General features: G+C 70.8%; 103 protein-coding genes and 3 pseudogenes (2 of these 106 running past the window's edge). 43 read left to right on the top strand and 63 right to left on the bottom strand.

Going from position 1 to position 113,188, the window contains the following annotated elements:
• The 9 genes and pseudogenes from SALPAC2_RS0101930 to SALPAC2_RS0101890 form a co-directional block, all read right to left on the bottom strand.
• Window positions 1-2,024 carry the 5' portion of a RelA/SpoT family protein gene (locus tag SALPAC2_RS0101930; protein WP_018214948.1) on the bottom strand. It extends 490 nt beyond the left edge of the window, so 2,024 of the gene's 2,514 nt are visible here — the first part of the coding sequence; its start codon is at window positions 2,022-2,024; its stop codon lies off the left edge, out of view.
• A 194-nt stretch (window positions 2,025-2,218) separates the two neighbouring features.
• Window positions 2,219-2,785, bottom strand: a complete 567-nt coding sequence (locus SALPAC2_RS0101925; protein WP_018214947.1) for an adenine phosphoribosyltransferase — start codon at window positions 2,783-2,785, stop codon at window positions 2,219-2,221.
• Between the two features lie 87 nt (window positions 2,786-2,872).
• Window positions 2,873-4,057: a protein translocase subunit SecF gene (gene secF, locus SALPAC2_RS0101920; protein WP_018214946.1), complete on the bottom strand. Its 1,185-nt coding sequence runs from the start codon at window positions 4,055-4,057 to the stop codon at window positions 2,873-2,875.
• 1 nt (window position 4,058) lies between these two features.
• Window positions 4,059-5,993 carry a protein translocase subunit SecD gene (gene secD, locus SALPAC2_RS0101915; protein WP_018214945.1) on the bottom strand — a complete coding sequence of 645 codons (1,935 nt, stop codon included), beginning with the start codon at window positions 5,991-5,993 and terminating at the stop codon, window positions 4,059-4,061.
• A 243-nt stretch (window positions 5,994-6,236) separates the two neighbouring features.
• On the bottom strand, window positions 6,237-6,572 hold the full coding sequence (yajC, locus tag SALPAC2_RS0101910; protein WP_026184314.1) for a preprotein translocase subunit YajC: 336 nt from the start codon (window positions 6,570-6,572) through the stop codon (window positions 6,237-6,239).
• A 138-nt stretch (window positions 6,573-6,710) separates the two neighbouring features.
• The gene (gene ruvB / locus SALPAC2_RS0101905; RefSeq protein ID WP_018214943.1) at window positions 6,711-7,775 is read right to left on the bottom strand and encodes a Holliday junction branch migration DNA helicase RuvB; all 1,065 of its coding nucleotides are present in this window, start codon (window positions 7,773-7,775) and stop codon (window positions 6,711-6,713) included.
• Window positions 7,776-7,830: 55 nt separating this feature from the next.
• Window positions 7,831-8,433 (bottom strand): Holliday junction branch migration protein RuvA, encoded by a 603-nt coding sequence (gene ruvA, locus SALPAC2_RS0101900; RefSeq protein ID WP_018214942.1) that lies wholly within the window; start codon window positions 8,431-8,433, stop codon window positions 7,831-7,833.
• On the bottom strand, window positions 8,430-8,960 hold the full coding sequence (gene ruvC / locus SALPAC2_RS0101895; RefSeq protein ID WP_018214941.1) for a crossover junction endodeoxyribonuclease RuvC: 531 nt from the start codon (window positions 8,958-8,960) through the stop codon (window positions 8,430-8,432). Before ruvC ends, ruvA begins: the two co-directional genes overlap by 4 nt.
• A 69-nt stretch (window positions 8,961-9,029) precedes the next feature.
• Window positions 9,030-9,242, bottom strand: a pseudogene (locus SALPAC2_RS0101890) (ATP-binding cassette domain-containing protein); the annotation flags it as partial.
• Window positions 9,243-9,244: 2 nt separating this feature from the next.
• Between SALPAC2_RS0101890 and SALPAC2_RS28415 the strand changes: the two are divergent.
• The gene (locus SALPAC2_RS28415; RefSeq protein WP_397540891.1) at window positions 9,245-9,328 is read left to right on the top strand and encodes a hypothetical protein; all 84 of its coding nucleotides are present in this window, start codon (window positions 9,245-9,247) and stop codon (window positions 9,326-9,328) included.
• Window positions 9,329-9,419: 91 nt separating this feature from the next.
• Entirely contained in the window at window positions 9,420-9,578 is a 159-nt protein-coding gene (locus tag SALPAC2_RS25625; RefSeq protein ID WP_080636850.1) for a DUF397 domain-containing protein, read from the top strand.
• Window positions 9,579-10,289: 711 nt separating this feature from the next.
• Here the strand turns inward: SALPAC2_RS25625 and SALPAC2_RS0101885 are convergent.
• The 3 genes from SALPAC2_RS0101885 to SALPAC2_RS0101875 all read right to left on the bottom strand — a co-directional run bounded on the left by SALPAC2_RS0101885 (window position 10,290) and on the right by SALPAC2_RS0101875 (window position 16,915).
• Window positions 10,290-11,333, bottom strand: a complete 1,044-nt coding sequence (locus SALPAC2_RS0101885; protein WP_018214939.1) for an aminotransferase class V-fold PLP-dependent enzyme — start codon at window positions 11,331-11,333, stop codon at window positions 10,290-10,292.
• Window positions 11,334-11,415: 82 nt separating this feature from the next.
• Window positions 11,416-14,949, bottom strand: a complete 3,534-nt coding sequence (gene dnaE, locus SALPAC2_RS0101880) for a DNA polymerase III subunit alpha (protein WP_018214938.1) — start codon at window positions 14,947-14,949, stop codon at window positions 11,416-11,418.
• Window positions 14,950-15,133: 184 nt separating this feature from the next.
• Window positions 15,134-16,915, bottom strand: a complete 1,782-nt coding sequence (locus SALPAC2_RS0101875) for a proline--tRNA ligase (protein WP_026184313.1) — start codon at window positions 16,913-16,915, stop codon at window positions 15,134-15,136.
• A 458-nt stretch (window positions 16,916-17,373) separates the two neighbouring features.
• Here SALPAC2_RS0101875 and SALPAC2_RS0101870 point away from each other — a divergent pair, with 458 nt between their 5' ends.
• From SALPAC2_RS0101870 to SALPAC2_RS0101855, 4 genes are all read left to right on the top strand, one after another.
• Window positions 17,374-18,666 (top strand): sensor histidine kinase, encoded by a 1,293-nt coding sequence (locus SALPAC2_RS0101870; RefSeq protein ID WP_018214936.1) that lies wholly within the window; start codon window positions 17,374-17,376, stop codon window positions 18,664-18,666.
• The gene (locus SALPAC2_RS0101865; RefSeq protein WP_018214935.1) at window positions 18,663-19,355 is read left to right on the top strand and encodes a response regulator; all 693 of its coding nucleotides are present in this window, start codon (window positions 18,663-18,665) and stop codon (window positions 19,353-19,355) included. Before SALPAC2_RS0101870 ends, SALPAC2_RS0101865 begins: the two co-directional genes overlap by 4 nt.
• A 90-nt stretch (window positions 19,356-19,445) precedes the next feature.
• Window positions 19,446-20,330 (top strand): ABC transporter ATP-binding protein, encoded by an 885-nt coding sequence (locus SALPAC2_RS0101860; protein WP_018214934.1) that lies wholly within the window; start codon window positions 19,446-19,448, stop codon window positions 20,328-20,330.
• Window positions 20,327-21,388: an ABC transporter permease gene (locus tag SALPAC2_RS0101855; RefSeq protein WP_018214933.1), complete on the top strand. Its 1,062-nt coding sequence runs from the start codon at window positions 20,327-20,329 to the stop codon at window positions 21,386-21,388. Before SALPAC2_RS0101860 ends, SALPAC2_RS0101855 begins: the two co-directional genes overlap by 4 nt.
• 76 nt (window positions 21,389-21,464) lie before the next feature.
• Here the strand turns inward: SALPAC2_RS0101855 and SALPAC2_RS0101850 are convergent, their stop codons facing one another.
• The 7 genes from SALPAC2_RS0101850 to pgsA all read right to left on the bottom strand — a co-directional run bounded on the left by SALPAC2_RS0101850 (window position 21,465) and on the right by pgsA (window position 27,539).
• Window positions 21,465-22,214 carry a YebC/PmpR family DNA-binding transcriptional regulator gene (locus SALPAC2_RS0101850; RefSeq protein WP_018214932.1) on the bottom strand — a complete coding sequence of 250 codons (750 nt, stop codon included), beginning with the start codon at window positions 22,212-22,214 and terminating at the stop codon, window positions 21,465-21,467.
• A 239-nt stretch (window positions 22,215-22,453) separates the two neighbouring features.
• Window positions 22,454-23,059 carry a pyridoxal 5'-phosphate synthase glutaminase subunit PdxT gene (pdxT, locus tag SALPAC2_RS0101845; RefSeq protein WP_018214931.1) on the bottom strand — a complete coding sequence of 202 codons (606 nt, stop codon included), beginning with the start codon at window positions 23,057-23,059 and terminating at the stop codon, window positions 22,454-22,456.
• 109 nt (window positions 23,060-23,168) lie between these two features.
• Window positions 23,169-24,089 carry a pyridoxal 5'-phosphate synthase lyase subunit PdxS gene (gene pdxS, locus SALPAC2_RS0101840; RefSeq protein ID WP_026184311.1) on the bottom strand — a complete coding sequence of 307 codons (921 nt, stop codon included), beginning with the start codon at window positions 24,087-24,089 and terminating at the stop codon, window positions 23,169-23,171.
• A 124-nt stretch (window positions 24,090-24,213) separates the two neighbouring features.
• Window positions 24,214-24,708 carry a hypothetical protein gene (locus tag SALPAC2_RS0101835; RefSeq protein ID WP_018214929.1) on the bottom strand — a complete coding sequence of 165 codons (495 nt, stop codon included), beginning with the start codon at window positions 24,706-24,708 and terminating at the stop codon, window positions 24,214-24,216.
• 63 nt (window positions 24,709-24,771) lie between these two features.
• Window positions 24,772-25,932 (bottom strand): glycosyltransferase family 4 protein, encoded by a 1,161-nt coding sequence (locus tag SALPAC2_RS0101830; RefSeq protein ID WP_018214928.1) that lies wholly within the window; start codon window positions 25,930-25,932, stop codon window positions 24,772-24,774.
• A 16-nt stretch (window positions 25,933-25,948) separates the two neighbouring features.
• Window positions 25,949-26,881: a phosphatidylinositol mannoside acyltransferase gene (locus SALPAC2_RS0101825; protein ID WP_018214927.1), complete on the bottom strand. Its 933-nt coding sequence runs from the start codon at window positions 26,879-26,881 to the stop codon at window positions 25,949-25,951.
• A gap of 22 nt (window positions 26,882-26,903) precedes the next feature.
• Window positions 26,904-27,539: a phosphatidylinositol phosphate synthase gene (gene pgsA, locus SALPAC2_RS0101820; RefSeq protein ID WP_018214926.1), complete on the bottom strand. Its 636-nt coding sequence runs from the start codon at window positions 27,537-27,539 to the stop codon at window positions 26,904-26,906.
• A 251-nt stretch (window positions 27,540-27,790) separates the two neighbouring features.
• Between pgsA and SALPAC2_RS0101815 the strand changes: the two genes are divergently transcribed.
• Window positions 27,791-29,944, top strand: coding sequence for an elongation factor G-like protein EF-G2 (locus tag SALPAC2_RS0101815; RefSeq protein WP_018214925.1), 2,154 nt, complete (start codon window positions 27,791-27,793; stop codon window positions 29,942-29,944).
• A 121-nt stretch (window positions 29,945-30,065) separates the two neighbouring features.
• On the opposite strand, the gene SALPAC2_RS0101810 is transcribed toward SALPAC2_RS0101815, so the two are convergent.
• The 3 genes from SALPAC2_RS0101810 to SALPAC2_RS0101800 all read right to left on the bottom strand — a co-directional run bounded on the left by SALPAC2_RS0101810 (window position 30,066) and on the right by SALPAC2_RS0101800 (window position 33,666).
• On the bottom strand, window positions 30,066-30,578 hold the full coding sequence (locus SALPAC2_RS0101810) for an HIT family protein (RefSeq protein WP_018214924.1): 513 nt from the start codon (window positions 30,576-30,578) through the stop codon (window positions 30,066-30,068).
• Between the two features lie 64 nt (window positions 30,579-30,642).
• The gene (gene thrS, locus SALPAC2_RS0101805; RefSeq protein ID WP_026184309.1) at window positions 30,643-32,658 is read right to left on the bottom strand and encodes a threonine--tRNA ligase; all 2,016 of its coding nucleotides are present in this window, start codon (window positions 32,656-32,658) and stop codon (window positions 30,643-30,645) included.
• An 87-nt stretch (window positions 32,659-32,745) separates the two neighbouring features.
• The gene (locus SALPAC2_RS0101800; protein WP_018214922.1) at window positions 32,746-33,666 is read right to left on the bottom strand and encodes an ADP-ribosylglycohydrolase family protein; all 921 of its coding nucleotides are present in this window, start codon (window positions 33,664-33,666) and stop codon (window positions 32,746-32,748) included.
• Between the two features lie 73 nt (window positions 33,667-33,739).
• Here SALPAC2_RS0101800 and SALPAC2_RS0101795 point away from each other — a divergent pair, with 73 nt between their 5' ends.
• Together SALPAC2_RS0101795 and SALPAC2_RS0101790 are read left to right on the top strand one after the other, a co-directional pair.
• A complete protein-coding gene (locus SALPAC2_RS0101795) occupies window positions 33,740-34,429 on the top strand; it encodes a response regulator transcription factor (protein ID WP_018214921.1) in 690 nt (229 codons plus the stop codon).
• A gap of 29 nt (window positions 34,430-34,458) precedes the next feature.
• Entirely contained in the window at window positions 34,459-35,532 is a 1,074-nt protein-coding gene (locus SALPAC2_RS0101790; protein ID WP_026184308.1) for a HAMP domain-containing sensor histidine kinase, read from the top strand.
• 194 nt (window positions 35,533-35,726) lie between these two features.
• On the opposite strand, the gene SALPAC2_RS0101785 is transcribed toward SALPAC2_RS0101790, so the two are convergent.
• Both SALPAC2_RS0101785 and SALPAC2_RS0101780 read right to left on the bottom strand, forming a co-directional pair.
• Entirely contained in the window at window positions 35,727-36,749 is a 1,023-nt protein-coding gene (locus SALPAC2_RS0101785; RefSeq protein WP_018214919.1) for an adenosine deaminase, read from the bottom strand.
• A complete protein-coding gene (locus tag SALPAC2_RS0101780; protein WP_018214918.1) occupies window positions 36,746-37,540 on the bottom strand; it encodes a trans-aconitate 2-methyltransferase in 795 nt (264 codons plus the stop codon). Before SALPAC2_RS0101780 ends, SALPAC2_RS0101785 begins: the two co-directional genes overlap by 4 nt.
• 81 nt (window positions 37,541-37,621) lie before the next feature.
• On the opposite strand from SALPAC2_RS0101780, the gene SALPAC2_RS28135 reads away from it, so the two are divergent.
• Together SALPAC2_RS28135 and SALPAC2_RS0101770 are read left to right on the top strand one after the other, a co-directional pair.
• Window positions 37,622-37,753, top strand: coding sequence for a hypothetical protein (locus tag SALPAC2_RS28135; RefSeq protein ID WP_018214917.1), 132 nt, complete (start codon window positions 37,622-37,624; stop codon window positions 37,751-37,753).
• On the top strand, window positions 37,747-37,986 hold the full coding sequence (locus SALPAC2_RS0101770; protein WP_018214916.1) for a hypothetical protein: 240 nt from the start codon (window positions 37,747-37,749) through the stop codon (window positions 37,984-37,986). Before SALPAC2_RS28135 ends, SALPAC2_RS0101770 begins: the two co-directional genes overlap by 7 nt.
• 114 nt (window positions 37,987-38,100) lie before the next feature.
• Here the strand turns inward: SALPAC2_RS0101770 and SALPAC2_RS0101765 are convergent, their stop codons facing one another.
• From SALPAC2_RS0101765 to SALPAC2_RS0101740, 6 genes are all read right to left on the bottom strand, one after another.
• Window positions 38,101-38,304, bottom strand: a complete 204-nt coding sequence (locus SALPAC2_RS0101765; RefSeq protein ID WP_013732668.1) for a cold-shock protein — start codon at window positions 38,302-38,304, stop codon at window positions 38,101-38,103.
• A 295-nt stretch (window positions 38,305-38,599) separates the two neighbouring features.
• Window positions 38,600-38,869, bottom strand: coding sequence for a DUF4235 domain-containing protein (locus SALPAC2_RS0101760; protein WP_026184307.1), 270 nt, complete (start codon window positions 38,867-38,869; stop codon window positions 38,600-38,602).
• Window positions 38,866-39,180, bottom strand: coding sequence for a DUF3618 domain-containing protein (locus tag SALPAC2_RS0101755; RefSeq protein WP_018214914.1), 315 nt, complete (start codon window positions 39,178-39,180; stop codon window positions 38,866-38,868). The genes SALPAC2_RS0101760 and SALPAC2_RS0101755 overlap by 4 nt, the downstream gene beginning before the upstream one ends.
• A complete protein-coding gene (locus tag SALPAC2_RS0101750) occupies window positions 39,177-39,632 on the bottom strand; it encodes a phage holin family protein (protein ID WP_018214913.1) in 456 nt (151 codons plus the stop codon). The genes SALPAC2_RS0101755 and SALPAC2_RS0101750 overlap by 4 nt, the downstream gene beginning before the upstream one ends.
• A 347-nt stretch (window positions 39,633-39,979) precedes the next feature.
• Complete coding sequence (locus tag SALPAC2_RS0101745; protein WP_018214912.1) at window positions 39,980-41,179, bottom strand: mechanosensitive ion channel family protein; 1,200 nt, start codon at window positions 41,177-41,179, stop codon at window positions 39,980-39,982.
• A gap of 249 nt (window positions 41,180-41,428) precedes the next feature.
• Window positions 41,429-41,788 carry a hypothetical protein gene (locus SALPAC2_RS0101740; protein ID WP_018214911.1) on the bottom strand — a complete coding sequence of 120 codons (360 nt, stop codon included), beginning with the start codon at window positions 41,786-41,788 and terminating at the stop codon, window positions 41,429-41,431.
• A 71-nt stretch (window positions 41,789-41,859) separates the two neighbouring features.
• Between SALPAC2_RS0101740 and SALPAC2_RS0101735 the strand changes: the two genes are divergently transcribed.
• Window positions 41,860-43,071, top strand: coding sequence for a cysteine desulfurase-like protein (locus SALPAC2_RS0101735; protein WP_018214910.1), 1,212 nt, complete (start codon window positions 41,860-41,862; stop codon window positions 43,069-43,071).
• Between the two features lie 57 nt (window positions 43,072-43,128).
• Here SALPAC2_RS0101735 and SALPAC2_RS0101730 read toward each other — a convergent pair whose 3' ends face one another.
• Window positions 43,129-44,625 (bottom strand): glycoside hydrolase family 3 protein, encoded by a 1,497-nt coding sequence (locus SALPAC2_RS0101730; protein WP_018214909.1) that lies wholly within the window; start codon window positions 44,623-44,625, stop codon window positions 43,129-43,131.
• Between the two features lie 154 nt (window positions 44,626-44,779).
• Between SALPAC2_RS0101730 and SALPAC2_RS28130 the strand changes: the two genes are divergently transcribed.
• The gene (locus SALPAC2_RS28130; RefSeq protein ID WP_018214908.1) at window positions 44,780-44,902 is read left to right on the top strand and encodes a hypothetical protein; all 123 of its coding nucleotides are present in this window, start codon (window positions 44,780-44,782) and stop codon (window positions 44,900-44,902) included.
• Window positions 44,903-44,980: 78 nt separating this feature from the next.
• Here the strand turns inward: SALPAC2_RS28130 and SALPAC2_RS0101720 are convergent, their stop codons facing one another.
• Genes SALPAC2_RS0101720 through SALPAC2_RS0101685 form a run of 8 tightly spaced genes read right to left on the bottom strand, consistent with a single transcriptional unit; the run spans window position 44,981 to window position 53,849 of the window.
• The gene (locus tag SALPAC2_RS0101720; RefSeq protein WP_018214907.1) at window positions 44,981-45,964 is read right to left on the bottom strand and encodes a DNA topoisomerase IB; all 984 of its coding nucleotides are present in this window, start codon (window positions 45,962-45,964) and stop codon (window positions 44,981-44,983) included.
• On the bottom strand, window positions 45,948-46,904 hold the full coding sequence (locus tag SALPAC2_RS0101715) for a glycosyltransferase family 9 protein (RefSeq protein ID WP_018214906.1): 957 nt from the start codon (window positions 46,902-46,904) through the stop codon (window positions 45,948-45,950). Before SALPAC2_RS0101715 ends, SALPAC2_RS0101720 begins: the two co-directional genes overlap by 17 nt.
• Window positions 46,901-47,587: an SDR family oxidoreductase gene (locus SALPAC2_RS0101710; RefSeq protein WP_018214905.1), complete on the bottom strand. Its 687-nt coding sequence runs from the start codon at window positions 47,585-47,587 to the stop codon at window positions 46,901-46,903. The genes SALPAC2_RS0101715 and SALPAC2_RS0101710 overlap by 4 nt, the downstream gene beginning before the upstream one ends.
• Window positions 47,584-49,095: a PfkB family carbohydrate kinase gene (locus tag SALPAC2_RS0101705; protein WP_026184306.1), complete on the bottom strand. Its 1,512-nt coding sequence runs from the start codon at window positions 49,093-49,095 to the stop codon at window positions 47,584-47,586. The genes SALPAC2_RS0101710 and SALPAC2_RS0101705 overlap by 4 nt, the downstream gene beginning before the upstream one ends.
• Before the next feature lie 2 nt (window positions 49,096-49,097).
• Window positions 49,098-49,868 (bottom strand): D-sedoheptulose-7-phosphate isomerase, encoded by a 771-nt coding sequence (locus SALPAC2_RS0101700; RefSeq protein WP_018214903.1) that lies wholly within the window; start codon window positions 49,866-49,868, stop codon window positions 49,098-49,100.
• Window positions 49,865-51,085: a glycosyltransferase gene (locus SALPAC2_RS0101695; protein WP_018214902.1), complete on the bottom strand. Its 1,221-nt coding sequence runs from the start codon at window positions 51,083-51,085 to the stop codon at window positions 49,865-49,867. Before SALPAC2_RS0101695 ends, SALPAC2_RS0101700 begins: the two co-directional genes overlap by 4 nt.
• A complete protein-coding gene (locus tag SALPAC2_RS0101690) occupies window positions 51,070-52,047 on the bottom strand; it encodes a glycosyltransferase (protein WP_018214901.1) in 978 nt (325 codons plus the stop codon). Before SALPAC2_RS0101690 ends, SALPAC2_RS0101695 begins: the two co-directional genes overlap by 16 nt.
• Window positions 52,044-53,849 carry an HAD-IIIA family hydrolase gene (locus tag SALPAC2_RS0101685; protein ID WP_026184305.1) on the bottom strand — a complete coding sequence of 602 codons (1,806 nt, stop codon included), beginning with the start codon at window positions 53,847-53,849 and terminating at the stop codon, window positions 52,044-52,046. The genes SALPAC2_RS0101690 and SALPAC2_RS0101685 overlap by 4 nt, the downstream gene beginning before the upstream one ends.
• 401 nt (window positions 53,850-54,250) lie before the next feature.
• Here SALPAC2_RS0101685 and SALPAC2_RS0101680 point away from each other — a divergent pair, with 401 nt between their 5' ends.
• Entirely contained in the window at window positions 54,251-55,018 is a 768-nt protein-coding gene (locus tag SALPAC2_RS0101680) for a polyprenol monophosphomannose synthase (protein WP_018214899.1), read from the top strand.
• Window positions 55,019-55,130: 112 nt separating this feature from the next.
• Here SALPAC2_RS0101680 and SALPAC2_RS0101675 read toward each other — a convergent pair whose 3' ends face one another.
• Window positions 55,131-56,720: a phytoene desaturase family protein gene (locus SALPAC2_RS0101675; protein WP_397540866.1), complete on the bottom strand. Its 1,590-nt coding sequence runs from the start codon at window positions 56,718-56,720 to the stop codon at window positions 55,131-55,133.
• 87 nt (window positions 56,721-56,807) lie between these two features.
• On the opposite strand from SALPAC2_RS0101675, the gene SALPAC2_RS0101670 reads away from it, so the two are divergent.
• The gene (locus SALPAC2_RS0101670) at window positions 56,808-58,241 is read left to right on the top strand and encodes an aldehyde dehydrogenase family protein (protein WP_026184304.1); all 1,434 of its coding nucleotides are present in this window, start codon (window positions 56,808-56,810) and stop codon (window positions 58,239-58,241) included.
• 53 nt (window positions 58,242-58,294) lie between these two features.
• Here SALPAC2_RS0101670 and SALPAC2_RS0101665 read toward each other — a convergent pair whose 3' ends face one another.
• A complete protein-coding gene (locus tag SALPAC2_RS0101665; RefSeq protein WP_018214896.1) occupies window positions 58,295-58,708 on the bottom strand; it encodes a ChaB family protein in 414 nt (137 codons plus the stop codon).
• Window positions 58,709-58,836: 128 nt separating this feature from the next.
• On the opposite strand from SALPAC2_RS0101665, the gene SALPAC2_RS0101660 reads away from it, so the two are divergent.
• The 4 genes from SALPAC2_RS0101660 (at window position 58,837) to SALPAC2_RS0101645 (ending at window position 60,728) form a co-directional block, all read left to right on the top strand.
• Window positions 58,837-59,253 (top strand): DUF2795 domain-containing protein, encoded by a 417-nt coding sequence (locus SALPAC2_RS0101660; RefSeq protein WP_018214895.1) that lies wholly within the window; start codon window positions 58,837-58,839, stop codon window positions 59,251-59,253.
• Window positions 59,254-59,306: 53 nt separating this feature from the next.
• Window positions 59,307-59,768 (top strand): SRPBCC family protein, encoded by a 462-nt coding sequence (locus SALPAC2_RS0101655; RefSeq protein WP_018214894.1) that lies wholly within the window; start codon window positions 59,307-59,309, stop codon window positions 59,766-59,768.
• Window positions 59,769-59,856: 88 nt separating this feature from the next.
• A complete protein-coding gene (locus SALPAC2_RS0101650; RefSeq protein WP_018214893.1) occupies window positions 59,857-60,114 on the top strand; it encodes a hypothetical protein in 258 nt (85 codons plus the stop codon).
• A 233-nt stretch (window positions 60,115-60,347) separates the two neighbouring features.
• Complete coding sequence (locus tag SALPAC2_RS0101645) at window positions 60,348-60,728, top strand: DUF6401 family natural product biosynthesis protein (protein WP_018214892.1); 381 nt, start codon at window positions 60,348-60,350, stop codon at window positions 60,726-60,728.
• A gap of 51 nt (window positions 60,729-60,779) precedes the next feature.
• Here the strand turns inward: SALPAC2_RS0101645 and SALPAC2_RS0101640 are convergent, their stop codons facing one another.
• On the bottom strand, window positions 60,780-61,634 hold the full coding sequence (locus SALPAC2_RS0101640) for a mechanosensitive ion channel family protein (RefSeq protein ID WP_026184303.1): 855 nt from the start codon (window positions 61,632-61,634) through the stop codon (window positions 60,780-60,782).
• 169 nt (window positions 61,635-61,803) lie between these two features.
• On the bottom strand, window positions 61,804-62,742 hold the full coding sequence (locus SALPAC2_RS0101635; RefSeq protein WP_018214890.1) for an NAD(P)/FAD-dependent oxidoreductase: 939 nt from the start codon (window positions 62,740-62,742) through the stop codon (window positions 61,804-61,806).
• A gap of 261 nt (window positions 62,743-63,003) precedes the next feature.
• Here SALPAC2_RS0101635 and SALPAC2_RS0101630 point away from each other — a divergent pair, with 261 nt between their 5' ends.
• Window positions 63,004-63,471: a general stress protein gene (locus SALPAC2_RS0101630; RefSeq protein WP_188115869.1), complete on the top strand. Its 468-nt coding sequence runs from the start codon at window positions 63,004-63,006 to the stop codon at window positions 63,469-63,471.
• Window positions 63,472-63,994: 523 nt separating this feature from the next.
• Here the strand turns inward: SALPAC2_RS0101630 and SALPAC2_RS0101620 are convergent.
• From SALPAC2_RS0101620 to SALPAC2_RS0101610, 3 genes are read right to left on the bottom strand one after another with little or no spacing between them, the layout of a single operon-like run.
• A complete protein-coding gene (locus SALPAC2_RS0101620) occupies window positions 63,995-64,585 on the bottom strand; it encodes a GNAT family N-acetyltransferase (RefSeq protein WP_018214887.1) in 591 nt (196 codons plus the stop codon).
• Window positions 64,582-66,111, bottom strand: a complete 1,530-nt coding sequence (locus tag SALPAC2_RS0101615; RefSeq protein ID WP_026184302.1) for an APC family permease — start codon at window positions 66,109-66,111, stop codon at window positions 64,582-64,584. Before SALPAC2_RS0101615 ends, SALPAC2_RS0101620 begins: the two co-directional genes overlap by 4 nt.
• A 42-nt stretch (window positions 66,112-66,153) precedes the next feature.
• Window positions 66,154-66,786, bottom strand: coding sequence for a GOLPH3/VPS74 family protein (locus tag SALPAC2_RS0101610; protein WP_018214885.1), 633 nt, complete (start codon window positions 66,784-66,786; stop codon window positions 66,154-66,156).
• A 510-nt stretch (window positions 66,787-67,296) separates the two neighbouring features.
• Here SALPAC2_RS0101610 and hrpB point away from each other — a divergent pair.
• On the top strand, window positions 67,297-69,864 hold the full coding sequence (gene hrpB / locus SALPAC2_RS0101605) for an ATP-dependent helicase HrpB (RefSeq protein WP_018214884.1): 2,568 nt from the start codon (window positions 67,297-67,299) through the stop codon (window positions 69,862-69,864).
• Window positions 69,865-69,867: 3 nt separating this feature from the next.
• Here the strand turns inward: hrpB and SALPAC2_RS0101600 are convergent, their stop codons facing one another.
• Window positions 69,868-70,593 carry a PP2C family protein-serine/threonine phosphatase gene (locus SALPAC2_RS0101600; RefSeq protein ID WP_018214883.1) on the bottom strand — a complete coding sequence of 242 codons (726 nt, stop codon included), beginning with the start codon at window positions 70,591-70,593 and terminating at the stop codon, window positions 69,868-69,870.
• A gap of 169 nt (window positions 70,594-70,762) precedes the next feature.
• Window positions 70,763-71,026, bottom strand: a complete 264-nt coding sequence (locus tag SALPAC2_RS0101595; RefSeq protein WP_018214882.1) for a DUF6343 family protein — start codon at window positions 71,024-71,026, stop codon at window positions 70,763-70,765.
• A 217-nt stretch (window positions 71,027-71,243) separates the two neighbouring features.
• On the opposite strand from SALPAC2_RS0101595, the gene SALPAC2_RS0101590 reads away from it, so the two are divergent.
• Together SALPAC2_RS0101590 and SALPAC2_RS0101585 are read left to right on the top strand one after the other, a co-directional pair.
• Complete coding sequence (locus SALPAC2_RS0101590) at window positions 71,244-71,837, top strand: antibiotic biosynthesis monooxygenase (RefSeq protein WP_026184301.1); 594 nt, start codon at window positions 71,244-71,246, stop codon at window positions 71,835-71,837.
• A 142-nt stretch (window positions 71,838-71,979) separates the two neighbouring features.
• Entirely contained in the window at window positions 71,980-72,828 is an 849-nt protein-coding gene (locus tag SALPAC2_RS0101585) for an SGNH/GDSL hydrolase family protein (RefSeq protein ID WP_018214880.1), read from the top strand.
• On the opposite strand, the gene SALPAC2_RS0101580 is transcribed toward SALPAC2_RS0101585, so the two are convergent.
• Window positions 72,797-73,660 (bottom strand): hypothetical protein, encoded by an 864-nt coding sequence (locus SALPAC2_RS0101580; RefSeq protein ID WP_018214879.1) that lies wholly within the window; start codon window positions 73,658-73,660, stop codon window positions 72,797-72,799. The genes SALPAC2_RS0101585 and SALPAC2_RS0101580 overlap by 32 nt on opposite strands.
• A 430-nt stretch (window positions 73,661-74,090) precedes the next feature.
• On the opposite strand from SALPAC2_RS0101580, the gene SALPAC2_RS0101575 reads away from it, so the two are divergent.
• The 3 genes from SALPAC2_RS0101575 to SALPAC2_RS0101565 all read left to right on the top strand — a co-directional run bounded on the left by SALPAC2_RS0101575 (window position 74,091) and on the right by SALPAC2_RS0101565 (window position 77,087).
• Window positions 74,091-75,011, top strand: a complete 921-nt coding sequence (locus tag SALPAC2_RS0101575; protein WP_018214878.1) for a proteasome assembly chaperone family protein — start codon at window positions 74,091-74,093, stop codon at window positions 75,009-75,011.
• Window positions 75,012-75,206: 195 nt separating this feature from the next.
• Window positions 75,207-76,004 carry an exodeoxyribonuclease III gene (locus SALPAC2_RS0101570; RefSeq protein ID WP_018214877.1) on the top strand — a complete coding sequence of 266 codons (798 nt, stop codon included), beginning with the start codon at window positions 75,207-75,209 and terminating at the stop codon, window positions 76,002-76,004.
• Between the two features lie 213 nt (window positions 76,005-76,217).
• The gene (locus SALPAC2_RS0101565; RefSeq protein ID WP_026184299.1) at window positions 76,218-77,087 is read left to right on the top strand and encodes a sulfotransferase domain-containing protein; all 870 of its coding nucleotides are present in this window, start codon (window positions 76,218-76,220) and stop codon (window positions 77,085-77,087) included.
• 21 nt (window positions 77,088-77,108) lie between these two features.
• Here SALPAC2_RS0101565 and SALPAC2_RS0101560 read toward each other — a convergent pair whose 3' ends face one another.
• Both SALPAC2_RS0101560 and SALPAC2_RS0101555 read right to left on the bottom strand, forming a co-directional pair.
• Window positions 77,109-77,765, bottom strand: coding sequence for a class F sortase (locus SALPAC2_RS0101560; RefSeq protein WP_026184298.1), 657 nt, complete (start codon window positions 77,763-77,765; stop codon window positions 77,109-77,111).
• Entirely contained in the window at window positions 77,762-78,439 is a 678-nt protein-coding gene (locus SALPAC2_RS0101555; RefSeq protein WP_018214874.1) for a hypothetical protein, read from the bottom strand. Before SALPAC2_RS0101555 ends, SALPAC2_RS0101560 begins: the two co-directional genes overlap by 4 nt.
• A 120-nt stretch (window positions 78,440-78,559) precedes the next feature.
• Here SALPAC2_RS0101555 and trmB point away from each other — a divergent pair, with 120 nt between their 5' ends.
• Together trmB and SALPAC2_RS0101545 are read left to right on the top strand one after the other, a co-directional pair.
• Window positions 78,560-79,261 carry a tRNA (guanosine(46)-N7)-methyltransferase TrmB gene (trmB, locus tag SALPAC2_RS0101550; RefSeq protein ID WP_026184297.1) on the top strand — a complete coding sequence of 234 codons (702 nt, stop codon included), beginning with the start codon at window positions 78,560-78,562 and terminating at the stop codon, window positions 79,259-79,261.
• 71 nt (window positions 79,262-79,332) lie between these two features.
• Complete coding sequence (locus SALPAC2_RS0101545) at window positions 79,333-81,843, top strand: DEAD/DEAH box helicase (protein WP_026184296.1); 2,511 nt, start codon at window positions 79,333-79,335, stop codon at window positions 81,841-81,843.
• 62 nt (window positions 81,844-81,905) lie between these two features.
• Here the strand turns inward: SALPAC2_RS0101545 and SALPAC2_RS0101540 are convergent, their stop codons facing one another.
• From SALPAC2_RS0101540 to SALPAC2_RS27700, 4 genes are all read right to left on the bottom strand, one after another.
• Window positions 81,906-82,424, bottom strand: a complete 519-nt coding sequence (locus SALPAC2_RS0101540; RefSeq protein ID WP_018214871.1) for a pyridoxamine 5'-phosphate oxidase family protein — start codon at window positions 82,422-82,424, stop codon at window positions 81,906-81,908.
• 81 nt (window positions 82,425-82,505) lie between these two features.
• Window positions 82,506-83,231 (bottom strand): nucleotidyltransferase domain-containing protein, encoded by a 726-nt coding sequence (locus SALPAC2_RS0101535; RefSeq protein WP_026184295.1) that lies wholly within the window; start codon window positions 83,229-83,231, stop codon window positions 82,506-82,508.
• Window positions 83,232-83,289: 58 nt separating this feature from the next.
• Window positions 83,290-83,898 (bottom strand): GNAT family N-acetyltransferase, encoded by a 609-nt coding sequence (locus SALPAC2_RS0101530; protein WP_018214869.1) that lies wholly within the window; start codon window positions 83,896-83,898, stop codon window positions 83,290-83,292.
• Between the two features lie 162 nt (window positions 83,899-84,060).
• Window positions 84,061-84,249 carry a hypothetical protein gene (locus SALPAC2_RS27700; RefSeq protein ID WP_026184294.1) on the bottom strand — a complete coding sequence of 63 codons (189 nt, stop codon included), beginning with the start codon at window positions 84,247-84,249 and terminating at the stop codon, window positions 84,061-84,063.
• 485 nt (window positions 84,250-84,734) lie between these two features.
• Here SALPAC2_RS27700 and SALPAC2_RS27690 point away from each other — a divergent pair, with 485 nt between their 5' ends.
• On the top strand, window positions 84,735-85,010 hold the full coding sequence (locus tag SALPAC2_RS27690; protein WP_223874905.1) for a Scr1 family TA system antitoxin-like transcriptional regulator: 276 nt from the start codon (window positions 84,735-84,737) through the stop codon (window positions 85,008-85,010).
• Entirely contained in the window at window positions 85,001-85,186 is a 186-nt protein-coding gene (locus SALPAC2_RS0101510) for a DUF397 domain-containing protein (protein ID WP_018214867.1), read from the top strand. The genes SALPAC2_RS27690 and SALPAC2_RS0101510 overlap by 10 nt, the downstream gene beginning before the upstream one ends.
• 143 nt (window positions 85,187-85,329) lie before the next feature.
• On the opposite strand, the pseudogene SALPAC2_RS24265 reads toward SALPAC2_RS0101510, so the two are convergent.
• Window positions 85,330-86,539: pseudogene (locus SALPAC2_RS24265) on the bottom strand (helix-turn-helix domain-containing protein).
• 331 nt (window positions 86,540-86,870) lie between these two features.
• On the opposite strand from SALPAC2_RS24265, the gene SALPAC2_RS0101500 reads away from it, so the two are divergent.
• Both SALPAC2_RS0101500 and SALPAC2_RS0101495 read left to right on the top strand, forming a co-directional pair.
• On the top strand, window positions 86,871-88,199 hold the full coding sequence (locus tag SALPAC2_RS0101500; protein WP_018214866.1) for an NAD(P)/FAD-dependent oxidoreductase: 1,329 nt from the start codon (window positions 86,871-86,873) through the stop codon (window positions 88,197-88,199).
• Window positions 88,200-88,224: 25 nt separating this feature from the next.
• Window positions 88,225-89,769, top strand: coding sequence for an aminotransferase class I/II-fold pyridoxal phosphate-dependent enzyme (locus tag SALPAC2_RS0101495; protein WP_018214865.1), 1,545 nt, complete (start codon window positions 88,225-88,227; stop codon window positions 89,767-89,769).
• A 69-nt stretch (window positions 89,770-89,838) separates the two neighbouring features.
• Here the strand turns inward: SALPAC2_RS0101495 and SALPAC2_RS0101490 are convergent.
• A pseudogene (locus tag SALPAC2_RS0101490) lies at window positions 89,839-90,339 on the bottom strand (hypothetical protein); the annotation flags it as partial.
• Window positions 90,340-90,620: 281 nt separating this feature from the next.
• Here SALPAC2_RS0101490 and SALPAC2_RS0101485 point away from each other — a divergent pair.
• Window positions 90,621-91,631 (top strand): CehA/McbA family metallohydrolase, encoded by a 1,011-nt coding sequence (locus SALPAC2_RS0101485; protein ID WP_018214863.1) that lies wholly within the window; start codon window positions 90,621-90,623, stop codon window positions 91,629-91,631.
• Here the strand turns inward: SALPAC2_RS0101485 and SALPAC2_RS0101480 are convergent.
• Window positions 91,612-92,004: a hypothetical protein gene (locus SALPAC2_RS0101480; protein WP_018214862.1), complete on the bottom strand. Its 393-nt coding sequence runs from the start codon at window positions 92,002-92,004 to the stop codon at window positions 91,612-91,614. The genes SALPAC2_RS0101485 and SALPAC2_RS0101480 overlap by 20 nt on opposite strands.
• A gap of 226 nt (window positions 92,005-92,230) precedes the next feature.
• On the opposite strand from SALPAC2_RS0101480, the gene SALPAC2_RS0101475 reads away from it, so the two are divergent.
• On the top strand, window positions 92,231-92,878 hold the full coding sequence (locus SALPAC2_RS0101475; RefSeq protein ID WP_018214861.1) for a hypothetical protein: 648 nt from the start codon (window positions 92,231-92,233) through the stop codon (window positions 92,876-92,878).
• A 38-nt stretch (window positions 92,879-92,916) separates the two neighbouring features.
• Here SALPAC2_RS0101475 and SALPAC2_RS0101470 read toward each other — a convergent pair whose 3' ends face one another.
• Window positions 92,917-93,489, bottom strand: a complete 573-nt coding sequence (locus tag SALPAC2_RS0101470; RefSeq protein ID WP_018214860.1) for a TetR/AcrR family transcriptional regulator — start codon at window positions 93,487-93,489, stop codon at window positions 92,917-92,919.
• 1 nt (window position 93,490) lies between these two features.
• Window positions 93,491-94,186 (bottom strand): type 1 glutamine amidotransferase domain-containing protein, encoded by a 696-nt coding sequence (locus SALPAC2_RS0101465; RefSeq protein WP_018214859.1) that lies wholly within the window; start codon window positions 94,184-94,186, stop codon window positions 93,491-93,493.
• 210 nt (window positions 94,187-94,396) lie between these two features.
• Here SALPAC2_RS0101465 and hrpA point away from each other — a divergent pair, with 210 nt between their 5' ends.
• Entirely contained in the window at window positions 94,397-98,434 is a 4,038-nt protein-coding gene (hrpA, locus tag SALPAC2_RS0101460; protein ID WP_018214858.1) for an ATP-dependent RNA helicase HrpA, read from the top strand.
• Here hrpA and SALPAC2_RS0101455 read toward each other — a convergent pair.
• Entirely contained in the window at window positions 98,431-99,366 is a 936-nt protein-coding gene (locus SALPAC2_RS0101455) for a LysR family transcriptional regulator (RefSeq protein WP_018214857.1), read from the bottom strand. The genes hrpA and SALPAC2_RS0101455 overlap by 4 nt on opposite strands.
• Window positions 99,367-99,446: 80 nt before the next feature.
• On the opposite strand from SALPAC2_RS0101455, the gene SALPAC2_RS0101450 reads away from it, so the two are divergent.
• The 5 genes from SALPAC2_RS0101450 (at window position 99,447) to SALPAC2_RS0101430 (ending at window position 106,646) form a co-directional block, all read left to right on the top strand.
• Complete coding sequence (locus SALPAC2_RS0101450) at window positions 99,447-100,130, top strand: succinate dehydrogenase cytochrome b subunit (protein ID WP_080636848.1); 684 nt, start codon at window positions 99,447-99,449, stop codon at window positions 100,128-100,130.
• A 2-nt stretch (window positions 100,131-100,132) separates the two neighbouring features.
• On the top strand, window positions 100,133-102,064 hold the full coding sequence (locus SALPAC2_RS0101445) for a fumarate reductase/succinate dehydrogenase flavoprotein subunit (RefSeq protein ID WP_018214855.1): 1,932 nt from the start codon (window positions 100,133-100,135) through the stop codon (window positions 102,062-102,064).
• The gene (locus SALPAC2_RS0101440; RefSeq protein WP_018214854.1) at window positions 102,061-102,816 is read left to right on the top strand and encodes a succinate dehydrogenase/fumarate reductase iron-sulfur subunit; all 756 of its coding nucleotides are present in this window, start codon (window positions 102,061-102,063) and stop codon (window positions 102,814-102,816) included. The genes SALPAC2_RS0101445 and SALPAC2_RS0101440 overlap by 4 nt, the downstream gene beginning before the upstream one ends.
• 128 nt (window positions 102,817-102,944) lie before the next feature.
• Window positions 102,945-104,132 (top strand): MBL fold metallo-hydrolase, encoded by a 1,188-nt coding sequence (locus SALPAC2_RS0101435; RefSeq protein ID WP_026184291.1) that lies wholly within the window; start codon window positions 102,945-102,947, stop codon window positions 104,130-104,132.
• Window positions 104,133-104,198: 66 nt separating this feature from the next.
• Window positions 104,199-106,646 (top strand): Tex family protein, encoded by a 2,448-nt coding sequence (locus tag SALPAC2_RS0101430; RefSeq protein ID WP_018214852.1) that lies wholly within the window; start codon window positions 104,199-104,201, stop codon window positions 106,644-106,646.
• Window positions 106,647-106,781: 135 nt separating this feature from the next.
• Here the strand turns inward: SALPAC2_RS0101430 and SALPAC2_RS0101425 are convergent, their stop codons facing one another.
• Window positions 106,782-107,339, bottom strand: coding sequence for a dihydrofolate reductase family protein (locus SALPAC2_RS0101425; protein ID WP_018214851.1), 558 nt, complete (start codon window positions 107,337-107,339; stop codon window positions 106,782-106,784).
• 83 nt (window positions 107,340-107,422) lie between these two features.
• Between SALPAC2_RS0101425 and SALPAC2_RS0101420 the strand changes: the two genes are divergently transcribed.
• The 3 genes from SALPAC2_RS0101420 to SALPAC2_RS0101410 all read left to right on the top strand — a co-directional run bounded on the left by SALPAC2_RS0101420 (window position 107,423) and on the right by SALPAC2_RS0101410 (window position 112,164).
• The gene (locus tag SALPAC2_RS0101420) at window positions 107,423-107,842 is read left to right on the top strand and encodes a hypothetical protein (RefSeq protein ID WP_026184290.1); all 420 of its coding nucleotides are present in this window, start codon (window positions 107,423-107,425) and stop codon (window positions 107,840-107,842) included.
• 153 nt (window positions 107,843-107,995) lie between these two features.
• Window positions 107,996-111,100 (top strand): M14 family metallopeptidase, encoded by a 3,105-nt coding sequence (locus SALPAC2_RS0101415; protein ID WP_018214849.1) that lies wholly within the window; start codon window positions 107,996-107,998, stop codon window positions 111,098-111,100.
• 134 nt (window positions 111,101-111,234) lie between these two features.
• On the top strand, window positions 111,235-112,164 hold the full coding sequence (locus SALPAC2_RS0101410) for an NAD(+)/NADH kinase (RefSeq protein ID WP_018214848.1): 930 nt from the start codon (window positions 111,235-111,237) through the stop codon (window positions 112,162-112,164).
• 1 nt (window position 112,165) lies between these two features.
• Here SALPAC2_RS0101410 and pgm read toward each other — a convergent pair whose 3' ends face one another.
• On the bottom strand, window positions 112,166-113,188 hold the 3' portion of the coding sequence (gene pgm, locus SALPAC2_RS0101405) for a phosphoglucomutase (alpha-D-glucose-1,6-bisphosphate-dependent) (protein WP_018214847.1). 636 nt of this gene lie beyond the right edge of the window; 1,023 of the gene's 1,659 nt are visible here — the last part of the coding sequence; its start codon lies off the right edge, out of view — the gene reads right to left on this strand; its stop codon occupies window positions 112,166-112,168.

Genomic DNA, 113,188 nt, shown 5'->3' with positions numbered 1-113,188 from the left:
ACCGCGGTCTCGGCGATGTCCTCGACCGCGCCCTCCTCACCGCCGTAGGAGGCCATCAGCTTCTGCACCACCGACTGGGCGGAGACATGGCTGTCACCGACCGCCGCATAGAGCGAGGCCACATCGGCCAGGTGGAGATCCCGGGCAATCGCCATCAGGTTGTCCGAGCTGAGCATCCGCTGCAGCGGCATGCCCTGCTTGCGCATCGCCTTGACGAGTGCGTCCTTGCCGGCCTCGATCGCCTCCTCGCGCCGCTCCTTGTTGAAGTACTGCCGGATCTTCGTGCGCGCCCGCGGGCTCTTGACGAACCCCAGCCAGTCCTGGGTCGGGCCGGCCGTCTCCGACTTCGAGGTGAAGATCTCGATCACATCGCCGTTGGAGAGCGTTGACTCCAACGGCACCAGCTTGCCGTTGACCCGCGCCCCGATGCACTTGTGCCCCACCTCGGTGTGCACTGTGTACGCGAAGTCCACCGGCGTCGACCCCGTCGGCAGCGGAAAGACGTCGCCCTTCGGGGTGAAGACGTACACCTCCTGGCTGGACAGGTCGAAGCGCAGCGCGTCCAGGAACTCGCTCGGGTCGGCCGCCTCCCGCTGCCAGTCCAGCAGCTGCCGCAGCCAGGTCATCTCGTCGATGTGCGCCGGCGGGCCCACGACCTGGGTGCCCTTGTGTTCCTTGTACTTCCAGTGCGCGGCGATACCGAACTCGGCGGTACGGTGCATCGCGTACGTGCGGATCTGCATCTCCACCGGTTTGCCGGTGGGTCCGATCACCGTCGTGTGCAACGACTGGTACATGTTGAACTTCGGCATCGCGATGTAGTCCTTGAACCGGCCCGGCACCGGCTGCCAGTTCGCGTGAATCACACCCAACGCCGCGTAGCAGTCCCGCACCGTGTCGACCAGGATCCGGACACCCACCAGGTCGTAGATGTCGTTGAAGTCCCGCCCCCGCACGATCATCTTCTGGTAGATCGAGTACAGGTGCTTCGGCCGGCCGTTCACCTCCGCCCTGATCTTGGCAGACTTCAGGTCGGTGCCGACCTTCCTGGTCACCTGCCGCAGCAGCGCCTCCCGCTGCGGCTGGTGCTCCCCGATCAGTCGGTTGATCTCCTCGTACCGCTTCGGGAAGAGGGTGCCGAAGGCCAGATCCTCCAGCTCCCACTTGATCGTGTTCATACCCAGGCGATGCGCCAGTGGGGCCAGGATCTCCAGCGTCTCCTTGGACTTCTGCTCCTGTTTCGGCCGCGGCAGGAAGATCAGGGTACGCATGTTGTGTAGCCGGTCGGCCAGCTTGATCACCAGGACCCGGGGGTCCTTCGCCATGGCGACGACCATCTTGCGGATCGTCTCCGCCTTCGCCGCGTCGCCCAGCTTGACCTTGTCGAGCTTGGTCACCCCGTCAACCAGCAGCGCCACCTCGCCGCCGAAGTCGGCCCGCATCTGGTCCAGCGTGTACTCGGTGTCCTCGATCGTGTCGTGCAGCAGCGCCGCGACCAACGTGGTGGTGTCCATACCCAGATTGGCGAGGATGGTGGCCACCGCGAGCGGATGGGTGATGTAGGGGTCGCCGGACTTACGGTACTGGCCGGAGTGCCAGCGAGCCGCCGTGTCGAAGGCGCGTTGCAACAGCCGCGCGTCGGCCTTCGGGTGATTCTCCCGGTGACTTGAGATCAGCGGTTCCAGCACCTCGCTGACCTGCGAGGACTGCCAAGGCGCGTTGAACCGGGCCAGCCGGGCCCGCACCCGGCGCCCGGTCGGCGCGCTGGAGAGTGCGAATCCGCCGGCGGGAGCGGTCTCGGACACCAGATCGCCCCGCTTCGGAAGGACCGCCTCCCCGTTCCCCGCGTCCGAGCCGGTGCGGGGGGCGTCGGTCGCTCCGGCGCCGCTACCGGGGCCCGTGGCGGAACGGGAGCTGCCGGGGCCCGTCGCGGAACCGGAGCTGCCGGGGCCCGTCGCGGAACGCGAGCTACCACTGCGGTCGGTCACCGAGCCGTCGCCTGTCGGGTGCACCGTGTCCTCCACCGGAGGGGCGACATCGTGAGACACCGGCCTCCTCACCGCTCGCCGGACACGCCGGCCAGACGGCCGACGTCTGATTCAACCGGCCGCATCGGCCGGCATTGGGTTCAGCAAATGGCAATGCTACCCGCACCCAGCGGGGTCCCGCGTTCTCACCGACCCGGGCCCCGCTGGAGTAATCCGCCCGCTCAGAGCGGTCAAACGGTCAGCAGGGCATGGACCGGACGCGGCGCCAGCCGTTCACGACCGCCCAGGAAGCCCAACTCCAGCAGAACGCTGAAACCCGCCACCGTACCGCCGGCCCGCTCGACCAGGTCGAGGGTCGCCTCAGCGGTACCGCCGGTGGCGAGGACATCATCCACCACCAGCACCCGGTGCCCGGCCGTGAACGCGTCCTGGTGCACCTCCAGGGTGGCCGCACCGTATTCCAGCGCGTACGACGCCGAGTAGGCCACCCGGGGCAGCTTGCCCGCCTTGCGTACCGGCACCACACCGACGCCGGCGGCATAAGCGATCGCTGCCGCGACCACGAACCCGCGGGCCTCGATCCCGACCACGGTGTCGAACGAGTCCCGCCCGTGGTGGCGCACGATGCCGTCAATGATCTCGCGGAAGGTGTCCCCATCGGCGAAGAGCGGCATCAGGTCCTTGAACATCACCCCGGGCTTCGGGAAGTCCGGTACGTCCAGCACCCGGCTGGCCACCAGTTCGGCCATCTCCCGGCCGCTGTCCCCCCGTACCCCGGTGGTGTGGGTCTCTGTCACGCCGCTTTGCTCCCTTGTTCCGACGACGGCGTCCTTCCCGCCGCTCGCGCAGCCTGAAGGACGCCGTCACTCCGCTTCACCGGCGCGTCAGCGCCGCTTGCCGCCCGGACGGTTGCCGCCACCGGCGGGCCGTCCACCGCGGGCCCCGGCCGGCCGCTTACCCGCCGGCCGCGCCCCCACCTTCGGTGCCGCACCGGCGAGGGCCGCCGTCTCCGGGTCGATCTCCTCGTCGGCGCTCTCCGTCGGCTGCGGCGTGTTCTTCGCCGAGCCCTCGCCGCGCTCCAGCGCGGCCCGGCGGGCCAGCACCCGCTTGTTGTGCGCCTGGATCCGCGGCTCCTGGTTCTTCAACAGCACCAGCAGCGGGGTGGCCAGGGTGATCGAGGAGAAGAACGCCACCGCCATCCCGACGAACAACACCAGGCCGAGGTCCTTCAGGGTGCCCGCGCCGAAGAAGCCGGCACCGATGAAGAGCAAGCCGCCGACCGGGAGCAGCGCCACGATCGAGGTGTTCAGCGACCGCATCAGGCTCTGGTTGATCGCCAGGTTTGCCGCCTCGCCGTACGTCTGGTTGTTGTTCGCGGTGATACCGCGGGTGTTTTCCTGGATCTTGTCGAAGACCACCACCACGTCGTAGAGGGCGAAGCCCAGGATGGTGAGGAAGCCGATCACGGTCGACGGGGTTACCTCGAAGCCGACCAGCGAATAGATGCCAGCGGTGAGGACCAGGTTCATCAGCAGGGAGCTGACCGCACCGACCGCCATCCGCCACTCGAAGCGCAGCACCAGGTAGACCATCACCAGCACGAGGAAGATCACCAGGCCGAGCACCGCCCGCTTGGTGACCTCGCTACCCCAGGCCTGGCTGACCTGATCGCCGCCGACGTCGCTGACCGGGAGACCGAACTCCTGGGCTACCGCCGCCTTGACCGCGTTGGACTGCTCCGTGCTGAGCTGCGAGGTACGCATCTGGTAGAAGTCGTCACCGGTACCGCCGACCTTCTGCGCGGTCACCACCTCCGCTCCGCCGCCCTCGGTGGCCAGCGCGGCGTCAACCGCCTCCTCGGCCTGCTCCAGGGTGCCGACGCTGGTAGGCACCTGGATCGAACTACCGCCAGCGAACTCGATACCGAGGTCGAACCGGAGGAGCGCGAAGCTCAGCACCGAGATCAGGGCCAGCACCCCGGCGATGCTGAACCACACCTTGCGACGGCCGACAATGTCGAGACCGGCCTCACCACGGTAGAGGCGACTCGCGAGACCAGCACCGGCCATCTCAGGCCTCCTTCGAGCGCGGGTTGCGGGGCTGGGCCGGCTTGTTCCGGGCCGGCAACGCCCGGCCGAGGCCGCTGACCCGCGGGGACAGGAACGCCCGGGTGCGGGCGAACATCGTCATGATCGGGTGTCGGAAGAGGAAGACCACCACCAGATCGAGAACCGTGGCGAGGCCCAACGCGAAAGCGAAGCCCTTGACCACGCCGACCGAGACGATGTAGAGCACCACCGCGGACATCAGGGTGATCGCGTTGGCGGAGATGATCGTCCGACGGGCGCGGACCCACGCCCGGGACACCGCGCTGCGTGGGCTGCGCCCCTCCCGGATCTCGTCCTTGAGCCGCTCGAAGTAGATGACGAAGGAGTCCGCCGCCACACCGAGCGAGACGATCATGCCGGCGATGCCGGCGAGGGTGAGGGTGAACCCGATCTGCCGGCCGAGGACCACCAACGCGCCGAAGACGAGCAGCGCGGAGAGGACGAGGCTCAGGAAGATCACGGAGCCGAGCAGCCGGTAGTAGAAGAACGAGTAAATGATCACCAGCAGCATGCCGATGCCGGCCGCGAGCAGGCCGGCCCGCAGGTGGCTGGCGCCCAGGGTCGCGGTGACGTTCTGCTGTGCCTGCGGCTCGAAGGTCACCGGCAGCGCGCCGTAGCGCAGCGTGCTCGCCAGGTCGCTGGCGTCCTGCTGGGTGAAGTTGCCGGTGATCTGCGAGTTGCCGGTCAACACCCCCAGGATCTCCGGCGAGGAGACGACCTGGTTGTCCAGCACGACGGCGACCCGGCAGTTGCCGCTGTCCCCGAGCGCGCTCGGGTCGCAGGCAGAACCCTCGTTGTTGAACGCCTCCCGGGTCAACGCGGTCCACTTCTCTTGGCCGTCGCTGCTGAAGTCCAGGCTGACCACCCACTGGCTGGTCTGGTCGAGCACGGCGTTGGCGTCGTTGATGTCGGTGCCGACAACCTTGGCTTGGTCGAGCAGATACTTGAGGGTGCCGTACTCGCAGGCGACGACCTGCTGGTCAACGGCGGAGATCGACGCCGGCGGGCGGGCGTCAAGCTTGGCACAGGTGATCTGCGGGACGTTGAACTGCACCTGGGCCGGCAGCACCGCGATCTCACGGTCGGTCAGCGACGCGAACGGCTTGAGCTTCTCGACCAGCGACGGGTCGGTGGCCAGGTCGTTGGGCGACTGGAGCGCGTTCGCGGCCTCCCAGGCGGCCGCACCGACCTTCTGCTCGACCGCCCTGCGCTGCTCCTCGACGCTGGCCGGGACCGGGGTGGCGCTGTCGCTCGCCGCCGGCGTCGCGCTGGGCGAGGAGGACGCGCTCGGCGTGGGCGTGCCGCTGGGCGAGGCGGCGGGGGTCTCGGTCGGTGCCGCGGCACCACCGCCCGTACCGCCGGTCGGCGAGGCCGTGACCTCGACGCTGTTCGACGGGGTGGGGGAAGCGCTGCCGGTCGCGGACGGCGAGGCGGAGCCAGACGGCTCAGCGGAACCAGACGGCGAGGCGGAGGGGGTGTCGGTCGGGCTCGGCGCCGGGTTCGCCGCCGCACCACTACCGTCGGCCACCTGGAGCACCTTCCGGAAGCGCAGCTCCGCGGCGCTGCCGACCTCGGCCAGGTCCCGGTTCTCGCCGGGAAGGGAGATCACGATGTTCCGGTCGCCCTCGGTGACGACCTCGGCCTCGGCAACCCCGAAGGCGTTGACCCGACTCTCGATGATCTGCCGGGCCTCCTCCAGGTTCTCCGCGGTCGGCGCCTGACCGTCAACGGTGTTGGTCGCCTCCAGCGTCAGCCGGGTGCCGCCGACCAGGTCGAGTCCGAGCTTGGGCTCAAGCCGGTCCTTCCAGCTACCGCTCGCGCCGCCGCCGAAGAAGACCAGAAGATAGAGGACCACGAAGATGGCCCCAAGCACGGCGAGCTGCCGCCCGGGGCGCATCTGTTTCTGAGGTGGTGCCACGGCTGTCCTGTCTCCCTGTGGGGTCACGCCGCCACGCGAGCGGCGGCTGCCGGCCGGGCAAACCGGCCGAAGCTATGTGGGGGTCGCCGCAGCGGCGCACGGGGCGTCGACGCGGAACGCCACCACACCCTGCACCTACCGTGCGTGGCGTATCGACCCGATTGTCAAATTTTCGTCCTACTCATGCGCTGCCCGGGCCCGCCGACATGGGCGGGCGGGGTGTCACTCCTTGACGGCGTCCGCGTCGTCGACCGCCGCCTCGGCGGCCTGCTCCGCCTTGGTGACGACCCGCGCGATCGCGGGACGGGCGTACCGGGTCTCCACGCCGGGGGCGACCTCCAGCAGCACCGTCTCGTCGTCCATGCCGGTGACGGTGCCGTAGAGCCCGCCGATGGTGACAACCTCGTCACCGTGCCCCAGCGAGGACTGCATGTTCGACGCTTCCCGACGCCGCTTCTGCTGCGGGCGGATCATCATGAAGTACATGACGCCGAAGAGCAGGACGATCATGAGGATGGGTGTGAAGTTGGCGGTGCCGCCATCTTGTGCCAAAAGCACGGTGGTAAAACCTTCCCATTGGCCCTCATTCCGGCACGAAGGCACCGGGGTGAAGGCGATTTCTTACATCTGTACAGACCGCGGCGAGTCTAGTCGCTCCACCTGGGAACACCGAATGCGGCACAGATCACGTTCGCATCACGGCTGATCAGGCTCCACCGAGAACAGGTCACGCGCGGGAGGGGTATCCATGCCAAATGTACCATTCGGTGGCGTACGCCCCAGATGGCGCCAGGCCGCCTCGGTGGCGACCCGACCCCGCGGGGTACGGGCGAGGAGACCGGCCCGCACCAGGAACGGCTCACAAACCTCCTCCACCGTGTCCGGTTGCTCCCCCACCGCCACCGCCAGCGTGGACAGGCCAACCGGACCACCTCGAAACAGATCCACGAGCGCGGTGAGCACCGCCCGGTCCAGCCGGTCCAGCCCCAAGGCGTCCACGTCGTACACGGTCAGGGCCGCCTGCGCGGTCTCCCGGGTAACCACGCCGTCGGCCCGAACCTCGGCGAAGTCACGCACCCGGCGCAGCAGCCGGTTCGCGATCCGGGGAGTGCCCCGCGCGCGGCCGGCGATCTCGGCCGCGCCATCGGCGGTGATCGGCACACCGAGAATGCGGGCCGAACGGTTCAGCAACGTCTCCAGATCGGCCGGGGAGTAGAAGTCCAGGTGCGCGACGAAGCCGAACCGGTCCCGCATCGGGCCGGTGAGTAGCCCGGCGCGGGTGGTCGCCCCGACCAGGGTGAACGGCTCCACGTCCAGCGGGATCGCGGTCGCCCCGGGGCCCTTGCCCACCACCACGTCAACCCGGAAGTCCTCCATCGCGCTGTAGAGGAGCTCTTCCGCCGGCCGGGCTATCCGGTGCACCTCGTCGATGAAGAGCACATCCCCCTCGCCGAGACTGGTCAGAATGGCCGCCAGGTCGCCGGAACGCTCGATGGCCGGGCCGCTGGTCACCCGGATGCTGGTGCCCAGCTCGGCGGCGACAATATTGGCCAGGCTGGTCTTACCCAGCCCGGGCGGACCCGACAGGAGGATGTGGTCGGGAGGGCTGCCGCGGCGTAGCGCGCCCTGAAGCAGCAGGTCGAGCTGATCCCGGACCCGCTCCTGCGCGATGAACTCGGCCAGCCGGCGCGGCCGGACGCTGGCCTCCGCGTCCCGCTCGGCGTCGCTCACATATGCCGAGACCAGATTCTCGCCCGTCATCCCGACTCCTCACCCGTGCCCCGGACGCGGTCGACCGACGCGCTCCGCCCACCCGTCATCGGGCCCGGCCCAGCAGTCGAATCGCCTGCCGGAGCAGGACCGGCACCGGGGGCACCTCCCCGTCCACCGTCTCCGCCACCGCGGCGACCGCCTGATCCGCCTGCGCCGCCGTCCAGCCGAGCCCGACCAGGGCCTGCCGCACCTGCTCCGGCCAGTTGCCGGTCGTGACGCCGGCCGCGGCGTCGGCACCGACCGGGGCGGGACCGATCCGGTCCCGCAGCTCCAGCACAAGCCGCTCGGCGCCCTTCTTGCCGATCCCCGGCACCCGGGTCAACGCGGCGATGTCGGCGTTGGCGATGGCCGCCCGGACCGCCTCCGGCGCGTGTACCGCGAGGACGGCCTGGGCCAGTCGGGGGCCGACCCCGCTGGCCGTCTGCAAGAGCTCGAACAGGGCCTTGCCGGCGTCGTCGGCGAACCCGTAGAGGGTCAGCGAATCCTCCCGGACGACCAGGCTGGTGGCGAGGCGGGCGGGCTGGCCCACCCGCAGGTCGGCGATCGTGCCCGGCGCACAATGCACCGCTAGGCCCACCCCGCCGACCTCCACGACGGCTTGGTCGGGCCCGGTCGCCGTCACCACCCCCCGGACACTGGCGATCATCGGCCTCCTCCTCGTCGTCGGGCCCGGTCGGCGGCGGTCGCCAACTTCGAGCGGGTGCCACCGCGCCACACGTGGCAGATGGCCAGGGCCAGGGCGTCGGCGGCGTCCGCCGGCCGGGGCGGGGCGGAGAGCCGCAGCAGCCGCGTCACCATCGCGGTCATCTGGGCCTTGTCGGCCTGACCGGAGCCGGTCACCGCCGCCTTCACCTCGCTCGGAGTGTAGGTCTGCACCGGGAGGCCGGCCCGTGCCCCGGCCAGAACCGCGACCCCGCTGGCCTGCGCCGTGCCCATCACCGTGCGGACATTGTGCTGGCTGAACACCCGCTCCACAGCCACGCTGTCCGGCCGGTGCTCGGCCACCAGGGTGGCGAGCGAGCGGTCCAGGGTCAGCAGGCGCAGCGGCAACTCGTCGTCGGGATCAGTGTGGACGACGTGGTAGGCCACCAACGTGCAGGGGCGCCCCGGCACGCCCTCGACCACGCCGACCCCGCACCGGGTCAGCCCCGGGTCAACGCCGAGCACGCGCACGCCGCCTCCTCCCCCAACCCGCCAGCAGTACGTGTGTTCGACACCCTACCGAGATCGTCGGAACCACCGCCGGCGGGACACGCCGGAGTCCGGCGGCAGACCGGTGGTGTCCCGTCCCGCCAGCTCGATCCGGCCACCGGTGGGCGGCAGGAAGCCGGTGAGCAGGTTGAACAGGGTTGTCTTGCCCGCACCGTTCGGGTCGACGAGCGCAAGCACACTGCCCCCGGCCACGACCAAGTCAATGCCGTAGACCGGTTGAGCAAGTAGCCAATCCAGCGCCAGAGGTGACGGTGCAGATACTACCGTCGGACGTTGGTTGGCATGCCGGACTGAACGGTTCGTTCACAATTATAGAGTTTTCGGAGTGACTTTTGATCACCTCCGGGCTGCAGCCTTGAGCTCGGTAGAATCACAGAAAGTCGCCGCGGTAGTGATGCGGAAACCACGGAAGGAACAGCGTTGAACCTCGGTGGCGCTGTGTGGCGGAAAGCCACCCGGAGTTCCGGTCCCGACAGCGGGGACTGTGTGGAGGTCGCCACCAACCTTCCTGGTGTCGTGGGCGCTCGAGACAGCAAGGACCCGACCGGGCCGGCACTGGTGTTCGGACCAGCGGCATAGCGAGCGTTTGCAACACCGACCAAGCAGCACCGATCGTCAGCAAAAGGCCCGGATCCCTGCGAGTCGGGCTTTTACTGAGGCGACCACAGCCGAAGCGGACCGGCTCAGGGCGGCCAGGCGTCGAGGGCTCGCCGTGCCCTGGCACCAGAGGTATGCGGTGACGGCGAGCATCCCACCAGGCCCAACAACCGCGGTCCGCGCTGGCCACACGAAAACGCGCTCGCAGCTAACCGCAGCAATAGCGGTCGGGTTTCATCCGCCAACGCAGCTACCCGCCAAAACTAACGGGCCACGCTTTACTACTGGGTCGGCGTCACCGAGGTCAAACTGTGGCGCCGCACCAAGGCAGTGCACTACTTCCGGGACGGATCGAGTCGAGCCGACACAGGCGACGTTTAATGTCCAGCCTCACAGCACTGAACTCCAAGAGTCTCGTGTTAAAGTGCCGCATGGGCAACAAAGCAGCTGCACTGCTGGCACGTCGGCGCCAAGGCTCGACGTAAATAGTGTGGAGCTTGGCGACCACCTTTGGGCTACTCCTGCGCTTGAGTTTTCTGTTTCTGGCGGATCCTCTCTTTGGTCGCGACCATGTCGAATTTCATTCGACAGTAAACCCGTAACAAAAGGCCCGACTCGCAGGATGTCGGGCTTATGCTGTTGGCGGTCGCAGCAGGCAGCAGGCAGCAGGCAGCTACGAGACGCTTCAGGCGGTCAGCCGGTCAACGCGGTGAGGGCCCGATCGACGTCGTCCTCGGTGGAGTAGATGTGGAACGAAACCCGGACCCGGCCGGCGCGTACCGCCGCCCGTAGGCCGGCACGCTCCAGGCGCGACTGCGCCTCCGGCACCTCGACAGTGGTGATCGCGCTGTCGCCGGGCGCCAGCCCCAGGCCGGTGCGGAATCGGTTGGCCAGCGCCATGTTGTGCGCGTGGATCGCCGGCACCCCCACCTGCAGCAGCAGTTCCAGGGCAGGAGCCGCACCGATGTAGCTGAACCAGGCCGGGGAGATATCGAAGCGGCGGGCGCTGTCGGCGAGGCGCAGCGGCGGACCATACAGAGATGTCAGCGGGTCGGCTCCGGCATACCAGCCGGCGGCTTCCGGGCGCATCCGGTCCCGCAGCTCGGGCGCGTAGTAGGCCAGGGCCGTCCCCCGTGGGGCCAGCAACCACTTGTACGCGGCGACGACGACCACATCCGCGAGCGCGGCGTCGAACGGCAGCCAACCGCAGGCCTGGGTGGCGTCAACCGTCACCAGGGCATCGTGGGCCCGCGCCGCGGCGACGATGTCCGCATACTCGGCCACCGTGCCGTCGGCGGACTGCACCAGGCTGAACGCGACCAGGTCGGTGTCGGCGTCGATCGCCTCCACGAGACCCGCCAGCGGAACCGTCCGCACCCGGACGCCCCGCTGCTCCTGGGCCAGCCAGGGAAAGAGGTTGGAGGTGAACTCGACCTCCGGGACCACCACGGTCGCCCCCGCCGGCAGCGCCGCGGCCACCGGCGCGAGCAGCTGCGACGCCGAGCTGCCGATCGCGACATCCCGTTCGGGGACACCGACCAGGCGTGCGAACGCCGCCCGGGTACGCGTCTGGGCCTCGTCCCAGCCCTCCCCTGTCACACCCATGTTCCCCGTGCGCCAGCCGGCGAGCGCCTCCTGCAACGCCGCCCACGCCGGGTCGGGCGGCAGCCCGTAGCTGGCGGTGTTCAGCCAACCCTCATGGGGCTGCCACAGCTGCTGTGCCTGCTCGATCCGCATGGCACCGACGCTAGCGACCGGGCCCGCCGCCGCAGACGACCAATTCGGCGCGGGCGGCCCCCGGCACCGGGCCCGGCGGAGGTCAGCCCACGTTGGCCGGGCCCAGGACGCTCTTCAGGTCGGCCATCAGGGCGGTCGTCGGTGCCACCCGGAACGGGCCGAGGCGCAGCCGGGTCACCTTGCCGCCGTTGAGGAGCTTGACGTGCACCTCCGCGTCGCCCGGGTGCAGCACCAGGGTCTCCTTGAGCCGCTCCACCAACGGCGGCGTGCAGCGGGTGACCGGGATGGTGAGGGTGACCGGCTTGTTCGCCGGGTTACTGCTGACATCCGGAATCGACATGTCCATGGCCATGATCCGCGGGGTGTCGTCCCGGCGGTCGACCCGCCCCTTGACCACCACGATCGCGTCCTCGGCGATGTACTCCCCGATCACCTCGTAGGTGTTGGGGAAGAACAGCGTCTCCACCCCGCCGGCCAGGTCCTCCAGTGTCGCCGACGCCCACGCCCGGCCCTGCTTGGTGACCCGGCGCTGCACCCCGGAGAGGATGCCCGCGAGGGTTACCACCGTCCCGTCGGGGACGGTCCCCTCCTCGGAGAGGGCCGCGATGGTGGTGTCGGCCGCCGCACCGAGCACATGCTCCAGCCCGAACAGCGGATGGTCGGAGACGTAGAGGCCGAGCATCTCGCGCTCGAAAGCGAGCTTCTCCCGCTTGTCCCACTCCCCCTCGCCGATCACCGGCATCACCGTGGTGCTCTGCCCGGCGTCGGTGTCGGCGAACCCGGCGCCGAAGAGGTCGTACTGGCCGACGGCCTCCTTGCGCTTGACGTCGGCGTACGCGTCGATGGCGTCGGCGTGCACCGTGAGCAGGCCCCGGCGGGAGTGGTTGAGCGAGTCGAACGCGCCCGCCTTGATCAGGGATTCAATGGTCTTCTTGTTGCAGACGACCGCGTCCACCTTGGACAGGAAGTCGTAGAAGTCGGCGTAGGCGCCCTTCTCCCCCCGGCAGCGCATGATCGCGGTGACCACGTTCGCGCCGACGTTGCGGATCGCGGCCAGGCCGAACCGGATGTCCCGGCCGACCGGGGTGAACGGCCCGGCCGAGGTATTCACATCCGGCGGGAGCACCTGGATGCCCATCCGGCGGCACTCCGACAGGTAGAGCGCCATCTTGTCCTTGTCGTCGCCCACCGAGGTGAGCAACGCCGCCATGTACTCGGCCGGATAGTTCGCCTTGAGGTAGCCGGTCCAGTACGACACCAGGCCGTACCCGGCGGTGTGGGCCTTGTTGAACGCGTAGTCGGCGAAGGGGACGAGGATGTCCCACAGGGTCTGGATGGCCTCGTCGGAGTAGCCGTTGCCGCGCATGCCGTCGCGGAACGGCACGAACTCCTTGTCGAGAACCTCCTTCTTCTTCTTACCCATCGCCCGGCGCAGCAGGTCGGCCTTGCCGAGGCTGTAGCCGGCGAGCACCTGGGCGGCGCGCTGCACCTGCTCCTGGTAGACGATCAGGCCGTAGGTGGGGCCGAGGATCTCCTCCAGTGGCTCGGCCAGCTCCGGGTGGATCGGGGTGATCTCCTGGAGGCCGTTCTTGCGCAGCGCGTAGTTGGTGTGGGAGTTGGCGCCCATCGGGCCCGGCCGGTACAGCGCCAGAACGGCGGAGATGTCCTCGAAGTTGTCCGGCTTCATGGTCCGCAGCAGCGACCGCATCGGCCCGCCGTCGAGCTGGAACACGCCCAGGGTGTCGCCCCGGGACAGCAGCTCGTAGGTCGGTTTGTCGTCCAGCGGCAGCTGGAGCAGGTCGACGGTGCGCCCGTGGTTGCTCTCGATGTTCTTGAGCGCGTCGTCGATGATGGTCAGGTTTCGCAGGCCGAGGAAGTCCATCTTCAGCAGCCCGAGCGACTCGCAGGTCGGGTAGTCGAACTGCGTGATGATCGCCCCGTCGGCGTCCCGGCGCATCAACGGGATGTGGTCGACGATCGGCTCGGCGGACATGATGACCCCGGCGGCGTGCACCCCCGTCTGCCGGATCAGCCCCTCGATCCCGCGGGCGGTGTCGATGACCTTCTTGACGTCCGGGTCGGACTCGTAGAGACCACGGATCTCGCCGGCCTCCGCGTACCGGGAGTGCTTCGGGTCGAAGATGCCGGTCAGCGGGATGTCCTTACCCATCACCGCCGGTGGCATCGCCTTGGTGATCCGGTCGCCGACCGCGTACGGGTAGCCGAGCACCCGCGCCGAATCCTTGATCGCGGCCTTCGCTTTGATCGTGCCGAAGGTCGCGATCTGGGCGACCTTGTCCTCGCCCCACTTCTCCGTGACGTATTTGATCACCTCACCGCGCCGACGCTCGTCGAAGTCGATGTCGACATCCGGCATCGAGACCCGCTCGGGGTTGAGGAACCGCTCGAAGATCAGACCGTGTGGCAACGGGTCCAGGTCGGTGATGCCGAGCGCGTACGCGACGAGCGAACCGGCGGCCGAGCCGCGGCCCGGCCCCACCGCGATTCCCTCGTTCTTGGCCCACTGGATGAAGTCGGCCACCACGAGGAAGTAGGACGGGAACCCCATCTGGATGATGACACCCAGCTCGTATTCGGCCTGCTTGACGTGGGTCTCCGGGACGCCGTTCGGGAAGCGGCGGGCGAGCCCCTTGAAGGTCTCCTTGCGGAACCAGGACTCGTCGGTCTCCCCCTCCGGCACCGGGAAGACCGGCATCAGGTTCCGGAAGTCGAACATCCCGGCCGGGTCGACCATCTCCGCGACCAGCAGGGTGTTCCGGCAGCCGGCGAGCCACAGGTCGGAGGAGTCGACGGCGCGCATCTCGTCGGCGGACTTGATGTAGTAGCCGCTGCCGTCGAACCGGAACCGGTTCGGATCGGCGACGTTCGCCGCGGTCTGCACGCAGAGCAGTACGTCGTGCGCCTCGGACTGCGCCTGGTAGGTGTAGTGCGAGTCGTTGGTCACCACCGGCGGGATATCCAGTTTGTGGGAGATCTCCGTCAGCTCCTGGCGGACCCGGCGTTCGATGTCGATGCCGTGGTCCATCACCTCCAGGAAGAAGTTCTCCTTGCCGAAGATGTCCTGGTATCTCGCGGCGGCCTTCAGCGCCTCGTCGTACTGGTCCAGCCGGAGCCGGGTCTGCACCTCGCCGGAGGGGCAGCCGGTGGTGGCGATCAACCCCTCGGCATGCTCGGCGAGCAGCTCCGCGTCCATCCGCGGCCACTTGACGAAGAACCCCTCGGTGAAGGAGCGGCTGGTCAGCTTGAACAGGTTGTGCAGACCGACCTTGTTCTTCGCCCAGATGGTCATGTGGGTGTAACCACCACTGCCGGAGACATCGTCGCTCTTCTGTTCCGGCCGCCCCCAGCGCACCCGCTTCTTGTGGAACCGCGACTCCGGCGCGACGTACGCCTCGATCCCCAGGATCGGCTTGACGCCGGCCGCCATCGCCTGCTTGTAGAAGTCGTTCGCGCCGTGCATGTTGCCGTGGTCGGTCATCGCCACGGCGGGCATCCCCTGCCGGTTGACCTCGGCGAACAAGTCCTTCAGCCGGGCCGCACCGTCGAGCATCGAATACTCAGTGTGCACGTGCAGATGCGCGAACGAATCGCCCATGCGTGGCCCCCCGGGTCGCTTCATGGGTGGTGAGAAGAACGGTCGGCCCACCCTATCCCTGGCCGCTGACACACCTCCAGCGAGCCGCGCGGGGCGCCCGGCCGGGCGGCGGGGGGGCCGGAAGAGCATCCCGGCGGTGCCGCCCCGGAGCCAGGCCGACACCGCCGCATCCGCCGCCAGCGGATCACTCCGCGGACACCTCGGCCGGCAGCTCAACCGGGACCACCGTCGCCTCGATGTCGGCGCGCAGGGCGGCGATCCGCCGGATCAGCTCGGCCACCACCTCGGCGAACGGCACCTGCGTCGTGACCCCGGTCGCCCGGTCCCGAATCTCGGCCGCACCGTCGGTGACGCTGCGCCGACCGATGGTGAGCCGCAGCGGCAGACCGATCACGTCCGCGTCGGCGAACTTGACGCCGGCCCGCTCGGCCCGGTCGTCGAAGAGCACCTCCACCCCGGCCGCCCAGAGCTCGTCGTAGACCCGCCGGGCCAGCTCACCGGCGGCGGACGCCAGGTCGTCCAGGAGGGTGAGGTGCACCTGGTACGGCGCGATGGTGACCGGGAGCCGCAGCCCCCGCTCATCTCGGTGCTCCTCCGCGACGCAGGCGAGCAGCCGCCCCACGCCGATGCCGTAGCAGCCCATGGTCACCGGCTTACGCTGGCCGTCGGCGTCCAGGTACTCCGCGCCGAGGGCGGTCGAGTAGCGGGTACCGAGCTGGAAGATCTGCCCCACCTCGACCCCGCGGGCGGTCCGCAGTGCGCTACCGCACTCCACGCAGGCGTCACCGGCACGGGCGGCGGTGATATCGCCGACGTGATCGGCGACGAAGTCCCGCCCCAGGTTGACGTTGCGCAGGTGCACACCCTCCCGGTTGGCGCCCGCGACCAGGTTCGTGGACGCGGCGACCAGTTCGTCGACGACGACGGTCACGCCCGTCACCCCGACCGGCGAGCCGTAGCCGGCCACTGCGCCCACCTTGGCGATCTCCTCCTCGGTCATCGGACGCAGCTCCGCCGCCTGCACCAGGTTGCCGATCTTGGTCTCGTTCGCCGCCATGTCGCCCCGGACGACCGCCAGGATGAACTCCGTGCGCACCGTCTGGTCGCGCTCCTCCCGCGACGTGGCCAGGAAGATCGCCTTGGCGGTCTCGGCCGCCGGCACGCCCAGCGCCGCCGTCAGCGCCTCGATGGTGGTGGCCCCCGGGGTGGCGACCTCCGCCAACTCCGCCCACGGCGCGGTGGACGGCGCCGGCTTGCCGAAGGTGGCGGTCTCCCGGTTGGCGGCGAAGCCACAGGAGTCGCAGATCAGCAGGGTGTCCTCGCCGATCGGGGTCAGGTAGACAAACTCGTGGGCCAGGCTGCCGCCCATCATGCCCACATCGGAGCGGACCGCCGCGACCGGCAGCCCGCACCGCCGAAAAATGGTGAAGTACGCCTGATACTGGGTCCGGTACCGCGCCGCCAGCCCCGCCGCGTCCACATCAAAGCTGTACGCGTCCTTCATGACGAACTCCCGTACCCGGATCAGGCCAGCCCGCGGACGCGGGTCGTCCCGGAACTTCGTCTGGAGCTGAAACACCAGCCGCGGTAGCTGGCGGTAGGACTCGATCTCCGACCGGCCGAGGAACGTCACCAGCTCCTCGTGGGTCATCGCCAGGACCAGGTCCCGGCCGCGACGATCCCGGAAGCGGGCCAGCTCCGGGCCGACCGTGAAGTATCGGCCGGACTGCTTCCACAGCTCCGCCGGATTCACCACCGGCATCGAGACCTCCTGTCCCCCGACGCGCTCCAGCTCCGCGCGCAGCACGGCCTCGATCTTGCGGAGGGTGCGCCAACCCAGCGGAAGATAGGCGAAGATGCCCTGCCCGACCTGCCGCAGCATGGCGGCCCGCTGGAGCAGTTGGTGTCCCTCCGACTCGGAACGTCCCGGCGCGGTGTGCAGGGTGGCGCCGAACATGGTCGACATTTTCATGGCTGTGCCCTCACAAAATCGAAAATGCGCTGCTCCCGGGTTACGAAATGCCCGGGTCTGTGCGGTGAATGACCTCAGGGTGCGAGCGGGGAAGCGGAAAGGCGGCGAGCGCGAAGGGGCCGAGCCGCCGGAAGGGGCCTAGGCGCCGGGAGGGGCCGAGCCGCCGGAAGGGTTGCCGGCGCGGAGACCCGCCGGCGACGGAGCGTCGCTCAGCGGGGCGCCGGCGGAGTAGGTCGAGGCGCTGGCGGGCCGGAGGGCACGCCGAGCACCGGGCTCGGCCCGCCCTGCTCGATGCCGCTCATCAGCGCCCACCCTCCACATCAACCACTGCGACTGTAGCGGAAACTCTCCCCGCCGTCGGCGCAGTTCCGCGGGCAAACCCGGAGCGACCGGCTCCGGCACCAGCCCGTGCCGGGAGCAGCGCCGGTCCGGCGAGATAACATCGTCGACCGATGGATACCGTGGCGGGGACGCACTGGCGCCGGCCCGGGCCGACCCCGGAGCAGCAACGGCGGGACCTCATCGTGGGGCTGGCCGTGACCGTACTGGCGATAGCCAGCCTCACCCTCACCCGCGGCGCGGGTTGGTTCCTACTCGGCCCGCCACCGTCGTTCCCGGAACAGCTGCTCTGGACCGTCGCGGTGGGCCTACCGCTGATCTGGCGGCGGCGATTCCCGGTAGCGACGACGCTGGTCATCTCGGTCGCTTTCGTCGCGGCACAAGCCCGCTACGCACCCGAGACGCAGATCAGCACGGGGGTACTGTTCACCGCCATCTACACCCTCGGCGCCTGGGGACAGGACCGCCGCCTGGCCCGCCGGATTCGGATCGGCGTGATCACCGGCATGTTGGGTTGGCTGGGCATCTGGTACTCGATCCGGCTGCGCAGTCTGCTGGCGGACCCGCTCCCCGAGGCGTTCGCCGACGCCGTGGGACCGATCCCCCCGCCGATCGCCGCGGTGCTCAGTGGCGCACTCGTCAACATCCTGTTCTTCGGGCTCGCCTACTTCTTCGGTGAGATCGCCTGGCTGGCCGCCCTACGCGAGCACGAGCTCCAGGCGCAGGCCGACGAGCTACGCCGGTCGCAGGCCGAGGTCAGAGCGCACGCCGTGATCGGGGAGCGGGTGCGGATCGCCCGGGAACTGCACGACGTCGTCGCCCACCACGTCTCGGTGATGGGGGTGCAGGCCGCCGCCGGCCGCCGGGTCCTCGACCGGGACCCGGCCAAGGCCCGCATCGCACTGGCCGCGGTCGAGGAGTCGGCCCGCACGGCGGTGGACGAGCTACGCCGGATGCTCGGCGTCCTGCGGGCCCGCGACCACGAGCCGGACACCGTCGAACCGCCTCCCGGAATCGGCCAGGTCGCCACCGTGGTCGAGCGGGCGCGCGAGACCGGCCTTGGAGCCGCGTTGGGGGTGTACGGCGACCCGGTGCCGATCCCGGAGTCGATCTCCCAGGCGACGTACCGGATCGTGCAGGAAGCGGTGACGAACACGCTCAGACACGCCGTTGGCGCGACCACCCTGGACGTGCGGATCCGCTACCTGGCGCACGAGGTGGAGGTGGACGTAACCGACGACGGCCGCAGCAGCAGCACGACAAATGCCGACGGGGTGGGCCTGGTCGGCATGCGCGAGCGGGCCGCCACCCACGGTGGCACGCTGGAGGTTGGCCCCCGCGCCGCCGGCGGCTGGCGGGTCCGGGCCCGCCTCCCGCTGTCGCTGACCGAGCGGCAGGCGGCGTGACCGCCGCGCCGGCGGCCAGCCGGGCCATCCGGATCCTGCTCGCCGACGACCACCACCTCGTGCGTACCGGGTTCCGGGTCATCCTCGAGGTGGAGGACGACATCCAGGTCGTCGGGGAGGCCGCGGACGGCGAGCGGGCGGTGAGCATGGCCGGGACGCTCCGCCCGGACGTGGTCCTGATGGACGTGGAGATGCCCCGGGTCGATGGGCTGGAGGCCACCCGCCGGATCGTTGCGGACCTGGCCCGACCGCATGCTCCGGCGGTGTTGATCCTCACCACCTTCGACCGGGACGACTACCTGTTCGCCGCGCTGCGCGCCGGAGCCAGCGGATTCCTGCTGAAGAACGGCACGCCGGAGGCGCTCGTGGCGGCGATCCGGGTGGTCGCCCGCGGCGATGGCCTCATCGCCCCCGAACTCACCCGGCGAGTGATCGCCGCCTTCGCCAGGCCGGGCGGCGAACCAACGACGGCAGCCGGGGCGCTGCCGGACCTCACGCCACGCGAGCACGAGGTGCTGGTTCTGGTCGCCTCCGGGGCGAGCAACGCCGAGATCGCGGCCACCCTCCGGCTCGGCGAGGCGACCGTGAAGACCCATGTCAGCCGGGTGCTGGTCAAACTCGGCCTGCGGGACCGGGTGCAGGCGGTGGTCTTCGCGTACGAGCACGGGGTGGTGCGGCCGGGCAGGTGACCCGCCTCCGTCGCGGGGTGGAGCCGGTCGTCCACCTACAGGGGGACGGAACGGGCCGCGAGGTGATCTAGCGTTGCCAGCGTGACGAACATGCTCCGACTCGACGGCGTCGACCGCAGCTTCGGTGGCCGCCGCGTGCTCCAGAATGTGTCCTTCGACGCGGAGGCCGGTCGGATGACCGGCTTCGTCGGCGGCAACGGTGCCGGCAAGACCACCACGATGCGCATCATCCTCGGCGTGCTCGCCGCCGACGCTGGCCAGGTGACCTGGCGGGGGGCGCCGCTGACCCGGACGGTCCGTCGGCGCTTCGGGTACATGCCGGAGGAACGCGGCCTGTACCCGAAGATGGCGGTCCGGGAACAGCTCATCTACCTGGCCCGGCTGCATGGGATGACCGCGCCGGCTGCGGCGCGCAGCACCGATACGTTGTTGGAGCGGGTCGGTCTCGCCGACCGCGGCAACGACCTGCTGGAGAAGCTGTCGCTGGGCAACCAGCAACGTGCCCAGATCGTCGCCGCGCTGGTCCCCGACCCCGAGGTGCTGGTGCTCGACGAGCCCTTCTCCGGCCTCGACCCACTGGCCGTGGACACGGTCGTCGACGTGCTGAAGGAACGGGCCGCCGCGGGGGTGCCGGTGCTCTTCTCCAGCCACCAGCTGGACGTGGTGGAGCGGCTCTGCGACGACCTGGTGATTATCAGCGCGGGGACGATCCGCGCCGCCGGCAGCCGAACGCAGCTGCGGGCCACGCACACCGCACCCCGCTACGAACTGGTGGTAGAGAACGACGCCGGCTGGCTACGCGACCACCCGGGCGTGGCCCTGGTCGAGCTCGAGGGCGCCCGCGCCGTGTTCGAGCTGCCCCGGGGGGCCGATGAGCAACCGGTACTCCACGCCGCGCTCGCCCGTGGACCCGTCCGCGAGTTCCGACCCGTCGTCCCGTCGCTGGCCGAGATCTTCCGAGAGGTCGCCCTGTGAACACCCTCGCCGCCACCCAGCTGGTCGCGGCCCGTGAAGTCCGGGCCAAGCTGCGCGACCGCACCTTTCTCCTCAGTACGCTGATTTTCCTGCTCATCGCCGCCGCCGCGACGACGCTGCCGTCGCTACTGTCCGGCGGCCCCGCCACCGTGGCCGCCACCCCGGCGGTCTCGGCCGAGCTGCGCGCCGCCGGACTCGAGGTCCGCGAGGTACCCGACGACGCCGCCGCCGAACGGGCGGTTCGGGACGGCGACACCGACGCGGCGGTGGTCGCCGGGCCGACCGTGCTCGCGCGGGAGGAGGCCCCCGCCGACGTGGTGGCGGCGCTCAGCGTCGAACCGCCGGTACGGTTGCTGAACCCCACCCCGGCGGAACCGCCGGGGGCGGCCCTGGTGCCGTTCGTCTTCGCGTTCGTCTTTCTGCTCACGTCCCAGACCTTCGGCGTACAGATCGCGCAGAGCATCATCGAGGAGAAACAGACCCGGATCGTCGAGATCCTGGTGGCCGCCGTGCCGGTACAAGCCCTACTCCTCGGCAAGATGATCGCCGGCACCGTGCTGGCCCTGGGTCAGATCGCGCTGGTGGCGCTCGTCGCGGTCGTAGGCTTGCGGCTCTTCGGTGACAGCGAGCTGCTGAACCTGCTCGGGCCGGCGATCGGCTGGTTCCTGCCGTACTTCCTGCTCGGCTTCGTCCTGATCGCCGCGCTCTGGGCGGCGGCGGGAGCCCTGGTCAGCCGGCTGGAAGACATTGGCACGGTGGCCATGCCGGTCCAGTTGGTGGTGATGATCCCGTTCTTCGGGGTGATCTTCCTCAGTGACAACGCGTTCGCCATGCAGGTGCTGTCCTACGTACCGTTCTCGGCACCGACCGCGATGCCGCTCCGGCTGTTCACCGGGGAAGCCGCCGGCTGGGAACCGCCACTGTCCCTGGCCCTGCTCCTGGTCACCGCGCTCGCCGTCCTGGCCGCCGGCGCCCGGGTGTACGAGGGGTCGCTGCTGCGGACCAACGGCAACACCTCACTCCGGACGGCCTGGCGGGAACGAGAGACAGTGGACTGAAGCTCACCCGGAAAAAGTGCGTCCCGTGGATCCGGCCCCGGGCCGGATCCACGGGACGCACGCGACCAACGGCGGGTCAGCCGAGGCGCGCGAGCAGCTCGTCGGAGGCGTCGAAGTTCGCGAAGACGTTCTGCACGTCGTCGCAGTCCTCCAGCACATCAATCAGCTTGAGGACCTTCCGAGCGCCCTCCTCGTCCACCGGAACACTCATGCTCGGGACGAGTGAGGACTCCGCCGACTCGTACTCGATGCCGGCGTCCTGCAGCGCGGTACGCACCGCGACCAGGTCACCCGGCTCGGAGAGCACCTCGAACGCCTCACCCAGGTCGTTGACCTCCTCGGCACCGGCGTCCAAGACGGCCAGCATCACGTCGTCCTCGGTGGTGCCGGCCTTGGCCACGATCACCAGGCCCTTGCGGTTGAACAGGTACGACACCGAGCCGGCATCGGCGAACGAGCCGCCGTTGCGGGTGAGGGCGGTCCGCACCTCAGTGGCGGCGCGGTTCCGGTTGTCGGTCAGACACTCGATCAGCAGCGCGACGCCACTGGGCCCGTAGCCCTCGTACATGACCGTCTGGTAGTCGGCACCGCCGGACTCGAGGCCGGAGCCCCGCTTCACCGCGCGGTCGATGTTGTCGTTGGGGACCGAGCTCTTCTTGGCCTTCTGGATCGCGTCGTAGAGCGTCGGGTTACCAGCCGGATCACCGCCGCCGGTCCGCGCCGCGACCTCGACGTTCTTGATCAACTTGGCGAACATCTTGCCGCGCTTGGCGTCGATGACCGCCTTCTTGTGCTTGGTCGTCGCCCACTTTGAGTGGCCGGACATCCGCTACCTCCGTTGCTACCCGCCGTCTGCATCGACCGCACCGCACCGCACTCGCCCGCTCCCGCCCGACGTACGCGGAGGGTGCCGGCCGGCTCTGGTGGAAGCCGCGGCGGAGAGCTGGCCCTGCCGGGCAATCCTACCGGTGGCCCGCAGCCGGGCGTGAGCGCCGCACGGCACCACCGGGTCGCGCCGAGGTGGCACGACCCGGCGGGGCTCGCCCGACCCGACCCGGTGGCCGCTCAGATCGCGGCGCGGACGAGGTCCGCGAAGTACGCGTGCAGGCGCCGGTCGCCGGTCAGCTCGGGATGGAACGCGGTCGCCAGCAGGTTTTCCTGCCGGACCGCGACGATCCGACCCGCCGCCGGGCCCTCGGTCACCGTACCGAGCACCTCGACGCCCCGGCCGACGCGCTCGACCCACGGCGCCCGGATGAACAGCGCGTGGAGTGGGCCGCCGTCGACGCCGGCCAGGTTCACCGGTGCCTCAAACGAGGCGACCTGCCGCCCGAACGCGTTGCGTCGAACTGTCATCTCGATGCCGGCGAAGCCGCGCTGGTCAGCACGGCCGTCGAGCACCTCACTCGCCAACATGATCATGCCGGCGCAGGAGCCGTAGACGGGCATGCCGGCGGCGATCCGCTTGTCGATCGGCTCCCGCAGCTCGAAGAGGTCGGCCAGCTTGCTGATCGTGGTGGACTCGCCCCCCGGAATGACCAGCCCGTCAACCGTGTCCAGCTCCGTGGGGCGGCGGACCGGGCGGGCGTGCGCGCCCGCGGCCGCCAGGGCGGCCGTGTGCTCCCGGACATCGCCCTGCAGCGCGAGCACCCCGATGACGGGTGCCGTCATGTTCGCTCCTCCTTCCGGAGGGTGGCGAGCAGCCCCGGCAGCCAGACCGCCGGCGTGTAGCGGGCTACCTCGCGGGGCGGCGCACCGATCGGCCGGGGCCGCGCGCCCCTCACCAGCCGCGCTCGGCCAGGCGGTCCGACTGCGACAGGGTGCCGGCGTTGATGCCGGCCATGGCCTCGCCGAGCCCGCGGGAGACCTTGGCCAGCATCTCCGGGTCGTCGTGGAAGGTGGTGGCCTTGACGATCGCGGCGGCCCGCTGGACGGGGTTGTCGGCCTTGAAGATGCCGGAGCCGACGAAGACCCCCTCGGCGCCGAGCTGCATCATCATGGCGGCGTCGGCCGGGGTGGCGATACCACCGGCAGTGAAAAGCACCACCGGCAGTTTGCCCGTCTCGGCGATCTCCCTGACCAGTTCGTACGGGGCCTGGAGCTCCTTGGCGGCCACGTACAGCTCGTCGGTCGGCAGGGACTGGAGCCGGCGGATCTCGGTGCGGATCCCCCGCATGTGGGTGGTGGCGTTGGAGACGTCGCCGGTGCCGGCCTCGCCCTTCGACCGGATCATGGCCGCGCCCTCGGTGATCCGCCGCAGCGCCTCACCCAGATTGGTCGCGCCGCAGACGAACGGCACCGTGAAGGCCCACTTGTCGATGTGGTTCGCGTAGTCGGCCGGGGTCAGCACCTCCGACTCGTCAACGTAGTCGACACCGAGCGCCTGGAGGATCTGCGCCTCCACGAGGTGACCGATCCGGGCCTTGGCCATGACCGGGATCGAGACCGCGTCCATGATGCTGTCGATCATGTCCGGATCGCTCATCCGGGAGACCCCGCCCTGGGCCCGGATGTCCGAGGGGACCCGCTCCAGGGCCATCACCGCGACCGCACCGGCGTCCTCGGCGATCCTGGCCTGCTCCGCGGTGACCACGTCCATGATCACACCGCCCTTGAGCATCTCGGCCATCCCCCGCTTCACGTGCGCGGTGCCGGTGACCGGGGCGTTGGTGGAAGAATTCGAAGTCTGGGTATCGGGCACGGTTCATCGCTCCTAGGGACGTGCACGCGAGTGGCTGGTGCGAATGCTACGAGGAGCGACCCGGCAGCCCGACAGCCAATCAGACCCATGGTGGCCTGCCCTGTGTCCGCCATCACGCACCCGGTCACTCCTCGACAACGTCCTCCGAGGTGGCCAGCGTTGGTTCGTCGATGTCGAAGTACCGCGGCCACGGGCGCCGCCGCCCCATCCGCAACAGCCGCACCAGCGGGCGGCCCCGAGCCGCGCGGGCGTCCCGGACCAGATCCGTGTGCACCTGGCGGGCTAGGGCCAGCCGCCGGCTGGCGGCGATGACGGACTCGGTGTCCGGATCGCCGGGCTCCAGCTGCAACGCCCGCAGCTGCCGGGTCAGATCGTTCTCGGCGGCCTCCCGCTCGTCCGGCCGCACGTCCAGTGCGACGCGGGCCGCCGCGTACAACTCGTCGCCGTAACGACGTTCGGCGAGCACCGCGGCGGTCGCCGCCCGGCGCAGCAGGTGGGCGTCGAGCGCCCGGGCCGCGAGCTCCGCCCGGTCCTGCAACCGTTCGACCCGGCCGGCGGTCCAAACGAGGTACGTCGCCAGCAACGCGCCGACCAGCGTCGCACCCACCAACCACCACATGCCCGGCATCGTAGTGCTGCTCCGTTCCCTCCGCCGGCCTCCCCGCTACCGCCGACCCACCGGTCAGCCCAGCCCCACCCACTCCTGGTCGATCACCCGGCCGTCAGCGGCCTCGATCGCGGCGGTGTACACCTCGAGAATCCGGCGGGCGACCGTGGGCCAGTCGAACGCCGCCACCACCTGATCCGCGTACGCGGTCAGTTCGGTCCGCGCGTCCGTATCGTCCAGGAGGTCGGCCAACGCCGCCCGCAGCGCCGCCGAGTCGCCGGTGCGGAACAGGCGGCCGGCCCGGCCCCGGTCCAGCACCCGGCGAAACGCGTCGAGATCGCTCGCCACAACCGCGGTCCCCGCCGCGAGCGCCTCGGTGAGGATCATGCCGAACGACTCCCCGCCCGTGTTCGGGGCCACGTAGAGGTGGACACTGCGCAACATGCGCGCCTTGTCCGCCTCGGAGACCAGCCCGAGAAAGGTGATGCGGTCCCGCAGCTCGGCCGGGAACTGGTCGTACAGGTCGGCCGAATCACCGGGACCGGCGACCAGCAGACGCAGCCCGGGACGCTCACCGGCCAACGACACGAACGCGTCCCGCAGCACCGGGAAGCCCTTGCGGGCTTCGGTGAACCGGCCGAGGAAACCGATCGTGCCGCCGTCGCCGGGAGTGCACGAGCCCGGCCAGCCCGGCAGCGGCTCGGCGTCGGCGAACTTCGCGACAGCCACCCCGTTCGGGATCTCCACCGCTCCGCCGTCCATGTGCTCAACCTGCACCTTGCGGGCCAGGGCACTCACCGCGATCCGGGCGGTGATGCGCTCCAGCACGATCTGGAGCACCCCCTGGGCGGCGGCGAGCACCCGGGAACGCGTCATCGCCGTATGGAAGGTCGCCACCACCGGCCCCCGCGTGCAGAGCACGGCGAGCATCGACAGGCTCAACGCCAGCGGCTCGTGCACGTGCAGCACGTCGAAGTCGCCCCGGTTGATCCAGCGACGGACCCGCGCGGTGGAGACCGGACCGAAGGCGATCCGGGCCACCGAGCCGTTGTACGGCAGCGGAACCGCCCGACCGGCCGGCACCACGTACGGCGGTAGCTCCGACTCCTCGTCCGCGGGGGCTAGAACACTCACCTCGTGCCCGAGCCCGATCAGCGCCTCGGCGAGGTCCATCACGTGGTTCTGCACGCCGCCGGGCACATCCAGGGAGTACGGGCACACGATGCCGATCCGCACGTTGGCGCCCCTCCCCTCAGACCTGTCCGGTAGGCGGCGAGGACCGCGCCGCGCCGTTTGGTGTGGCGCGCTGGTCCAGCCACATCCGTTGCAACATGTGCCAGTCTTGCGGATGGCGGGCCACGCCCGCCGCCAGATGATCGGCGACCCGCTGGGCCAGTATCCGCACCCGTGCATCGAGCGGGCCCTGCTCGGGACCGGGCGGCTCCAGTGGCCCCTCGATCCTGGCACACGCGACCTCCGGCTCGTACCACAAGGAGGCGACGTAGAGCGGCGCACCGGTACGCAGCGCCAGTAGGGCCGGGCCGGGCGGCATCCGGGTAGCGGAGCCGAAGAAGTCGACCGGCACGCCCCGGGCCGACAGGTCCCGGTCGGCAAGCAGCGGCACCACGTAGCCCGCGTTCAGCCGGTCAAGCAGCACGTCGAAGGCGGGCCGTTCGCCGCCGTGGGTGGGCAGGATCTCCATCCCCAGACCCCGCCGGAAGGCGAGGAAACGCTGGTAGATCCCCTCGGGCTTGAGCCGCTCGGCGACGGTGGCGATCGGCCAGCCCATCGCCGCGACCCAGGCACCCGCCATGTCGTAGTTGCCGGCGTGCGGCAACGCCACGATCGCGCCCCGGCCGGCGGCCACATCCGCGGCGAGCAGCTCCTGGCCCTCGAGCCGGAATCCGGCGAGCACCTCGGCCCGGCTCAGCGTCGGCAGTTGGAACGCCTCCATCCAGTACCGGGCGTAGGAGCGCAGCCCGGCGCGAACCAGCTCGTCCAGCTCGGCCTCGGAAACCTCCGGACCCACCACTCGGCGCAGGTTGGCGCGGAGCCGGGCCGCGCCCGCACCGCCGCGGCGGTGGGTGTGGTCGGCGCCCGCCCGGAAGACGGTGGCCGCCACCGGCCGGGGCAGTGCGCGGACCGCACGCCAGCCCGCGAGGTAGGCCAGCTCGGTGAGGTTCATCGGCGCCACCCCTCGACCGCCCTCACCCCTGCCCGCCCGAGGCGGTGGGGAGCTGCTGGGCCTGCCGGTACACGTGGGCCATCCGCTGCCCCACCGTGAAGATCGAGACCGCTGCGAGCAGCCAGAGCGCGACTGGCAGGGCGACCTTCAGGCCCAGCCCGGCCAGCAGGCCCCCGACACCGACGATCAGCAGCCGCTCCGTACGTTCGGCGATGCCCACGTTGCAGGTCAGGCCCAGCCCTTCGGCCCGCGCCTTCACGTACGAGACGAGTCCACCGGCGGCCAGGCAGAGCAGCGCGGCGGCGAGCCCCGCATGGTCACCCTCGGTGGCGAGGTAGTAGGCCACCGCACCGAAGACCGCGCTGTCGGCGACCCGGTCCATGCTCGAGTCGAGGAACGCCCCGAACCGGGTGGAGCCACCGCTCATCCGGGCCATCGTCCCGTCCAGCAGATCGGTGAGAGCGAAGACGGTGACGATCAACGCGCCGGCGACGAGATGACCGCGGGCTCCGAAGCCGAGTGCTCCGACGAGCACCCCGAGGGTGCCCGTCACGGTGACCGTGTTGGGGGTGACGCCCGCGCGGAGCAGGCGGCGCGCGACCGGTTCGACGACGCGGGTCATGCCCGCACGGGCCGTCACTTGGAAGATCTTCGCCATGGCGGTCCCACGATAACGGTCCGGTGCCCCCAGCGGTACGGACGGTCGGGCGACCCGCCCGGGGGAACTTGTGCCGTACCGGCCTCGGGGTGTCTGATCGACCCAGAAAGGTGAGGCAGCTCACCGCTCCGCCTATCCCCGTTCCCGCTTGGCAGCAGCACCCCGGAGGATATCGCCGCGCAGCCGCCCCAGGCCGCTTTCTCTCGCGCGCGGCGGTCGCCACCACACATCCGGCTGAGGGAGGTGCGCCGATGGCGCAGAAGAGTCAGGACAAAGGGGGCGCCGGCGCGGTACCGGCGGTGACCCGCCCCGGAGACATCCGCAACGTGGTGCTCGTCGGGCACTCCGGCGCCGGCAAGACGACCCTGGTCGAGGCGTTGCTCGCGGCGACCGGCACGATCGGCCGCGCCGGGAACATCACCGACGGCACCACCACCTGCGACCACGATCCGGCTGCCATCCGCCAACAACGGTCGGTGACCCTGGCCTGCGCGCCGCTCGTGCACGACGGGATCAAGGTCAACCTGCTGGACACCCCCGGTTACGCCGACTTCGTCGGCGAGCTGCGGGCCGGGCTGCGGGCCGCCGACGCCGCGCTCTTCGTCGTCTCCGCCGTGGACGGGATGGACGCCACCACCGCCGCGCTGTGGGAGGAGTGCGCGGCCGTGAACATGCCCCGGGCGGTGGCCGTCTCCCGGCTGGACCACCCGCGCGCGGACTTCGACGAGGCGGTCGCCCTCTGCCAGCGGGTGTTCGGCGACAACGTACTCCCGCTCTACCTGCCGATGCTCGGCGACGACGGCGTCTCCACCGCCGGCCTGCTCGGGCTGGTCACCCGCCGGGTCCTGGACTACACCGCCGGGCTGCCCGCCGAGGTACGGGAGCCGGACCCGGAACACCTGCCGGCGATCGTCGAGTCCCGCAACGAACTGATCGAGGGAATCATCGCCGAGAGCGAGGACGAGACCCTCATGGACCGGTACCTCGAAGGTGCCGAGATCGGCACCGACATCCTCATCGAGGATCTGGAGAAGGCGGTCGCGCGCGGTCACTTCTATCCGGTGGTGCCGGTCTGCGCGCAGACCGGGGTCGGGCTCGACGCCCTCCTGGAAGTGCTCACCGCGGGCTTCCCCGCACCACTGGAACACGACCTCCCGGCGGTAACCGGGGTGGATGGCACGCCTCGCCCCCCGCTGACCTGCGACCCGGACGGGCCACTGGTCGCCGAGGTGGTCAAGACCACCATCGACCGGCATGTGGGGCGGGTCTCCCTGGTCCGGGTCTTCTCCGGCACGCTCCGCCCCGAACAGGTCGTACACGTCTCCGGGCACGGCCTGGCCGACCGTGGCCACCCCGACCACGACGCCGACGAACGGGTCGGCCACCTCTACTCACCGCTCGGCGCGGCGCTGCGCGAGGTGCGCGCCGGTGTCGCCGGTGACCTCTGTGCGCTCACCAAGTCGGGCAGCGCGGAGACCGGCGACACCATCTCGGCCAAGGACGACCCGCTGCTGGTCGCGCCCTGGGAGATGCCGGAGCCGCTGCTGCCGGTGGCGATCGTGGCGCACACCCGGGCCGACGAGGACGCCCTCGCCCGCAACCTCGCCCGGCTGGTGGCCGGTGACCCCACCCTGCGGCTACACCGCGACAGCGAGACCCGTCAGCTGGTGCTCTGGTGCATGGGCGAGGCGCACGCCGACGTGGTGCTGGAACGGCTGCGCGGCGGTGGGGTGGAGCTGGACACGACACCGGTGCGGGTCGCCCTGCGGGAGACGTTCACCGTGGCCGCCAAGGGGCACGGCCGGCACGTCAAGCAGTCCGGCGGACATGGCCAGTACGCGGTTTGCGACATCGAGGTGGAACCGCTACCCCGGGGCGCCGGCTTCGAGTTCGTCAGCCGGGTGGTGGGCGGAGCCGTACCGCACAACTACATCCCGTCGGTGGAGAAGGGGGTCCGGGCCCAGCTGGAGCGCGGGCTGACGGCCGGCGCCCCCCTGGTGGACCTGCGGGTGACCCTCGTGGACGGCAAGGCGCACAGCGTCGACTCCTCCGACGCGGCGTTCCAGACCGCCGGGGCGCTGGCGCTCAAGGACGCGGCCGACAAGGGCCAGCCGACGTTGCTGGAACCGGTTGACGAGGTGGTCATCCGGGTGCCCGACGCGTCGGTCGGCGCGGTGTTGGGCGACCTCTCCGGCCGCCACGGCCGGGTGCTCGGCACCGAGCCCGACCCCACCGCCGAGGGGCGAACCCTGGTCCGCGCCGAGGTGGCCGCGACCGAACTCCTCCGCTACGCCGTGGAGCTGCGTTCAATGACCGCCGGTACGGGCACCTTCCGCCGCGAGTTCGCCCGCTACGAACCCATGCCCAGCCACCAGGCCGACCGGGTCCGGGCGGAACGCGGCTGACCGGGTACCGCGACGGCGGTCACCGCCTTCGGCCCGCCGATGAGGGTGGCCGGCGCCGCGGGGTCGTGGGGGCGGTGGCCGGGGTCGCGGGGGCGGTGGCCGGCGCCGCGGGATCGTGGGGTCAGGAGGGCCAGGCGCTGGCCAGCAACGCCCGGGTGTCGCCGAGCAGCTGCGGCAGGACCTTGGTCTGGCCGATCACCGGCATGAAGTTGGCGTCACCGCCCCACCGGGGCACCACGTGCTGGTGCAGGTGCGCGGCGATACCCGCACCGGCGACCCCACCCTGGTTCATCCCGAGGTTGAAGCCATGGGCACTGCTGACCTTACGGATGACGCGCATGGCGGTCTGGGTGGCGGCGGCCAGCTCCGCCGTCTCCCGGTCATCGAGGTCGGTGTAGTCGGCCACGTGCCGGTAGGGGCAGACCAGCAGGTGCCCCGGGTTGTACGGGTACAGGTTGAGCACCACGAACACGTGCTCGCCCCGCGCCACGACCAGGTTCTCCGGCTCCGACCGCCGGGGAGCGAGGCAGAAGGGGCAGCCGGTGGGCCGCTCGTATCCGCCCTCGGGCCGGTCCCCGCCGGAGATGTAGGTCATCCGATGGGGCGTCCAGAGCCGGTCCAGGCCGTCGGCCATAGCATCGCTGTTGGTGTGTTCCTCCGCCCCAGTCACAGCAGCGATCCTACGGCCCGGGTGCCCGTCACTCCTCGGCAGCCGAAGGTCCGTGGTTGGCGCGGGAGTTGACCACATCGAGGACGTGGTTGACCGCCTCGGCCGCCGGCACCCCGTTGCGTTGGGAGCCGTCCCGGTAGCGGAACGACACGGTGCCCGCCGCCACGTCGTCGTCGCCAGCGATCACCATGAACGGAATCTTCTGCTGCTGGGCGGTCCGGATCTTCTTCTGCATCCGGTCGTCACCGGCGTCGACCTGGGCCCGTACGCCGGCCGCCCGCAGCGCGGCGACGAAGCCGTCCAGGTACTCGGTGTGCTCGGTGCGGATCGGGATGCCGACCACCTGCACCGGCGCCAGCCAGGCGGGGAACGCTCCGGCGTAGTGCTCGGTGAGTACGCCGATGAAGCGCTCGATCGAGCCGAACTTCGCGCAGTGAATCATGATCGGCTGCTGCCGGCTGCCGTCGGCTGCCTGGTACTCCAGCCCGAAGCCGGCCGGCTGGTTGAAGTCGTACTGGATCGTCGACATCTGCCAGGTGCGGCCAATGGCGTCCTTGACCTGGACCGAGATCTTCGGGCCGTAGAAGGCGGCGCCCCCCAGGTCCGGCACCAGCTCGAGCCCGGTGTCCCGGGCGCACTGCTCCAGCACCGCCGTCGCCGTCGCCCAGTCCTCGGCGGAGCCGACGAACTTGTCCGGTTTGGTCTCGTCGCGGGTGGACAGCTCGAGGTAGTAGTCGGTGATGCCGAAGTCCTGCAGCAGGCCGAGCACGAAGGCCAGCAGGTGCTTGATCTCCGCGGGCGCCTGCTCCTTAGTGCAGTAGGAGTGCGAGTCATCCTGGGTAAAGCCGCGCACTCGGGTCAGCCCGTGGATGACGCCGGACTTCTCGTACCGGTAGACCGAGCCGAACTCGAACAGCCGCATCGGCAGCTCCCGGTAGGAGCGCCCGCGCGACCGGTAGATCAGGTTGTGCATCGGGCAGTTCATCGCCTTGAGGTAGTAGTCCGCCCCTTCGAACTGCATGGGCGGGAACATCCCGTCGGCGTAGTACGGCAGGTGGCCCGAGGTGTGGAAGAGGCCTTCCTTCGAAATGTGCGGGGTGCCGACGTAGTCGAAGCCCTCCTCGACGTGCCGGGACCGGACGTAGTCCTCCATCGTCCGCTTGAGCACGCCGCCCTTGGGGTGGAACACCGGCAGGCCGGAGCCGATCTCGTCGGGGAAGCTGAACAGGTCGAGGTCGGCACCGAGCTTGCGGTGGTCCCGCCGGGCGGCCTCCTCCAGCAACCGCAGGTACGCCTTCAGCTCGTCCCGCGTCGGCCAAGCGGTGCCGTACACCCGCTGCAGCTGTGGGTTCTTCTCCGAACCACGCCAGTAGGCGGCAGCCGACCGCATCAGCTTGAACGCCCCGATCAGTCGGGTGTTCGGCAGGTGCGGGCCACGGCACAGGTCCGACCAGCAAACCTTGTCCGTGTCGGCGGCGAGGTTGTCGTAGCTGGTCAGTTCCCCGCCGCCAACCTCCATCACCTGGGAGGAGTCCAGCCCGTCGCCCTTGAGCTCGATCAGCTCCAGCTTGAACGGCTCGGCCGCGAGCTCGCCGCGGGCCTCGTCCCGGTCCCGGAAGCGGCGGCGGCGGAACCGCTGACCGGATTTGATGATCTCCTGCATCCGCTTTTCCAGCTTCGTCAGGTCCGCAGGCTGGAACGGCTGGTCAACCGCGAAGTCGTAGTAGAAGCCGTTCTCGATCGGCGGGCCGATGCCCAGCTTCGCCTCGGGAAAGAGATCCTGCACGGCCTGGGCGAGCACGTGGGCCGTGGAGTGCCGCAGCACGGCCAGCCCGTCCGGGGTGTCGATGCCCACCGGCTCGACCACGGTCTCCTGTTCCGGGGTCCAGTCCAGGTCGCGAAGCTGGCCCTGCGGGTCCCGCACCACCACGACCGCGCTGCGACCGGTCATCGGCAGTCCGGCCGCCGCGACCGCGTCGGCCGCCGTCGTCCCGGCGGCCACGACGACGGGGTCGGCCACAACGGGGTTTCGGGGTGCGGACACGGTGACTCCTCAGGGCAGACGGTACGACTCGCTGCCGATGCTATCGGTCCACCCAGGGCGCACCCGTCACGGCCGGGCCGTCGGCGCTCAGGGCAACCAGTCCGGCAGCGGTTCGCGGGCGGCCAGCCACTCGGTCGGCACTCCGGCCGGGGTACCAACCCCGGTGTGTGCGGCGACGATCGCACCGGCGATCGCCGCGGTGGTGTCCACGTCCCCGCCCGCCTCGACGCAGATCCGCACGGCCGTCGGGTAGTCGTCGAGGTGACTGGCGGCGACCCAGCAGGTGAAGGGGACGGTGTCCGGCGCGGTGACCCGCGACCCGTTGCCGAGTTCGGCGACGGCCACCTCCGGGTGCCGGCCGAGCAGCCGGGCGGCCACCCGGACCCCCCGATGCACCTCGCTCGTCGGGTCCAGCGCGGCGGCCACTCCCGCGAGTAGTCGCGCTGGCTCCGGGCGGTGGCCGTCCAGCCGGCCCCGGGCGGCCAGCGACGCCGCCACCGCCACCGCGACGGCACCGGCGACGCCCTCCGGGTGGGCATGGGTCACCTCCGCCGAGGCGCGGGCCTGGGCCGCCGCGCGGCTGCTCGAGTCAGCGAAGTAGGCCCCGAGCGGCCCGACCCGCATCGCCGCGCCGTTGCCGCAGGAGCCCTGCCCCGCGAAGGCGGAGGCCGCGGCCACCGGCCATGGGGTGCCGGTGCGGATCAGCCGCAGAATGCCGACCGCCCCGGGACCGTAGCCCCGGTACGGTTCGCACCGCTCGGCGAAGGCCAGGGCGAGGGCGTCCCGGTCGATCCGCCCGGTCTCGGCGAGCGCGGCGACGACCGAGCAGGCCATCTCGGTGTCGTCGGTCCAGGCCCACGGGGACGGCGGGAGCTGGCCGGCGGCCAGGTCGGCCGGCCGGCGACCGGGGACGAAGAACTGGGAGCCGAGGGCGTCACCGACCGACAACCCGGCCAACGCGTCCCGGGCGAGCGCGAGTCTCGTGTCGGCGAAGAGGGTGAAGGACATCGTTTTACCAGCTTGCCGGTTTCACCGCGGTGCCGCAACGCGCCCACCTTGCCGGGCCGAGTACCGTCTTGGGGTGGCCACCGTGCTCCTGGTCGAAGACGATCACGTCGTCCGCGGCGCGATGCTGCGCTCCCTCACCGGCCGGGGGCACGCCGTGCATGCCGTCGGCACCGCGCTCGAAGCCCTGCGCCGGGTGGCGGCGGAGACCCCCGACCTCGTCGTACTCGACCTGGGCCTGCCCGACCTCGACGGTTCCGACGCCCTGCGGATGCTGCGGGGCATCACCGATATCCCGATCATCATCGCCACCGCCCGCGACGATGAACAGTCGGTCGTCCGGCTGCTGCGCGCCGGTGCGGACGACTACATGGTCAAGCCATTCACCGGCGCACACCTGGACGCCCGGATCACGACCGTGCTGCGGCGGGCCGGTCGGGCCAGCCGGACGGTCCAGCCCGCGGTGCACGAGGTCGGCGGCCTCCGCATCGACGTCGGCGAACGCAGCGCCGAGCTGGACGGGGAGCCGTTGGCGCTGACCCGCAAGGAGTTCGACCTGCTGGCGTACCTGGCGGCACGACCGGGCCGGGTAGTGTCGCGCCGGGAACTCTTGGAGGAGGTATGGCGACAACCGTCGGTCGGCGAGGACCAGACCATCGACGTTCACCTCTACTGGCTACGCCGCAAGATGGGCGAGACCGCGGCGAAGCCGCGCTACCTGCGCACCGTGCGGGGGGTGGGCCTCCGGCTGGTAGTACCCGGCTGAGGTGGTCACTGGCCCTGACCGTGGTGGGTGTGTGCACGCTCACGGCCCTCGCGTTCGTGGTGCTGTCGGCCACCGGTCTCGGCGAGGGGAGCCCGTGGTGGCTTCCGGTCGGCGTGGGGGTGACGCTGGTCGCTACCGCGGTGTTGGCGGTTGATCGGGTAGCGGCGCGCACCGTGCACGCGGCCCGAGACCTGACGGAGGGAGCGCTGGCCCTCGGCGCGGGCGACCTCAACGTCCGGGTGGAGCCGAGCGGCCCAGGAGAGTTGGTTGCGGCCGGGTACGCGTTCAACCGGATGGCCGAGCACCTGGTCGCCACTCGCGCGGACGAGCGGGAACTGGTGGCCGACCTATCCCACCGGCTACGCACGCCGCTGACCGCGCTTCGGTTGGACGCCGAGGCGCTGGACCCGGACGACACCAGCATCGGAATCTTCAGCGAGGCGGAGCTGGATCGTCGGCGTGGAATCCGGCGGATCCGGCAGGCGATCGCCACCCTGGAGGACGAGGTCGACCAGTTGATCAAGACGACCCGTAAGGCGGCCACGCAGGAGACCGCGCCGGGCAGCTGCGATGTCAGCGAGGTGGTCCGGGAACGGATGCGGTTCTGGTCCGCGCTCGCCGGCGACCAGAACCGGCCGTTCCGGGTCACCGGTGCGCAGCTGCGCATTCCGGCGCCGGTGCCACGGGCGGAGCTGGCCGCCGCGCTGGACGCGGTGATCGGCAACGTGTTCCGGTACACGCCCCAGGGAACGGCGTTCGAGGTGGCGGTCTCCCGGCGGGACGGATACGTCGCCATCCGGATCGACGATGCCGGGCTGGGGGTCGCAGACCCGGACCGGGCGCTGCGCCGGGGTGCCAGCGACCGTGGCTCGACCGGGCTCGGCCTGGACATCGCGAAGCGGGTCGCGGTGCAGGCCAACGGCTCGGTCAGCATCGACCGCGCCCAGCTGGGCGGGGCGAGCGTGGTGATGCTGCTGGCCGACCCGGAGGCGGCGCCGCGGCAGGTCAGCCGGTTCGGCCTGGTGGGCCGGAGGGCCCGGGAGGCCCGCGACCACGCCGACGGCGGCCGGCGCTGGAACCGCCACCGCCCGGCTGATCGCTGAGCTACCCAAGCTGTGCCGGCGCCTAAGTTCTCCTTAGATCCCGCTTAACACCGGCGCTACGCCGACATCAGCCTGCCATGATCAGGAGGCAAACCCACCACTTCGCCGGCCCGCCGCCCAGGCAGCCTCGGCCGGTGAAGCCGTGCGCGCGGCGGGAACCCGTTCCCCCCTCCTCCCCGCCGCGCGCACCCCGCTCAGGACGCGGTTGCCAGGTAGGCGTCGATCTCCCCGGCGATCCGCTGCTTGCTCGCGGGGTCGAGGAAGGACGCGGTCACCGCGTTGCCGGCCAGCGCGGCTACGCCCGGTGGACCGAGGTCGAGCAGCCGGGCGGCCACCGCGTACTCGTCGTTGAGGGTGGTGCCGAACATCGGCGGGTCATCGGAGTTGATCGTGACCAACAGCCCGGCCTCGACCAGCCGGGGCAACGGGTGCTCCTCGATGCGGGCCACCGCGCGGGTGCGGACGTTGGAGGTCGGACACACCTCCAGGGCAAGCTGCCGCTCGGCCAGGAACTCCAGCAATTCCGGGTCCTCGACCGCCGAGATGCCGTGCCCGAGCCGTTCGGCGCCCAGGTCGCGCAGCGCGTCCCAGACGGTCCGCGCCCCGGTGGTCTCCCCCGCGTGCGGCACCGACCGAAGGCCGGCCGCGCGGGCCTGATCGAAGTATGGCTTGAACTGGGGTCGGGGTACACCGACCTCCGGTCCACCCAACCCGAAACTGATCAGACCATCGGGACGCTCGTCCAGGCTGATCCGCAGGGTCTCCTCGGCCGCCGGCAGACCGGCTTCCCCCGGGATGTCGAAGCACCAGCGCAGCTCGATGCCGAAGTCGGCCGCCGCCCGCTTGCGGGCGTCCTCGATCGCCTCGCAGAACGCCGGCGCGGGAATGCCCCGGCGCACGTGCGAGTACGGGGTGACGGTCAACTCCGCGTAGCGGACCTGCTGACGGGCCAGCTCCCGGGCCACCTCGTGGGTGAGCAGCCAGACATCCTCCTGATCCCGGATCAGGTCCACCACGCTCAGGTAGATCTCAACGAAGTGGGCGAAGTCGCGGAAGGCGAAGTAGTCGGCGAGGGCCGCCGGGTCGGCCGGGACCGGGCTGCGCCCCTCGTGCCGGGCGGCCAACTCGGCGACGATCCGGGGCGAGGCGGAGCCAACGTGGTGCACGTGCAACTCAACCTTGGGCAGGCCGGCGATAAAGGTGGACAGGTCGGTCACAGGTTCTCCTCCACGCGGGCGGCGGTACGGGCAACGAAAAAGACGCGGCGGAACGGAAAGTACACCTGGCCCTGCTGCACCGGGTACGCCTCGGCGAGCCGTACGCTCAGTTCCCTGCGAAAGTCGGCCCAGCCGGTGGGGTCGAGCGCGGCGCGCACCGGACGCAGCGCGGTCCCCTCCATCCAGCTCAGCACCGGATGGTCGGCGTCAGCCGGAGCCGGAAGCAGGTGCACGTAGCTAGTCTCCCAAGCGTCCACCGCGGACCCCGCGGCGGCCAGCAGCCGGGCGTAGCCGACCGCGTCGTCCACGGGCGCGGCGCGCAGCAGCGGGCCGAGCACCGTACGCCAGGCCGGGCGGTTGGCCACCGTCCGCAGTGCCCGGTGCGACGGCGCGTCGAAGTTGCCCGGCACCTGCACGGCGAGGACGGCGCCGGCCGGCAGTTCCCGAGCCCAGCGGGTGAGCAGGTCCCGGTGCTCGGGCACCCACTGGAGCAGTGAGTTGCTGATGACCACGTCCTGGTCCCGGCCGGGGCGCCAGTGTCGGACGTCGGCGACGGCGAACTCCACCGGACTGTCCAACGAGGCGGCCCGCTCGATCATCTCCGGTGCGGCGTCGATGCCGGTGACCCGGCTGCCGGGCCAGCGTTCGGCGAGGATCGTGGTCTGTGTGCCGGGCCCGCAGCCGAGGTCGACCACCGCACGGGGCCGGGTGGTCGGCACCCGGGCGAGCAGGTCGTGAAACGGCCGGGCCCGTTCGTCGCCGTAGCGCAGGTACGTTGTCGGATCCCACATAACCCCTCCAGACCGTACGTACGTCTTGTTGAAATGTGGCCCACCGGAGTCCGGACCAGCCCGAATCACTAGGCTCACCTCATGGAGCAGCGCACCCTTTCCCGGCTGAACCGCGCCGTCAGCGTGGTCGGCCTCGGCACCTGGCAGCTCGGAGCCGACCAGGGCACCGTCTACAACGACCTGGTCCGGCCGCAGGTGCACGACCGGTGGTGAACGGGACGGGCGCCCCCGGCGGGCGAGAACGCGAATTCGTGCTGCGGGGCTGGCTGGCGCTGGCACTCGGGCTGCTGGCCGTGGTGCTCGGCGCCCTCTGGACCGTGCAGGGGCTGGGATACATCGCGGGCAGCGTGATGACCGACGTGCGGCTCTGGGCCTTCGCCGGTCCGGCGCTCGCGCTCGCCGGGCTGGTCTCGCTCTGGCTCGGCCTCCGCACCCGCCGCCGCTGAACCCAACCGACCCGAAAACGACGAGGCCCCGCATCCCGGGAAGGGATGCGGGGCTCGTGTCGATCCGGGCGAGCCGGATCAGCCACTGACCGACGGTCCGCCGGTCAACGTAGCTCAGAGGGGGCGGACCTGCTCGGCCTGCGGACCCTTCTGACCCTGGGCGATCTCGAACTCCACCCGCTGGTTCTCCTCCAGCGTGCGGTAGCCGCTGGACTGGATGGCCGAGAAGTGGACGAACACGTCAGCACCCCCGCCGTCGACGGTGATGAAGCCGAAGCCCTTGTCAGCGTTGAACCACTTCACGGTTCCCTGCGCCATGTGTATCTCCTTCTAAAACTGGCGGCCGTGCACGCCGTGCGGCCGGTTGGCCGTTTTCGAGCAGCGGCGCCTGAGGCGGCCCCCCTGAAGGAGACTTCTCTCAACCCACGCCATCTCGTCAACAGCGTGGAACAGCAAACCACGTACGCAAAAACTCTGCACAGCCTACCGGACGAAATTCTCTGACATGTGACCTGTCGGCTGCCTAAGATCGGCCCGGCCGACCCCCCGCAAACCAACGAAAAGGCCCCACGTCACCCGAATTCGGCGAGGGATCCAGCTCACAGAGCCGAGGTCACTTCGGCCAGTTGCCGGTCACCCGGCGCATCCCCACCGCTCCGCCCCGGTCCACCGCCGCCCGGACAACCGCGAATATCGCCCCCTGCAACGCCGCCGCAGCCAGGATCTCGCCCCAACCGCGGTCCTCGTCGGTGGCGCTCGGCGCCGCGCCAGCACCCGCCACCTTCCACACCTGCTCGAAGATGGCACCCGCCGCGGCACCGGCGGCGAAACCCAACAGAATGCCGACCGGCTTGTACGCGGCCTTCCCCAACCCTCTACTCACCGACGCCTCCCCCTGACGATCATCAGTACGGCGACGGCGACCGCCGCGCCCGCAGCCAACACGGTGAACGGCACCGGGCTGCCGTGGACCCGTTCACCGCGCGGCCGGGCCCGCCCGCGCACCCGCGCCGCCGCCGCGGTCGCCTGCTCCCGCATCCGCCCCTTCGCCTGCTCGGTCGAGGAACGCAGCCGCTTCTTCACATCAGCCTTGGCGGCCAGCGCCTCCATCGTCTCGCTGAGCTCGACCCGGGTCCGCCGGATCTCCTCGCGGAGCGCCTCAGTGTCCCCGCGGGCCCGCCCATTACCCGTCATGCCGGTCTCCCGTCCTGCGCTGCGGCCTTCCCATCCTTCATCGCTGCGGTGACGGTATCGACATCCGCCCGGACGCTGCGCACCGTGCTCGCCGGCACCGGCGGGACCGCCTGACTGACCTGTTTCTTACCCACCAGGGCGAGGACCCCGGCGGCGACGAAGAGCACCACCGCGACGATCAAAGCCGCCACCCAGGCGGGCAAAACCAGGGCGAGCAGCAGAATCACGGTCGCCACGAGCGCACCGAGCCCGTACAGCGCCAGCATCCCGGCGCCACCGAAGAGGCCGACGCCGATCCCGGCGTGCTTCCCCTTCTGGGCCAGCTCCGCCCGGGCCAACGCCAACTCGTCGCGGACCAGCCGGGAGACCTGCTCGGTGGCCCGCTGCACCAGTTCGGCGGTGGACGGCTCGCTCCCGGCCTGGGTTGGACGGGCATTCGCCACGTCAGCCATGCTGTCCTCCTCTCCTCATCACCGCGCTTCATGCCTCCGGGGAGCCGTCCGTCGACCATCGCCCGAGCCACACCACCCGGCGCAGGTCAGGGGTCGCGCAGCAGGTCCCCCCAAAACGCCGTTCCAAACGTTCCGCACTCGGCCCAACGTCCCCCGCCCGACCACGTCACGCTAACCCGTCCGGCCAAGCCGGCGCAGCCGACGGTCGTGGCGGATGCCCGTCGCGGGCCGCCCTCCGGCAAGACAAGCCCGCAGCACGAAAGCGACCAGCGAGAGGGCGGAGGCGACCAGCGGCGGGGCGGAGGCGACCAGCGAGGGGACGGAGGCGACCAGCGGGGCGGAGGCGATCAGCGGCGGGAGTCGGCCGGCTCGTCCGGGCCGACGAAGGCCTCGCTGCGGGCGGCGCCATCCTCGCTGCCGCCGAAGATCCGGGCATCGTCGGAACCGGCACCGTCGGCGAGCCGGCCGGCCGGCGACGGGCGACGGGGCGCATCCCACTGCCACGGCTGGCCACCCCCGGTGTCACCGACCTCGGCCCGCATTCGGGGCATCGCGGTCGGCCGCTGCTTCCACACCCAGGCAACCAGGTGCTCACGGACCAGACAGCGCAGGTCCCAGAGGTTGCCGGCGTTCGCCGCGCTGACCAACGCGCGCACTTTGATCATGCCGCCGGTCGCGTCGGTCACCTGCAACGCGCAGACCCGGCCATCCCACAGTTCGTTGCCCTCCGCCAGCCGACGCAGCTCCTCCCGCATCGCCTGCACCGAGATCGACCAATCGACATCGAACTCGGCGGTGCCGAGCACCGCGGCCTCGCTCCGGGTCCAGTTCTGGAACGGCTGGCTGGTGAAGTACGACGTGGGCAGGATCAACCGCCGGTCGTCCCAGATTCGCAACACCACGTAGCTGAGGGTCAGCTCCTCGATCCGACCCCACTCCCCGTCCACGACCACCACGTCGCCGAGGCGTACGGCGTCGCTGAAGGCGAGCTGGAGACCGGCGAAGACGTTGCCCAGCAGACTCTGCGCGGCCAACGCCGCCACCACACCCACCAGACCAGCGCTGGTCAGCACGCCGGCACCGACCCCACGGACGGCGGGGAAGGTCATCAGCATCACGCCGAGCGCCAGGAAGACCACCACCGCGATGGTCAACCGGCGCAGGAGCACCACCTGGGTACGGATCCGACGGTGCCGGTTGTCCGCCACCTCGGCCTGGAACCGGGCGAGTGCGGTGTCCTCGAGCACCACCAGCAACGCGGCGACCAGCCAGGCGGTGGCGGCGATCACCCCGAGCACCAGGATGTGCAGGAGGGCCTCGAGCCAGCCGGTTTCCTCCAAGTTGCGGGTGGTGAACCGCACGGCGAACTGCACGGCGAGGATGGTCGCCGCCACCTGGAACGCGCGGTGCGCGTGCTGGGCCAGCCCGGTCAACAGCAGCGAACGCTGGCCGAGCCGCCGGAATATCCGGTGCGTGACGCCGACCACTAACAGGGCGCCCGCCGCGGCGGCAACCGCGGCGATGATCGTCCCGAGGTAGCTCTGCACGGTCTCTCCTCCTCACCGCCGAACGTCGGGACGCCCGGCGAAGGCCCAATGGTGCCGTTGATCGGCCGGGCCGACCAGTTCCGACCTTCTGGTCACGGCAGCGGAGGAGACAGAAGGCACCGAAGGGGGGTGCCGGAGTGACGACGCTGACAGCACCTGCCCGGGAGCTACCGTACGCCACGCCGGCGGCAGTAGCCCCGGAGACGCCGTCCCGGAGCGGGTGAAAAGTCCGCCCCGGGACGAGGGAACTCAGCCCTGCGCCACCTGGATAGCGACCTGGTCGGCGGTGACGTTCTCCAACGTGACCGAGAGCCCGCCGACCTCGGCGGCTGGCTGCCCGGTGGTGAGGGTGAGCTGCTCGCCGGCGACCTCGACGGTCACCTCGTCGTCCTGGGCACCAATCAACTTGGCCTCGACCCCGAGGATGCTGGCCTCGGCGTTGGTCTCGCGGTCGAAGGTAACTGTGCAGCCGTCCAGCCCACAGTCGGTGGAGACTCCCTCGGCGGAGCCGCAGCCGGCCAACACGGCGGCGCCGAGGGCCAGGCCGACGAGGAGGCCGGCGGTGCGACGGGGGGTTTTCGGGGGGAGGGAAGCGCATCGGTTCGTCACGGCCCAAGGGTACGAGACGGTCGCTGTACCGGCTCTCCGCCGTTTTCGGTGGCGCGGGTTAGGGTCCGCTCATGCCGTTCGACATCGCCCGCATTCGGGCCGCATATCCCGCCCTGGCACAGGGGCACGTCCACTTCGACGGTGCCGGCGGCACCCAGACCGCCGCGCCGGTGATCGCCGCGGTGACCGAGACGATGGGTACGGCACTGGGCAACCGCAGCGGCGGCAACCTTCCCGGCCGCCGCTCGCTGGAGCTGGTGGCCGCCGCCCGTACGGCCGTGGCCGACCTGCTCGGCACGGACCCGGAGGGGGTGGTGCTGGGCCCGAGCGCGACCGCGCTCACCTACACCCTGGCCCGCGCCCTCGCCTCAACCTGGCGGCCGGCCGACGAGGTGGTGGTGTCCCGACTCGACCACGACGCCAACGTCCGGCCGTGGATCCAGGCAGCCGAGGCGGCGGGCGCCACCGTACGGTGGGCGGAGTTCGATCCGCACAGCGGCGAGCTGCCGGCCGGCCAGTACCCCGATCTGGTCAACGAGCGGACCCGGTTGGTGGCGGTCACCGCCGCCAGCAACGCGATCGGCACGATGCCCGACGTGGTGGCGATCGCCAAGGCAGCGCACGCCGTCGGAGCGCTGGTCTGCGTGGACGGTGTGCACTCGGTGCCGCACGGTCCGACCGACCGCACCGCGTTGGGCGCTGACTTCCTGGTCACCAGCGCCTACAAGTGGTCCGGCCCGCACGTGGCCGCGGTGGCGGCGGATCCGGCGTGCTGGGAGCGCCTGCACCCGGCGAAGCTGCGCCCCTCCGCCGACTCCGTACCTGATCGATTCGAGTACGGCACGCCCAGTTTTCCGCTGCTGGCCGGCACTGCCGTCGCCGTGGACCACCTCGCCGGGCTGGACCCGACGGCCACTGGGAGCCGACGGGAGCGGCTGCGGAGCAGCCTGAGCGCGGCCCGGGCGTACGAGGAGGGGCTGTTGGACCGGCTGCTCGACGGTCTCGCCAACCTGCCCGCGGTCACCGTGCTCGGCTCGCCGGCCCGGCGCTGCCCCACGGTCTCCTTCCGGCTGGCCGGCCGGTCTCCGGCGGAGACCCAGGCGGCGCTCGGCGCGGCGGGGTTCTGCCTCTCCGCCGGTGACTACTACGCCTACGAGTACTTCCAGACGTTGGGGCTGCGGGACAGCGGCGGAGCGGTACGCGTCAGCCTGTACCACTACAACACCGTTACCGAAGTGGATCGGCTCCTCGAGGAGGTGGCGAGGCTCTCCCCCAGCCGCTGACACGCCTCGGCCCGCGATCAGCCGATCCCGTGCCGAACAGCCCATCCCGGCCCGCGATCAGTCGACCCCGGTCAGGAGCTCCGCCGCGGCCCGACTGCCGGCGCGGGTCGCACCGTGGGTGGCGACATGCACCGCCCCGGTGACCAGTTCGGGTAGGCCCAGCTCGACGACGACGGCATCCGGTCGGTCGGCCAGGGCGCGCGTCACGGCCGTCCGCATCCAGGGGTGCCGGTGCAGGTCACGCACGACGAGGACAAGGTGGCGGCCACCGGCTGCGGCGGTGAGGTCCGGGGGCACCTCGGCCTCGGCGTACCGGACGGCGGTGGTGCCCGGCAGCAACGCTGCCAGGGGGGCGGCGACGCCCCACGGTGTCTCGGTGCCGATCGCGAGGTTGCGGGGCGGCGCGAACTCGACCACGTGGGCCGGGCCGGCCAGCGGCAGCGCGCCCAGCCCGGCACGTTCCGTGGTGACCCGGACGGCCCGGCGGGCGGCGGCGAACCCCACCGCCGAACCGCTGCCGGCCGCCGGGCGGGCGGTCCGGCCGGCCTGACGGGCGGCGGTGGTGGCGGCGAGTTGGTCGACCCGCTTGGCCGCCTCGATGAGGCGTTCCTCGGGCAGTTCGCCCGCCGCGACGGCGGCCACGATCGCGTCCCGCAGCCGCCGAGCCGCATCCTCGTCCGCGTGCTCGCCACCGACGCAGATGGCGTCGGCCCCGGCGGCCAGGGCCCGGACCGCGGCGCCGGTGAGGCCGTACCGGTCGGCGACCGCGCGCATCTCCACCGCGTCGGTCACCACGACTCCGGCGAAGCCCAACTCGTCCCGAAGCAGGTCGGTGAGGATCCGGCGGCTCAGGGTGGCCGGTAGGTCTGGGTCCAGCGCGGGCATGAGCAGGTGACCGGCCATGACGGCCTGCACGCCAGCGGAGAGCGCGGCACGAAACGGGGTCAGCTCCACCGCGTCCAACCGACGCCGGTCGCCGACGATCCGGGGCAGGCCGTGATGGGAGTCGACCCGGGTGTCACCGTGCCCGGGGAAGTGTTTGGCGCAGGCCGCGACGCCGCCGGCCTGTAGGCCCCGCACCCAGGCGGCGGTGTGTCGGGCGGTGAGGTCCGGATCGGCACCGAAGGACCGGACTCCGATCACCGGGTTGTCCGGATTGGAGTTGACATCGGCGTCCGGCGCGTAGTTCAGGGTGATCCCCAGCGCCGCCAGCTCCGCGCCGAGGTCGTATGCCACCTCCTCGGTCAGCAGCGGATCGTCAATCACGCCGAGGGCCAGATTGCCCGGGCGGGAGCTGCCGAGACCCGACTCGATCCGGGTCACGTCACCGGCTTCCTCGTCGATGGCGACGATGACGTCCGGCCGCTCCGCGCGCAGCGTCGCGGTCAGCGCGGCGACCTGCTCCGGGTCGGCCACGTTGCGGGCGAAGAGCACCACCGCGCCGAGCCCTTCCCCCAGCCAACGACGCACCCAGGACGGGGCGGTGGTACCGACGAAGCCCGGCTGAAGGACGGTGGCGGCCAGGGACGCCAGGTGGGCCCCACGGGTGCTCACACCGCCGCCTCGGGCCGCTCGACGAACCAGTCGGTCATGTCTCTCCCCCGTCTCTGCGCCCGGCGGCAACGCTCTGCCATGGTCACATCACCCAAATAAATAGTCAATAAACCTAACAGTTGCTGGGCGGCGACCGGCCCGGGAGAGTTCAGGGATGGACTCCGAACTTCTGGCCGAGGCGACCGGCCCGGCCGACGTCCCCGGTGTACGCCTCCTCGGCGTGGTGGTGGGCGCCCTGCTGCTGTTCGCCGCGATCCGAGCGATGTTCCGCCGCTGAGCCCGACCCGCTTCACCACCGGCCGCCCGCCGCCGCGGCCCGGGTTGGCTGACCCGCCTCGGGGACAACCGCCGTCGGTCAGGTTTCGGCCAGCAGTTCGAGGACCCCCCGCTCGGCATCCTCGCGGGGCATCCACCGACCGACCGGCGCCAGCACCCCGTCGTGGTAGAGGTCCACGACCCGGGGGTCGACGTAGGACGTACGGGCCACCGTCGGCGTGTTCCCCAGCAACCCCGCCACCTCACGCATGACCGCGGCCACCGCGCGGCGGCGAGCGGTGGCCGACCGCTCTCCGCCAGCAGCGGCCAGCCCGGTGGCCGCCAGGACGGTGGCGTGCCAGGTCCGGAAATCCTTCGCGGTCATCTCACCACCGCTGGCCACCCGCAGATACCCGTTGACATCGTCTCGGCGCACGTCCCGCCAGTGCCGGCCGTCCCAGTAGCCGAAGAGCCGAGCCGCAGCGCGGCGGCGCCGCCGCAGGTTGGCCAGCACCTGACACAGCACCGGGTCCTCAATCCACCGAACCTGCTCGACTCCGCCCTTCGCCGGAAACTCGAGGACCATGCAGCCACGGCGGGCGTGGGCGTGCTCCGGACGCAGGGTGGACACCCCGAACGTCGGATCGTCGCCGGCCGCATACCGCTCGCTGCCCACCCGGAAGGCACCCAGATCCAACAGCCGAGCGACCGTGGCCAGTACCCGATCTCGGTTCAGTCCCCGGCCGTCGAGGTCCGCCGCGATACGCTCGCGCAACCGGGGCAACCGCCGGGCCACCTCGAGCACGTGGTCAAATTTCGCCTCATCCCGCTTGCGCCGCCACTCCGGGTGGTACAGATACTGTCGGCGACCAGCCGCGTCAACTCCGGTGGCCTGGATGTGCCCGTTCGGATGCGGCGAGATCCACACGTCCTGCCAGGCCGGCGGGATGACAAGGTCACGCAGGCGGGCCAGCCGATCCGGATCACGGACCGGCTCGCCGGCCGGATCGCAGAACCCCCAGCCCCGGCCCCGCCGGTGGCGCCGGTAGCCGGGCCGGCCCGGGTCGCTACGCCGCAGTCGCACCGGTCGTCCGCACCGTCCGGTCCACCTCGGCCACGGCGGCCAGCACCTGGTCAACGTTGATCGCCGCCAACGTCGGATGGGGCCCCGAACCGTCCCGCTCCGAACCTTCCCCGCCGCCGTCCGCCCCGAGGCTCCGATGCCACGTCCGTTCGGGTGGTGGCCCCCAGTGGGCCGACGAGTGGGGGCCGAAGAGGACCACCGAGGGAGTGCCGTAGGCGGTGGCGAGGTGGGCGATGCCGGTGTCGCCGCTGACCAGCAGGCGGGCGTGCGCGACCAGGCCGGCAAGGTCACGCAGGTCGGTACGGCCGGCTCGTACGGTGTGCCCGGGCAGCCCGGCGAGCTGCGCGACCCGGCGGGCGAGGGGGCGCTCGGTGGCGTCGCCGGTGATGACGATCTCATGGCCGGCGCCGGCGAGCTGGCGGCCGAGGGCCGCGAACCGCTCCACCGGCCAGCGTTTGCCCGGGATCTTCGAGCCCGGATGCAGCACAGTCACCCCAGTCGGGGTCTGGCCCGGTGCTGGCCGGCACAGACCCAGGTCTGTCGGGTCGGTCGGCACACCGTGCCAGGCCAGGAGGCGGCACCACCGGCGTACCTCGTGTTCGTCGGCCCGCCAGGAGGGGCCGTCGTGGTGCCCGGCGGCCCGGTTGGCGAAGGCGAACAGCCGGCGGGGGCGGGTACCGACCAGCAGGCGGTGTGACTCGGGCCCACGGCCGTGCAGATTGACCGCCAGGTCGGGGGCGGGGCCACGCCAGCGCAGGTGAGACAGATCGGCGGTGTCGACCAGTTCGTCAATACCGCCGATCAGCTCGACCAGTGGGGCCAACCAGCGCGGGGCGAGCAGGATCAGGCTTTTGTCGGGGTAGCGGACCCGCAGGGCACGCAGGGCCGGCACGGCGGTGGCGAGGTCGCCGAGGCCCAACGCGCGAAGGATCAAGATCACGGGTAGGAGGACTCCTGTTCGGCGCAGACCACCAACTCCCGGACAGCGCAGCCAGCGGGTTGGGTCAGGGCAAACATGACGGCGGCGGCGGAGTCCGCGGGATCGTTGAGGATCGCGTCCGGCCCGGGTCGGTACTGCGGGTCGCGGTCGTCGAAGAAGGCGGTGCGCATGCCGCCGGGGATGAGCAGGGTCACACCGACCCGGCCGGCGAGCTCGGCGGCGAGGGAGCGGGTGAACCCGACCACCCCGAACTTCGCCGCGCAGTACGCCGTCGCGTCACTGACCGCCTTGACCCCCAGCGTCGAGGCGACGGTGACGATCCGGCCCCGGGACTTTTCGAGGAACGGCAGTGCCGCCCGGACGACGGCGGCGGTGGCGAGCAGGTCCACCGTGACGATCCGGTCCCAGACCTCCCCCGGCAGATCGGTCAGCCGACCCGGTACATCCATTCCGGCCGCCGTCACCACGGCGTCCAGGCCGCCGTGGTCCGCGGCGAATTCTCGGGTGGCGGCCTCGGCCGCCCGGGTGTCGGCCAGATCGCAGGCCGCCCACGGCACCCCCTCCGCCGGGGGCTGCCGGTCCAGCACCAGCGGTCGCCCACCCGCCTCGGCCACCGCCGAGACCACCGCCGCGCCCAGCCCGCTCGACCCGCCGGTCACCAGGACCGTGTACCCGGCGTTCATCGGATTCCCGCCGATCGGTGCGGCCGGGTCGCCGCCGCGGGTGGTGGGTCTCCCCGCAGCACCGCGGTTGCCGCCGAGGTGGTGGTGCTGGTGCCACCCCGCCGATGCGCAGCCGCGATCATGTCGGTGGTCGAGCGCCCATCCAGGTACGGCACCACCACGGTGTGCCCGCCCCACCGCCGCACCAGCTCCGCCTCCGGCAGCACCGGTTCGCCACCACCGGTGGCGTAGTCGCCCCCCTTGACCCAGATATCCGGCCGGAGCCAGGTCAGGGCCGCCTGCGGAGTCGGATCGTCAAAGACCATGACCGCATCGACGCAGCTCAAGGCGGCGAGGAGGCGGCTCCGGTCCCCCTGCGGCATCACCGGCCGGTGCGGACCCTTCAACGCCGCGACGCTGGCATCGGAGTTGAGGCAGACCACCAGGCAGTCGCCGAGTTGACGGGCGGCCTGCAGGGTCGCCACATGCCCCGCGTGCAGCAGGTCAAAGCAGCCGCCGGTCGCGACGACGGTGCCGCCGGCGGCGCGGACCTCGGCGACGACGGTGGCGGCAGCCGCCACACCGACCCGCTCGGCCGGGACCCCCGGCACCACTGATGGCAACGGCCCCACCGGTGGCGGCAGCATGCTCGCCACTCCCCCACCCGCCACGTACCCACAGGCCTCGGCGACCGCCTCCTGCACCGCCTCGGAGACCAACGCACCGCGGGCCAGGGCGAGGGCGGCGGTGGCCGCGAACCGATCCCCCGCACCACAGGTGTCACCGTCCGCTGTGGAGACCGCGGGCACGATCAGCGGCGTCGGCCCGGCGTGGCAGAGCAGCGCCCCCTCCCCGCCCATCGTCACCGCGACGGCCCGCGCCCGCCACCGCTGCCGCAACTCCAGTGCCCCCCGCGAGGCGGTCACCAGCCGAGTCTCGCCCGGCGGTACCTTCGCCAGCTCGCGCGCCTCGGACTCGTTGGGCGTGACCAGGTGCACCCCGGGCACCGCTGCCGGCCCCCGGGGATGCGGGTCCCACACCACCGGTGCCTGGGTGCCGGCCAACGCCGCCCGCAGTGCCGGCTGCCCGGCCACTCCGCGGCCGTAGTCGCTGACCAGCACGGTGCCCGCCCCGGCGATGACCCGCAGCACCGCCTCCGCCGGCGGGCCGGGCTCACCGACGGCACCGCCGCGGTCATGGCGCAGCAGGACCCGGCCCTGCGACCGCAACCGGACCTTCTCCGGGGTCCCGCCGGCCAACCCGAGGGCATACACTCCGACGCCGGCCGCGGCGAGGAGTGAGCTGAGCCGGGCGGCACCGGCATCGTCGGCCAGGGCGGTTACCAGGACGACCTCGGTGTCCGGCGCCGCCGCCGCGAACATCGCGGCCAGACCGGCACCACCCGGCCGGTCCGTGGACGCGGTCTCGTCGAGCACCGGCACCGGCGAGTCCGGACAGAGCCGGTTCACCGCCCCCTCCACGTCCCGGTCGAGCAGGGTGTCGCCGACCACCACTAGGGGTCCCCTCACACCTACCTCCTCATCCCCTCGACCTGCTGCCCGTCCTCCGGGACCACCTCAACCCCGGTCCGTACCGGCCCGGTGGTCGGTAGGTCGGCCGGCACCTCGGCCTCCAGGCCGGTCAACGGCACCCCCACCACCGGCGGCCCCGCCACCGGCACCTCCGCCACCGGCGGCCCCGTCGGCGTACCCGCGGTGGCGGCCAGGACCACCGGCAGCGCCTGCTCGGCGTACTCGCAGAGCAGGTGACTGGTGACCAGGTGCAGTTCCTGGACGATCTGCCCGTCCGGCGCGGGAACGGCGAGGGTCTCGTGGCAGAGACCGGCCAGCGGATTGGGAGCGGGGCCGGTCAGCGCCCAGCAGCGCAGGCCCACCTGGTGGCCGGCCCGCGCGGCCTGGAGGAGGTTCTGACTCCGGCCGCTGGTGGACAGCAGCAGGAGAATGTCACCGGGGCGACCGTGGGCGTGCACCTGACGGGCGAAGACCTGGTCGTAGCCGTAGTCATTGCCGATGGCGGTGAAGGCGCTGGTCTCCGCGTGCAGGGCGATGGCGGAAAAGGGCTGGCGGTCGGCGCGGAGCTTGCCGACGAGTTCGGCGGTGAGGTGTTGCGCCTCGGCGGCGCTACCGCCGTTGCCGGCCACCAGCAGCCGTCCACCGCCAGCGAGGGTACGGGCTAGTTCGGCTCCCCAGGCGGGGAGTCGCTGGGCGGCCCGCCGATACGAGGGCAGCGCGGCGGCGAGGCCCGTCAGGTGCTCCTCCAGCAGCGACCGGGGCGGTGTCATCCGGCCACGACCCGGGTCGCCCGGCCGACAGCCGCCACGTCTCCGTAGACGTCCACCAGCCGCTCCGCCGTGGCCGCCCACGCGTAGCGCTCCCGAGCCCGATCCAGCGCCGCCGCCGCGTACCCGAACCGACGGATCCGGTCGTCGAGCAGTCGCTGGATCGCGGCACCGAGCGCCCGGGGGTCCCGGGCGGGTACGAGGTCACCGGTCACCCCATCCACCACCGTGTCCCGGATTCCCCCGACCGCGGTCCCCACCACCGGCACGCCGCACGCCATCGCCTCGAGCGGGGTCAGCCCGAACGGCTCGTACCACGGCGCGGCCACCAGTAGGTCCGCGGACCGGTACCAGTGGCCCATCTCCTCCCGGGGCACCGCGCCGGCCAGCCGGACCCGGTCGGCCACCCCGCAGCTGTGGGCTAGGGCGCGGAGCCGGCCTGCGTACGGGTCGGCTTCGAGGAGCCCGGCCGGCGGGCCGCCGACCACCACGCACTCCGCCTCCGGTACGTGGGCCATCGCCCGGACCACGGTCTGGAAGCCCTTCCGCTCGACCAGCCGCCCCACGGTCAGAATGCGGGGGCGGCCGTCGTCGCGTGCGGCGGCCGGCCCCAGCGGGGCGAAGGTACGGAGGTTGACTCCGGAGGGGACGACCGTCATCCGCGACCGGGGCACCCCCATCCGCACCAACTCGCCGACCTCGTCCTGGCACTGGGCGATCACCCGGTCCACCGCGCGGCCGAGTTGCCGCTCGTACCCGATGCGGCGGGCCGGGCTGGTGTCCTGTACGCCCTGGTACCGCCGCTTCACCACGCCGAGCGCGTGGTACGTCTGCACCACCGGCACCCCGGTCCTACGGCCGGCGGCGAGCGCGGCGAGGCCGCTCATCCAGAAGTGCGCGTGGACCACCTCCGGGGTCCACCGATCGCCACGCCACCGTTCGGTCAGCCAGTGGCTGAACTCCGACATGTGGGGCAGCAGGGCGTCCTTGGCCAGCGGCTCGGCCGGGCCGGCCGGGACGTGGACCACCTCGTACCCGTCCGGGCAGCGAACCGTTCCCGGCAGGTCAACGGCGTCCCAGCGGGTGTAGACCCGGACCTCGTGGCCGGCCGCGGCGAGCGCCGCGGAGAGCTCGGCGACGTGCGTGTTCTGGCCGCCGGCGTCCTCCCCGCCGAGGACCGCGAGCGGGCTGGCGTGTTCCGAGATCATCGCGATCCGCATACTTCCTCCTCCAGCAGCCGGTCCCAGTCGGTGAGGAAACGGTCCAGGCCGTACCGGTCCCGGGCGGCGCGCCGGGCGACAGCCCCCGCCCGGCGGGCGCCCGCCGGGTCCGCCAGCAACTGACCGGTGGCGGTGAGCAGGTCGTCAACCCGGGTGGCGAGGGCGCCGGCCCCGGGCGGCACCGCCATCACGGCCTCGGTGGCGGCGAGCGCGACGACCGGCATTCCGATCGTCATCGCCTCGATCAGACTCAGCCCGAGCGAGGTCCAGCGGCACAGGTGCAGGTATGCCCGCCGCCGCGCCAACTCGGCGTGCATCCGCGCCTGGGGCAGGTCGTCGTGGCTGGTCAGGCGGTCGGGGGGCAGTCCCAGCCGGTCGGCGAGCCCGGCCACCTTGAGGCCGAACACGTCCAGCGGGGCGAGCTCGGCGAACCGGGGCAGCAGGTCGGTACCGGTGACCCGCCACCGGCGAACCGGTTCGTTGATCACCACTGCTAGCCGTTCCAGCTCGCCGCTGTAGTCGACCCTCGGTGGTACGACCCCGTGGTCCACCACGGTCGTTCGGGTGCCGCCGGTGTCCCAGTAAAGCTGGTTAAAGGCGGTCACGTGGGCGATCAGCAGGTCGGCACGGTCCGCCATCGGGTGTCGGCTGTTCGGCACCGCGCCGTCCTTCGGGGTGTTGTGCTCGACGTAGATCGCGGGGATATCGCGGCCCGGCCGACGGCCCAGCCACTCGGTGGCCAGGGCCTCTTCCTCGGGGCGTTGCAGGAGGACCAGATCCACCTCGGCGGTGGCCAACTCCGCCGGGGTGATCTCGACCGCGTTCTCCGGCCACGGGTAGGTACGGGCCCGACCGCGACCGTCCGGACCGCGGTCGGGGGTGACCGGCACCAGGTAGCGGTGCTTGCCGTGGACGAACGACGTCGTCCAGGAGCCGTGCACGTGCCAGAGCAGGATGTTCATCGGCCGCTCCGGGCCAGGGCGGTAGCCCCCGCCGACCTCGGCGGTCGGGACGGCGCCACGCCGAGCAGGGTCAGTGCGGTCAGCACCTCCTCGGGCCGGATTCGGCTCAGGCACGGGTGGTCCGGCACCGGGCAGGTGGCGGCGCGGGTGCCACGGCAGGCGGCGTCCGGATCACCGAGCCGAACGGTCGGCACCCGCCACGGCCCCCACTGACCGAACGGGACGGTCGGGGCGAAGAGGCTGACCACCGGGACGCCGTACGCGGCGGCGAGGTGGGCCGGACCGGTATTGCCGACGATCACCGCGGCGGCACCGGCGACGGTCCCGGCCAGCTCGGCCAGCTCGGTCCCGCCGCCGAGGTCAACGGCGAGCCCGCCGGCCACCCGGGCGGTCAGCGCCACCTCGTCCGGACCGCCGGTGACCACGACCCGGTGGCCCGCATCGACCAGCGTCCGGACCAGCTCCACCGCCAGGTCCGGCGGCAGCCCCCGGGACTGTGCCGCCGAGCCGGGGTGTAGCACCAGGTAGCCCGGTGCGCCCGCCCGCGCGGGCGGCGGCGGTACGGGCCGCAGCCGCAGGACCGGTTCGTCGTCGGGCGGTAGGGGGTATCCGGCGGCGGCGGCGAGCGAGAGCGCGCGTTCGGGCTCGGGGACGCCGACCGGGACACGGTGGCGGAGGTCGAGCAGGCTCCCGGGGTAGTCGTCGCTGATCGCGCTGATGCGCTCCACGCCGACGGTCCGCAGCAGCAGCGCCAGGGGGAGGGGAGACTGGTGGTAGCTGGTGAAGATGATCGCCTCATCGGCGTTGACGGCGCCGAGGGTGGCGGTGAGCGCGGCGATGTCCGGCCCGGTGACCGGTGCGGGCACCGGATCGATCCAGGGCAGTTGGTGCACGATGACGGTGTCCACGCCGGGTAGGAGTTCGGCGGCGGCGCGACCGCGCGGTCCGCACAGCAGGACGACTCGGTGCGCGTGGGCGGCGACAGCCCGAATACCCGGACCGGTTAGGACGACGTCACCAGCCGAGTCGGAGCGCACGACAAGAACGGTTCCGGTGCCTCCGGTGGACCGTATCGGTCGGGCCCGCCCCGCAGTGCCCAGGGGCGACGCGGATCCCACCGGGAGCAGGGGCGACGCGGAGCCACCAGCGGCCAGGGGTGGCGGGGCCGCCGACACGGCGGTGGGCCGGTGGGGGGCCGGGGCGATCGCGGTCTGCCGACGAAGAATCTCGGCTACCGCGGTCGGCAGGTCCGCGGCGACCCACGGGGCGGCGCTCGTCTCGGCGGGTCGGGTCAGCGGCGTGGGCACCAACACCGCTTGGGCGCCGGCAGCCAGGGCAGCGGTGACATCGCGGCCGATGTCACCGATCAGAACGCACCGCCGCGGTGTGGTGCCGAGCCGGCGGGCGGCGGAGTGGACCAGTTTGGGCGCGGGTTTGCGGCAGTCGCACCGGTCCGCATCGTCGTGCGGGCAGATCAGCCAGGCGTCGAACGGGCCGAGCAGCTGCTCGACCCGGGCGTGCACGGCCCGCAGTTGCGCCCTGGTGAACAGCCCTTTGGCCAGCCCGGACTGGTTCGTCACCACCGCCAGCCGCAAGCCCGCCGCGCGGAGCGCATCCAGCGCCGCCCGCGCCCCCGGCATCGGCCGTACCCGCTCCGGGTCCCCGTTGTACGGCACGTCCTCGATGAGGGTGCCATCCCGGTCCAGCAGCACCGCGTCAAAGAGACGGGGAACCCCACCAACCCGGCCGGAGCGGGCTGCTACCCGGGCCGACCTACGCTGATCCGGCTCCACCTGTGGCACGGCCGGCGGGTTCCCGGGGCCCCGGGGAGTAAACCTCGGTGCCGACGCCCCGCCCCGGGGACGCGATGACCGAAGGCGGTCTCGGCCCCGTAGGCGGTCTCGGCCGGCGCTCTCGACTTACCCGCCGCCCGCGAGAAGCTAACCCGGCCACCGGCCGCCCATCCCGCTTGACGAACCCCACAGGGTCCCACGCGCCGTTTCGGCGTACCCCCGGCGTTCGCGCAGAATGTGCCCGAATGCCCGCATAGCAAGGCCTTTCACTAACCAAGCGTGTCCTCCGGGCAACGCTGGGCGTTAACAGACAACGTGGGCCGGGCCAAGGCCAGGGAGCAGTCACACGACGTACCGGGGCACTGGCTACCCTCGCAGGGAGCCAAGCCCGCGAAACAAGGATTTCCGACATGAGTGAACCCGTGCAGTTGCCGTCGCCCTGGCGGGACGTGCGCCTGACCGTGGTAGTGCCGACCTACAACGAGGTGGGCAACCTTCCGGCGCTGGTGGAACAGTTACTCGCGCTGCCCTTGCCGGGGTTGAAGGTCCTCGTGGCCGACGACAACTCGCCGGACGGCACCGGGGAGGTCGCGGACAAGTTGGCCCTCGAGCACCCGGGCCGGATCGAGGTCGTCCACCGGGCCGGCAAGGAGGGCCTGGGCCGGGCGTACGTGGACGGCATCGGGCGGGCCCTCGACGACGGCGCCGAGTTCGTGGCGCAGATGGACGCCGACCTGTCCCACCCACCAGACGCGCTGCCGGGCATGCTGGGCGCGCTGCTGTCCACCCAGGCTGGTGTGGTGATCGGGTCTCGCTACGTGCCGGGTGGCGAGCTGGACGAGAACTGGCCGCTCTACCGGCGGGCGCTGAGCGGTTGGGCGAACCTGTACGTACACACCCTGCTGCGGGTACGGATCCGAGACCTCACCGCCGGTTTCAAGATCTGGCGGGCCGACGCGCTGCGCGACATCGGCCTGGAGCGGGTGCAGTCCAATGGGTACAGCTTCCAGGTGGAGATGCACTACCTGGCCACGAAGCTGGGGCACACGATCCTGGAGGTGCCGATCCGGTTCGAGGAGCGGCGAGACGGCGCCTCGAAGATGACCACCGCAACCAAGATTGAAAGTGCCCTGATGCCGTTCCGCCTGCGCAGCAAGCACCGCAACGTCGAACGCTGAGCTGCCCCGAGTCGAACGCTGAGCTATCCGCCGGGACGGCGTCGCGGCCACCTCCGGTAGCGCGTCGAGACGGGCGCGGTGCCGGCGGGGTTCGCATCAGGCCGCGTCACGGTCAGCGGTAGACCGCACGCTGGGCGGCACCGATCGTCGCCGCGTACACACCACCGGTGAGCGTGGCATCGCGGGCCAACGCCGCCCGCGCGGCGTTCGCACCCGGTGCCCCGTGGACCCCGGCGCCGGGATGCGCCGACGAACCGGCCAGAAAGAGCCGGTCAACAGGGGTGTCGGCGCGGCCGAGCCCCGGGACCGGGCGGAAGAAGAGCTGCTGGTGGGCGGCGGCCGTGCCACCACCGACTGTCCCGCCGACCAGGCTCGGGTCGCCCGCCTCCAGGTCCGCCGGTCCCGCCACGTGCCGGCCCACCACCAGCGCACGGAAGCCCGGGGCGGCCTCCTCCAGCACCTGCTCCATGCGCTCCACCTGCGCGGCGATCTCCTCGACCCGCCACCGCCGCCGGAACGGCAGGTGGGTGTACGACCACAACGACTCGGTACCGGGTGGCGAATGGCTGGGGTCGGCCACCGTCATCTGCCCGACCAACAGGAACGGGTCCCGGGGGAGTTCCCCGCGGGCCAGCGCCGCCGCATAGCTGGTCAGCCCGTCGAGGTCGGCTCCGAGGTGTACGGTGCCAGCGGTGGCGACCGCCTGGTTCCGCCACGGCACCGGTGCGGAGAGCGCCCAGTCGACCTTCAGCGTCGAGCCGTCCCAGCGGAACTGGGCCAGGTCCGCCACCAGCCGCGGCGGCAGGACGTCGGCCCCGACCAGATCCAGATAGAGCGCGGGTGCCGGCACGTCGGCGAGCACCGCACGGCGGGCCCGCCAGAGCCCGCCGTCCTCGGTCCGGACGCCCATCGCCCGCCCCCGGGCGGTCAGCACCCGATCCACCCGCGCGCCACAGCGGATCTGGCCGCCCCGGTCGGTGAGCCGGGCCACCAGCGCATCGGTGATCTGTTGGGCACCGCCGTCCGGCACCGGCCAACCGACCTGCTGACCGAGCATGGCCAGCAGCCATCCGTACGCCCCGGAGCCGGCTTCTTCCGGAGTCAGGTCGGTGTGCAGCGCGCAGCCGGCGAGCAGCGCCGTCCCGCCCGCTCCGGTGAAGAGTTCGTCGCCGAGCTGGCGTACCGGTGTCACCAACCGACGGGCCAGCCGCACCGCGCCGGCGACCCGCAGCCGGCGTAGCAGCGTGAGGCTGCTGCGCACCGGCGGGAAGGGGGTGGTGATGGCGTCCAACACCGGGCCGCCCACCTGGCGCCAGTCGTGGTAGGCCGTCAGCCACCGTTCCCCGTCCCCAGCCGCGAAGCTCTCCAGGGAGGCGGCGGTGGTCTCCGGGTCGCGGTTGAGCACCGCCGCCCGCCCGTCCGGCAGCAGGTGCGCCAAGACGTCGGGGGCATGTCGCCACCGCAGCCCGTACCGGTCCAGGCCGAGCCCGCGTAGCACCGGCGACGCGTAGCCAAGGGGGTAAAAGGAGCTGTAGAGGTCGCTCAGGTAGCCGGGAGCGGTGACCTGGGCTGATCGGACCGCGCCCCCGGGCGCCCCGGTCGCTTCCAGCACGAGTACGTCCCAGCCGGCGTCGGCGAGCAGGTTGGCGGCCACTAGGCCGTTGTGGCCCGCTCCGACGACGATGGCATCCGGGGACGCCACATCGACTCGACTCACTCGATCATGTTAGCCGGCGGTCTCCGGCACGAATAGCGTTTGCCCAGGGCTACCCGGGGCATCTACCGCCGCATGTACCCGGTTAATCAGCTCATCGGCGGGGTGTGGGGGGCGGGCGGCGAGGACGGCGACCTTGTCGTCCACGACCCGGCCGACGGCACTGCGGTCAGCTCGGTGCCGGTGGCGACGGCGGAGGAGGTCCGCAGGGCGGTGGCGGCGGCGCGGGGCGCCGCCGCCGAGTGGGCCAGGACGTCTCCGGCGGAACGGGCCGCCGCCCTACATCGGGCCGCGGACGCGGTGGCGGCGGCCGCCGCCGAGCTGGCGCAGGCCACCACCGTGGAGATGGGCAAGCCGCTCGCGGATGCGCGGGGCGGGGTGGAGGCGGGCGTGGCCACCCTGCGCCAGTACGCCGAGCTGGCACCGCTCCGCGGTGGGCGGACCCTACAGGGTGCCGCGGAGGCGATCGACTTCATGCTGCCGCAGCCGCGCGGCGTGGTCGCCGCGATCACCCCCTGGAACGATCCGGTCGCGGTCTCGTGTGGCCTGCTCGGCGCGGCGCTGGTCACCGGCAATGTGGTGCTCTACAAGCCCAGCGAACGGGCTCCGGCGACCGGATGGCTGCTGGCGAAGGCGGTGGACCCGGCATTACCGCCCGGCGTGCTCTCGCTGCTAACCGGCGGGCCCGAGGTGGGCGCGGAACTGGCCGCCCAGCCGGTGGACGTACTCGCCCACGTCGGTTCGACCGCCACCGGCCGGGCGATCGCCGCCACGGCGGCCCGAACCGGGGCGAAGGTGCTCCTCGAAAACGGTGGCTGCGACCCGCTCATCGTTGACGCGGACGTGGACCCGGAGTGGGCGGCCGAGCAGGCCGCCATGGGTGCGTTCGCCAACGCCGGCCAGATCTGCGTCGCCGTGGAGCGGATCTACGTACACCGGGATGTGGCCGAGGACTTCGTTGCCGCCCTGGTCGACCGGGCGCGGGCCCTGCGTACCGGACCGGGCGTGGATCCGGCCACGGAGCTGGGCCCGTTGGTTGACCGGCGGCACCGCGACCACGTGCACGGGCAGGTCACGGCCGCGGTGGCGCAGGGAGCCAAGCTTCGGATCGGCGGCACGCTACCGGATGGCCCGGGTGCCTTCTACCCGGCAACGGTGGTCACGGACTGCCGGCAGGACATGCCCCTGGTTCGCGACGAGACCTTCGCCCCGGTCGCCCCGGTCGTGGTGGTTGACTCGTTCTCGGCGGGCCTCCGGTGCGCGGCCGACTCATCGTACGGGCTCGCTGCGACCGTACTGACAGCGTCGATGAGTCATGCGCAGCGCGCCTGCCGGGACCTCCCGGTCGGCACCGTGAAGATCAACGCTGTCTTCGGCGGGGCGCCGGGCGGGGCCGCGCATCCGCGTCGGGGCAGCGGGCAGGGATTCGGGTACGGGCCGGAGTTGCTCGACGAGTTCACCGCCACCAAGGTGGTCCACCTTCAGGCGCCGGGCGGCGGACACTGGTGAGGTGGGCCGCCCGGCGCCGAAAAGGGTGTGGTGTCACGGCTCTGCGCCGGAATTTAACGGCTCCGGCCCTGCTGCCGGGCCTGGGCGGTCCGCCGGTTGTTGGCCTTCTCGATCGCCTGCACCAGTTCCGGCTTGGTCATGGTTGACCGGCCGGAGATGTCGAGTTTGCGGGCGACCCGCAACAGGTGGTCCTTGCTGGCGTTCGCGTCGACGCCCCCCGCTGTCGCCGCGCGGCGCCGGGGACCGCCACCGGCGGCCTGCTGATCGCTCGGCCCCTTGCGGCCCTTCGGCTCCCAGTGGTCGCCGACCTTTTCGAACTCATTCTTAACCGCCGCGAACGCGGTCCGGCTGGCCCGCTCCCCCCCGCCGTACGTCTGCAGGGCCGAGTCGTGGGTCTTCTCCCAGGTACGCTGCGCCTTGTCTGGGGAGCGTCGCAGCGTACTGGGCATGTCCTCCCGCCCGGGCATCTCGATCCTCCTCAGTGCGTCTACAGTTCCGCTTCACTGCGTCTACAGTGATCTTTCCCCACGACCGATCCGACAAACCGCATCTGGCCGGGGTTTACCCCCGGAGCCCGTCGGGTAGCGCAGAAGACATGGAACGCGGCAGCAGCAAGCACGGACCGAGGCTCGACGACGAGATGGAGAGCGAGGTCAGCGGCCTCGTACAGGGTCCGGGAGCGGCCGGATCGCGGGTCGACGAGTTCCGTCAGCCGGAACCGGCGGGCGAGGACCAACCGGAGCCCACAACGGCGCCGGCCGGCGCGCTGCGCAGCGGCAACCCACAGGGCATGAGCTCCGAGGATGTCGAGGCCCGCAGCCGGCTCGGGCGGTTCATCACGATGACGGCCCTGCCGGGCGACCGCGAGACCCTGGTCGCCAACGCACGGGACAACGACGCTCCGGCCGACCTGGTCGCCGAGCTGGAACGCCTGCCCACGGGAATCCGCTACCAGACGGTCTCGGAGATCTGGGCCGCGCTCGGGCACCGCAACGAGACGACCCGCTGGTAACCCGGGCCGGTCGCCCGGCCCGAGCCGCCGCAGACGGCGGGGAGGAGGAGCTAATGAGTGGTGTCGTGGAATACGTGGATGTCGCCGTCCCGGTCCGCACCGCCTACGACCAGTGGACCCAGTTCGAGGAGTTCCCACACTTCATGGAGGGGGTACAGGAGGTGCGGCACCTCTCCCCGACGATGACCCACTGGACCGTGGAGATCTCCGGGGTGCGCCGCGAGTTCGACGCCGAGATCACCGAGCAGCTCCCGGACGAGCGCGTCGCCTGGCGCTCGATCGGCGGCACCCAGCACGCGGGCGTGGTCACCTTCCACCGGCTGGACGAAAGCACCAGCCGGGTCACGCTCCAGCTCGATTTCGAGCCACACGGCGCGGTGGAGCACGCTGGGGACACGTTCGGCGTCGTGGACCACCGGGCCAAGGATAACCTGGAACGGTTCAAGCAGTTCATCGAAGAGCGCCACCACGCGACCGGCGCCTGGCGCGGCAAGGTCGACCGCCCGCAGCCCTGATCCACAGCGCTCTCGCCGACGGCCTCCAGCATCACCCGGGGGCCGTCGGCGGGTTTCGCGCGGCTGGAAGTCGGGTACCGCCGGAGGTATGACCGACGACAAGGCGTGGCGTGACGAGGAGCGGACTCCCCTGGCGGAGCTGGATCGGGCCATCGCTCGTTCGGCGATGGACGGCCAGGCCGACGACGTGACCGCGAACGACGCCGGTGAGGAGGCCGCGTTCGGGCACGGGCCCCAGGCGGTGGATCGCGGCGGCGAGGCTGCCGGGACCGGCCGGGAACCGACTGACCCGGACCGGGCCTATCGCCCGTCCACGACCGGGCGCACCGGACCAGACAACATGTGATCTCCAACACCGGCCTTCGCCACCGGGGTCGGTTCCCGCGCTTGAACCGGTACCGGGGTGCCCCGACCGACGGGACGCACCGGCACCGGCGCGAGCGCTGGGCGCCCCCGGCAGGCCATAGATCGCTTCGGTCGAGCCGGGACACCGGGCCGGGGGTCGGCCAACCGGTCGAGGAACAAAACCGCTGACCAGGCGAGGTCAACCGCCCGTTCCGCGGGTTAGTCTCGTTCCCCATGCGCGCACCGTTCGAACGGGGCAACCCCCGCCTGCTCGTTGACGCCGCCCGCTCGACGCTGGCGTCGCTGTCCAGCACCGTGGGCACCGACGGCCTGGCAGCGGCAGCGGCGCGGCCCGGGCTCCTCGCCTTGGTCGACCAGCACGCCGCGGCGGTCCGGGAAAGCCTGGATGGGGATCACCGGCCGCTCACCGTCGCTGCCCTGGCCGGCTACACGGAGGGAATCCACGCCGCCGCCCGGGACCACAACTGGCATCCGCCGGCGGGGCCGATCGACTGGGCGGCGCCGCCGGACTGGCTCCTCACCCGTCTCCTCGCGGTCGCCGCCCTGGCCAGTTCCCTGGACGGTCCCCGGCCGGCCCCGCTCCCGCCGCTCTGAACCGAATCGGGGGTGGCCCGATGGTGACCACCCCCGTCCTCCGGTCGCCGCTCAACGGTCGAACTGTTGGGTGTCATCGCCCGAGCCGCGACCACCGCTACCCGCGGTCGCCGCCTCGTGGGACTTCGCCTGCGCCCGTTCCCGTTCGGGCCCGGTCCGGTCTGCCATCTGCCGCTCGACGTCGCTACGGCCGGCTCCCTGGGCCTGCCGGTGCTGCTGGACAGCCCGTCCCTCCTCGGCCATCCGGTTCAGCCAGCCCTCCCAACGGCTCTGCATCGGCTTGACCAGACCACCACCGACACCCACGATCAGGATGCCGGCCACCGTGGCGAGCACGGCGATCAGCACCGGCGTGGTCACCGTGGTGGCGATGCCGACCTGGTTCAGCGCCGCGATCACACCGAGGGCCAGGATGAAGACGGCCGCCACATCGGCTAGGACCCGGCCGTACGTGAGACCGCCGAGCGCACCACTGACCAGGTCACGGACCGCGCTCGCAATGGCCGCAGCCACCACCACGATGACGATCGCCACGAACGCTCGCGGTATCCAGGCCACCACACCACTGATCAGGTCACTGATCGCGTTGGGTCCCCACACCCCGAAGGCGAACTGCAGCGTGAACAGCAGTACGGCGTAGTACGCGAGCCGCGCGAGGATGTCACTGGCGTCGTACCTGGTACGCGCCAGGGCCCGTTTGATGCCGCCACGCTCCACGGCCCGGTCGAAGTTCACCCGTTCCAGCGCCGCGTCCACCGCTTTGAGGACGGCTCGGGCGATGAGCCATCCGATCACGAGGATCACGATGAACGCGATGGCTCTCGGTATGAACAACAGCACCGCCCGCCACATATCGGTCAAGGCGGCCCCGATGTCGACCTGCCGCACCGCGAGGGTTTCCGGCATGATGCCCTCCTTCACATGGACTACCTCGCGCGCATACCCCGTCACCGCACCGGCACTCCGCAGCGATCCGCGGCGTTTTCCGACCGTCGCCGGGTCGCCTTGACCTGCCGACGAAGACCGCTCCGGTAGCCACCGCCTCCGAACCCACCCCCGGGCGTGGGGTGTGGCGCTACTGGTCGGCTCGGGCGAGAAGGGCCCGGGCCAGGTCATGGCCGGAGCGCCAGGCGGTCTGGGCGCGCGGCGGGCCGAAGGCGTCGCCGGCCAAGCCGATCCCGTCGGCATCCAGGTGGTAGGTGGCCGCCGCCGCCACGGTCGGCTTCGCGTACGTCCACCGGTGCACGTACCGCTCCTCGGCCGATATCGGCAAATCGAGCAGGTCGTGAACGGCCAGCTCGATGGCGGGGGCCGCAGCGGCGGGCTGAGCCAGGTGCGCGGCGGCGAATTCCGGGGTGGTGTGCGCGACGAGAACCGGTGCCGCGTCGCCCCGGCGGTCGCCATCATCACAGACCAGTGCGAGCACCGGATGGTCGTTGACGAAGGCACCGCGTAGTTCGCCCCAACAGCGTTCCGGGAAGCGCAGCATCGCGGCGAGCGACGGCGACCAGCCCTGGGCTCGCGTGGCCCGGGTCGCGGCGGCCAGGGCCGGGTCCAGCAGCGGCGCCGCCTGTGGGCCGGGCATGGCCAGCACCACCGCCGCGCAGGGCTGCCCATCCACGGTCGGGCCGGGTCCGACGCTGTGCACCGGACGGCCGAGGTCCACCGGCAGATCCTGGGCGAGCTGCTCCACCAGCGAGCGCAGCCCGCCGGGCGCGGCCCAACGCATGGGCCCCACGACCTCCTGCCGACCTTCGCCACGGTACGCAAGGAAGGTGTCGGTCCATTCGCGGGCCAGGCCCGCCGCCCGCCACTGCCGCAGCACCGCGGCGAAGCCCGGGTCACTGACCGTCAGGTACGCGGCGCCCAGGTCCACCGGGCGCCCCGCGAAACGCCGGCTGGCCATCCGTCCGCCGGCCACCCGCCCCCGTTCCCGAAGCTGCACCGGTACGCCCGCCCGGACCAGTTCCCGGGCGCAAGCCACCCCGGCCAGACCCGCGCCGACCACCACCACGCCTGCCGCTTCCCCGGACACCGGTCGAGCCTACTGGTCGCCGGTGCGCCGCCACCCATGGTTCGGCCCCCGCCGGGGCACGAGCACGGGTTACCCCCTTGGCCAACGGGGAACGTGGATGGTTGACGAAGGAGGAGACTCATGAACACACCTTCGCGTCCGACCTCCGCCTGGCGCCCCGGACTGTCGGGCGGCGACACCATCCCCTCCGGTCCGGCGGGTCATCCGTCGCCACCCAGCGGCGACGGCGACGGGCCGGGAATGGGGCCGCCGACCGTGACTATCGGCTCATACCCGGACTATCGCACCGCCCAGCGGGTTGTTGACTACCTGGCGGACAACCGGTTCCCGGTAGAGCACACGGCCATTGTCGGCACCGACCTAACCCTGGTCGAGACAGTCCTCGGCCGGCTGAGTACCGGACGGGCGGGGCTGCTCGGTGCCGGTACCGGCGCCTGGTTCGGTCTCTTCATCGGGTTGCTGTTCGGCATCTTCACCGCGGGAAACTGGCTCGCGGCAGTTCTCGCCGGTCTGGTGATCGGAGCGATCTGGGGTGCGGTGTTCGGGGCGGTGGCGCATGCGATGACCGGCGGTCGCCGTGACTTCACCTCGGCCAGTTCGCTCCGCGCCAACCAGTACGCGGTCATCGTGGATGAGCAGTATGTCGAGCAGGCCCGGCAACTGCTGGGCCGGCTACACCTGCAGGAACCGCAGCGACAACGGGACTAACCCGCACCGCCAGAACGCACGGCTGCCGGCCGCCACCAACCGGGCGGAGGGGCTGTGCCGACGCCGGACCGATACCGAGTGCGTCCCGGCCGCCACCGGTGGCGGCCGGGATGCACCGTGGCCACGTCAGGAGAGCACGAATATGCCCGCGACACCCAAGAGCACCATCACCAACACAGCCACCAGTGCCCCCCGCTCCCCCTCGGCCGCCGATGGGCGGTGTTCGGTTCCGCGGTTCGTCGTCTCACCGGGCATAAAACGGGCCTCCTCGATGCTCGGGGCGCTCCCGTCCGGCTGCGGGCCGGTCGGGAGGTGGGTCCGAATCAGGTGGACGCGCCCGTTGCCGCGAGGGCTGTCGCGCTCCGCCGCTGGACGCACCGAGGAGTGAGTTACCCACCTGGGCAGGAGGTAACCGCGCCGAGCCGCCTGTTCAGGCCCCGGCAAGCGGGAGGCCAGGGTACGGGCCAAGCGGGCGGCGGGAGCGGTGGCCGGGCTGCAGAGCCCGGCCACCGCGGGGGTCAGATCAGCGGGGTTCCCGCCACATCGGCCAGAACGGCGTGCCGTCGGGCAACCGGAACGGCTCACGTACCTGATAGCCGTGCTTGGCGTAGAGCTCGACGCCAAGCTCGCTGGAGGCCTCCAGGTATCCGGGCATCCGGTTGGCGTCCAGCCACGCGTGGTGGTGCCGCAACAGCGCGGTGCCCACTCCCCGGCCCTGTACGTCCGGCTGCACGGCGAGGAAGGCGAGGTGGTGGTGGTCGGGCTGCGGATGGTTCGCGGCGAAGAGCTCATCGAGGTGGACGAAACGATCCGTCCACTCACCACACACCGCGGCGAGCCGGGCATCGTAATCCGGTGGCGGGGGCACCGGATCCGCCCCGATCGAGGGAAGCCAGACGGCCACCCCGGTCAGATCGGTGGTTCCGAAGACCAGGCCGTGCCGCATCGCGTGGTCGACCAAGATCTCGAAATGTCCGACGAGCACCGCCTCCCGCTTGCTTTCGTCGGGCACCAGCCAACGCGGCGCGTCGAGCACCCGGAACGCCTCGGCGATCCGCTCCGCGACCAGCCCCGTCCGTTCCGGCCCGAGACGTTCGACACCGATACCGGTCACCGCTGGGCCTCCGCCCGCTCCGGCACCGCTGGCAGTTGGTCGGACGTCTCCGGCAGGGCCGTGGCGGAGCTCTCCGCGCCGAGCCCGATCCGGGCGTAGATGCCTGGACGGTTGGACCGCAGTACCAGCCCCCACACCACACCTAGCAGCGCGGCCACCAGGTACGCGATCGGGACTCCCCAACGCAGGGGGTGGTCAGTCGGGACGCCGAGCAGGTCGGCGAAGTTGACCACCGCCAGGGTGAAGACAGTCAGTAGTGCAACCGCGGCGAGTCCGGGTGCCACTGCCCGCCGCCACAGCGACTCCTCCCGGCCGTTGCGGGCGAAGTAAGTGATCACCGCAATCGATGTGATGGCGATCAGCAGCAGCACCCCGAAGGATCCGCTGGTACCGCACCAGAAGAAGAGCTGCACGATCGGGTCCCACCCGTTAACCGCGTACAGCACGATCACGAACAGGCCGAGCGCGCTCTGGGCGAGGGAGGCCGTGCGAGGCGCGCCGCTGCTCGGCGAGGTCCGCCCGAGGGCCGCCGGCAGCACCCGTTCCCGGCCGAGGGCGAACGCGTACCGCGCGGTGGTGTTGTGGAAGGAGATCATCGCGGCCAACACCGACGTCAGGAACAGCACCTGGCCGATGGTTACGACGCTGTCACCGAGGTGCTCGGCGGCCAGGTTGAAAATCAGGTTGACACTCTGCTCGCCAGCCTGCTCGGAGATCTGGTCCGGCCCGACCGCGACGGTCATACTCCACGACGAGAGTGCGTAGAGGACCGCGATAATCGCGATAGACAGGTAGGTAGCAACCTTCACCGTCCGGCGGGGATCCTTGCTCTCCTCGCTGAACACCACCGCCGCCTCGAACCCGACGAATCCGAGGATCACCAGCACCAGCACCGCGCCAAGGCCTGGGACGAAGAGGTTGCTTGGTGCGAACGCTGCGAAACTGAGCTGGCCACCGGCGGGGTTGCCCAGCTGGGCGAGGTCGAAGACCAGGACCACTGCGATCTCGGCGAGCAGCAGCACGGCAAGGACCTTGCCGTTGATGTCGACCCGAAGCAGCCCCAGCACGGCGACGGCCGCCCAGGCACCGAGAGCCACCAGCCACCACTCCACGCTGACGCCGAAGAGCCGGTCCAGGACCGGCTCGGCGGCAGCGCCGATGGTGCCGTACAAACCGACCTGCAGGGCGTTGTAGGCGATCAGCGCCACCCAGGCGGCACCGACACCGGCTGGCCGACCCAAACCGCGGGAAATGTACGAGTAGAAAGCGCCGGCGTTGGCCAGCCGGCGGGCCATCGTGACGTAGCCAACTGAGAAGAGGGCGAGCAACGCGGCGACCACGAGGAAGGCCAGCGGGATGCCGAGCACGCCGATGACGCCGTAGCCGGTGGTCACCACGCCTGCCACCACGGTCAGTGGTGCGGCTGCAGAAAGGACGAAGAAAACCACCGATGGCACACCGAGTCGGCCGCGCGCCAGTGCCTCAGATACGTTGCTACGTTTTTCTATGGTTGCTGTCGAGGGCATTAACCACTCCGGTTGAGATACACAAGGGATGTTGATTCGCGGTCACGAAGAACCGCGTAGCACCGCCGCCCCGACAGCCGCCTCAGTCTGCGTCGCCAGTTCCTTCAACGGCGGGGGCAGCGAGGCGACCAGTTCGGTGAACCGGTGCTCGGCTTGGGGTTCGGCGCTCCACAGCAACTCCCGCCTCAGGCCCGCCGCAGCAATCATCCCGAGTAGCACCGCGTCCGCGAGGGTCGTCGGTGGAGGATCCGACCGCTCCAGCAGTACCCGCAGGCGGGTCGCCGGCCAGGCTGCCGCATTCGGGTCAATCGGCACATAGTCGACCCTGGTACGGAGCAGCCGTCGGGTCTCTTGACGACGCAACACGCCCGCCCGGGACAGCCGCTCCCCCACCGAGGTGGCGGCGCTCTGAGCGAGGAAACTGAGCCAGGTGCGCACCGCCCGGTGTTGTGCCTCGCCGACCATCTGGTCGAGCACGGTATGGGCCAACGCATCGGTTGGGGGCCGACTATTGACCATCGAAACTTCTCCGCCAACCACGGTGATATGTCCACCTAGGATCAACTCACCCAGGAGGCAGCCAGCGAGCCCAAGACCCGTGGCAGACGAGTGCAACTTCGCCTTGCCCCGGGTGTCACTGTGGGCGATCAGGAAGAATTCGTCGGCGACCAGCAACCTGATCCTCCCAGCTGTCTCGTCTACCGTGATCGCAACTGGGCAAGAATGCACTACGTCATGCTGAAAGTGCAACTCGCAATGAGGAGGGTTGTACTTCGCATCCGTACCGCCTGGATCTTGTCGGGACAGACTCGGAGGGGCACCGCGAGCCCGACCGTACGGCACCGGATCGCCCGTGAACCCTCGCCAGCACCTGCGCGCACCCCAACATGACCCTCGATGTCGCCGCCAGCCAGCTGGGCGTGCCCAGGAGCAACCTGTCCCGAACCGAGAGGACGAGGCCGCCTCGCCCAGACTGAGGCGTACCCACGATAGGTCTTCCGGAGCGCACCACCGTCGAGAAAGGACCGCAGCGAAAGGTCGCCGTGCGGCCGCGCGGCCAGGGAGTATCGCCCCGCGGCGATCCGGTGCAGGTGTCGGTCGTGCCACCCCGGCCTGGTGTACCTTCGTCTCCGGCCTCGACGGGGTACGCGGCGCCGGTCCCACCGACGGTGGGACACTCCTGCTGTGTTCTCCGACGCCCCCATTGAGCTACCGGTCCGGCCGGTGGTACCGACGGTGCTGGCGGCACTGCGCGCTACCGGCACCGCCGTGCTGGTAGCGCCGCCGGGCAGCGGCAAGACCACGCTGCTCCCGCTCGCCGTCGCCGAGGAGGTGACCGGCCGGGTGCTGGTGGCGCAGCCCCGTCGGATGGCCGCCCGCGCCGCCGCCCGCCGGATGGCCGCGCTGCTCGGCGAACGGGTGGGCGAGCGGGTCGGGTACGCGGTGCGGGGCGACCGCCGCGTCGGACCACGCACCCGGATCGAGGTGGTGACGACCGGACTGCTGGTCCGCCGGCTGCACCACGACCCGGAGCTGACCGGCAGCAGCGCCGTCCTGCTCGACGAGATCCACGAACGGCAGCTCGACGCCGACCTGGCGCTCGCGTTCACGGTGGAGGCGCGGGCCGCGCTCCGCCCGGAGCTGTGGCTACTCGGCATGTCGGCCACCCCCGACTCGGATCGGGTCGCCGCGCTGCTGGGCGGTGACACGCCCGCACCGGTGGTGCAGGCGTCAGCGGCGGCGCACCCGGTGGCCCGGATCTGGGCACCGCCGCCCCGCCCGGTCTTGCCCGCTGGCAGCGGCCGGGTGGATCCGGTGCTACTCGACCATGTCGCGGCGACCATCCGGCGGGCCCTCCGCGAGCACGACGGCGACGTGTTGGTCTTCCTCCCCGGCACTGGAGAGATCGCCGCCGTCCGCGCCCGACTGGCCGGCCTGCCCGCCGAGGTCACGGTCCTGCCGTTGCACGGCCGGCAGCGCCCAGCGGAGCAGGACGCCGTGTTGCAGGCGCAACCGTTCCGGCTCGGCACGTCCGACGCCGCACCCCGCGCCGGCTCCGCACGCGGCCGTCGGCGGGTGGTGCTGGCGACGTCGGTCGCCGAGAGCAGCCTGACGGTGCCGGGGGTACGGGTGGTCGTCGACTCGGGGCTGGCCCGCGTCGCGCGTACGGACCTCGCCCGCGGGCTGGGCGCGCTGGTCACCGTCCCGGTGTCCCGGGCCGCCGCCACCCAGCGGGCCGGTCGGGCCGGCCGGGAGGGCCCGGGGCAGGTGTACCGCTGCTGGTCGGCTGCGCAGCACGAACGACTCCCCGCACAGCCGGAGCCAGAGATCGCGACCGCCGACCTGACCCGGTTCGCGCTGGACATCGCGGCCTGGGGCACGCCGGACGGACACGGCCTCGCGCTACCGGACCCACCACCGCGAGCCGCGCTCGCCGTGGCCCAGGAGTCTCTCGTCGCGCTCGGCGCGCTGGACGCCGATCGGCGGGTCACCAGCCGCGGCCGGGCGATCGCCGCGGTCGGCACGCACCCCCGGCTGGGTCGCGCCCTGATCGACGGCGCCGCCCAGCTGGGCCCGGACCGCGCGGCCGAGGTGGTCGCCCTCCTCGCCGAGGAGGGGGTCACCGGCTCCCGGGACGACCTCACCGCCGCGCTGCGACGGCTTCGCTCCGGAACGGACGCCGCCGCCACGAACCGCTGGCGAGCCGAGGTACGCCGGCTGCGTACCGCCCTGCCCGCGGGCCCGGGACCGACGACGCCGGAGCCCAGCCGCCCCGACGACCTGGCCGCGGGGCTGGTCGTCGGCCTGGCGTACCCGGAACGGCTGGCCCGCATCCGGCGGCCCGGCGACCCGACGTACCTGATGAGTGGTGGGACCGCTGCGACGCTGGCGCCCGGGTCGGCGCTGACCGATTCGGTGTGGCTGGCGGTCGCGGTCGCCGACCGGACGCCGGGGGCGCCGGCTGCCCGAATCCGACTGGCGGCTCCGATCGACGAGGCGACCGCCCGGGCGGCGGGCGGCTCGCTGCTGACCACGGCGCGCGAGGTGGCCTGGTCCGGGACGGATGTGGTGGCTCGGGAGGTGGTCCGACTTGGCTCCCTCGACCTCGTGGAACGCCCGCTCGTCGCGCCACACCGGGACGAGTTGTGCAACGCGCTCGTGGACGGCCTCCGCCGTACCGGGCTGGGGCTGCTGACCTGGTCCCCGGCGGCCCGGGCGTTACGCGAGCGGTTGGCGTTCTGCCACACGGCCCTCGGCGCCGAGTGGCCGAAGGTTGACGACGAGGCGCTGCTGGCGGCGGCGCCGGACTGGCTCGCGCCGGAGCTGGCCGGGGCACGACGGCGGGCCGACCTGGCCCGGATTGATGTGCTCTCCGCGCTGCGCCGCCTGCTGCCCTGGTCACTCGCGGCCCGCCTGGACGAACTCGCCCCGGAGCGACTCCCGGTGCCCAGCGGTTCCCGGATCCGCGTCGACTACACGGATCCGGCCACGCCGGTGTTGGCGGTCCGGCTCCAGGAGACCTTCGGCTGGCCGGAGGCGCCCCGGATCGCTGCTGGTCGGGTCCCCGTTCTGCTGCGACTCCTCTCCCCCGCCGGGCGTCCCGTCGCGGTCACCGCGGACCTGGCGTCTTTCTGGCGTTCCGGCTACCCGCAGGTGCGGGCGGAGCTGCGCGGGCGCTATCCACGGCACTCCTGGCCGGTGGATCCGACGACCGCCGAGCCGACCCGGCGGGCCAATCCGCGCCGCCGCTGAGCCTCACTCCGCCACCAGGTCGGCGACGACGGCGGTGATGTTGTCCGGGCCACCGGCGTGCAGCGCCAGGTCGATCAACTTTCGGGCGCACTCGGTCCGGTCGGGGTATTCGGCGAGCACCCCGGTGAGCGTCTCGGGGCGGACCACGTTCGACAGCCCGTCGCTGCACAGCAACCAACGATCGCCGGCCCAGGGGACCATCGTCGCGTAGGCCGGGGAGACCTCCTCGCCCTGCAGCGCCTGGGTTACGACGGCTCGCCGGGGGTGGCTACTCGCCTCGTCCGGGGTGATGACCCCCTGGTCAACGAGGAGCTGCACGAACGTGTCGTCCCGGGTGATCTGTTTGAGCACGCCCTCGCGGAACAGGTACGCCCGGGAGTCACCGACGTGCGCCAACGCGAGGCAGCTGCCCGTTCGGGAAAGGAGCAGGGCGGTCAGCGTCGTACCCATGCCCTGGCGCTCCGGCTCCGCACTGACGGCCTGCCGAATTCGTGCCGTCCCCACCGCAATGGCCCGCTGCAAGGCAGCTACCAGCTCGTCTTCCGGGGTCGCCACGTCGATTGGCGCAATGGAACTGATCGCCATCGAGCTGGCAAGATCACCAGCGGCCATCCCACCCATACCGTCGGCGACGGCGACGAGCCAGCTACCTGAGTGCAGGGCGTCCTGGTTCCCACTCCGGATCAGCCCACGGTCGCTCATGCCGAACGAACGCAGCTTCAAGGTCATGGGAGGCAGCCTGCCAGGCGAAGAGGCCGTTGTCTCAAGGAGGCACCCCGGCCCGGCGTGGCGCGGCGAATCTCACCGTCGTCGAGCCCCACCATCGGAGAGCCGACGCCCTCGGCCCGGGCAGCGGCGTAGGTATCTCCCCGCCAGCGATGGGCATGGCGAACTCCGCTCACTCGAACAGCGAGTGCCGGGTGCCTGGTTCCTCCCGGCGACGCGCGCCCCGCCGCCGCTGGATGATCACCAGGTCGACGACGGCGACCACGGCGAAGAGGGCGCAGACCACCCCCAGCCAGACCACCCCCGCCCGGAACGCCAGCACGCCGAAGACCACCATCGTGATCAAGCCGAAGCTGGCGAGCACCAGGCGAAGGTTGAGCGCGCTGTAGGCGTGACCGACGGTGCCACGGGCACGCCGGGGCTGCGATCTCGTCATCACCTGGGCCTACCCGCCGAGGGCCCGCCTAACCCGGAGCCGTTCCGGCCAGCGCACACCCCACCGGGAGCCCGCCCCGGTCAGAAGCAACGTCCGACCGGTGTTGTTCCGACCGTGCGGGATGGCCGCGGTGAATCGGCTCACCACCCGGGTTAGTCGCGTTACACCAACGCGCCGCACACCGGTCAATCCGGGTTTCGGCGAGGAACATGGAGACATGACCAGGACGCCCTCGATGCCAGTGACCGTCTCCGTCGCCCGACGCACCGACCCGGCGCGAACCCCGGAGATGGTGGCGTGGATGCGCGCCGGTACGGCGTTGGCGGAGGCGTTTCCCGGCTTTCTCGGGGCCGGATGGATCCGCAGCGCACCCGGATCCGGCGAGTGGCACATGCTCTACCGGTTCGCCGACGACGAGACGCTGCGTCGCTGGGAGGAGTCACCGCAGCGGCACTGGTGGCTGGCCTCGGCGCAGGGCGTCGTCGAGCACACCCAGGTGGAACGCCGGACCGGGGTCGAGGGCTGGTTCTCCCGGCAGGTTGTCGAGCCGGTCAGCGCAGAGCCGACCGCTCCGCCACCGTCGCCGCCGCGTTGGAAGCAGGCGGTGACGATCTGGTTGGCGTTCTTCCCCCTCAGCCTGACCGCGACCCTGCTGACCGGCCGGCTCATCCCGGATGTCCCGGTGCCGGCTCGGGTACTGATCATGACATTGACGCTGACACCACTGATGACGTACGTGGTGTTGCCCCGGATCACCCAGGCGCTCGGCTGGTGGCTGCACGGTCGGCCTCGCCCCCGCGGCCCACGATAAAGAACCGCGGACAGCGGTTCCCGCGCCGGCTGGCGCCGCACCGCGATTCGGTGCTGCATTTCCGACACTGCCCGACCACCACCCCGCCCGCGCCCATAGAGTGCCCAGGCAATCACTCGCCGCTCGGCCGCTTGGGGAAGCCATGCCTCGACGCTGGGTCACCGCCGTCGTCTGCCTACTCGCGCTCGTCGCACTCGCCTGCGAAAGCGGCGGCGGCACAGCACCCAGCCCCGATCCAGGGTCACCCGGCACCGAGGCCGGCGGGATCGCCGCCCTCGGCGATTCGATCAGCACCGGCTTCGGTTCCTGCCTGGTAGTGGCCCCGTGCGAACGCAACTCCTGGTCAACCGGGAACAGCCTCCGGATGGAGAGCCACTACCGACGGCTACTGGAACATGATCCGGCGCTCCGTGGGCAGGCGTTCAACCACGCGCAGGCGGGAGCCCGGGCGTCCGCGCTAGCCGGCCAGGCGGAGCAGGCGACGCGGAACCGACCGGGCCGGATCACCGTACTCATCGGCGCCAACGACGTCTGTCACGGCGAAGTAGCGGCGATGACCCCGGTGGAGACGTTCCGGAGTCAGGTGGACCGCGGGCTACAGGTGCTGGATGCGGAGCTGCCGAAGGCGCGGCTGCTGGTGGTGAGCATTCCGGACCTGTACCGACTCTGGGAGGTGGGGCACACCAACGAACGGGCGGTACGGGCCTGGAGTCTGGGAATCTGCCCGGCCCTGCTCAAGAATCCGACCTCCACCGACCCGGCGGATCGTTCCCGACGAGACGCCGTACGCGAACGGGTCGCCGACTACAACGAACAGCTCGCCGCGGCCTGCGCGGCGTACGGCTCCCGCTGCCGCTACGACGACGGTGCCGCCCACCGGCTCCGGTTCACGCTGGACCTGGTCAGCACCTTTGACTGGTTCCACCCCAACCTCGCCGGCCAAGAGCGGCTCGCCGAGGTCACCTGGGAAGCCTGGGGACGCATCGCCTGACGTGGCAGTCCCCGGTGTCATCACACCGGCAACCCACCCCACTGTGCTGGTGGTACAGCGCCTGCGAGCGCGCGGCGAGTTCCCTGGTTGCCGAGGAACTCGCCCAGGTACCCAGGATGATGGCGACGCCCGGCAGCACCTTCGCGACAACCCGTTTGGTGGCCCGCGCACCGGCCATCTGGGCAAGTTGGGCACCGAGGCGAAGCGTCACCTGGCCGAGCGGGGCCGGAGCGGGCTGGGCCGGACCGGGTTGGGCCGGACCGAACAGGGCCGGGCCGAACGGGGCCGGACGGAGCGGGGCCTGGCCGGCGCCAGGGCCGAAGAGCGCATCAGCGCGCTCCCGGCCGGCGGCCGCCCCGAGCGCGAGCCGTGCGTCGTGCGCGGCCTGGTGCACCTTCTGCAACACCAGCAGGTCAACGGCGCGATCATGGTGCGTGGCGTCCAGCCCGTGGGCGGCTGCGACGTGCAACACCATCCGGGCCTGCGTCCAGGCGAGGAGACCCACGTCGATCACCAGGCCGGGCAGGCCCGGTGCTCCGGAGGCCACCTCGGGGAACCGGGCGTGGTTGACGAATCGGCGAACCGCCTGCTCGGCCAGGTCCTCCTCCGGCACCGTCTCGGACTGCTCGGCGCGGACCCGCCGCGCCCACCGAGCCGCCTCCGGACCGAGGTGGCGCACCGCTGCCAGGGCGAGGTGCTCCGGCGCGTACTGCGGGTCCTCGCGCATCCGGTCCCACAGCTCGGCTGGCGGCTCCGCGACAGCCGGGGCCGCCTCGGGTGTCTGCGGCGGGCGAGCGTCGGGCTGACCATCGGCGGGCGCGGCATCAGTCACTGTGGGCTCCCCGGGGTCTGTGGCTGGGCGGCCTACCTGCCAGCTTCACCGCTGGCGCGGACAGGGTCAACGCTGGGAGCGGAGGAACGTCCCGATCCGGTGGTTGCGAGACATGTCGGCCTCCTTCCGTGGTGCTGTATCCAGATGTAGCTCGCCGGGGCAACCTCCGCACGGAGCCCACCCAATGTCCGTCCACTGTGGCTCACAGTCGCTGGGCGTACGGCGAGTTGACGCCGGTCGCCGGGCCCGTCCCCGGCCGGCAGGGGCGTCCCGGCGTAGCGAACACCCCATCCTGGCAGGCCCGGCCGGAAGCGCGGACCGGGGCCCGGCCTGGGGCACGGCGGAATGCCGCGGGACTGCGGGTAGTTTCCCCAACCGGGTGCCGTTCGTGCATGACGGCCCACAGCCACATCCAGGGAGGTCCGCACCGGTGCTCGACCCACACGAGCTCTACGAACTCACCGACGATCTGCCCGACCTCGGGCAGCCCGTCCTGATCCAGGCGCTCTCCGGCTTCGTTGACGCCGGTAACGCCACCCGGTTGGCGCGCGAGCAACTACTCACCTCGCTCGACGCGCGGCCGGTGGCCCGGTTCGACCTGGACCAGCTCTTCGACTACCGCTCGCGCCGGCCGGTGATGACCTTCGTCGAGGACCACTGGGAGTCCTACGACGCGCCGGCCCTGGAGCTGCACCTGCTCCGGGACGACGCCGACACCCCGTTCCTGCTGCTCACCGGCCCCGAGCCGGACCTGCAGTGGGAACGCTTCGTCGCCGCCGTGGCCGGGCTATCCGCCCGGTTGGACGTCCGGCTGACCGTCGGGCTCAACGCCATCCCGATGGCGGTGCCACACACCCGCCGCACCGGCGTCACCGCCCACGCCACCCGACGTGAGCTCACCGCGGGCTACGAGCCATGGCTGCAACGGGTGCAGGTGCCGGGCAGCATCGGACACCTGCTGGAGTACCGCCTCGGCGAGCAGGGCCGGGACGCGCTGGGCTTCGCGGCGCACGTGCCGCACTACGTTGCGCAGACCGAGTACCCCGCCGCCGCCGAGGTGCTGCTCGCCTCAGTGTCACGCAGCACCGGGCTCCTCCTTCCCTGCGAAAATCTGCGGGCCGCGACCGAGGCGGTACGGACGGAAATCGACCGGCAGGTTGCCCAGACCGAGGACGCCGCAGCGCTGGTCCAGGCGCTGGAGGAGCAGTACGACGCCTTCGCCCGGGGACGCGGCCAGCCGAACCTGCTCAACACCGGGTCCGAGGCCCTGCCGACCGCCGAAGAACTGGGTGCCGAGTTGGAACGTTTTCTGGCCGAGCAGACCCGCCCCAACGACAACCCCGGCGGCTGAACCGGCCGCCGGCTCCGACGGGACGCCAAGTCGACCGCAGGACCGGTCGGAGGGTTGAGCCCGGTCACCTACGGCCCAACGGGCCACGCCGAGAGTGCGGGACGGGGAGCGGCACCGAGTGCCCTCCCCGACAGCCCGTCGGCGACACGCCCCGGGCGCGCGGCAGGTCGGCGACAGATCGGGCAGGCTGGGACCATGCGCCTGGCGACGTGGAACGTCAACTCCGTTAAGGCCCGCCTGCCTCGGCTGCTCGACTGGCTGGCGGGCACGAAACCCGATGTGGTCTGCCTCCAGGAGACCAAGTGTCCGGACGGCGCGTTCCCGGTCGCCGAGGTTGGCGCGCTCGGCTACACGGTCGCCAGCCACAGTGACGGCCGGTGGAACGGGGTCGCCATTCTGTCCCGGGTCGGCCTGACCGATGTCACCCTCGGCTTCCCCGACGAGCCGGGCTTTCCCGAGCCGGAGGCCCGCGCCCTCGCCGCCACCTGCGCCGGACTGCGGGTCTGGTCGGTCTACGTGCCCAACGGCCGGACCCTCGACGACCCGCATTACGCGTACAAACTGGCCTGGCTCGGCGCACTGCGGGACGCGCTGGAGGGCGAACTGACCGGCGGTGCGCCGTTGGTGGTGTGCGGCGACTTCAACGTGGCGCCCACCGACGCGGATGTCTGGGATCCGACCCTGTTCACCGGCTCCACCCACGTCACGCCCGCCGAACGAGCCGCGCTCGCGGCGCTACGCGACCTGGGCCTCGCCGATGTCGTACCAACCCCGATGAAGGGCCCGCACCCGTTCACCTACTGGGACTATCGGGCCGGAATGTTCCATCAGAACAAGGGCATGCGGATCGACCTGGTGTACGCCTCGGCTCCGTTCGCCCGCGTCGTCCGGGCCGCATACGTGGACCGGGAGGCCCGCAAGGGTAAGGGCCCCTCCGACCACGCTCCGATCGTCGTGGACGCCGACCCTGCCCCGGCGGTGGAGGCGTTCTGAGTGCCGGCCGGCGACAATTCATGCCACACTCCGCGTTACCAGTCAATCGCCGAGGGTAGGATTGACTTTAATTGGACCGTCGGGGATATTCCTAGTGGCACGTTGACTTACCGGGACGGTAACGGTTAGATCCTGAGATTCAACCGACACCACCACCCCGACAATACGCCCAGATCTCCCCCCACCCTTAAAGGCGCAGACGAGGCTTCGAGAATGCTCAATCGAACAATAGAGTTCGCCAAGCAACACACACCCAATCTAACGCGCCGGATGGCCCGCCGCGTAGAGCTCGAGGCCCACAATGCGAGAAAGCGGCTCCTCGTCCCGGTGGTCAGTCGGTGCGAGTTCGACAACATCTACCACTGCACCGTACACAAGACCGGCAGCCAGTGGATCAAAGCCCTGTTCAGCGACCCAACCGTCTACCGCCACTCCGGCCTACTCCCCTACGACCCACGATTCTACAAGCGACGCAGCGTACCCCTCGTTCCACCCGGCCGGGCAGGCCTGGCCTTGTTTCAGTCTTACCCGGGCTTCGAGAAGATTTCAAAACCCGGCACCTATCGCGCCTTCTTCGTAATTCGCGACCCACGCGATATCGTCATCTCAAGCTACTTTTCGCTGCGCAACTCACACGCCCCCATGGGCGATATCCTCCAGGTACGCAAGAAACTACAGGAAATCCCGATGAAGGAAGGGTTGATCTACGTCATCGAACGCCACTCCAAGCGGAACCTCTTCAAGCGGCTCCGGTCGTGGTCGGTCGCCCCGAGCTCCGAGACCTTCCGTCTGTTCCGCTACGAGGACCTGACCGGTGAGCGGCAGCCGGAGGAGGTGGACCAGCTGATGCGGCACTGCGGAATCACCCTGCCCGCCACCGAGCTGGAGGCCCTGTTGTCCCGCTACAGCTTCACCAAGATGCGGAAGGATCGGGAAACCGCGGGGAAAGTTTCCCACTACCGAAAGGGCAAAGCCGGCGACTGGCATAACCACTTCGACGACGAGGTTTACGCGGCTTTCACCGCGGCGACCGGAAATCTCGTTGAGCTCCTCGGCTACCCGGCCCGCGACGCGGTTTCCTGACCGGGATCACCGGGCCCGGTCTCACGTCATCGTGGCGAAAGCGATGACGTTGTCGGCGTAGCCGGTGCGGCCCCCCACCCAGGCTCCACCGCAGGTGATCAGGCGCAGCCCGGCCGGCCCGGAGTCGCCGTACACCCGCTCGGCGGGAAGCTGGTCCTTGGGGAATCGCTCCACCGAGTCGACCCGGAATCCCACAACCGAGCCGTCGGCGCGGGTCACCTCGATCGGGTCACCGGGACTCAGCCGGTGCAGGTCAACGAAGACCGACGGACCATCCCTGGTGTCAACGTGACCGACGATGACCGCCGGCCCCGGCTCGCCAGGAACCGGCCCCCGGTCGTACCAGCCGGTCTCGTGCGCCCGCTCCAACGGCGGGACGGCGATCGAGCCGTCCCGGGCCTGCCCCACCGGCGCGATCGGGGCGGCGACACCGATCGCGGGTACGGCGAGGCGGACCGGCTGGCTGGTGACAGGTTCCGGCCCGGCGCCACCGGCGGGTCGGTCCACGTCCGCCGTGCTCGCCCACTCCAGCGAGCCGGTGGTCCGGCCCAGCCCGGCGCCCGTGGCGAAGACCCCCACCAGCACCAGCAGCACGGCGAGCGGTACGGACCACGGGCTACGCCGGCCCGCCGGTCGGCGGGCCGTGCGGGCCGTACGAATCGCACGGGCCCTGGTCATCGGCGGGTAGCCCCGCGGAGCCGCCGGAGGGACACCAGCCACACCACCAGACCGACCACGGTCAGCCCGACCCCGACCGGCAGCAGCAGCTCCGCGGAGAAGTTGCTGGCGGACCCGCCAAATCCGGTGGCCGGGCCACGACTGGACGTGACCGACTTGACGACCTGGAGCATCGTTGACGCGGTCTCACCGTCGCGGCACTCCAGTTTGACCCGGTAGCTGCCGGGCAGGGTTCGTTCCCGCACCATCGCCGTCGCGGTCAACAGCCCATTGTCCGGCTTGACCTGGACGCGGCCGAAGGCGTCGGACCAGACGTTCGCCGGGATGGAGTTGTCCCGGCAACTCGCCCGGATCCAGACCAGGTAGCCCGCCTTCACCGTGCTCGGACTCACCTCAACGAAGACGGTCGACGGCTTCGGCCCCTCGGGCTGCATGGGCGCGGCCACCGGGCGAAGTTCCCCCTCGGGATTCGACGCCGTGACCGGGGATGACCAGGCCGACGCCGCGACCGGGGATGACCAGGCCGACGCCGCTTCGGCAACAGCCGGTCGGGCCAACGCCACCTGGGCTGACGCCGGCCCAGCCGTCGCGTTCGTGGCCCCGACCGCGAGCAGCGGGCCGACGACCGCGACCGCGATCGTCGCCACCAGGCCCCCGCGGGTCCCCTGCACCACAGCCCCCTCCCGACCCGGCTGGGCTGCCCTGCACACCCGGCCTGCCACACGGGGAATCCCGACATCCCCGTCGCACATCACATCCGATTCGGCGCGGTCCTCGCGTACGCTCGGATCGCTGTGACCATCACCGACTCTCACCCCACCGCGCCCGCGCGGAGCATCCGGACCTTTCACCCGCGACGCGGCCGGATGTCGCCGCGCCAGACCAGCGCGCTGCAACAGCTGTGGCCGCGGTACGGCCTGACCGTCCCGGAGGTGCCCGGCACGCCAGTGGAGCCGGCTGTCCTGTTCCCGCGCCGGGCGCCCCTGGTGTTGGAGATCGGTTCTGGGATGGGCGACGCCACCGTGGCGATGGCCTCCGCCGATCCGGACCGAGACTATCTGGCGGTTGAGGTGCACACGCCGGGAATCGCCAACCTCCTCGACCTAGTGGAGCGGCACTCCCTGAGCAATGTTCGGATCGCCGAGGGCGACGCGTTGGACCTAGCCAGCGCTCTGCCCACCGGCTCACTCGACGCGGTACACGTCTTCTTTCCGGACCCGTGGCCGAAGGTCCGCCACCACAAACGGCGCCTCATCCAGCCCGATCACGTCGCCCTGCTGCGCTCGCGGTTGGCGACCGGGGGCACGCTGCACTGCGCGACCGACTGGGCCGAGTACGCGGAGGCGATGCGGCGGACCTTGGACGCCGATCCGGGGCTGGTGAACCCGCACGAGGGCTTCGCGCCCCGTCCCGAGCACCGCCCGGTGACGAAGTTCGAACGCCGCGCCCGGACTGCCGGCCGACCGGTGGCCGACCTGATCTACCACCGCCGCTGAGCCCCCGCGAGGCGCCGATGACCGGCCCGGTTGGCGCGGGCGGTGATGGTCGGGGCACCATGGACCCCGCCATGACACTTACCGCCGCGCTGCCGGCCAGCGCCGACCCCGACACCCTGTACGACGCGTTCGCCGGTTGGGCCTCCGAGCGCGGCCTCGATCTCTATCCGCACCAGGAGGAGGCGGTCATCGAGATCGTCTCCGGCGCGAACGTGATCATGAATACGCCGACCGGGTCCGGCAAGAGCCTGGTCGCGATGGCGGCGCACTTCGCCGCGCTCGCCGACGACCGGACGACCTTCTACACGGCCCCGATCAAGGCACTGGTGTCGGAGAAGTTCTTCGCGCTCTGCGAGGTGTTCGGGGCCGACAACGTCGGCATGCTCACCGGCGATGCCAGCGTCAACCCGGATGCGCCGGTCATCTGCTGTACCGCGGAGATTCTGGCCAACCTCGCGCTGCGGGAGGGCACCCGCGCGGACGTCGGCCAGGTGATCATGGACGAGTTCCATTTCTACAGCGAGCCGGACCGGGGTTGGGCCTGGCAGGTGCCGCTGATCGAGCTACCGCAGGCACAGTTCATCCTGATGTCCGCCACGCTCGGGGACACCACCCGGTTCGTTGCCGACCTCACCCGCCGCACCGATCGCCCGACCGCCGTCGTCCAGACGGCCGAACGCCCGGTCCCTCTCCTCTTCTCGTACGCCACGACGCCGATGCACGAGACCCTCGAGGAGCTACTGGAGACCCGCGAAGCCCCGGTGTACGTCGTACACTTCACCCAGGCTGCGGCCCTGGAACGGGCCCAGGCGCTGATGAGTGTCAACGTCTGCACCCGGGCCGAGAAAGACATGATCGCGGCGGCGATCGGAAGCTTCCGCTTCACCTCCGGCTTCGGCAAGACCCTGTCCCGGCTGGTCCGACACGGCATCGGCGTACACCACGCAGGGATGCTGCCCAAATACCGCCGCCTGGTCGAGACGCTGGCCCAGGCCGGGCTCCTCAAGGTCATCTGCGGTACGGACACCCTCGGGGTCGGCATCAACGTACCGATCCGCACCGTGCTCTTCACCGGGCTGTCGAAGTACGACGGCACCCGGACCCGGCTCCTCAAGGCCCGCGAGTTCCACCAGATCGCCGGCCGCGCCGGACGAGCCGGCTTCGACACCCTCGGCCGGGTCGTGGTGCAGGCACCCGAGCACGTCATCGAGAACGAGAAGGCCCTGGCGAAGGCCGGCGACGACCCGAAGAAGCGCCGCAAGGTCGTCCGGAAGAAGCCACCGGAGGGGTCGATCGGCTGGGGCAAACCCACCTTCGAACGGCTGGTTGAGGCCGATCCGGAGCCCCTCGCCTCCAGCTTCCAGGTCAGCCACGCCATGCTGCTCAACGTCATCGGCCGCCCCGGCGACGCGTTCGCGGCGATGCGACACCTGCTCACCGACAACCACGAGGACCGCGCCGCCCAGCGCCGGCACATCCGCCGCGCCATCGCCATCTACCGGGCGCTGCGCGCCGGCGGCGTCGTCGAAGAGCTACCCGAGCCGGACGAGTCCGGCCGCCGGGCCCGACTCACCGTCGACCTCCAGCTCGACTTCGCCCTCAACCAGCCGCTGTCGCCCCTCGCCCTCGCCACCATCGAGCTCCTCGACCGCGAGTCCCCGGCCTACGCCCTGGACGTGCTCAGCGTGATCGAGTCGATCCTCGACGATCCGCGCCAGGTGCTCTCCGCGCAGCAGTTCAAGGCGCGCGGTGAGGCGGTCGCCGCGATGAAGGCCGAAGGCATCGAGTACGAGGCCCGCCTCGAACTGCTCGACGAGGTCACCTGGCCCAAGCCCCTCGCCGAGCTGCTGGACAACGCCTACGAGATGTACCGCCAGGGGCACCCTTGGGTGGCCGACCATCAGCTCTCCCCCAAGTCCGTCGTCCGGGACATGTACGAGCGGGCGATGACCTTCGGCGAATTCGTACAGTTCTACGGGTTGACCCGGTCCGAGGGCCTCGTCCTGCGGTACCTCGCCGACGCGTACAAGACGCTCCGGCACACCGTCCCCGAGGACGCCAAGACCGAGGAGCTGGTCGACCTCATCGAGTGGCTGGGCGAGCTGGTCCGCCAGGTCGACTCCAGCCTGATCGACGAGTGGGAGCGGCTGCGCAACCCCTCCGACGTGGACGAGGTCGCCGTCGCCCTGGACGACCAGCCGACGGCGATCACCCGCAACACCCGGGCCTTCCGGGTGCTGGTCCGCAACGCCCTGTTCCGTCGGGTGGAGCTGGCCGCCCTGCACCGCTGGGACGAGCTGGGCGAGCTGGACAGCGCCACCGGCTGGGACGCCGCCGCCTGGGAAGACGCCCTGGAACCGTACTTCGAGGAGTACCCGGAGATCGGCATCGGGCCGGACGCCCGCGGGCCGGCGCTGCTGCTGATCGAGCAGGGCAGCACGACCTGGACCGTACGCCAGATCCTGGACGATCCCGAAGGTGACCACGACTGGGGAATCAGCGCCGAGGTGGACCTCGCCGCCTCCGACGAGGCGGGCGCGGCGGTCCTCCGGATCACCGGGGTCGGGCAGCTCGGCGGCTGACACCCGGCCGGGGCTCAGTCGTCGCCGTCCGGGTGGAAGCCGGTGCGTTCGCCGCCCGCGGGCTAGTGTTCGCGGCGTCGCCAGAACTGACGGGCGGCGAAGCCCTCCCGGCGGAGCCAGTGCTCGGTGTAGACGATTCGGTTCGCCTCGATCACCACCAGGGTGTCCCGTGGTGGTTCGGCGAGTGACCGGCCCCGTTCGGCGTGCTCGTTCTCCCACCGGAACGCCGCCCAGTAGGGCTCGCGGTCGGGGTGCTCGGGTGGCAGCACCCGAGCCTCGTTGAAGAGCTGCGCGCCGCGACTGCTGGCCAGCCCGACCAGCGGGGCGAAGACACCCACCGAGACCCGCGGGTCAGCGGCGATGTTGCGCAGCTTCGGCGACCGCGGTGCGGCGGTGAACAGCACCGCGAAGTCAAGCGGGTAGTAGCGCACCGGGGTGGCCAACGGCCCGTCGGGCCCGACCGTGGCCAGCACGCACATGTTCTGCGACGAGAGCAGGTTACGGATTCGCTCCGCAAGCCGGTCCCGCGGCAGTCGCCGCGTCGGCGCGGGTTCCGCGAGCCACGGATTCGTCAACGGCATCGCTGCGTTCCCCCCATCATGCGATGATCATTCGCGAACACCGTATCGATGCCGAGGTCGGTGCGGCGCTCGAGAGTGGACTCACCGGGTGCGCTTCGCGTAGGCGACTGTCCGGTGGGCGTCGCGCCAGGCGATCCAGGCGGTCCGGAGCCGAGGCAGGGAGACGGCTTCGCCGCACCGTCTGGCGCTGAGGTGGCCGATCAGCCAGGTGGGAGCGTTCGCCTGCTTGATGGCCTGCGTCTTGGTGAGGAGCTCGCCGTGGTCGAGGGCGTGCCGGCCTCGCGCCATGGCGGTGAGACCGAGCTCGGCAATCGTGGGTTCCAGCCACCACCAGGGACGCCGGACAGCCAAGCCCCAGTAGCCCGTCAGCTCCGCCCGCGCCGCTGCTCGGACGTCGGCGTCCGACACCTCGGGAAAGACCTCGCGGGGCGAGCGCCCAAAGACCTCGTATCCGTGTCGCACCAGCTCCGCCCGGGTGACCCGGGAAAGAGTGCGGTGAACGAAACGGCCATGAGACCAGGTGGGATGCGGTAGCTCGAGCTCCGCAACGGTCGCGCCGTCGACGTACCCGCACCCGAGCTTGGTTCCCGCGCCACTTCCGCGGTCGAGACGGCGGTGAATGGCAGCGAGGGCCTCCTTCCGGCCGGCGTCGACGTGCCCATCCACGAGCGCGACCAGATCAAGGTCGCTGACGCCCGGAATGTAGTCGCCGGTGGCCAACGACCCGGCGACCATCAGGTCGCTGACCCAGCCGAGACCTCGCAGTTCGTTGCCCAGATCGTGGACCGCAGCGGGTGCTATCGCCATGCCGGCGAGGGTAGCGAGCACCCGCAACCCGCCAACCAGGACGGGAGCCAGGCGAACATCATTGAGCCATCGCGCCTACCACCTTCGACCACGTTGCCCGCAAGGGACGAACCTGATCGGGTCTCACCGACTGGGGCTCCCGCGTTTCACTCTCGAAGAGTTCGTTTGGCATGTCGTAGTACTTCGTTGTTCGGCCCAGGTGCGCCATGCCGAGCCGACGGCAGACTGCCTGAGAGGCCCGATTGTCCGGGTGCGTGACCGCGATGACCCTCGTCAGCCCCCGGTCGAACGCGTCCGACAGGACCGCCGCCGCTGCCTCGGTGGCGTAGCCGTGCCCCCAGGATTCCGGATGCAGCTGCCAGCCGATCTCGACCTCGGTCGGCCCACCGGCCGGCTCCCCTGCCGACAGCGGAATCGGCTTGAGCAGGAGATTACCGACCAGCCGGCCGTCCGTCGCCGTGGTGACAGCCCAGATCCCGTGGACCGGATCGTCGATGGCGCGGCGGCGTGCGATCGAGGCGAGGGCACGCTCGCGATCGTTCATGATCGTGGGCTGCGGGCCCACAAATCGCACCACCTCCCAGCGCGACTCAAGATCAAGCAAAAAGTCGGCATCCTCGTCCTGCCAAGGACGCAGCCGGAGGCGGTCACTCACAATGGTGCGCATGCGATCCATCTAGCCAACACCCGGCACCAGGACTCAACCCGATTTTTCGGCACTTGCGCCCGGTGTTCGCAGTCCGCGCTGCAGCACCCTCTCATGGCGAATGCTGTGCGTCGATCCAGTTGGCGCGCGCGAGCCCGCACAACTTGTCGCGCGATGGGTGATTCATCGGCATGAGCCGATCACCACACCGACGAGAACGATCACGAAGACCAACGCGGTGATTAACTTCTGCCTGGTTGTCGGTGGCGCCGCGGGCGGCGACTCGGCACGCACCCGGTCCCCGTCAGGCAACGGGGGCGGCCCGTCCGGAACGGGATGGGCACGATGCTCCCGCCTTCCGTCGTCAGCCATCACAGTCGCCGCAGCCCAGCGAGCACAGCCTGAAGCGCATCCAATCCTGGGTACGGGGTGGAGTACACCCGCGCCCGGACCACGGCACGACCATCAGCCCTCACCTTCCGCAGACGCTCCAGATCACTTTCCGAGACGACAGCCCAATCGCGATTGATGTTGATGGGCTCGGCAACCACGGTCCGGCGCCTATACAGCGGGAGCTGCCGGATGGAGACTTTCGGCATGATCAACCTCCTAGCCATGAACCAATCTCGCACTGAGACTGCATCCATCAGCTCATAGACAACGGTGACCTGGTTGATCCACTGCGAGGCTTCATTTCTTGTCGAATTCCACCTTCCAGAATGAACGTCAAGCACCTAGCCTGGAAGCTATCCGGCCATGTTGGAGAGATGTAGAAGATCCAGGCTTGACCGGTGAGAAGCCATGGAGAATCGGAAGCTTCAATTGGGGAAGGGTTGGGGAAATGGGCATGACAGCCTCTGGCCCAGCTCAACCAGGAGAACCGACGGATACGAGTCCACGTCGTACCCTCCTCCGTGGGTGCATACGCTGGTCTTGACGGACCCTTTGTCATCGCGACCTCGGCGGACCTGGGTGATGTGGGCTACCTTGACAACCGGCTTCGGGGTCAGGTGGTTGAGCGACCCGCCGAGGTCGCAGCGCTCCGGGAACAGTGGGAAGCCACGCTTGCCGAAGCGCTCACCCTGAACCAGTCAACCGAGTTGATGATGGAGGTAGCGAAAGCATGGACTTGACCGGCGCACGCTGGCACAAGAGCACTCGCAGCGGCAGCAACCAGGGGGCATGTGTCGAGGTTGCCTCCAACCTCGTTGGCATCGTGGGTGTCCGGGACTCCAAGGACCCGACCGGGCCGGCGCTGGTGTTCGGGCCGACAGCGTGGCGGGCCTTCGTCGCTCAGCTCTCCGAGTAGCTGTAGACCCGACCGGCCCGGCCAACCCGACTTGAGACGTTAGGAGCCTCCAACCTCGAAACTGAGGTTGGAGGGTCCACTATGCGTTTTAATACGGCCACGGTTGGTTGCACGCTGAAGTGGGTAAGGTTCCTACCTCCCGATCACGAGACGAGTCCGACTCGGACCGCGAGGTCGCGGGCATCGTCTCGGGTGGCACGCGGGCCGCCGAGCAGGTCCACGGTGATCTGACGGGCGTACCCGTTGAAGCGGATCGTCTCTGGGGCGGACTCGTACGCATGCCGCAGCATCGCCACCGTCGCTTCCGTATCGCCCTTGCCGTAGTGCGCCCGGGCGACCTCGATCAAATGGCGCGCCCGGCGCGGCCTCGACGGGATCGCTGCCGCATCGTGGCGGCGGGCCTGCCGCACCGCCTCGCCGGACTTCTGCAACTCCACCGCCACGGTCACTGCGTGCGCGCCCATGATGGCCCGGGAAAACGACGTCTGCGGCTGGTAGAAACCCTGCGGTAGGCGCTGCGCCACGCGATCCGCGCGATCCCAGTACCGCCAGGCCCGCCCCTCCGTGCCGGCACGAGCCGCCGTGTATGCGGCCTCGAAGTTCAGCGCACCCCACAGCGCCAGCAGATTCGTGCTCCCATCGACCGCGGCCGGCTCCACGGCCGAGAGCACGTCCAGCGTCACCGCCATCGCGGTGTCCCAGTCCCCAGCATCTCGATGCACCTGGCACAGGAACCACCCCGCACCGGCCACCGCCTCCGGGTCACCGGACTCCTGCGCCACCACCATCGCCCGACCCGCCACCCGCCACAACAACTCGGCAGCAGGCTGGTACGCGATGAACATCTGCGCCAACCCGAGCGTCTCCGCCAGCAACGCCTGCGCCTGCCGCCGTTCGGCACCCTCGTACCCCAACACCGCGTGCTGCGCATCCCGTAGCAAACCCGGCAACAACCCGCCCAGCACCGTCCGATGATCCGACGCCTGATGACGTGCCCGCCAAGCCACCGCCAGCCGCTCCCTCAGCCGGGACAAGGACTCCGCCGGGACGTCATCAGCGAACACGATCCGGTTCACCGCATCCCGCACCGACGCCAACGCCGGATGCTCCGGCCCACTGACCACCACAGACCGGTCACCCAACTCCACGGCCAGGACAGACACGTCGATCTTCAGAGCGCGCGATCCGATCCAGCATCGGAAGTCGTGGCGGCAAGATCCGGTCGGTCTCGACCGCCTTCACCCACTCGGCGCTACGGCCCACCAACCCGCCAAGCACCACCCGGGTCTTTCCGGACCGCTCCCGATAGACCTTCAACCGTTGCCCGAATGTCAGCTCTGGCAAGGAATCCACCCGGAACCTCCTCGCGTTGCACTGAACGCACCACCGACCCAGCAGGCCGAAGTCACGCCCAACGCTAGCGCTTTGCGGGTTGCCTCATAACCCGCACACGCCGATCACCCCTGCATGCTGACAGGCACCCCCGACCTCGCTGGAAAGCCCGGTTTGAGGGCTCTACGGTGCATTAACCGCTGATGGTGGTAGCGGCCCGGCACACCGCGTCATCGGCGCGACCATCGGCCGGGGGCCGCTCGAATAGACCTAGTTGGACAGATACGATCGCGGCCAGCAGACTAGCCCCGCTGGGATCGTCGAGCTACCCGCTCCTCGGAAGGGAATCCGCATGTCCAGGTACGACGCGATTGTCATCGGAGCCCGCTGCGCAGGCGCGTCCACCGGCATGCTCCTGGCCCGACAGGGGCACCGGGTGCTGGTATTAGACCGATCGAGCTTCCCCAGCGACGTCATCTCGACCCACTTCCTCTGGCCGCACGGGACCTCCTACCTGAACCGGTGGGGCCTGCTGGACCAGGTGCTGGCGGTCACCCCATCGCACACCGAGGTCACATTCGTCAACGATGGCATTCCGCTCACCGGCTCGGTGCCGGACGAGCTTCTGCGCGCGTACTTCCGCGACTGGCATGGCGACGACTCGGGCGTGGTGCGCACGTACGCCTCGGTGCGCCGCCACGTGCTCGACCAGATGTTGGTCGAGGCGGCGAGTAAGGCCGGCGCCGAGGTGCGGACAAACTTCACGGTGCGGGAGCTCATCACCGAGGGCGACCAGGTCGTCGGGGTACGGGGACGCGACTCCGACGGGCAGTTGGTCGAGGAGCGCGCCCGGATCGTGATCGGCGCCGACGGGCGCAACTCGTTCGTCGCCCGCACCCTCGGCCTGCCGAAGTTCGACGAGCGGCCCCGGTGCACCTTCGCCTACTGGAGCTACTACTCCGGCTTCGACCTGGGTCCGGCGCAGCTGCACCGACGTGGTCGGCTGGCCTGCGCCGTGGCACCCACCAACCACGACCAGAACATGGTGCTGGTCTGGGGACCGAGCGAGTGGTCCCGCGAGTTCCGTCGCGACGTGTCCGGCAACTTCCAGCGGGCGCTGGATTTCGTCAGCCCGGAGCTGGGCGAGGTGGTCCGGACGCAGGGCGTGCGGGCGGAGCGCGTCTACGGGACGTTGGATCAGTCCGCGTTCCTCCGGCCCCTGGCCGGACCGGGCTGGGTGCTGGTCGGGGATGCCGAGTCGGCCAAGGACCAGTGCACCGCGATCGGGATGACCCACGCGTTCCGGGGCGCGGAGCTGGTCGCCGACGCGCTGGGCCGGTGGTTCTCCGGGGACGTGTCGCTGGAGGCGGCGATGGCCAGCTATGAGGGCCGCCGCCGCAGCCAGAACGCCGCCGCCTACTACGACTACGTCTGCACGCTCGCGGAGATGCGACCGTACCGCCACGACGAACTGCAGTTGTTCGTGGCGTTGCGGGGAAACCAGCAGGAGATCGACCGGTTCGTCGCCACCCACGCCGACGTCGCGCCGGTCTCGGAGTTCTTCCAGGCGTCGAACCTCCTCCTCCTCAACGACGCCGCGAAGGAGACCTCGGCCGGGTACCCGGTGTTCGAGGACTACCCCGCGACCGCTCGGATGTACCAGCAGAACCTGTTCGCCTGACCCGTACCCCGCCCGGAGATCGACTGTGTCCCTTCCTGAGCTTGACCAACGCGACGACGACGAACTGATCGGGACCATCCTTGCGGCCGCCGGCCGGCAGGATCGGGAGGCGATGGCGGCAGCCGCGGCCGAGGTCTCCGAGATGACCCGCAACTGGGCCACCCACATCCCGTGGGACGAGTTCGACTCGTTGGACGAGACCGCCCTGAACGAGGTGGTCGCCGACCTGACCCAGATGTGGGAACCCGTCGACCTACAGGTTGACGCCGACGAGGAGTACGCGCTCGACAAGAACGCCTATGACTTCTACCGGCCGGCCGGCCGTAACCTGATGACCCGTACCGAGGAATTCCACGGGTGGGTCGAGGCGCGGCGGCGGACCGAGACGTGGCAGTACTCCAGGACGCTGGAAGCCGCACCGAACAGCATCGCCCAGATCACCAACGACATCGGCCGGCGTACCCGCGGGATCAACTTCAACTCGCAGGATTATCTGTCGTTCAACACGCACCCGGCGATCCGGGAGGCGGCGACCAAGGCGATGCGGGACTACGGTCCGCACAGCGCCGGGTCACCGATGGTGCTCGGGAACACTCGCATCTCCGACGAACTGGAGGCGTCGCTCGGCGAGTTGGTCCGGGCCGAGCAGGTGACGCTCTTCCCGACCGGGTGGGCCGCCGGCTTCGGGGCGATGGCGGGCCTGGTCCGCCAGGAGGACCACGTTCTGATCGACCGGCTGGCGCACTCCTGCCTCCAACAGGGAGCCCGGGCGACCACCCGCAACGTGGTGCGCTACGAGCACCTCAACGTGGAGGCGGTCCGTCGCCACCTGGTCGACATCCGTCGGCGCGACAGCCGCAACGGAATCCTCGTCGTCACGGATGGCCTCTTCTCGGTGGACGCTGACTGGCCGGACCTGGTGACCCTGCAGCGGGTGTGCCGGGAGCACGACGCGACGCTGCTCGTCGACGTGGCGCACGACCTGGGTTCGATGGGCCCGGGTGGCACCGGTGTTCTCGGGTTGCAGGAGGTGCTCGGCGACATCGACATCGTGATGGGGGCCTTCTCCAAGACGTTCTGCTCCAACGGCGGCTTCGTCGCCTCGGCCTCCCCGGCGCTCAAGCAGTACCTCAAGATGTTCGGTGGGTCGCACTTCTTCTCCAACGCGTTGTCGCCCGTGCAGACCGCCGTGGTCCTGGAAGCATCGAAGATCATCCGCTCCGCGGAGGGCGACCTCCTCCGTTCCCGGCTGCGCACCGCCGTCACCGCGCTTCGCGATGAGCTGACCGGGCACGGGCTGACCTGTATGGGTGAGCCGTCGCCGATCGTGCCGCTTCTGATCGGAAATGAGAAGCTGGCGCGGATCGCGAACCGCCTGCTCTTCGACCGTGGGGTGCTCGCGTTCATGGTGGAGTTCCCGGTGACTCCCACCGGCTCGTCGCGGTTCCGGCTTCAGGTGCAGGCGAACCATGAGCCGGAGGAGGCACGCGCCGCAGCGAGGATCATCGCGGACGCGATCACGGACGCCCGCACCTACCTGTCCAGCGCCTTCGGGAGTACCGAGCGGTAGCCATCGCCACGCCTCATCAACCGACCCCGGCTGGCCCAGTCGTCCCGCCGGACGGTGATGCGGGAGGAGTCAGATCACGGCCAGGGCCTTGGTGATGTTCCGCTCGGCGAGAGCCAGCATCCACTGGCGGTTCGGGAAGTCGGTGTCGGCGATCCGAAGGGGACCCTCGATCAGAGACAGGACCTGGGCGAATCGGTAGAGCTCCAGCCGGTTGGGGTCGAGTTCGACGGACTGGAGCGCGGGGTACGCGTCGCCGAAGCGCAACTGCAGCCAGGCGTGCTCCCACTCCACGTCGAAGAACGTCAGCCCCTCGATGTCGATCATGGCGGGTGCACCGGAAGGCGGGACGAGCACGTGGTCCGGTCCGAGTTCGCCGTGTATCAGCCGGTAGTCGTGGCGAACGGTGACCGCGCCGCGCAGGCGCCGGAGATGGTCGGTGATTCGGTCGTGGGCATCGGCGAGCCGGGCGTCGCGGGCGGCCGCCGCGTCGAGGTGACCACGCGCCCGGTCCTGGATGATCTCCTCGGTGCTGCGGGTCTGTGGGGCCTCTCCGCGGGCGATGGCGGCAAGCAGCAGCGACCGCGACCTCCCTCGGGGCAGCCAGGTGTGGTGCGAGGCGAGGCCGGCAGGCCCGACAAGGGACGACCATGCTGTCCGGTCCACGTAAACCTGGCCAGCTGCCAAGGTGGTGGCCAGCGCCAGGACAGGTTGGCGTGGACAGGCGGACTGTGATCGTCCGGTACTAGCTGGCCGATTATTGGAGCCCGCGATGCCGATCCAGCCGGATCTTTCTTGTGACTCGTTGTCTGCGGGTGGTGAGTACACTGCCCGGCATGACTACGGATGACGATATGGCGGAGCGGGTTCCGCAGTCGCGGTTCCCACCGGGGCGGGTGACCGGTCGGGGGCGCGGCTGGTACCGAGGTGACTGCCATGTGCATTCGGCGCGCTCGAATGGTGGAGAGCTGACGCCGGAGCAGCTCGCGGCCGGTGCCCGTAAGGCCAGACTGGACTTCATCGCCATCACCGAGCACAACACGTCCGACACGCATGGCGTCTGGGGTCCACTCGCCGGTGACGATCTGCTGGTCATGCTCGGCCAGGAGGTCACCACCTGGACCGGGCACTGGCTGGCGCTTGGCATCGACCCGGGACAGGTGGTCGACTGGCGGTACGGCATTCGCGACGATGCGATCGACCGACATGTGGACCAGGTGCATCAAGCCGGTGGGCTGTGCGTAGCGGCCCACCCGCACGCGCCGTATCCCTCTGGCGTTTTCATGTACCCGTTCCACGGGTTTGACGTGGTAGAGGTGTGGAACGGGCTGTGGAGTTCGGACCTGCCCTGGAACGCTAACAATGAGGCGGCACTGGCCGAATGGGGTCGCAGCCTGGCTGACGACATCCGAGGTGGGCGATGGCGGCCAGCGTTGGGCAACAGCGACGCGCATCTGGAGGGCCAGATCGGTGTACCGCACACAGTCGTGTTGGCCGAGGAGCTGAGCACTGAGGCGGTCCTCGCCGGCATCCGGGCCGGCCGGAGCTGGATCGCCGAATCAGCCGCCATTGAGCTGTCGCTCACCGCCGCTGCTGGTGATCGTAGCGCCGGGATCGGTCAGCGGCTGAAGACCTGCGACGAGCCGGTTGTAGTACGGGTGGACGTAAGCGGCGTGCCATCAGGCATCGTCAGCTTCCACACCGATCGAGGCACGGTGCACCGCGAATCCTTGCCGAGCGACGGATCCGGTGCCGTGGAATGGCGCACCAGCGAGGCAGAATCGGCGTTCGTCCGCGTCGAGCTACGCCACCTCGGAGGGCACATGGCGGCGCTCACCAACCCCGTCATTTTGGCCAGTCTCTGAAGCGCTGCGTTCTCCGGCAGTCCAACGGAGCGCCCGGCCGGTTCGCCAGCGACCGGCGCGTGGTCGCCGAGCCGAACGAATGCCGACCAACCGACAGCGCAGCGATCAGCTCGTAGAAGGCGCTGCGACCGGGAACCGGCACCGCGCCCTCACCGTGTTCGGCGGTCAGTGCGGCGACGACCCGGCGCATCAACCGCTCTCGGGTGCCGGTCGAGGCATGCGTCTGCGCGTCCAGCTCCGCGCGGATCGCCGCAACCAGGCGCGGGTCCGCCCGCCCGGCGATGTCGTTGGTCTTGGTGGCCCGCTGGTCGACCAGTCCCCACAGCCCTTGCGCGGGCCTCCGCTCCCTCGGCGCCGACGAAGCCGACCTCAAACTCAGCCGTCAGCGGACCACCCAGGCCCTGCACCGCGCGCAGCACCCCAGCACCGTACCGGCTGGCCACCTTCAGCCGGACGTGGCCACGTCGTTGGCCATGCTCAAGCGGACTGGCCAACTTCGAGCGGACCGGACACATGCGTGGGTGAATTGTCCTGGTCGAGATCAGCTCAGTCGATTAGAATGTATGTACTAATCTCGCTGTTGAGCTGGGAGGATGCCCGTGACCGCGCCCACCCCCGCCACTCCCCTCGCCCCCTACACCACACTCCTTGGCTTCACCCGTTACGTCGACCGCACCGGCCCGACCAAGGCCACCTTCGTCGGCGGCCTGCGGCGGCAGCGGGCCAGCCGCTCCGGCTTCAACCCACATGGCCAGTTCGTCAAGGCCCTCAAGGCCGACATCGCCTTCCACACCAGCGGCACCCACCTCGATCGGGTGGTCGCCGCCGTCAAACCCCGGTGGCGTCCGCTCTACCAGGCGTTGGTGCCGGGGGCGATGGCCTGGCTGCTCTCCCTCGGCGCACCCCGGTCGGTCGACCTGGCCCAGACCCGCGACGCGCTCGCCCTGCTGGGCGACCTACCCGTGAAAATCAACCCACACTTCGGAATCCGGTACGCCGACGGGCGCGCCGAGGCCATTCGCCTGCACTTCGACGAGGCTCCGCCGAGCGACGAGGCAGCCCTGGCCATGCTGCACCTGATGGGCCGGCAGATGGAGGCGATCCTGCCGCACGCCGAACCCGTCTTGGTGGATGTCCGGCGGGGCCGGGCGTACCGTACGCCGGCAACCGCGAAACCGGCGGAGATCGAGCGCTGGCTGGCCGGCGAGGCCGTCGCCTTCCAAGCACTGTGGAGCACGGCGGCCTGACCACGAGGACGGCTGGAGCCGGCGGTGACAGCGGGCCGCTAACCCGCGGCGCCGCCGGCCCGATCGACCCGCTCGGCCGGGTACAGCAGACCGGGGACGAGCGCGTCGACGGCGCGCCCCAGCAGACGCCGGCTGTCCGGGGCCGTCTCCAGGCCAGAGACCAGGGCGACGCAGATCTCGGCGGCCGCGTCCGCGTCCGCCGCACCCGCCTCGGTGAAGAGATCCGCCAGCAGCGTCCGCAGCTCCACGGTGAACTCGGTGCAGATCTCGCCGAAGAGCCGGGCCTTGCTGTCCATGAGCTCGGCGGTGTGCGGCGAGTCCCCGATCAGGTGCAGGGACAGGTCGAGTTTGGCGGCCAGGACGCCCCGAATGCGCTGAGCATAGGGAGCGTCCTGGCTGGCGGCCTGCCGGGCGCGGGCCAGCGCCTGGGTGTGCAGGCGTCCGGCGAGTTGCCGGAACGCGTCGTCCTTGCCCCGAACGTACTGGTAGACGGCGGACCGAGAGACCCCCATCGCGGCGGCGATGTCATCCATCGTCGTCCGCCGTACGCCATACCTAGTCAAGCAGGTGTAGGTGGCGTCGAGGACGTCGGAGAGCCGACTACTGTCCATATCAGCTCAGTTTACCCAGCAGCTCCGTGGCGACCTGCGCGGAGGACGCCGGGTTCTGCCCGGTGACCAGGTTGCCGTCGACGACCACGTTCGGTGCCCACGGCTCACCTTCCTGGACCTGCACGCCGATGTCGACCAGGCGGTCCTGAAGCAGCCACTTGGCCTTGTCGGCCAAGCCGGCCTGGGCCTCCTCCGCGTTGGTGAAGGCAGCCACCCGGCGTCCGGTGAAGGGGTTGCTGCCGTCGGCGTCCACCGCGGCGAGCATCGCGGCTGGCCCGTGGCAGACGATGCCGACCGGCTTCTTCGCCCGCATGGCGGCCACCAGCAACTGGCCGGAGTCCTGGTCGACCGCCAGGTCCTCCATCGGCCCGTGACCACCCGGGTAGAAGACAGCCTGATAGTCGTCGAGGTTGACCTCCGCCAGGGTGAGCGGCTTGCGCAGACCTTCGATGCTCTCCACGGCCTTGGTCATCTGGGCGGCCCCCTCGGTACCGCCGGTGGCCTCCGGCTGCAGGCTGCTCTGGTCCACCCGCGGCACCACTCCCCCCGGGGTGGCGATGCTGACCTCGTGGCCGGCGCTGGTCAACATCTCGTGGGGGACCACGAGTTCCTCGGCCCAGAGACCGGTGGGGTGCATGGTGCCGTCGGCGAGCTCCCAGTGGTGAGCGCCGGTAACCACGAACAGGATCTTTGACATTGATCAAACCCTCCGTAGCTGGCGGGCCAGAGCAGTCCGCCTCGAGACCCACCATACAGACTGACGTTCCGCATGCAAAATGACAGTTCGATTTTCTTCGTGCCAGCTCCCGCCGGTACCGGCCTCAGCGGCGCCGCTACCGGGTGTCAGCAGCCCAGCGGAGGTAACTCCGAGCGGACAATCACCCGGCTGCCTATCCTTGGCGACGACATGCCGAACGAAGTCGCCTCCACCCCGCCCGACATCACCCGCGAGCTGCACCGCCGGCTCCGCCCGCTGATGCTCCGTGACCAGCACCGTCTCCGACGGCGGCTGGACGGCGCACAACGCATACCCGACCCCCAACGTCGGGAAACAGCCCTGGCCGAGATCACGACGGATCTGGTCCGCGCCGAGACCCGGCTGGCGGGCCGGCAAACCGCCGTACCCAAAATCACCTATCCCGCGATGCTGCCGGTCAGCGAGCGCCGGGACGAGATCGCTGCGGCGATCCGCGACCACCAGGTCGTGATCGTCGCCGGCGAGACCGGCTCCGGCAAGACCACCCAGCTACCCAAGATCTGCCTGGAGCTGGGCCGCGGCATCCACGGGCTGATCGGGCACACCCAGCCCCGCCGGCTCGCCGCCCGGACGGTCGCCGACCGCATCGCCGAAGAGCTCGGCACCGAACTGGGCGAGGTGGTCGGCTACCAGGTGCGCTTCGCCGACCAGGTCAGCGACCGAAGTCTGGTCAAGTTGATGACCGACGGCATCCTGCTCGCCGAGCTACAGCACGACCGGATGCTTCGCCAGTACGACACGATCATCGTTGACGAGGCGCACGAGCGCAGCCTCAACATCGACTTCATCCTCGGCTACCTACGGCAGCTCCTCCCTCGCCGCCGGGACCTCAAGGTGATCATCACCTCGGCCACCATCGAGACCGACCGGTTCGCACGGCACTTCGCCGACGCCGACGGCAACCCGGCACCGGTCGTCGAGGTGTCGGGGCGGACCTACCCGGTCGAAGTGCGATACCGGCCGCTGGTCGAGGTGGGCGAGGACGAGGACGACACCGACGAGGAGCAGGTTCGCGACCAGGTTCAGGCGATCGGGGACGCGGTGCAGGAACTGGCCGCCGAAGGCCCCGGCGACATCCTGGTCTTCCTCTCCGGCGAGCGGGAGATCCGGGACACCGCCGACGCGCTCGGCAAGCTCGTCACGCACCGACCAGCGTTACGCAACACCGAGATCCTGCCGCTGTACGCCCGGCTGAGCACCGCCGAGCAGCACCGCGTCTTCGCCCCGCACACCGGCCGGCGGGTGGTGCTGGCCACCAACGTCGCGGAGACGTCGCTCACCGTGCCCGGCATCCGGTACGTGGTGGACCCCGGTACGGCGCGTATCTCCCGCTACTCGAACCGGCTCAAGGTGCAGCGGCTGCCCATCGAGCCGATCTCGCAGGCCTCGGCCAACCAGCGCAAGGGCCGGTGCGGACGTACCTCGGACGGCATCTGCATCCGCCTCTACGACGAGCCGGACTTCCAGTCCCGACCCGAGTTCACCGACCCGGAGATCCTGCGGACCAACCTCGCCTCGGTCATCCTCCAAATGACCGCGATCGGGCTCGGCGACATCGCCGCGTTCCCCTTCATCGACCCACCGGACCGGCGCACCATCACCGACGGCGTCAACCTGCTGCACGAGTTGGGCGCGCTGAACCCGGCCGAGACCAACCCGGCGAAACGGCTCACCCCGCTCGGCCGGCGGCTCGCCCAGCTGCCGGTCGACCCCCGGCTGGCCCGGATGGTGCTCGAGGGGGAACGCAACGGCACCGCCACCGAGGTGGTCGTGATCGCGGCGGCGCTGTCGATCCAGGACCCCCGCGAACGGCCGGTCGACAAGCAGGCCCAGGCCGACCAGGCGCACGCCCGCTTCGCCGACCAGGAGTCGGACTTCGTGGCGTACCTCAACCTGTGGCGCTACCTGCGCGAGCAGCAGCGGGCCCGGTCCTCCAGTGGATTCCGACGGATGTGCCGGTCGGAGTACCTGAACTACCTGCGGGTGCGGGAGTGGCAGGACATCGTCAGCCAGCTCCGACAGGCACTGCGGACTCCGGAGCGAAGCCGGCGACGGGGCGGGCCGGCGTCTGACGGCGGTGGGCCGGCCGGCGACGGCGGGCGACGCGGCGGCGGGGCGGACCTGCCGGAGGAGATCGACACTCCGAAGGTGCACCAGTCGCTGCTCGCCGGTCTCCTCTCCCACATCGGCCTGAAGGACACCCAGCGGTACGAGTATCTGGGTGCGCGGGGGGCGAAGTTCGCCCTCTTCCCCGGCTCCGCCCTGGCGAAGAAGCCGCCGCGCTGGGTGATGGTTGCCGAGCTGGTGGAGACCAGCCGGCTCTGGGGCCGGGTGAACGGTCGGATCGAACCGGAGTGGGTCGAGCCCCTCGCCCAGCACCTGGTGAAACGCAGCTACAGCGAGCCGCACTGGGAGAAGCGGCAGGCGGCGGTCATGGCCGTCGAGAAGGTGACGCTGTACGGCGTTCCGATCGTCACCTCCCGCAAGGTCAATTTCGGCCGGATCGACCCGGTGATCAGCCGCGAGCTGTTCATCCGGCATGCGCTGGTCGAGAGGGACTGGCAGACCCACCACCAGTTCTGGCGGGACAACCAGCGCCTGCTCGACGAGGTGACCGAGCTGGAGAACCGGGTTCGACGGCGGGACATCCTGGTCGACGACGAGACGATCTTCCAGTTCTATGACGAGCGGATCCCGGCCGAGGTGGTCTCCGGTCGGCACTTCGACTCCTGGTGGAAGCGGGAGCGCCGGCAACGACCGGAGCTGCTGACCTTCACCCGGGAGCTACTGGTCAATGCCGGCCGCGGTGGGGTGGACGGGGACGGTTTCCCCGACGAGTGGCGAGCCGACGGGGTGCACCTGCCACTGACCTACCGCTTCGACCCCGGCACCTCCGCCGACGGGGTCACGGTGGACATCCCGCTGCCGCTGCTCAACCAGGTGCCGGCGGAGAGCTTCCAGTGGCAGGTGCCGGGGCTCCGCGAGGAGCTGGTCATCGCGCTGATCCGCTCGCTGCCCAAGGCGGTCCGGCGCAACTTCGTCCCGGTGCCCGACTACGCCCGGGCCGTGCTCGCCGAGCTTCCGGCCGGCGAGGACGACCTGCTGGACGCCCTCACCCGGCAGCTGCGCCGGATGACCGGGGTCACCGTTCCCCGGGACGCCTGGGATCCGACGAAGCTTCCACCGCACCTGCGGGTCACCTTCCGGGTGCTCGGCGAGGACGACCGCCCGGTCGCCGAGAGCAAGGATCTGCCGGCGCTGCAACGCCAGCTCACCGCGGAGGTACGTCAGGTGGTGGCCGCCGCCGCGCCGGACGTGGCCCGCACCGGGCTGACCGACTGGGAGATCGGCACCCTGCCCCGCACCGTCGAGCAGGTCCGGGCCGGGTACGCGGTCACCGCGTACCCGGCGCTGGTGGACGAGGGGGCCACGGTCGGGGTACGGGTCTTCGACTCCCCCGCCGAGCAGGAGGCCGCCCACTGGGCGGGGACCCGACGCCTGCTCCGGCTGGCCGCGCCGTCCCCGGCGAAGTTTCTCCAGGGGCGGCTCTCCAACGAGGCGAAGCTGGCGCTCAGCCGCAATCCGCACGGGGGCGTACCGGCGTTGATCGAGGACGCGGCCGGCGCGGCGCTCGACAAGCTGATCGCCGATGCGGGCGGCCCGGCCTGGGACGCCGACGGTTTCGCCGCGCTGCGCGGTGCGGTCCGCGCCGGTCTGGTGGAGACCGTCGTCGAGGTGATGGAGCGGGTCCGCGGGGTACTCGCCGCCGGGTACGCGATCGAGCAACGCCTCGGCGCGACCCGAAACCTGGCGGTGGTGGCCGCGCTCGCCGATGTCCGCAGCCAGCTCACCGGCCTGATCCACCCGGGCTTCATCACCGAGGCCGGCTACGCACGGCTACCGGATCTGCGGCGCTACCTGACCGCGATCGAACGCCGGTTGGACCGGCTCCCCGGCAACCCGGCCCGGGACAAGCAGCAGCAGGACCGGATCGCCGTCGTGCAGCGGGAGTACGCGGACCTGCTCGCCGCGCTGCCGCCCGCGAAGCAGCGGACGGCGGCCGTCCGGCAGATCCGGTGGATGATCGAGGAGCTGCGGGTGAACGTCTTCGCCCAGGCGCTGGGGACCCCGTACCCGGTCAGCGAGCAGCGCATCTACCGCGCCATGGACGCCGCGGAGGTGGCCTAGCGGGGCTCGAGGCCGGATGGCAGGGCGTCGGTGGCGATCGCGTGGTCAACGTACTCGAGCAGGATGCGACGCAGCTCCCGACCGGCATGGGTGGGGACGACATCCCGGCGGCGGGCGATCGCGATGGTCCGGCGAACGCCGGGCGCGGCGAGTCGGGTGACGTGGATTCCGGGGCGACTGGCGACGACGCTGCCGGGCACCAGGGCGACCCCCAGTCCGGCAGCGACGAAGCTGAGCACGGAGTCCATCTCCCCGCCGTCCACCGCGATCCACGGCTCGAAGTCGGACTCCCGGCACGCCTGCAGGGTGGCGTCCCGCAGGTCGTACCCCTCCCGGAACATCACCAGCGGCTGGCCGCGCAGGTCGGCGACGCGGATCGGGTGTGCCGGCAGGGAGTCCGGCAGGGGCTCGACGCTGGCGACCACCAGGCTCTCGGTGAGGATCGCGTCGGTGCGCAGCCCCGGGTCGGTGCCCTGGGCCGGTGTGATGATCAACGCCAGGTCCAGGTCACCGCGGAGCAGGTGCCGGACCAGATCCTGGGAGCCGCCCTCCTCGACCCACAGGTCAACGGTCGGGTGCGCGTCGCGGAAGCGGCGCAGCACGGGTGGGGCCAGTGCGGTGGCCAGGCTGGGGGTCGCACCGAGGCGTACCCGGCCCCGCCGCAGACCGACCAGCTCCTGTACCTCGCGGGTGGCGATCTCCACATCGGTGAGGATCCGTTTGGCGAACGGCAGCAGCACCTCACCCGCGGCGGTGAGGGCGATCTTTCCCCTTACCCGTTCGAAGAGCGGGGTGCCGAGTTCCGCCTCCAGAGCGTGAATTTGCTTACTCAACGAGGGCTGCGTTATGCCGACATGATCGGCAGCTTGGGTGAAATGTCGTACTTCTGCGACCGCTGCGAAGTACCGAAGCTGATGGAGTTGCATCTTCATAGCCTATGGCTATCAAGACTGCGGAGTCGATGCATTGGACGACTGATCCGACTGCTCTTAGCGTCAGCCCTGTGGTAGTCATGTCACGAACTCGGTCGCCCATCCGCTCCACTGTCGGCCTCAAAGCCGTCATGGCAGTGACGGGCCTTGTCTTGGTGCTGTTCCTCGTCGCACACATGCTCGGCAACCTGAAGATCTTCACCGGTGCCGAGGATTTCGACCACTACGCGCACTGGCTGCGTGATCTCGGCACGCCGCTGCTCCCGTACGGCTGGTACCTGTGGTTGCAGCGGGGCGCACTCCTGGTCGCGCTGGCCGGCCACTTCTGGGCCGCGACCGTGCTGGCGCTGCGCGCCCGCTCCGCCCGCCCGGTCCGCTACGCCCACCGCAAGAAGGTCCAGGGCAGCTACGCCGCCCGCACCATGCGCTGGGGTGGCGTGATCATCGCCCTCTTCGTGATCTACCACATCCTGGACCTCACCACCGGGCACCTGAACCCGGTCGGCGACCCGACCCGGCCCCAGGCCAACGTGGTCGCCGACTTCGCCCCGGAACGCTGGTACGTGACGCTGTTCTACACGCTCGCGGTCGCCGCTCTCGGCTTCCACCTACGGCACGGCGCCTACAGCGCACTCCGTAGCCTCGGCCAGCAGACGCCGCAGGGCGAACGACGCGCCCGGGTCCTCGCACTACTCTTCGCCGTCGCGCTCAGCGTCGGCTACCTGGTGGTCCCGTTCGCCGTACTCCTCGGATTGGTGAGTTGATCATGGATCTCTACACCGAAGGTAACCCGGTCGCCGACACCCGGGCCCCGGACGGACCAATCGAGGGCCGCTGGGACAGTCGCCGGTTCAACGCCAAGCTGGTCAACCCGGCCAACCGCCGCAAGCTGACGGTGATCGTCGTCGGCACCGGCCTGGCCGGTGGTTCGGCCGCCGCCACCCTCGCCGAGCAGGGCTACCGGGTCCGGTCCTACTGCTACCAGGACAGCCCGCGCCGGGCCCACTCGATCGCCGCGCAGGGCGGCATCAACGCGGCGAAGAACTACCGCAACGACGGTGACTCGGTGCACCGCCTCTTCTACGACACCGTCAAGGGCGGCGACTTCCGCTCCCGCGAGTCGAACGTGCACCGACTGGCCGAGGTCTCGGTCAACATCATTGACCAGTGCGTCGCCCAGGGCGTCCCGTTCGCCCGCGAGTACGGCGGCCTGCTCGACACCCGCTCCTTCGGCGGCGCGCAGGTACAGCGCACCTTCTACGCCCGGGGCCAGACGGGTCAGCAGCTGCTACTCGGGGCGTACCAGGCGCTGGAACGTCAGGTCGGCCTCGGCAACGTGGAGATGAACACCCGGCACGAGATGCTGGAGCTGATCGTCGTTGACGGGCGGGCCCGGGGGATCGTCGTCCGGGACCTGGTCACCGGTGAGATCACCACCGAGTTCGCCGACGCGGTCGTGCTCGCCTCCGGCGGCTACGGCAACGTCTTCTACCTCTCCACCAACGCGAAGGGCTGCAACGTCACCGCCACCTGGCGGGCGCACCGTCAGGGGGCGTACTTCGCCAACCCCTGCTACACGCAGATCCACCCGACCTGCATTCCGGTCTCCGGCGACCACCAGTCGAAGCTGACGCTGATGAGCGAGTCGCTGCGCAACGACGGCCGGGTCTGGGTGCCCAAGGCCGAGGGCGACGACCGCGATCCCCGCGAGATCCCCGAGGACGAGCGGGACTACTACCTGGAGCGGATCTACCCCTCGTTCGGCAACCTGGTGCCCCGGGACATCGCCTCCCGCGCCGCGAAGAACGTCTGCGACGAGGGACGCGGCGTCGGCCCGACCCGGCTCGGCGTCTACCTGGACTTCGCCGACGCGATCCAGCGGCTGGGCCGCAAGTCCATCGAGGCCAAGTACGGCAATCTCTTCGAGATGTACGAGCGGATCACCGGCGAGGACCCGTACGAGGTTCCGATGCGGATCTACCCGGCCGTGCACTACACGATGGGTGGGCTCTGGGTCGACTACGACCTGCAGGCGACCATCCCCGGCCTCTTCGTGATCGGCGAGGCGAACTTCTCCGACCACGGCGCGAACCGACTGGGCGCCTCCGCGCTCATGCAGGGGCTCGCCGACGGCTACTTCGTGCTGCCGAACACCATCGCCAACTACCTCGCGGCCGGCCCGTTCGAAACGGTCGAACCGAGTCACCCGGCGGCGGTCGAGGCCCGGCGCACCGTCGAGGATCGGATCCACCGGCTCCTCTCCGTGGACGGCGACCGGACGGTGGACTCGTTCCACCGGGAGCTGGGCCAGGTCATGTGGGAGCACTGCGGCATGGAGCGTTCCGCCGCCGGTCTGCGCAAGGCGGTTGACGAGATCCGCGCGCTGCGGGAGGAGTTCTGGCAGCGGGTCCGGATCGTCGGCGACGCCGACGGGCTCAACCAGTCACTGGAGAAGGCCGGCCGGGTGGCCGACTTCTTCGAGCTGGCCGAGCTGATGTGCATCGACGCCCTGCACCGCGAGGAGTCCTGCGGCGGCCACTTCCGCGCCGAGCACCAGAGCCCGGACGGCGAGGCCCAGCGCGACGACGAGCGGTTCGCGTATGTGGCGGCCTGGGAGTACGGCACCGAGCAGCCGGTGCTACACAAGGAAGACCTCAAGTTCGAGTACGTCCACCCCACGCAGCGGAGTTACAAGTGAACCTGACCCTACGCATCTGGCGCCAAACGGGCCCCGAGGACAAGGGTCGGATGGTGACCTACCCGGTCGAGGACATTTCTCCGGACATGTCGTTCCTGGAGATGCTCGACGTACTCAACGAGCGCCTGACCCTCGCCGGTGAGGAGCCGGTGGCGTTCGACCACGACTGCCGTGAGGGCATCTGCGGCATGTGCGGCATGATGATCAACGGCAACGCGCACGGGCCGCAGCGGGGCACCACCGCCTGCCAGCTGCACATGCGGCAGTTCACCGACGGTGAGACGATCGACATCGAGCCGTGGCGGGCCCGGGCGTTCCCGGTCGTCAAGGACCTGGTGGTCAACCGCACCGCCTTCGACCAGATCATCGCGGGGGGTGGCTTCGTCACCGCTCCCACCGGCAGTGCGCCCGAGGCGCACGCGGCGCCGGTGGCGAAGGCCGACGCGGACGCCGCCTTCGAGTCGGCCGCCTGCATCGGCTGCGGCGCCTGCGTGGCGGCCTGCCCGAACGGCTCTGGCATGCTCTTCACCGCCGCCAAGGTCACCCAGCTCTCGCTGCTGCCGCAGGGCCAGCCGGAGCGGTACACCCGGGTGATCGGCATGGTGGACTCGCACGACGACGCCGGCTTCGGCGGCTGCACCAACGCCGGGGAGTGCACCGTGGTCTGCCCCAAGGGCATCCCGCTGCACACCATCGGTCGACTCAACCGCGACTACCTGGCGGCCACCGTCAAGCACACCGGGCGCTCCTGACCGCGACACCGTCGGTTCAACCCCTCCGTTGCGGGTAGCCCCCTTCTCGGAAGCGAGAGGGGGGCGGAGCCGGCGGCGCTGATTCGATAGGCCGGCGGGTACGGCGGAATCCAGTCGGAGGGACGGCGATGGGGGCACCAACAGAGCGGGGCCGTCAGCGCACGACGGGTGGGCGGCGACTGGGCGGGGCCGTCAGCGCAGGACGGGTGGGCGGCGCGGTCGGAATGGCCGCGCTGGCCGGCCTCGCCTGGGCGGTACGGGATGTTCCGCTGGCCCTCGGCGGCCGGCTGGCCGGCGCACGGGCCGAGCGTGCCCGCCACTCGCCGCAGTTCCGGGCCGGCGCCTTCCGGAACCCGGCGAGCAGCCGTCCCGCCGCCAGCCCCGCGACCGGCTCCACGGACCGGAACCTGCTCCGCGAGCTCCTCTTCGGTAAGCAGCAGCGCCACCCGAGGCTGCCGGTGCCGTTGGTACGCCCAGCGCCGGCGCCGGAGTCGTCCCCGCACGCGCCCGAGCTGAACGTGGTCTGGTACGGCCACGCCTCCACGCTGGTCGAGATCGAGGCCCGCCGGGTGCTGATCGATCCGGTGTGGAGTCAGCGCTGTTCCCCGTCGACCCGGGTCGGGCCCAGGCGGCTCCACCCGCCACCGGTTGACCTCGACGAGTTGCCGGCGGTCGACGCGATCCTGATCTCCCACGACCACTACGACCACCTCGACCTCGCGACCGTACAGGGGCTGACGGCAGGACAGGATGCGCCGTTCGTGGTGCCGCTCGGGATCGGTGCCCACCTTCAGCGGTGGGGGGTTCCGGAGCACCGGATCGTGGAGCTGGACTGGTCGGAGAGTCACGACATCGCCGGGTTACGGCTCACCGCCACCCCGGCTCAGCACTTCTCCGGACGCGGCCTGCGCCGGGACGCCACCCTCTGGAGCTCCTGGGTGATCGCCGGGGCGCACCGCAGCGTCTTCTACACCGGCGATTCCGGGTACTTCGCGGGATACGCTGCCATTGGCGCCGGATATGGGCCCTTTGATGTGACGTTGATGCAGATCGGCGCCTATGACCAGGCCTGGCGGGACATTCACATGTTCCCGGAGGAGGCAGTCACCGCCCACCTCGACCTGCGCGGCGGACTACTTGTCCCGGTGCACTGGGCGACCTTCAACCTCGCCGTGCACGACTGGTCGGAGCCGGTGGACCGGCTCTGGGCCGAGACGAAGGCCCGGGACGTGCGGCTGGCGGTGCCCCGGCCAGGCCAACGGGTGGTGGTTGACGACCCGCCGCCGGTGGACGGCTGGTGGCAGGCGGTCGCCTGATTCCACCACCGTGGCGGCGGCCCGGCAGAATGCACGGGAAACCACTCCCGAAGGCGGATCGAGATCGTGACCCTCTCTGTTTCTCAGCGGATCGCCGAGGAGCTCGGCGTCGCCGAGCGCCAGGTACACGCAGCCGTGGAACTACTCGACGGCGGCGCGACCGTGCCGTTCATCGCCCGGTACCGCAAGGAGGCCACCGGCCTGCTCGACGACACCCAACTGCGCACCCTCGAGGAGCGACTGCGCTACCTGCGCGAGTTGGCCCAGCGACGGGACGCCATCCTGGAGTCGATCCGCAGCCAGGGCAAGCTCGACGAAGCCCTGACCGCACAGATCATGGCCGCCGACTCGAAGTCTCGGCTGGAGGACATCTACCTGCCGTACAAGCCCAAGCGGCGAACCCGCGCGCAGATCGCCCGCGAGGCCGGCCTGGAACCCCTCGCCGACACCCTGCTCGACGAGCCGGCCCAGGAGCCGCGGGCGACGGCCGCCGGGTTCGTCGACCCGGACCGGGGCATCGCCGACGCCGCCGCCGCGCTCGACGGCGCCCGAGCCATCCTCGTCGAACGGTTCGCCGAGGACGCCGACCTGATCGGTACGCTGCGCGAGCAGATGTGGTCCCGGGGCCGGCTGGTGTCCCGGGTCCGCGACGGCCAGGCCACGGCGGGGGCCAAGTTCGCCGACTACTTCGACTTCGCCGAGCCGTACCCGAAACTGCCCGCACACCGGGTCCTCGCCGTGTTCCGCGGCGAGAAGGAGGGCGTGCTCGACCTGACGATGGAGCCGGAGTCGGAGGAGGCCCCGGATTCGGCGGTCACCGGCCCGACCCGGTACGAGACGGCCATCGCCGCCCGGTTCGGGGTCAGCGACCAGGGACGGCCGGCCGACCGCTGGCTCTGCGACACGGTTCGCTGGGCCTGGCGTACCCGAATCCTCATCCACCTCGGCGCGGACCTGCGGCTGCGGTTGTGGCAGACCGCCGAGGCGGAGGCGGTACGAGTCTTCGCCACCAACCTGCGGGACCTGCTGCTGGCCGCCCCGGCCGGGACCCGGGCGACGATGGGGCTGGACCCCGGCCTGCGCACCGGGGTGAAGGTCGCCGTCGTTGACGCCACCGGCAAGGTGGTCGCCACCGACACCATCTACCCGCACGAACCGCGCCGCCAGTGGGACGCCTCGATCGAGACCCTCGCCCGGCTGGCCGCCGCGCACCAGGTGGAGTTGGTGGCGATCGGTAACGGCACCGCGAGTCGGGAGACCGACCGGCTCGCCGGAGAGTTGATCCGGCGCCACCCCCAGCTGAACCTCACCAAGCTCGTCGTCTCCGAGGCCGGGGCCTCGGTCTACTCGGCGTCCGCGTACGCGGCGCAGGAGCTGCCGGGCCTGGACGTGTCGCTGCGGGGAGCAGTCTCGATCGCCCGCCGCCTCCAGGACCCGCTCGCCGAGCTGGTCAAGATCGACCCGCGCTCGATCGGAGTCGGGCAGTACCAGCACGACCTGTCCGAGGTGGCCCTGTCCCGGTCCCTCGACGCGGTCGTCGAAGACTGCGTCAACGCGGTCGGGGTCGATGTCAACACCGCCTCCGCACCGCTGCTGACCCGAGTCTCCGGGATCGGCGCCGGGCTGGCGGAGAACATCGTGCTACACCGGGACGCCAACGGGCCGTTCCGGAGCCGACGCGACCTTCGGCAGGTCCCCCGGCTCGGCCCGAAGGCGTTCGAGCAGTGCGCCGGCTTCCTGCGCATCCCCGGCGGTGAGGACCCGCTGGACTCGTCCAGCGTGCATCCGGAGGCGTACCCGGTGGTGCGGCGGATCCTCGCCGCCGTCAAGCAGGAGCTACCGGCGGTGATCGGCCGGAGTGCGATCCTGCGCGGGCTGCGGGCCACCGACTTCGTCGATGACACCTTCGGGCTACCGACGGTCACCGACATCCTCGGCGAGTTGGAGAAGCCCGGCCGGGACCCGCGGCCGGAGTTCCGCACCGCCACCTTCGCCGAAGGCGTGGAGACGATCGCCGATCTGGTGCCCGGCCTGATCCTGGAGGGGGTGGTCACCAACGTGGCCGCCTTCGGCGCATTCGTGGACATCGGCGTGCACCAGGACGGCCTGGTACACGTCTCGGCGATGTCCCGCACCTTCGTCCGGGACCCGCACGAGGTGGTGAAGTCCGGTGACGTGGTGAAGGTCAAGGTCCTGGACGTGGACGTACCCCGCAAGCGCATCTCGCTGACCCTGCGCCTGGACGACACCGAGACCGCCCGTACCGGCGGCCGGGGGCAGCAGGGGGGCCGCGGCGGCGACCGGGAAACCGGCGGCCCCTCCAAGGGTCGCGGCGGACAAGGCGGGTCCCAGGGCCGCGGCGGGCAGGACGGTCGCGGCGGACAAGGCGGTCGGTCCCAGGGCCGCGGCGGGCAGGACGGTCGCGGCGGCGGGCAGCCACGATCAGGGCGTGGCGGCGGCGCCCCAGCCAACGATGCGATGGCGGATGCCCTCCGCCGCGCCGGTCTCGCCTGAGCGCACCTACGGCGACCCCGTCGAACGGCTCCCCCCGAAGGCGTCCTCGCCTTCGAGGAGCCGTTCGGCGCTGCTCGGCGAGCGCGAGGGAGACGCCACGCTGCCGGTGAGCTGGCGGAGATGGACTCCGGTGACTCAGCGCGCGCGGCGGTAGTGCATGGCCACCACGCCGTTGCGGAGCGGCTCCGCCGAGAGCAGCTCGAGCCGGCGCGTGCCGGGCAGCCCACCCTCGTACAGTCTCGGGCCGTGGCCCGCGATCCTGGGATGGACGAGCAGCTTGTACTCGTCGATCAGGTCCAGCCGGTCAAGCTCGGTCGCGAGCTTGCCGCTGCCGAGGAGAACCCCGGCAGCGGTCGCGTCCTTGAGCTTCTGCACGCCCTCGCGCAGGTCGCCGGAAATGTGGTGACTGTTGGTCCACGGGAAGTCCGTGCGCGTCGACGACACCACGTACTTGGGTTTGGCCTCCAGCTTGACCGCCCACTCGCGCATCGCCGACGGCGCCCCCTGCTCGCCGCGGGCCACGGCCGGCCAGTAGCTCTCCAACATCTCGTAGGTGACGCGACCCCACAGCATTGCCCCGGCTGCGTCCATGAGATCGGTGAAGAAGGCGTGCGTCTCATCGTCGGCGATGCCCTCCTGGTGGTCGACGCAACCGTCCAGGGTGAGGTTGAGGGTGAAGGTGAGCACTCCCATGGCCAGCCAGCCTAACCGCCACCACCGCATCGCCGCCCCAGGCGAGCGCCGCGAGGAGGGGGCGTAGCGTCACAGACGTGGGCGTGGAGGAGAGCCGGGACTGGCGGGAGCAGCGACGACGCGCGGTAGCGGCGCACGCCGCGGCCGAGGAGCACCGACGACTCGCCGAGCAGGCGGAGGCCGCCGAGTTGGTCGCGGAGTTCGTGGCCGAAGCCCGCCGCCGCGGCCTGCCAGCCGAACGGCTCACGGCGACCGGGCACGGGGGCCGGGGGCGCTACCGGACCCGGCTGCGGGGCTGGTACGTGGACCGGGCCCGCAGCCGCGCGGTGGACGTGGACGGCCGATTCCACCTCCTGGTCGTACCCGGCGGACTTCGCGCCCGACTCTTCGGCGCGAACCCCCAGCCCAGCCCAGCGCCGCTGGTCGTCGGCGCCGGTGGGCGCGACGGCGAGTCGGTGCCACTGCGGTTGCTGCTGCGCCGACGGCTGGGCGACGCCGACTGACCCGGACCGGCCAACAGCAGCGCGCCACAACGGCCGTGCACCTCAGAGTTGCCTCACCCTCCATCGTGAAGAGCCACCCAGACGTTTGATTGACAGCCGTTGACGGATGGCGAAAGCTCGCGGCACAGGCAACCTTCCATCCCAGGAGGCGCGATGAGGCGCACACGGCTGGCGATTGCCGGCGTGTTTACCCTGGTCGGCGCGTTGGCGCTGACCGCACCGGCAACCGCACAACCGGGATCCGAACCGGGCAGCCGGGACAGTCTGGAGGTGTATGTCGGCACCGTTGACCCGGAGCAGCTGGAGAAGCTGCGGCAGGCCGGGGTCGACCTCGGCCACGAGCACACCGAGACCGACCGGTCCGGCGACGTCCGCGTCGAGACGGTTCTGAGCAAACGGCAGGCCGCCCGGTTGACCAGCCAGGGCGTACCGCTGGAGGTCAAGAAGGTACGCGGCAAGCCGGCCAGCGAGGCGCTGCGGGAGCAGGCCGCTGCCGGTTGGTCCGCATTCCGGCCCTACAGCGAGCCGGGCGGGATCCGAGACGAGATCACCGCCACCGCCGCCCGCTACCCGGAGCTGACGAAGGTGATGACGATCGGCCACAGCCACCAGGGCCAGCCGATCCTCGCCGTCAAAGTAACCAAGGACGCGGACCGGACCCGGGACGGCAAACGGCCGGCGGTGCTGTACGCCAGCGCGCAGCACGCCCGGGAGTGGATTACGCCGGAGATGACCCGGCGACTGATGCACCACGTCCTCGACAGCTACGGCACGGACCAGGAGATCACCCGGCTGGTGGACACCACCGAGCTGTGGTTCCTGCCCGTCGCCAACCCGGACGGCTACGACCACACCTTCACCCCCGGCAACCGGCTCTGGCGCAAGAACCTGCGGGACAACGACGGCGACGGCCAGATCACCACCGCCGACGGCGTCGACCTGAACCGCAACTGGGGCTACAAGTGGGGATACGACAACGAAGGCTCCTCCCCCGACCCGAACAGCAACACCTACCGGGGCCCCAGCCCGCACTCGGAGCCCGAGACGCAGGCGCTGGACCAGCTGTTCCGACGGGTCGGCTTCGAGTTCTTCGTGAACTACCACTCCGCCGCCCAACTGCTGCTCTACGGCGTGGGCTGGCAGGTCGCCACCCCCACCCCGGACGACATCATCTACGAGGCGATGGTCGGTGACGACGAGAACCCGGCCGTACCCGGCTACGACCCGGACATCTCGGCTGAGCTGTACACCACCAACGGCGACACCGACACCCACGCCACGGTCCGCTACGGCACCCTCGGCTTCACCCCGGAGATGTCGACCTGTCAGGCCGCGGCGGCCTCCGACCCGGACGACGAGTGGCTACCGGAGGACTGCGTCAGCGGCTTCATCTTCCCCGACGACGAAAAACTGATCTCCGCGGAGGTGGCGAAGAACCTGCCGTTCGCCCTGGCCGTGGCGCAGTCGGCACACGACCCGGACGAGCCGGTGTCGGTCGTCGACCGCAGCACCCCGGACTTCGTGGTGGACACCTTCGACACGTCGTACGGCCGCGACCAGCAGGTCGCCTCGATCACCCGACGGGCGCTACGCAGCGTCCGGATGCACTACACGATCAACAACGGCCGGACCAAGACGGTCAGCGTCCGCGAGTGGCAGGGCGGTGAGCGCTACGGCGACACCCACGACGACTACTACGCCGAGCTGCGGGGCACGGTGCAGGGGGCCAAACCCGGCGACCAGGTCGAGGTCTGGTTCAGCGGCAAGAAACCCAAAGCGGGGAAGGTGACCAGCGAGCGCTTCACCTACCAGGTGCACGACGACGTCGGCGGCGACGTCCTGGTGCTGGCGATGGAGGATGTCACCGGGCCGGTCCCGGACCAGGACGGCACCAGCGCGAAGTACGCCGACGAGATGGCCGACGCGCTGACCGCGGCCGGGCGCACCAGCGACGTGTACGACTTTGACACGATGGGCCGCCAGGCTCCGCACCACCTGGGTGTGCTGTCGCACTACCAGATGGTGCTCTGGGAGACCGGTGACGACATCATCCCGCGTTCTCCGGGACAGGTACCGGGGACCATCGCCCGAGCGGCGGTGGAGACCGAGTTGGCCGTCCGGGACTACCTGAACGAGGGAGGCAAGCTCCTCCTCAGTGGTGAGTACGCGCTCTACGCCCAAGCCGCCAACGGCGGTTACAGCTACCAGCCGAACGGACCGGCGGAGTGCACCGACTCCGCCGACGAGACGTGCCTGCCGGTGCTCAACGACTTCCAGCAGTACTGGCTGGGGGCCTTCACGTACGTCAGTGACGGTGGCACCGGCGAGACCGGGCCGTACCCGGTGACCGGCACCGACGACCGGTTCACCGGCTTCGCCGGCGCGCTCAACGCACCGGGCTCGGCGGAGAACCAGGAGCACACGGCGTCGTTCCTGACCACGTCGGGCTTCCTGCCACCGGAGCAGTTCCCGCAGTTCGACAGCGCGGCGCCGCTCGGCTGGGAGCGGCCGGGAGGTGCACCGTTCGACCCGCGTACCGGTGACTGGTACCTGTGGAGCGGCCAGACCAACGATTCGTACAAGCGGCTCACCCAGACCGTTGACCTCACCGGTGCCAACGCCGCCGAACTGCGCCTCTTCACCTCATACGACATCGAGACGAACTGGGACTACCTGATCGTCGAGGCGCACGAGGTGGGCAGCGACAGCTGGACAACCCTGCCGGACGCCAACGGCCGGACCACCACCGACACCGGGGACAGCTGCGAGTCGGGCTGGGTCGAGGCGCTACACCCGTGGCTCGCCCGATACCAGGGCGAGGACTGCTCGCCGACGGGCACCACCGGCAGTTGGAACGCGATTACCGGCGCCTCCAGCGGCTGGCAGGAGCTCGTGGTCGACCTCTCCGGGTACGCCGGTAAGGAGGTCGAGCTGTCGATCTCCTACATCTCGGACTGGAGCACCCAGGGTCTGGGTGTCTTCCTTGACGACGCCCGGGTGATCGTGGACGGCACCACGGTCAGCGACACCTCGTTCGAGTCGGACCTGGGTGACTGGGCGCTGGCCGGCCCACCGCCCGGCTCGGCCGGAACCACGGAAAACTGGGGGCGCAGCCAGCAGGCCTTCGCGGAGGGGTCGGCGGTGGTCACCGCGGACACCGTCTACCTCGGCTTCGGCCTGGAAGGGTTGGCTCCGGAAGCCCGGGCAGACCTGGTACAGCGGACGATAGACCATCTGTTCGCGGCAGATCGCCGCTAGCGGCTCGCGGCGCCGGCGGCCTGCGGAGGCCGCCGGCGCCCCCGTGGCCACGGGCGGGGGCGTCAGCGCCGACCGCACCGTCGGCGGCCGACGAAGTCCCGCCGGGGCCAGCCCGAATGTGGTGAGCTGGGCAGATGGATCAGATCCGGCTCGGACTGGTGCTGCACCCGACCCGGGACGTATCCGAGGTGGTCGACCTCATCGTCGATTGGGCGACCAGGCACCGGATAACGCTGGCGGTGCGGGGGCCGGACCGGCACCGGGTACCGGCGACGGTGGAACCGCTGCCCACCGAGCAGGTAGCCCCGACCAGCGACGTGCTGATCAGCATCGGCGGCGACGGCACCATGCTCGGCGCGTTGCGCTCGACGGTCCGCGACCCGAAACCGGTGCTCGGGGTGCACCTGGGCCAGTTTGGCTTCCTGGTCGAGGTCGAGCCACCGGACCTGCCGACCGCGTTGGCCCGGCTGGCCAACCGGGACTTCACCGTGGAGCGGCACAGCTGCCTGGCCTGTGCGGTCTGCGGAGATGATGTGGTCGCGTTCAACGACGTCGCGTTGGTTCGCCGGCCCGGCGCGGGCTTCGTCACCGCCACCCTCGCCGTAGATGGGCAGCGGTACGGCTACTACCGGTGCGACGCGCTGGTGGTGAGCACACCGACCGGGTCAACGGCGTACGGCTACGCCGCCGGCGGACCGCTGGTCTCCCCGGCGAGCGACGTGGTGGTGGTGACGCCGTCCGCGCCGATGGCGGGGATCTCCCGCTCGGTGGTCCTCTCCCCCGACGAACAGATCCGGCTGGAGCTTTCCCCGGGCTCCGCGCCGATGGCGGTGGAGATGGACGGGCAGGTCATCCAGGACGCGGTGACCGAGGGCGCGGTGGAGGTGAGGTACCACCGCGACGCCGGCCTGGTGGTCCGCCTCGACCCACGTCGCTACCGGGAGCGCAACCAGCTCAAGCTGGGTCTGCTGGACCTGCCGCTCCTGCCCGAGCAGCTTCGCGAGCTCCTCCCCGACGGCCTCCGCGAGGAGATGAGCCGACGGTGGCACCCCCCGCACCCTTGACTCACCCGTCCGAAGCCGCCACCAGCACCGACGAGACCAGCTCCTTCGCCTCCGTCTGGATTCGCGCCAGATGCTCGGGCCCCTGGAACGACTCGGCGTAAATCTTGTAGACATCCTCGGTGCCGGAAGGGCGGGCGGCGAACCAACCGCTCTCGGTGGTGACCTTCAGGCCACCGATCGGGGCCCCGTTACCCGGTGCACGGGTGAGCGTGGCCGTGATCGGTTCGCCGGCCAACTCGGTAGCCGTCACCTGTTCTGGCGAGAGTCGACCGAGCACCGCCTTCTCCGCCCGGTTGGCGGGAGCGTCGATCCGAGCGTACGCGGGTGCGCCGAACCGACCGGCCAGCTCCGCCCAGTGCTCACTCGGGCTCCGGCCGGTGGTGGCGATGATCTCGGATGCCAGCAGGCAGAGCAGGATGCCGTCCTTGTCGGTGGTCCAGGTGCTGCCGTCGCGACGCAGGAAGGAGGCGCCGGCGCTCTCCTCGCCACCGAAGCCGACCGTGCCGTCGAGCAGGCCCGGCACGAACCACTTGAAGCCGACCGGCACCTCCAACAGCGGGCGCCCCAGGTCGGCGGCGACCCGGTCGATCATGGACGAGGAGACCAGGGTCTTGCCGATGGCGGCGTCCGGCCCCCACCGGGTCCGGGTGCGGAACAGGTGGGCGATGGCCACCGTCAGGTAGTGGTTCGGGTTCAGCAGACCGCCGTCCGGGGTGACGATGCCGTGCCGGTCGGCATCGGCGTCGTTACCGGTGGAGACCGCGAACCGGTCCCGGGCGGCGATCAGCGACGCCATCGCGTTCGGAGACGAACAGTCCATTCGGATCCGGCCGTCCCCGTCCAGGGTCATGAACCGCCACGTCGGATCGACCGCCGGGTTGACCACGGTGAGGTCCAGCCGATGCCGGTCCGCGATCTCGCCCCAGTAGGCGACACTGGCCCCGCCGAGCGGATCAGCCCCGATCCGGACGCCGGCTGACCGGACCGCGTCGAGGTCGAGGACGGACGGCAGGTCGGTCACGTA

This window comes from Salinispora vitiensis (assembly GCF_000378825.1).
In the GTDB taxonomy this organism is placed as follows: domain Bacteria; phylum Actinomycetota; class Actinomycetes; order Mycobacteriales; family Micromonosporaceae; genus Micromonospora; species Micromonospora vitiensis.
This window is presented reverse-complemented; position numbering and strand designations above follow the sequence as displayed.

Excerpts from the sequence above, each read along its gene's own strand:
- secF (WP_018214946.1), bottom strand. The coding sequence starts at position 4,057 with ATGGCCGGTGCTGGTCTCGCGAGTCGCCTCTACCGTGGTGAGGCCGGT.
- secD (WP_018214945.1), bottom strand. The coding sequence starts at position 5,993 with ATGCGCCCCGGGCGGCAGCTCGCCGTGCTTGGGGCCATCTTCGTGGTC.
- ruvB (WP_018214943.1), bottom strand. The coding sequence starts at position 7,775 with ATGACGGGCGAGAATCTGGTCTCGGCATATGTGAGCGACGCCGAGCGG.
- ruvA (WP_018214942.1), bottom strand. The coding sequence starts at position 8,433 with ATGATCGCCAGTGTCCGGGGGGTGGTGACGGCGACCGGGCCCGACCAA.
- SALPAC2_RS0101885 (WP_018214939.1), bottom strand. The coding sequence starts at position 11,333 with ATGCGGATCGAGCAGGCACAGCAGCTGTGGCAGCCCCATGAGGGTTGG.
- dnaE (WP_018214938.1), bottom strand. The coding sequence starts at position 14,949 with ATGGGCGATTCGTTCGCGCATCTGCACGTGCACACTGAGTATTCGATG.
- SALPAC2_RS0101875 (WP_026184313.1), bottom strand. The coding sequence starts at position 16,915 with ATGTCGACCATGTTCGGCGCCACCCTGCACACCGCGCCGGGACGTTCC.
- SALPAC2_RS0101870 (WP_018214936.1), top strand. The coding sequence starts at position 17,374 with ATGGATACCGTGGCGGGGACGCACTGGCGCCGGCCCGGGCCGACCCCG.
- SALPAC2_RS0101860 (WP_018214934.1), top strand. The coding sequence starts at position 19,446 with ATGCTCCGACTCGACGGCGTCGACCGCAGCTTCGGTGGCCGCCGCGTG.
- SALPAC2_RS0101850 (WP_018214932.1), bottom strand. The coding sequence starts at position 22,214 with ATGTCCGGCCACTCAAAGTGGGCGACGACCAAGCACAAGAAGGCGGTC.
- pdxT (WP_018214931.1), bottom strand. The coding sequence starts at position 23,059 with ATGACGGCACCCGTCATCGGGGTGCTCGCGCTGCAGGGCGATGTCCGG.
- SALPAC2_RS0101835 (WP_018214929.1), bottom strand. The coding sequence starts at position 24,708 with ATGTGGTGGTTGGTGGGTGCGACGCTGGTCGGCGCGTTGCTGGCGACG.
- SALPAC2_RS0101825 (WP_018214927.1), bottom strand. The coding sequence starts at position 26,881 with ATGAACCTCACCGAGCTGGCCTACCTCGCGGGCTGGCGTGCGGTCCGC.
- pgsA (WP_018214926.1), bottom strand. The coding sequence starts at position 27,539 with ATGGCGAAGATCTTCCAAGTGACGGCCCGTGCGGGCATGACCCGCGTC.
- SALPAC2_RS0101815 (WP_018214925.1), top strand. The coding sequence starts at position 27,791 with ATGGCGCAGAAGAGTCAGGACAAAGGGGGCGCCGGCGCGGTACCGGCG.
- SALPAC2_RS0101810 (WP_018214924.1), bottom strand. The coding sequence starts at position 30,578 with ATGGCCGACGGCCTGGACCGGCTCTGGACGCCCCATCGGATGACCTAC.
- SALPAC2_RS0101800 (WP_018214922.1), bottom strand. The coding sequence starts at position 33,666 with ATGTCCTTCACCCTCTTCGCCGACACGAGACTCGCGCTCGCCCGGGAC.
- SALPAC2_RS0101780 (WP_018214918.1), bottom strand. The coding sequence starts at position 37,540 with ATGTGGGATCCGACAACGTACCTGCGCTACGGCGACGAACGGGCCCGG.
- SALPAC2_RS28135 (WP_018214917.1), top strand. The coding sequence starts at position 37,622 with ATGGAGCAGCGCACCCTTTCCCGGCTGAACCGCGCCGTCAGCGTGGTC.
- SALPAC2_RS0101765 (WP_013732668.1), bottom strand. The coding sequence starts at position 38,304 with ATGGCGCAGGGAACCGTGAAGTGGTTCAACGCTGACAAGGGCTTCGGC.
- SALPAC2_RS0101755 (WP_018214914.1), bottom strand. The coding sequence starts at position 39,180 with ATGACGGGTAATGGGCGGGCCCGCGGGGACACTGAGGCGCTCCGCGAG.
- SALPAC2_RS0101750 (WP_018214913.1), bottom strand. The coding sequence starts at position 39,632 with ATGGCTGACGTGGCGAATGCCCGTCCAACCCAGGCCGGGAGCGAGCCG.
- SALPAC2_RS0101735 (WP_018214910.1), top strand. The coding sequence starts at position 41,860 with ATGCCGTTCGACATCGCCCGCATTCGGGCCGCATATCCCGCCCTGGCA.
- SALPAC2_RS28130 (WP_018214908.1), top strand. The coding sequence starts at position 44,780 with ATGGACTCCGAACTTCTGGCCGAGGCGACCGGCCCGGCCGACGTCCCC.
- SALPAC2_RS0101710 (WP_018214905.1), bottom strand. The coding sequence starts at position 47,587 with ATGAACGCCGGGTACACGGTCCTGGTGACCGGCGGGTCGAGCGGGCTG.
- SALPAC2_RS0101700 (WP_018214903.1), bottom strand. The coding sequence starts at position 49,868 with ATGACACCGCCCCGGTCGCTGCTGGAGGAGCACCTGACGGGCCTCGCC.
- SALPAC2_RS0101695 (WP_018214902.1), bottom strand. The coding sequence starts at position 51,085 with ATGCGGATCGCGATGATCTCGGAACACGCCAGCCCGCTCGCGGTCCTC.
- SALPAC2_RS0101690 (WP_018214901.1), bottom strand. The coding sequence starts at position 52,047 with ATGAACATCCTGCTCTGGCACGTGCACGGCTCCTGGACGACGTCGTTC.
- SALPAC2_RS0101680 (WP_018214899.1), top strand. The coding sequence starts at position 54,251 with ATGAGTGAACCCGTGCAGTTGCCGTCGCCCTGGCGGGACGTGCGCCTG.
- SALPAC2_RS0101670 (WP_026184304.1), top strand. The coding sequence starts at position 56,808 with ATGTACCCGGTTAATCAGCTCATCGGCGGGGTGTGGGGGGCGGGCGGC.
- SALPAC2_RS0101665 (WP_018214896.1), bottom strand. The coding sequence starts at position 58,708 with ATGCCCGGGCGGGAGGACATGCCCAGTACGCTGCGACGCTCCCCAGAC.
- SALPAC2_RS0101660 (WP_018214895.1), top strand. The coding sequence starts at position 58,837 with ATGGAACGCGGCAGCAGCAAGCACGGACCGAGGCTCGACGACGAGATG.
- SALPAC2_RS0101655 (WP_018214894.1), top strand. The coding sequence starts at position 59,307 with ATGAGTGGTGTCGTGGAATACGTGGATGTCGCCGTCCCGGTCCGCACC.
- SALPAC2_RS0101650 (WP_018214893.1), top strand. The coding sequence starts at position 59,857 with ATGACCGACGACAAGGCGTGGCGTGACGAGGAGCGGACTCCCCTGGCG.
- SALPAC2_RS0101645 (WP_018214892.1), top strand. The coding sequence starts at position 60,348 with ATGCGCGCACCGTTCGAACGGGGCAACCCCCGCCTGCTCGTTGACGCC.
- SALPAC2_RS0101640 (WP_026184303.1), bottom strand. The coding sequence starts at position 61,634 with ATGCCGGAAACCCTCGCGGTGCGGCAGGTCGACATCGGGGCCGCCTTG.
- SALPAC2_RS0101630 (WP_188115869.1), top strand. The coding sequence starts at position 63,004 with ATGGGGCCGCCGACCGTGACTATCGGCTCATACCCGGACTATCGCACC.
- SALPAC2_RS0101615 (WP_026184302.1), bottom strand. The coding sequence starts at position 66,111 with ATGCCCTCGACAGCAACCATAGAAAAACGTAGCAACGTATCTGAGGCA.
- SALPAC2_RS0101600 (WP_018214883.1), bottom strand. The coding sequence starts at position 70,593 with ATGACCTTGAAGCTGCGTTCGTTCGGCATGAGCGACCGTGGGCTGATC.
- SALPAC2_RS0101595 (WP_018214882.1), bottom strand. The coding sequence starts at position 71,026 with ATGACGAGATCGCAGCCCCGGCGTGCCCGTGGCACCGTCGGTCACGCC.
- SALPAC2_RS0101590 (WP_026184301.1), top strand. The coding sequence starts at position 71,244 with ATGACCAGGACGCCCTCGATGCCAGTGACCGTCTCCGTCGCCCGACGC.
- SALPAC2_RS0101585 (WP_018214880.1), top strand. The coding sequence starts at position 71,980 with ATGCCTCGACGCTGGGTCACCGCCGTCGTCTGCCTACTCGCGCTCGTC.
- SALPAC2_RS0101570 (WP_018214877.1), top strand. The coding sequence starts at position 75,207 with ATGCGCCTGGCGACGTGGAACGTCAACTCCGTTAAGGCCCGCCTGCCT.
- SALPAC2_RS0101565 (WP_026184299.1), top strand. The coding sequence starts at position 76,218 with ATGCTCAATCGAACAATAGAGTTCGCCAAGCAACACACACCCAATCTA.
- SALPAC2_RS0101560 (WP_026184298.1), bottom strand. The coding sequence starts at position 77,765 with ATGACCAGGGCCCGTGCGATTCGTACGGCCCGCACGGCCCGCCGACCG.
- SALPAC2_RS0101545 (WP_026184296.1), top strand. The coding sequence starts at position 79,333 with ATGACACTTACCGCCGCGCTGCCGGCCAGCGCCGACCCCGACACCCTG.
- SALPAC2_RS0101540 (WP_018214871.1), bottom strand. The coding sequence starts at position 82,424 with ATGCCGTTGACGAATCCGTGGCTCGCGGAACCCGCGCCGACGCGGCGA.
- SALPAC2_RS0101535 (WP_026184295.1), bottom strand. The coding sequence starts at position 83,231 with ATGGCGATAGCACCCGCTGCGGTCCACGATCTGGGCAACGAACTGCGA.
- SALPAC2_RS0101530 (WP_018214869.1), bottom strand. The coding sequence starts at position 83,898 with ATGCGCACCATTGTGAGTGACCGCCTCCGGCTGCGTCCTTGGCAGGAC.
- SALPAC2_RS27700 (WP_026184294.1), bottom strand. The coding sequence starts at position 84,249 with ATGGCTGACGACGGAAGGCGGGAGCATCGTGCCCATCCCGTTCCGGAC.
- SALPAC2_RS0101510 (WP_018214867.1), top strand. The coding sequence starts at position 85,001 with ATGGACTTGACCGGCGCACGCTGGCACAAGAGCACTCGCAGCGGCAGC.
- SALPAC2_RS0101500 (WP_018214866.1), top strand. The coding sequence starts at position 86,871 with ATGTCCAGGTACGACGCGATTGTCATCGGAGCCCGCTGCGCAGGCGCG.
- SALPAC2_RS0101485 (WP_018214863.1), top strand. The coding sequence starts at position 90,621 with ATGGCGGAGCGGGTTCCGCAGTCGCGGTTCCCACCGGGGCGGGTGACC.
- SALPAC2_RS0101470 (WP_018214860.1), bottom strand. The coding sequence starts at position 93,489 with ATGGACAGTAGTCGGCTCTCCGACGTCCTCGACGCCACCTACACCTGC.
- SALPAC2_RS0101465 (WP_018214859.1), bottom strand. The coding sequence starts at position 94,186 with ATGTCAAAGATCCTGTTCGTGGTTACCGGCGCTCACCACTGGGAGCTC.
- hrpA (WP_018214858.1), top strand. The coding sequence starts at position 94,397 with ATGCCGAACGAAGTCGCCTCCACCCCGCCCGACATCACCCGCGAGCTG.
- SALPAC2_RS0101455 (WP_018214857.1), bottom strand. The coding sequence starts at position 99,366 with ATGAAGATGCAACTCCATCAGCTTCGGTACTTCGCAGCGGTCGCAGAA.
- SALPAC2_RS0101450 (WP_080636848.1), top strand. The coding sequence starts at position 99,447 with ATGTCACGAACTCGGTCGCCCATCCGCTCCACTGTCGGCCTCAAAGCC.
- SALPAC2_RS0101445 (WP_018214855.1), top strand. The coding sequence starts at position 100,133 with ATGGATCTCTACACCGAAGGTAACCCGGTCGCCGACACCCGGGCCCCG.
- SALPAC2_RS0101435 (WP_026184291.1), top strand. The coding sequence starts at position 102,945 with ATGGGGGCACCAACAGAGCGGGGCCGTCAGCGCACGACGGGTGGGCGG.
- SALPAC2_RS0101425 (WP_018214851.1), bottom strand. The coding sequence starts at position 107,339 with ATGGGAGTGCTCACCTTCACCCTCAACCTCACCCTGGACGGTTGCGTC.
- SALPAC2_RS0101415 (WP_018214849.1), top strand. The coding sequence starts at position 107,996 with ATGAGGCGCACACGGCTGGCGATTGCCGGCGTGTTTACCCTGGTCGGC.
- SALPAC2_RS0101410 (WP_018214848.1), top strand. The coding sequence starts at position 111,235 with ATGGATCAGATCCGGCTCGGACTGGTGCTGCACCCGACCCGGGACGTA.